This is a genomic window from Bradyrhizobium sp. MV1.5 (assembly GCF_055807615.1).
Map to the genome: position 1 here is coordinate 1 of NZ_JBVVPL010000027.1, position 111,691 is coordinate 111,691.

Annotated in this window: 95 protein-coding genes and 1 pseudogene; 30 read left to right on the top strand and 66 right to left on the bottom strand. The window is 64.3% G+C overall.

Annotated elements, in window-relative coordinates; all coding sequences use genetic code 11:
• Window positions 1-331: 331 nt before the first annotated feature.
• From AC0L2J_RS23295 to AC0L2J_RS23310, 4 genes are all read right to left on the bottom strand, one after another.
• On the bottom strand, window positions 332-589 hold the full coding sequence (locus AC0L2J_RS23295) for a hypothetical protein (RefSeq protein WP_007610742.1): 258 nt from the start codon (window positions 587-589) through the stop codon (window positions 332-334).
• Window positions 590-700: 111 nt separating this feature from the next.
• On the bottom strand, window positions 701-913 hold the full coding sequence (locus tag AC0L2J_RS23300; RefSeq protein ID WP_473394669.1) for a hypothetical protein: 213 nt from the start codon (window positions 911-913) through the stop codon (window positions 701-703).
• Window positions 914-1,060: 147 nt separating this feature from the next.
• A complete protein-coding gene (locus AC0L2J_RS23305; protein ID WP_473394670.1) occupies window positions 1,061-1,237 on the bottom strand; it encodes a hypothetical protein in 177 nt (58 codons plus the stop codon).
• Window positions 1,238-1,342: 105 nt separating this feature from the next.
• A complete protein-coding gene (locus AC0L2J_RS23310) occupies window positions 1,343-3,079 on the bottom strand; it encodes an adenylate/guanylate cyclase domain-containing protein (RefSeq protein WP_473394671.1) in 1,737 nt (578 codons plus the stop codon).
• Window positions 3,080-3,403: 324 nt separating this feature from the next.
• Between AC0L2J_RS23310 and AC0L2J_RS23315 the strand changes: the two genes are divergently transcribed.
• Window positions 3,404-5,593: a lytic transglycosylase domain-containing protein gene (locus tag AC0L2J_RS23315; RefSeq protein WP_473394672.1), complete on the top strand. Its 2,190-nt coding sequence runs from the start codon at window positions 3,404-3,406 to the stop codon at window positions 5,591-5,593.
• Between the two features lie 159 nt (window positions 5,594-5,752).
• Here AC0L2J_RS23315 and AC0L2J_RS23320 read toward each other — a convergent pair whose 3' ends face one another.
• The 16 genes from AC0L2J_RS23320 to eno all read right to left on the bottom strand — a co-directional run bounded on the left by AC0L2J_RS23320 (window position 5,753) and on the right by eno (window position 22,572).
• Window positions 5,753-6,721 carry a tripartite tricarboxylate transporter substrate binding protein BugD gene (locus AC0L2J_RS23320; protein WP_063996207.1) on the bottom strand — a complete coding sequence of 323 codons (969 nt, stop codon included), beginning with the start codon at window positions 6,719-6,721 and terminating at the stop codon, window positions 5,753-5,755.
• 86 nt (window positions 6,722-6,807) lie between these two features.
• The gene (locus AC0L2J_RS23325; RefSeq protein ID WP_473394673.1) at window positions 6,808-8,049 is read right to left on the bottom strand and encodes a threonine synthase; all 1,242 of its coding nucleotides are present in this window, start codon (window positions 8,047-8,049) and stop codon (window positions 6,808-6,810) included.
• A 164-nt stretch (window positions 8,050-8,213) separates the two neighbouring features.
• Window positions 8,214-9,632 (bottom strand): dihydrolipoyl dehydrogenase, encoded by a 1,419-nt coding sequence (gene lpdA / locus AC0L2J_RS23330; RefSeq protein WP_473247875.1) that lies wholly within the window; start codon window positions 9,630-9,632, stop codon window positions 8,214-8,216.
• A gap of 17 nt (window positions 9,633-9,649) precedes the next feature.
• A complete protein-coding gene (locus AC0L2J_RS23335) occupies window positions 9,650-9,877 on the bottom strand; it encodes a hypothetical protein (RefSeq protein WP_007610765.1) in 228 nt (75 codons plus the stop codon).
• A gap of 20 nt (window positions 9,878-9,897) precedes the next feature.
• Window positions 9,898-11,247 carry a pyruvate dehydrogenase complex dihydrolipoamide acetyltransferase gene (locus tag AC0L2J_RS23340; protein WP_473394674.1) on the bottom strand — a complete coding sequence of 450 codons (1,350 nt, stop codon included), beginning with the start codon at window positions 11,245-11,247 and terminating at the stop codon, window positions 9,898-9,900.
• Window positions 11,248-11,307: 60 nt separating this feature from the next.
• Window positions 11,308-11,760: a nucleoside deaminase gene (locus AC0L2J_RS23345; protein WP_007590624.1), complete on the bottom strand. Its 453-nt coding sequence runs from the start codon at window positions 11,758-11,760 to the stop codon at window positions 11,308-11,310.
• Window positions 11,761-11,762: 2 nt separating this feature from the next.
• Window positions 11,763-12,065 carry a DUF5076 domain-containing protein gene (locus AC0L2J_RS23350; protein ID WP_007590623.1) on the bottom strand — a complete coding sequence of 101 codons (303 nt, stop codon included), beginning with the start codon at window positions 12,063-12,065 and terminating at the stop codon, window positions 11,763-11,765.
• Window positions 12,066-12,068: 3 nt separating this feature from the next.
• The gene (locus tag AC0L2J_RS23355) at window positions 12,069-13,457 is read right to left on the bottom strand and encodes a pyruvate dehydrogenase complex E1 component subunit beta (RefSeq protein ID WP_007610773.1); all 1,389 of its coding nucleotides are present in this window, start codon (window positions 13,455-13,457) and stop codon (window positions 12,069-12,071) included.
• Window positions 13,458-13,486: 29 nt separating this feature from the next.
• A complete protein-coding gene (gene pdhA / locus AC0L2J_RS23360) occupies window positions 13,487-14,509 on the bottom strand; it encodes a pyruvate dehydrogenase (acetyl-transferring) E1 component subunit alpha (protein ID WP_007590620.1) in 1,023 nt (340 codons plus the stop codon).
• 265 nt (window positions 14,510-14,774) lie between these two features.
• Window positions 14,775-16,292, bottom strand: a complete 1,518-nt coding sequence (gene adh / locus AC0L2J_RS23365) for an aldehyde dehydrogenase (protein WP_473394675.1) — start codon at window positions 16,290-16,292, stop codon at window positions 14,775-14,777.
• Between the two features lie 310 nt (window positions 16,293-16,602).
• The gene (locus AC0L2J_RS23370; RefSeq protein WP_473394676.1) at window positions 16,603-17,565 is read right to left on the bottom strand and encodes a helix-turn-helix domain-containing protein; all 963 of its coding nucleotides are present in this window, start codon (window positions 17,563-17,565) and stop codon (window positions 16,603-16,605) included.
• Between the two features lie 153 nt (window positions 17,566-17,718).
• A complete protein-coding gene (locus AC0L2J_RS23375) occupies window positions 17,719-18,036 on the bottom strand; it encodes an FtsB family cell division protein (RefSeq protein ID WP_007590617.1) in 318 nt (105 codons plus the stop codon).
• A gap of 237 nt (window positions 18,037-18,273) precedes the next feature.
• Window positions 18,274-18,825 (bottom strand): NADPH-dependent FMN reductase, encoded by a 552-nt coding sequence (locus AC0L2J_RS23380; RefSeq protein WP_473394677.1) that lies wholly within the window; start codon window positions 18,823-18,825, stop codon window positions 18,274-18,276.
• 176 nt (window positions 18,826-19,001) lie between these two features.
• Window positions 19,002-20,000: an MBL fold metallo-hydrolase gene (locus AC0L2J_RS23385; RefSeq protein ID WP_063996200.1), complete on the bottom strand. Its 999-nt coding sequence runs from the start codon at window positions 19,998-20,000 to the stop codon at window positions 19,002-19,004.
• A gap of 120 nt (window positions 20,001-20,120) precedes the next feature.
• Window positions 20,121-21,254, bottom strand: a complete 1,134-nt coding sequence (locus tag AC0L2J_RS23390) for a zinc-binding dehydrogenase (RefSeq protein WP_473394678.1) — start codon at window positions 21,252-21,254, stop codon at window positions 20,121-20,123.
• Window positions 21,255-21,288: 34 nt separating this feature from the next.
• Window positions 21,289-22,572: a phosphopyruvate hydratase gene (eno, locus tag AC0L2J_RS23395; RefSeq protein ID WP_007610783.1), complete on the bottom strand. Its 1,284-nt coding sequence runs from the start codon at window positions 22,570-22,572 to the stop codon at window positions 21,289-21,291.
• A gap of 124 nt (window positions 22,573-22,696) precedes the next feature.
• Here eno and queF point away from each other — a divergent pair, with 124 nt between their 5' ends.
• Complete coding sequence (queF, locus tag AC0L2J_RS23400) at window positions 22,697-23,185, top strand: preQ(1) synthase (protein WP_473394679.1); 489 nt, start codon at window positions 22,697-22,699, stop codon at window positions 23,183-23,185.
• A 34-nt stretch (window positions 23,186-23,219) separates the two neighbouring features.
• On the opposite strand, the gene glsA is transcribed toward queF, so the two are convergent.
• The 5 genes from glsA to AC0L2J_RS23425 form a co-directional block, all read right to left on the bottom strand.
• Window positions 23,220-25,094 carry a glutaminase A gene (gene glsA / locus AC0L2J_RS23405; RefSeq protein WP_473394680.1) on the bottom strand — a complete coding sequence of 625 codons (1,875 nt, stop codon included), beginning with the start codon at window positions 25,092-25,094 and terminating at the stop codon, window positions 23,220-23,222.
• A gap of 105 nt (window positions 25,095-25,199) precedes the next feature.
• Window positions 25,200-26,405 carry an MFS transporter gene (locus AC0L2J_RS23410; RefSeq protein ID WP_063996198.1) on the bottom strand — a complete coding sequence of 402 codons (1,206 nt, stop codon included), beginning with the start codon at window positions 26,403-26,405 and terminating at the stop codon, window positions 25,200-25,202.
• The gene (kdsA, locus tag AC0L2J_RS23415) at window positions 26,405-27,268 is read right to left on the bottom strand and encodes a 3-deoxy-8-phosphooctulonate synthase (RefSeq protein ID WP_156527154.1); all 864 of its coding nucleotides are present in this window, start codon (window positions 27,266-27,268) and stop codon (window positions 26,405-26,407) included. The genes AC0L2J_RS23410 and kdsA overlap by 1 nt, the downstream gene beginning before the upstream one ends.
• 123 nt (window positions 27,269-27,391) lie before the next feature.
• Window positions 27,392-27,718, bottom strand: coding sequence for an NIPSNAP family protein (locus AC0L2J_RS23420; protein WP_473247886.1), 327 nt, complete (start codon window positions 27,716-27,718; stop codon window positions 27,392-27,394).
• Between the two features lie 262 nt (window positions 27,719-27,980).
• Window positions 27,981-28,757, bottom strand: coding sequence for a Rid family hydrolase (locus AC0L2J_RS23425; protein WP_473394681.1), 777 nt, complete (start codon window positions 28,755-28,757; stop codon window positions 27,981-27,983).
• Window positions 28,758-28,828: 71 nt separating this feature from the next.
• Between AC0L2J_RS23425 and AC0L2J_RS23430 the strand changes: the two genes are divergently transcribed.
• The gene (locus tag AC0L2J_RS23430; RefSeq protein ID WP_473394682.1) at window positions 28,829-29,653 is read left to right on the top strand and encodes an ArsR/SmtB family transcription factor; all 825 of its coding nucleotides are present in this window, start codon (window positions 28,829-28,831) and stop codon (window positions 29,651-29,653) included.
• Between the two features lie 61 nt (window positions 29,654-29,714).
• On the opposite strand, the gene AC0L2J_RS23435 is transcribed toward AC0L2J_RS23430, so the two are convergent.
• From AC0L2J_RS23435 to tpiA, 3 genes are all read right to left on the bottom strand, one after another.
• Window positions 29,715-31,346 (bottom strand): CTP synthase, encoded by a 1,632-nt coding sequence (locus AC0L2J_RS23435; RefSeq protein WP_007610793.1) that lies wholly within the window; start codon window positions 31,344-31,346, stop codon window positions 29,715-29,717.
• Between the two features lie 166 nt (window positions 31,347-31,512).
• On the bottom strand, window positions 31,513-31,899 hold the full coding sequence (gene secG / locus AC0L2J_RS23440; protein ID WP_007590603.1) for a preprotein translocase subunit SecG: 387 nt from the start codon (window positions 31,897-31,899) through the stop codon (window positions 31,513-31,515).
• Window positions 31,900-32,040: 141 nt separating this feature from the next.
• Window positions 32,041-32,796, bottom strand: a complete 756-nt coding sequence (gene tpiA, locus AC0L2J_RS23445) for a triose-phosphate isomerase (RefSeq protein WP_007590602.1) — start codon at window positions 32,794-32,796, stop codon at window positions 32,041-32,043.
• A gap of 222 nt (window positions 32,797-33,018) precedes the next feature.
• On the opposite strand from tpiA, the gene AC0L2J_RS23450 reads away from it, so the two are divergent.
• The 6 genes from AC0L2J_RS23450 (at window position 33,019) to AC0L2J_RS23475 (ending at window position 40,430) form a co-directional block, all read left to right on the top strand.
• Window positions 33,019-34,917, top strand: a complete 1,899-nt coding sequence (locus AC0L2J_RS23450; protein WP_473394683.1) for a peptidylprolyl isomerase — start codon at window positions 33,019-33,021, stop codon at window positions 34,915-34,917.
• A gap of 14 nt (window positions 34,918-34,931) precedes the next feature.
• Complete coding sequence (trpD, locus tag AC0L2J_RS23455; RefSeq protein ID WP_473394684.1) at window positions 34,932-35,945, top strand: anthranilate phosphoribosyltransferase; 1,014 nt, start codon at window positions 34,932-34,934, stop codon at window positions 35,943-35,945.
• 7 nt (window positions 35,946-35,952) lie between these two features.
• Window positions 35,953-36,771 (top strand): indole-3-glycerol phosphate synthase TrpC, encoded by an 819-nt coding sequence (gene trpC, locus AC0L2J_RS23460; protein WP_473394685.1) that lies wholly within the window; start codon window positions 35,953-35,955, stop codon window positions 36,769-36,771.
• Complete coding sequence (gene moaC, locus AC0L2J_RS23465; protein ID WP_473394686.1) at window positions 36,771-37,283, top strand: cyclic pyranopterin monophosphate synthase MoaC; 513 nt, start codon at window positions 36,771-36,773, stop codon at window positions 37,281-37,283. Before trpC ends, moaC begins: the two co-directional genes overlap by 1 nt.
• A 263-nt stretch (window positions 37,284-37,546) precedes the next feature.
• Complete coding sequence (locus AC0L2J_RS23470) at window positions 37,547-40,279, top strand: bifunctional diguanylate cyclase/phosphodiesterase (RefSeq protein WP_473394687.1); 2,733 nt, start codon at window positions 37,547-37,549, stop codon at window positions 40,277-40,279.
• A gap of 22 nt (window positions 40,280-40,301) precedes the next feature.
• On the top strand, window positions 40,302-40,430 hold the full coding sequence (locus AC0L2J_RS23475) for a hypothetical protein (protein WP_256379917.1): 129 nt from the start codon (window positions 40,302-40,304) through the stop codon (window positions 40,428-40,430).
• Window positions 40,431-40,506: 76 nt separating this feature from the next.
• Here the strand turns inward: AC0L2J_RS23475 and AC0L2J_RS23480 are convergent, their stop codons facing one another.
• The gene (locus tag AC0L2J_RS23480) at window positions 40,507-41,844 is read right to left on the bottom strand and encodes a S41 family peptidase (protein ID WP_007610811.1); all 1,338 of its coding nucleotides are present in this window, start codon (window positions 41,842-41,844) and stop codon (window positions 40,507-40,509) included.
• Between the two features lie 305 nt (window positions 41,845-42,149).
• Here AC0L2J_RS23480 and AC0L2J_RS23485 point away from each other — a divergent pair, with 305 nt between their 5' ends.
• The 5 genes from AC0L2J_RS23485 to AC0L2J_RS23505 all read left to right on the top strand — a co-directional run bounded on the left by AC0L2J_RS23485 (window position 42,150) and on the right by AC0L2J_RS23505 (window position 47,437).
• Entirely contained in the window at window positions 42,150-43,283 is a 1,134-nt protein-coding gene (locus AC0L2J_RS23485; protein ID WP_473394688.1) for an alpha-hydroxy acid oxidase, read from the top strand.
• Window positions 43,284-43,291: 8 nt separating this feature from the next.
• On the top strand, window positions 43,292-43,924 hold the full coding sequence (locus tag AC0L2J_RS23490; RefSeq protein WP_007610815.1) for an HAD family hydrolase: 633 nt from the start codon (window positions 43,292-43,294) through the stop codon (window positions 43,922-43,924).
• Between the two features lie 582 nt (window positions 43,925-44,506).
• On the top strand, window positions 44,507-45,718 hold the full coding sequence (locus tag AC0L2J_RS23495; RefSeq protein WP_473394689.1) for a molybdopterin molybdotransferase MoeA: 1,212 nt from the start codon (window positions 44,507-44,509) through the stop codon (window positions 45,716-45,718).
• Between the two features lie 176 nt (window positions 45,719-45,894).
• The gene (lexA, locus tag AC0L2J_RS23500) at window positions 45,895-46,596 is read left to right on the top strand and encodes a transcriptional repressor LexA (protein WP_473394710.1); all 702 of its coding nucleotides are present in this window, start codon (window positions 45,895-45,897) and stop codon (window positions 46,594-46,596) included.
• 406 nt (window positions 46,597-47,002) lie between these two features.
• Entirely contained in the window at window positions 47,003-47,437 is a 435-nt protein-coding gene (locus tag AC0L2J_RS23505) for a hypothetical protein (protein WP_007610825.1), read from the top strand.
• Between the two features lie 138 nt (window positions 47,438-47,575).
• Here the strand turns inward: AC0L2J_RS23505 and AC0L2J_RS23510 are convergent, their stop codons facing one another.
• From AC0L2J_RS23510 to AC0L2J_RS23525, 4 genes are all read right to left on the bottom strand, one after another.
• The gene (locus AC0L2J_RS23510; protein ID WP_063996187.1) at window positions 47,576-49,855 is read right to left on the bottom strand and encodes a ComEC/Rec2 family competence protein; all 2,280 of its coding nucleotides are present in this window, start codon (window positions 49,853-49,855) and stop codon (window positions 47,576-47,578) included.
• Between the two features lie 95 nt (window positions 49,856-49,950).
• Window positions 49,951-50,184, bottom strand: a complete 234-nt coding sequence (locus tag AC0L2J_RS23515; RefSeq protein ID WP_007610829.1) for a DUF2171 domain-containing protein — start codon at window positions 50,182-50,184, stop codon at window positions 49,951-49,953.
• Window positions 50,185-50,269: 85 nt separating this feature from the next.
• Window positions 50,270-50,656, bottom strand: coding sequence for a nuclear transport factor 2 family protein (locus tag AC0L2J_RS23520; RefSeq protein WP_473394690.1), 387 nt, complete (start codon window positions 50,654-50,656; stop codon window positions 50,270-50,272).
• Window positions 50,657-50,675: 19 nt separating this feature from the next.
• Window positions 50,676-52,352 carry a glutamine--tRNA ligase/YqeY domain fusion protein gene (locus tag AC0L2J_RS23525; RefSeq protein WP_473394691.1) on the bottom strand — a complete coding sequence of 559 codons (1,677 nt, stop codon included), beginning with the start codon at window positions 52,350-52,352 and terminating at the stop codon, window positions 50,676-50,678.
• 156 nt (window positions 52,353-52,508) lie between these two features.
• On the opposite strand from AC0L2J_RS23525, the gene gltX reads away from it, so the two are divergent.
• The 8 genes from gltX (at window position 52,509) to AC0L2J_RS23565 (ending at window position 61,788) form a co-directional block, all read left to right on the top strand.
• Window positions 52,509-53,936, top strand: coding sequence for a glutamate--tRNA ligase (gltX, locus tag AC0L2J_RS23530; protein WP_063996184.1), 1,428 nt, complete (start codon window positions 52,509-52,511; stop codon window positions 53,934-53,936).
• Window positions 53,937-54,129: 193 nt separating this feature from the next.
• Window positions 54,130-55,434 (top strand): citrate synthase, encoded by a 1,305-nt coding sequence (gltA, locus tag AC0L2J_RS23535; RefSeq protein WP_063996183.1) that lies wholly within the window; start codon window positions 54,130-54,132, stop codon window positions 55,432-55,434.
• 177 nt (window positions 55,435-55,611) lie between these two features.
• Complete coding sequence (locus AC0L2J_RS23540) at window positions 55,612-56,790, top strand: ROK family transcriptional regulator (RefSeq protein ID WP_473394711.1); 1,179 nt, start codon at window positions 55,612-55,614, stop codon at window positions 56,788-56,790.
• A 57-nt stretch (window positions 56,791-56,847) separates the two neighbouring features.
• Window positions 56,848-58,134, top strand: a complete 1,287-nt coding sequence (locus AC0L2J_RS23545) for an ABC transporter substrate-binding protein (RefSeq protein WP_473394692.1) — start codon at window positions 56,848-56,850, stop codon at window positions 58,132-58,134.
• A complete protein-coding gene (locus AC0L2J_RS23550) occupies window positions 58,131-59,054 on the top strand; it encodes a carbohydrate ABC transporter permease (protein ID WP_473247907.1) in 924 nt (307 codons plus the stop codon). The genes AC0L2J_RS23545 and AC0L2J_RS23550 overlap by 4 nt, the downstream gene beginning before the upstream one ends.
• On the top strand, window positions 59,047-59,904 hold the full coding sequence (locus tag AC0L2J_RS23555) for a carbohydrate ABC transporter permease (protein ID WP_063996181.1): 858 nt from the start codon (window positions 59,047-59,049) through the stop codon (window positions 59,902-59,904). Before AC0L2J_RS23550 ends, AC0L2J_RS23555 begins: the two co-directional genes overlap by 8 nt.
• Window positions 59,905-59,914: 10 nt before the next feature.
• Entirely contained in the window at window positions 59,915-61,024 is a 1,110-nt protein-coding gene (locus tag AC0L2J_RS23560; protein WP_063996180.1) for an ABC transporter ATP-binding protein, read from the top strand.
• The gene (locus AC0L2J_RS23565; RefSeq protein WP_473394693.1) at window positions 61,021-61,788 is read left to right on the top strand and encodes an SDR family NAD(P)-dependent oxidoreductase; all 768 of its coding nucleotides are present in this window, start codon (window positions 61,021-61,023) and stop codon (window positions 61,786-61,788) included. Before AC0L2J_RS23560 ends, AC0L2J_RS23565 begins: the two co-directional genes overlap by 4 nt.
• Window positions 61,789-61,911: 123 nt before the next feature.
• Here AC0L2J_RS23565 and AC0L2J_RS23570 read toward each other — a convergent pair whose 3' ends face one another.
• The 4 genes from AC0L2J_RS23570 to lpxA form a co-directional block, all read right to left on the bottom strand.
• The gene (locus AC0L2J_RS23570) at window positions 61,912-62,724 is read right to left on the bottom strand and encodes a COG4705 family protein (protein WP_473394694.1); all 813 of its coding nucleotides are present in this window, start codon (window positions 62,722-62,724) and stop codon (window positions 61,912-61,914) included.
• Window positions 62,725-63,326: 602 nt separating this feature from the next.
• A complete protein-coding gene (gene lpxB, locus AC0L2J_RS23575) occupies window positions 63,327-64,511 on the bottom strand; it encodes a lipid-A-disaccharide synthase (RefSeq protein ID WP_473394695.1) in 1,185 nt (394 codons plus the stop codon).
• Entirely contained in the window at window positions 64,508-65,365 is an 858-nt protein-coding gene (locus AC0L2J_RS23580; protein WP_085384805.1) for an LpxI family protein, read from the bottom strand. The genes lpxB and AC0L2J_RS23580 overlap by 4 nt, the downstream gene beginning before the upstream one ends.
• Before the next feature lie 19 nt (window positions 65,366-65,384).
• Entirely contained in the window at window positions 65,385-66,176 is a 792-nt protein-coding gene (lpxA, locus tag AC0L2J_RS23585; RefSeq protein WP_473394696.1) for an acyl-ACP--UDP-N-acetylglucosamine O-acyltransferase, read from the bottom strand.
• Window positions 66,177-66,351: 175 nt separating this feature from the next.
• On the opposite strand from lpxA, the gene AC0L2J_RS23590 reads away from it, so the two are divergent.
• Window positions 66,352-66,696 carry a KTSC domain-containing protein gene (locus tag AC0L2J_RS23590; protein WP_473394697.1) on the top strand — a complete coding sequence of 115 codons (345 nt, stop codon included), beginning with the start codon at window positions 66,352-66,354 and terminating at the stop codon, window positions 66,694-66,696.
• 6 nt (window positions 66,697-66,702) lie between these two features.
• Here AC0L2J_RS23590 and fabZ read toward each other — a convergent pair whose 3' ends face one another.
• The 16 genes from fabZ to AC0L2J_RS23670 all read right to left on the bottom strand — a co-directional run bounded on the left by fabZ (window position 66,703) and on the right by AC0L2J_RS23670 (window position 87,748).
• The gene (gene fabZ, locus AC0L2J_RS23595) at window positions 66,703-67,119 is read right to left on the bottom strand and encodes a 3-hydroxyacyl-ACP dehydratase FabZ (protein ID WP_050992707.1); all 417 of its coding nucleotides are present in this window, start codon (window positions 67,117-67,119) and stop codon (window positions 66,703-66,705) included.
• A 41-nt stretch (window positions 67,120-67,160) separates the two neighbouring features.
• On the bottom strand, window positions 67,161-68,228 hold the full coding sequence (gene lpxD, locus AC0L2J_RS23600) for a UDP-3-O-(3-hydroxymyristoyl)glucosamine N-acyltransferase (protein WP_473394698.1): 1,068 nt from the start codon (window positions 68,226-68,228) through the stop codon (window positions 67,161-67,163).
• Window positions 68,229-68,353: 125 nt separating this feature from the next.
• Window positions 68,354-70,888 carry an outer membrane protein assembly factor BamA gene (bamA, locus tag AC0L2J_RS23605; RefSeq protein ID WP_473394699.1) on the bottom strand — a complete coding sequence of 845 codons (2,535 nt, stop codon included), beginning with the start codon at window positions 70,886-70,888 and terminating at the stop codon, window positions 68,354-68,356.
• A 187-nt stretch (window positions 70,889-71,075) separates the two neighbouring features.
• Complete coding sequence (gene rseP, locus AC0L2J_RS23610) at window positions 71,076-72,227, bottom strand: RIP metalloprotease RseP (RefSeq protein ID WP_007610877.1); 1,152 nt, start codon at window positions 72,225-72,227, stop codon at window positions 71,076-71,078.
• A 44-nt stretch (window positions 72,228-72,271) separates the two neighbouring features.
• Entirely contained in the window at window positions 72,272-73,495 is a 1,224-nt protein-coding gene (gene dxr, locus AC0L2J_RS23615; protein ID WP_007610879.1) for a 1-deoxy-D-xylulose-5-phosphate reductoisomerase, read from the bottom strand.
• A 4-nt stretch (window positions 73,496-73,499) separates the two neighbouring features.
• Window positions 73,500-74,342 carry a phosphatidate cytidylyltransferase gene (locus AC0L2J_RS23620; protein WP_473394700.1) on the bottom strand — a complete coding sequence of 281 codons (843 nt, stop codon included), beginning with the start codon at window positions 74,340-74,342 and terminating at the stop codon, window positions 73,500-73,502.
• Complete coding sequence (locus tag AC0L2J_RS23625; RefSeq protein WP_007610887.1) at window positions 74,339-75,097, bottom strand: isoprenyl transferase; 759 nt, start codon at window positions 75,095-75,097, stop codon at window positions 74,339-74,341. The genes AC0L2J_RS23620 and AC0L2J_RS23625 overlap by 4 nt, the downstream gene beginning before the upstream one ends.
• A 114-nt stretch (window positions 75,098-75,211) precedes the next feature.
• Complete coding sequence (gene frr, locus AC0L2J_RS23630; RefSeq protein WP_007603628.1) at window positions 75,212-75,775, bottom strand: ribosome recycling factor; 564 nt, start codon at window positions 75,773-75,775, stop codon at window positions 75,212-75,214.
• A 67-nt stretch (window positions 75,776-75,842) separates the two neighbouring features.
• Entirely contained in the window at window positions 75,843-76,559 is a 717-nt protein-coding gene (pyrH, locus tag AC0L2J_RS23635) for a UMP kinase (protein WP_018455040.1), read from the bottom strand.
• Window positions 76,560-76,619: 60 nt separating this feature from the next.
• Entirely contained in the window at window positions 76,620-77,543 is a 924-nt protein-coding gene (gene tsf, locus AC0L2J_RS23640) for a translation elongation factor Ts (protein WP_007610892.1), read from the bottom strand.
• Window positions 77,544-77,674: 131 nt separating this feature from the next.
• Window positions 77,675-78,667, bottom strand: a complete 993-nt coding sequence (locus tag AC0L2J_RS23645) for a 30S ribosomal protein S2 (protein ID WP_007610895.1) — start codon at window positions 78,665-78,667, stop codon at window positions 77,675-77,677.
• 221 nt (window positions 78,668-78,888) lie between these two features.
• On the bottom strand, window positions 78,889-81,417 hold the full coding sequence (locus tag AC0L2J_RS23650; RefSeq protein ID WP_473394701.1) for a caspase family protein: 2,529 nt from the start codon (window positions 81,415-81,417) through the stop codon (window positions 78,889-78,891).
• A gap of 170 nt (window positions 81,418-81,587) precedes the next feature.
• Window positions 81,588-82,328: a carbonic anhydrase gene (locus AC0L2J_RS23655; RefSeq protein ID WP_473394702.1), complete on the bottom strand. Its 741-nt coding sequence runs from the start codon at window positions 82,326-82,328 to the stop codon at window positions 81,588-81,590.
• Between the two features lie 110 nt (window positions 82,329-82,438).
• Window positions 82,439-82,930 (bottom strand): DUF2846 domain-containing protein, encoded by a 492-nt coding sequence (locus AC0L2J_RS23660; protein ID WP_231170947.1) that lies wholly within the window; start codon window positions 82,928-82,930, stop codon window positions 82,439-82,441.
• Between the two features lie 141 nt (window positions 82,931-83,071).
• A complete protein-coding gene (gene dnaE, locus AC0L2J_RS23665; protein WP_007610902.1) occupies window positions 83,072-86,575 on the bottom strand; it encodes a DNA polymerase III subunit alpha in 3,504 nt (1,167 codons plus the stop codon).
• 453 nt (window positions 86,576-87,028) lie between these two features.
• Window positions 87,029-87,748, bottom strand: a complete 720-nt coding sequence (locus AC0L2J_RS23670; RefSeq protein ID WP_063996166.1) for an outer membrane protein — start codon at window positions 87,746-87,748, stop codon at window positions 87,029-87,031.
• A gap of 250 nt (window positions 87,749-87,998) precedes the next feature.
• On the opposite strand from AC0L2J_RS23670, the pseudogene AC0L2J_RS23675 reads away from it, so the two are divergent.
• Window positions 87,999-88,151, top strand: a pseudogene (locus tag AC0L2J_RS23675) (DUF3551 domain-containing protein); the annotation flags it as partial.
• Window positions 88,152-88,391: 240 nt separating this feature from the next.
• Window positions 88,392-89,711: an MFS transporter gene (locus AC0L2J_RS23680; protein ID WP_473394703.1), complete on the top strand. Its 1,320-nt coding sequence runs from the start codon at window positions 88,392-88,394 to the stop codon at window positions 89,709-89,711.
• 10 nt (window positions 89,712-89,721) lie between these two features.
• Here AC0L2J_RS23680 and map read toward each other — a convergent pair whose 3' ends face one another.
• From map to AC0L2J_RS23695, 3 genes are all read right to left on the bottom strand, one after another.
• Window positions 89,722-90,471: a type I methionyl aminopeptidase gene (gene map / locus AC0L2J_RS23685; RefSeq protein WP_473394704.1), complete on the bottom strand. Its 750-nt coding sequence runs from the start codon at window positions 90,469-90,471 to the stop codon at window positions 89,722-89,724.
• 78 nt (window positions 90,472-90,549) lie between these two features.
• A complete protein-coding gene (locus AC0L2J_RS23690) occupies window positions 90,550-93,699 on the bottom strand; it encodes a GAF domain-containing protein (protein ID WP_473394705.1) in 3,150 nt (1,049 codons plus the stop codon).
• Between the two features lie 266 nt (window positions 93,700-93,965).
• Complete coding sequence (locus AC0L2J_RS23695) at window positions 93,966-94,739, bottom strand: helix-turn-helix transcriptional regulator (RefSeq protein WP_063996163.1); 774 nt, start codon at window positions 94,737-94,739, stop codon at window positions 93,966-93,968.
• A gap of 107 nt (window positions 94,740-94,846) precedes the next feature.
• Between AC0L2J_RS23695 and AC0L2J_RS23700 the strand changes: the two genes are divergently transcribed.
• Window positions 94,847-95,926, top strand: coding sequence for a zinc-binding dehydrogenase (locus AC0L2J_RS23700; RefSeq protein WP_473394706.1), 1,080 nt, complete (start codon window positions 94,847-94,849; stop codon window positions 95,924-95,926).
• A gap of 78 nt (window positions 95,927-96,004) precedes the next feature.
• On the opposite strand, the gene AC0L2J_RS23705 is transcribed toward AC0L2J_RS23700, so the two are convergent.
• The 10 genes from AC0L2J_RS23705 to AC0L2J_RS23750 all read right to left on the bottom strand — a co-directional run bounded on the left by AC0L2J_RS23705 (window position 96,005) and on the right by AC0L2J_RS23750 (window position 106,811).
• A complete protein-coding gene (locus AC0L2J_RS23705; RefSeq protein WP_007610916.1) occupies window positions 96,005-96,706 on the bottom strand; it encodes an ABC transporter ATP-binding protein in 702 nt (233 codons plus the stop codon).
• A gap of 7 nt (window positions 96,707-96,713) precedes the next feature.
• Window positions 96,714-97,994, bottom strand: coding sequence for a lipoprotein-releasing ABC transporter permease subunit (locus AC0L2J_RS23710; protein WP_063996161.1), 1,281 nt, complete (start codon window positions 97,992-97,994; stop codon window positions 96,714-96,716).
• A gap of 90 nt (window positions 97,995-98,084) precedes the next feature.
• Window positions 98,085-99,404 carry a proline--tRNA ligase gene (gene proS / locus AC0L2J_RS23715; protein ID WP_007610920.1) on the bottom strand — a complete coding sequence of 440 codons (1,320 nt, stop codon included), beginning with the start codon at window positions 99,402-99,404 and terminating at the stop codon, window positions 98,085-98,087.
• 153 nt (window positions 99,405-99,557) lie between these two features.
• Window positions 99,558-101,120, bottom strand: a complete 1,563-nt coding sequence (locus AC0L2J_RS23720; protein ID WP_007610922.1) for a copper resistance CopC/CopD family protein — start codon at window positions 101,118-101,120, stop codon at window positions 99,558-99,560.
• Window positions 101,120-101,635, bottom strand: coding sequence for a YcnI family copper-binding membrane protein (locus AC0L2J_RS23725; RefSeq protein WP_156527303.1), 516 nt, complete (start codon window positions 101,633-101,635; stop codon window positions 101,120-101,122). The genes AC0L2J_RS23720 and AC0L2J_RS23725 overlap by 1 nt, the downstream gene beginning before the upstream one ends.
• Window positions 101,636-101,661: 26 nt before the next feature.
• Window positions 101,662-102,183 carry a copper chaperone PCu(A)C gene (locus tag AC0L2J_RS23730; protein ID WP_007610926.1) on the bottom strand — a complete coding sequence of 174 codons (522 nt, stop codon included), beginning with the start codon at window positions 102,181-102,183 and terminating at the stop codon, window positions 101,662-101,664.
• Window positions 102,184-102,211: 28 nt separating this feature from the next.
• Window positions 102,212-102,709 carry a TlpA disulfide reductase family protein gene (locus AC0L2J_RS23735; protein ID WP_007610927.1) on the bottom strand — a complete coding sequence of 166 codons (498 nt, stop codon included), beginning with the start codon at window positions 102,707-102,709 and terminating at the stop codon, window positions 102,212-102,214.
• Window positions 102,706-103,917: a sialidase family protein gene (locus AC0L2J_RS23740; RefSeq protein WP_473394707.1), complete on the bottom strand. Its 1,212-nt coding sequence runs from the start codon at window positions 103,915-103,917 to the stop codon at window positions 102,706-102,708. The genes AC0L2J_RS23735 and AC0L2J_RS23740 overlap by 4 nt, the downstream gene beginning before the upstream one ends.
• 26 nt (window positions 103,918-103,943) lie before the next feature.
• Window positions 103,944-106,352 carry a TonB-dependent receptor family protein gene (locus AC0L2J_RS23745; RefSeq protein WP_473248062.1) on the bottom strand — a complete coding sequence of 803 codons (2,409 nt, stop codon included), beginning with the start codon at window positions 106,350-106,352 and terminating at the stop codon, window positions 103,944-103,946.
• An 84-nt stretch (window positions 106,353-106,436) separates the two neighbouring features.
• The gene (locus tag AC0L2J_RS23750; protein WP_231170948.1) at window positions 106,437-106,811 is read right to left on the bottom strand and encodes a DUF2946 family protein; all 375 of its coding nucleotides are present in this window, start codon (window positions 106,809-106,811) and stop codon (window positions 106,437-106,439) included.
• A gap of 477 nt (window positions 106,812-107,288) precedes the next feature.
• Here AC0L2J_RS23750 and AC0L2J_RS23755 point away from each other — a divergent pair, with 477 nt between their 5' ends.
• The 4 genes from AC0L2J_RS23755 (at window position 107,289) to AC0L2J_RS23770 (ending at window position 111,400) form a co-directional block, all read left to right on the top strand.
• Entirely contained in the window at window positions 107,289-107,693 is a 405-nt protein-coding gene (locus tag AC0L2J_RS23755) for a globin (RefSeq protein ID WP_007610937.1), read from the top strand.
• 135 nt (window positions 107,694-107,828) lie between these two features.
• On the top strand, window positions 107,829-108,851 hold the full coding sequence (locus tag AC0L2J_RS23760) for a sugar ABC transporter substrate-binding protein (RefSeq protein WP_473394708.1): 1,023 nt from the start codon (window positions 107,829-107,831) through the stop codon (window positions 108,849-108,851).
• Between the two features lie 6 nt (window positions 108,852-108,857).
• On the top strand, window positions 108,858-110,360 hold the full coding sequence (locus tag AC0L2J_RS23765) for a sugar ABC transporter ATP-binding protein (RefSeq protein ID WP_473394709.1): 1,503 nt from the start codon (window positions 108,858-108,860) through the stop codon (window positions 110,358-110,360).
• Window positions 110,361-110,371: 11 nt separating this feature from the next.
• Entirely contained in the window at window positions 110,372-111,400 is a 1,029-nt protein-coding gene (locus tag AC0L2J_RS23770) for an ABC transporter permease (protein WP_063996155.1), read from the top strand.
• The last annotated feature ends 291 nt before the right edge of the window (window positions 111,401-111,691 follow it).

A 111,691-nucleotide genomic window follows, 5' to 3' on the forward strand; every position in this document is an offset into this window, starting at 1 on the left:
ACGCTGCCGCGTCCACCGCAAGCCCGGCTCGCAATCAAGACGACAACGAGATCGCCCCTCAAGGATGAGCCGGGATGGGCGACACATACGCCAAAACCGAATTTCGGTAAAGTGGAATATTTTGCCCGAGTGGATTGACACGGGCGTATCGAGAAATGGTCAGATGTTTTGCCCGACGGGCAACCGCGACGGCTTCGTGGCGCCTGGCCGTCGGGTTTGTCGAGACGGTTTGGACAGCGGTCGCCTTGCGGCGCTGGGTCCGGTCATAGCCATGACCGGACCTCAGCGACTTAACCTAGGCGCCTCGCCCTCTTCTCCTTAAACGGGCGGGCTACGCCCGCCCCCTCGGACGCTGAGCCTGAGCCCAGGCCGCGGTGACGTCGCGCGGCGGGACGTCGACGCGCCGGATCGGCGTCAACTCGCCGGAGGCGGAGATGATCGCAGTCTCCTCGCGGCGGCAGCGCGGGCACACGAAGCGGACCTCGTTTGGCGAAGCCGACCAGCTCGAACGTTTCACATTGGCCGCCATCGGCCAGGCCGCGCAATGCGAGCATGACACCAGGAACCGACCGGGATCGAGCATACCCATTCCAAAGGACTCCGCGTCCTGCCATCGCTTCAATGATTAATCCATGTGAATCGTTCCGGTGCCAAAACACCGTCAAGGCACCGTCGGCCCCAAACCAGAAGGCGGAGCGGCTCAGCGGGCGCCCTTGAGCGTGCACGACGTGGTGCAGGTGACCGTGTTGCCGTGGTCGCACGCCTTGCAGGCGGCGACGCACTGGTTCATGTCGCGGGGATTGAAAGAGGTGTAGGTCCGCATCGCGCAAACCGGGGTCGAGCCGGTGATGTCCTGCTCCTGGTTGCAGGCTGCCGTCATGAGTCCAAACATGATGACCGCAAGGAGGCGCATGGGATCGCCCTGTAAGGCAAGACAAAACAATCTCCCGAGGCACGCTGCACCGCAACGTATCCCAGCATTCCCACAGCGGAGAAGCAGCAAGCGTCCCCGTATCTGCATTGAGGATGCGCGCCAAGTGTTAAGAACGGATTGCCGGCGTCAGGCCGCAGCTTTGCCCGCGATGGCCTGCCGCATGTCCACCGCCAGCTGGCGATACTGCTCCGAGAGCTTCAGATAAAACTCGCGCTTGGTGCTATCGGTGGCGAGCCTGGCGATCAGCTCGCATTCAGCGGTCAGCGTCTCGAACCGTTCGAGCCTGTTCTCAAGTTCTGTCATCGGCGTGTCCCCGTCAAACGCCTCAAGGACACCAAACCTAAGCCCGGGAAATAGGTCACGGCGAACATCGTTATCGAGTAGAATCAATTTTTCCCGCGGCGGCGGCTATTTCTGCTCCAGCCGCCACGCGCCGTCCCAGCCCTCGCCCGGCGGATTGGCCTCGAATTGCGCAATACGGGCAAGCATTGCGCGCGAAGGACCGTCGCCCGGGACGGCTTCAAGTGCCGCGTTGAAGCCGGCGCGGGCCTCGTCGAAGCGGCGGGCGCGATAGGCGGCGAGGCCTCCAGCGTAGTGCGAACGCAGGCTCTCATGCGCGGCCGTGAGTGCGCCTGCCCGGCCCATCACCTCGAAGATTGTTTGCGCCGCGCTCTGGCCGGCGACTGCAAGACGATCGACCTCGCGCAATTCGAAGTGCGAGCCGGTCGCATCCGCCGTCGCCTGCGAGATCAGGATACGGGTGCCATAGGCCTTGTTGACGGCCTCCAGCCGCGAGGCGAGGTTCACGGCATCGCCCATCACGGTGAAGCTCATCATCAGCTCGGAGCCGATGCTGCCGGTCAGGACCTCGCCGGTGGCGATGCCGATGCGCAGGTCGCAGGGCGCGGGCATGGCGCGGATGCCGAGCAGGTCAGGCAACTGCTTCTGCAGTGCCGGCAACTGCTCGGCCATGTCGAGCGCGGCGAAGCAGGCAAGCTGAGCCTGCTCCTCCTCCTCGATGAAGGGCGGGCCCCAATAGGACATGATGGCATCGCCGATATATTTGTCGATGATGCCGCGGTTGCTCCTGATCGGACCGGACATGACGGTGAAATAGTGGTTCATCACCCTGACCAACCCGCGCGGAGTCATACCCTCGCTCATCGCGGTGAAGCCGCTCATGTCGCAGAACATGATGGTCATCACCCGGCGTTCGCCATCGATCGCGACCTCCGGCCGGTCGATCAGCCCCTGCACCACCTTGGGATCGATGTAGCGACCGAATGTCTCGCGGACGCGCTCATTGTGCCTGAGCTGCTCGGTCATGCGGTTGAAGGCTGCGGCCAGCTCGCCGATCTCGTCCTGGGTGGAGACGGTGATGGTCTTGTCGAAGCGGCCGGCCTCGACCTCGCGCGTGCCGGCGAGCAGCAGCCGCACTGGGCGCGTAATGCCGCTGGATACCAGGAGCGCAAAGGCAAATCCGAGCACCGCCGCCAGCAAGGTCACGACTCCCGACACGATGATCGCCTGGTATTGTCGGCTGATCACCTGCGACGTCGAGAAGAAGACCTGCGTCAGCATGTCGCCGCGGATCGCGTCGACCTTCCGGTTGAACGCATCGCGCAGCGAATCGAGCTGTTCGAGCGTCCCGCGGGCCTCGGCCATGTCCTTGGCCTCGATCTGCTTGAGCAGCTTCATATTGCCCTCGTCCAGATTGCGCCGCAGCTCGGCGACAGCGCTTTCGATACGAACGTCGAGCCGTGCCAGTGCGGCGTTGTCGGAATAGGTCCTGGGGTCGTCGATGATGGCGTTGATGAGCTTGCGCGCGGTCTCGGCCTCCTCCTCGAACTTGTGGTCCAATGCCTCGAAGTCGCGAAGCCGCGCCGCGTAGCCCTCCTCGTCCGATGGCAACTGCATCTTCGTCATGACCATGCGCCGCAGCGCCAGCGCCCGCTCCAGCGAGCGGATATTGGCGCGGGCGAGATGGCTGTACGCCGGGATGTAACGGTTGGTCAGCTCGTCCAGCAGGACGCCGACCTGGCTCGACATCACCATCGACAGGATCGAGGTGACCAGCATCAGGACGATCAATCCGAGGGCGATGCCGACGATCTTGCGCCGGATCGACTGGTTGAAGAGCGGCATGGGATGTGCGGCAAATGGGCTGAAGGAACTACTATGGAACCCAATACACGCTATTTGGCCGAGGGAATACGCACAATCCGGCCCGTGTGGCGCCGAGAGCCGCCCGCAACCGTCGCGCGAGCCCGATTGGTTAATAAAGGTTAAGAGTCCCGCTCTATCCGCCGTTGCACAAGTTCCCGCCTTCATCCGTATTTTGCCGCATTGTTGCGGGAGCGTGAGGAATGCGAAACGATGTCGTGTCACCGTTTTTGACGCCGTTTTGATTCTCGAGCCGCATCTCGTCGCGGACTTTGGTTTGTACTGGTTTCGCAGGGGGACCACGGAATGAACCAGTGCCTACGCTCGCTCGCGTGCGTCGTTGCCGTGGCCGCTTTGGCCTTCATCCCTACCGAGCTGGCAGCGAAGAGCAGTCACAAATCGTCCGCGCCGAAGAAGACGCATGAGGCGAAAGCCGGCAAGCAGCGCCACGCCTCCACCGGCAAAGCGCGGCACGGCAAGCATGCCGAGGCCAAGCGCAAGTCGAAGAAGCAGGACGACGCGCCCTCGGACAAGCCGGCAGCCCCGCCGCTGACCGGCGATCTCGCCGCGCTGAAGGATGCCATCGATCTCGCGCGGAAGGGCAAGACCGAGGATGCGAGCGCGGCACGCGACCGCATTGCCGACCCAGCCGGACAGAAACTCGCCGACTGGTTCATGCTGCGCCATTCCGAGAGCACGGCGAACTTCAGGCGCTACGCCGCCTTCCTCGCCGCCAATCCGGACTGGCCGAGCAGCGCGCTGCTCCGCCGCCGTGCCGAAGCGCGGCTGTGGCAGGAGAAGGCCGACGCGGCGACCGTGCACAAATTCACGATGGACCGGCCGACCAGCGCCAAGGGCAAGTTCGCACTCGCCCGCGTGCTGATGACCGAGGGCGACAGCGACAGGGCCGCGCGTCTGGTGCGCGATGCCTGGCGCACCGACGAATTGTCCGAGCGCAGCGAGGAAGACTCCTACGAAGCGTTTCGCGATCTCCTGACCACCGAGGATCATCGTGCCCGCATGGACAAGCGTCTTGGCGCCAAGGACTATTCAGGTGCGCGGCGCGCAGCCAAGCGGCTCGGCGAGGATGCGCTGGCGATCGTCAAGGCCTGCGCCGCGGTCACCGGCAAGGCCAGCAAGGCCAAGGATTATCTCGAGGACGTCTCAGCCGAGGCGCGGCGCGACCTCGGCTATGTACTGTGCCGCGCGCAATGGCATCTCCAGAATGACCGCATCGACGACGCGGCCGAGGTGATCCTGGCCGCCGCGCCCGATACGATGGCGGCGCAAGACACCGACGCCTGGTGGCGCGAGCGCCGCCTGCTGGCGCGAAAGCTGCTCGACCAGGGCAAGTTCAAAACCGCCTACGACGTCGTGCGCTCTGCGGCCGTGCCCGCGATGGAAGTCTATCGCGTCGACTATCACTTCATGTGCGGCTGGATCGCGCTGCGCTATCTCGAGGACCCCAAGGCGGCGATGAGGCACTTCGCCGCGATCGACGAAGGCTCGTCCAATCCGATCGCGCTGTCGCGCGCGCATTATTGGCGCGGCCGCGCGGCCGAGGCGATGAACGCAACCGCCGATGCGCGTTTGAGCTATCAGGCGGCGGCGCGCTATCCGACGGCCTATTACGGCCAGCTCGCCCGCGCCAGGCTCGGCCTCGACCGCATCGAGCTGCGCGCGCCCTCGCCTGTGTTGGCAGCAGTCGACACGCCGCCCGCGGACGAGCGCGTGCGCGCCGCCGACATGCTCTATGGCGTCGGTGAGCGCGACATGGTGTTTTACTTCGCCGAGGATTTCGCCAAGGAGAGCACCGACGTCGCGGCACTCGAAGCGCTCGGCGAGCTCGCCGGCCGGCGCAACGATGCGCGGGTGATGCTGGAGGTCGGCAAGTCGGCACTGGCGCGCGGGCTCGCGCTCGATCACTACGCGTTCCCGACCATCGGTATTCCTGAACATAAGCAGGTCGCGCCCGCGATCGACCCCAGCGTGATCTATTCGGTGGCACGCACCGAAAGCTCGTTCGACCAGCGCGACAAATCGGCCGCCAATGCAGTCGGGTTGATGCAGGTGACGCCGGAAGCGGGCCGCGACACCGCAAAGCGCTTCGGCCTGACCTATGACTGGGACAAGATGGTCTCCGATCCCGTCTACAACACGCAGATGGGCGCGGCCGAGCTCAGCGCACTGATGTCGGAATACCGCGGCAACCAGATCATGACCTTCGCCGGCTACAATGCCGGCCGTGGCCGCGTGCGCGAATGGGTGCAGGCGCGCGGCGACCCCAGGGATCCCAAGATCGACCCGGTCGACTGGGTCGAGCGCATCCCGCTGTCGGAGACGCGCAACTACGTCCAGCGCGTGATCGAGAACGTGCTGGTCTACCGCGCCCGGTTCGAGGGCAGCGGCATGATCGCCGGCAAGAGCGACCAGCGCGTCGTGACCAAGGACGCGGCGGCCGTGGCGACTCCGGTGGGATTTATGGGAACGGAGTAGCCGCTTACGTCCGCTCTATCCCCTCATCCTGAGGAGCCTGCGAAGCAGGCGTCTCGAAGGATGAAGGCCCAGCTGCCCCGTGGCCATCCTTCGAGACGGCCGCTTTGCGGCCTCCTCAGGACGAGGTCGGAGGGTGTGGCGCACAAGCGCCGCGCTGCCTCAATCCACCTTGATGTTCGCCGCCTTGATCATCGGCCACCACTTCGCGATCTCCGCCTTCTGGCGCGCGCCAAGCGCTTCGGGCGTGAGCTGATCCTGGGGTGTCATCTCCAGCCCCTGGCTTTCGAGCTGCTTCTTCACGCCGGGATCGTTCAGCGCTTCCACGGCTGCGGCATTGAGTTTGGCGACGATCGCCTTCGGCGTGCCTTTCGGCACCCACATGCCGGACCAGAGCGTCATGTTGAAACCCTTCAGGCCGGCCTCCGCCGCCGTCGGGATGTCGGGCGCCGAGGACAGGCGCTTGTCGTCGGTGATGGCGTAAGCGCGAATGGTGCCGGCGCGGACCTGGTTGATGGAGTTCGAGGTCTGGTCGACGATGACGTCGATCTGGCCGGCGATCAGATCGTTCAGGGCGGGCGCGGTGCCGCGATACGGTACGTATTGCAGCTTGATGCCGCTGATGCTCTCGAAATAGACCCCGGCGATATGGCTGCCCGAGCCCGCGCCGGCGGTGCCGGCGGTCGGCGGCGATGGCCGCGACTTCAGCCAATCCAGCAGCTCCTTCAGCGAGGTCGCGGGCACCGCGTTCTTGCTGACTACGATCATCGGATTGCTCGGCAGCAGCACCACCGGCTCCAGGTCCGCGACCAGATCGTAATTGAGCTTGTAGACGGCGCCGTTGGCGACGTGGGTGCCGAGATGGCCGAACGAGATCGTGTAGCCGTCGGGGGCCGAATGCAGGGCACGGCCGACGCCAATCGAGCCGCCCGCGCCAGTGACGTTCTCGATCACCAGCGGCTGGCCGAGCGCCGTGCGCATCCGCTCGGCAAGCACCCGTGCCATCGCATCCGACGGACCGCCGGCGGCGAAGGGCACGATGATGGTGATCGGACGCGAGGGATAGTCGTCGGCGCGCGCGGCGCCTGCAACAGCGAGAATAGCAATCAGCGCAGCCCAGGCGGCCTTCATTGTCTTCTCCCAACGGTGTCATTGTTGCTTTTGTCTCTTCCCGCGTACGGGAAGAGGGATCGTTCGTGAAGAGACGAAATGCCGCGCTAGAACTGCGAATAGTCGATCGGCTTGTGGCGATCGAGCGTCCGGGTGACCGGCGGCAGCGGGTATTTCAGGCCGGTGGCGCAGTTGAACAGCATCACGCGGTCGGTCGTGCTGACGCGGCCGTCGGCGAGGCTGTCCTTGTAGGCGGCGTAGGTTGCAGCACCTTCGGGGCAGAGCAACAATCCCTCCTCGCGCGCGACCTCGTTCAGCGCCGACGAGATCTTGTCATCGTCGACCGCGATGGCAAAGCCCTTGCTCTCGCGGACAGCGCGCAAAATGAGAAAGTCGCCGATCGCCTGCGGCACGCGAATGCCTGACGCGATGGTGTGGGCGTCCTCCCAGCGCGTCGCATGCTCGGTGCCGGCCTCATAGGCGCGCACCATCGGCGCGCAGCCGGAGGCCTGCACCGCAACCATGCGCGGGCGCTTCGAGCCGATGAAGCCGATCTTCTCGAGCTCGTCGAAGGCCTTCCACATGCCGATCAGGCCGGTGCCGCCGCCGGTCGGATAGAAGATCACGTCGGGCACGTCCCAGCCGAGCTGCTCGGCGAGTTCGAGCCCCATCGTCTTCTTGCCTTCGATCCGGTACGGCTCCTTCAAGGTCGAGGTGTCGAACCAGCCGACTTTCGCCTTACCCTCGCCGACGATCTTGCCGCAATCGTCGATATAACCGTTGACGCGGTAGACGGTCGCGCCCTGCAGCTCGATCTCGCTGACATTCACCTCGGGCGTATCGGCCGGGCAGAAGATTGTGGTCTTGATGCCGCAGGAGGTCGCATAGGCCGCGAGCGCGGCGCCGGCATTGCCGTTGGTCGGCATCGCCATGTGCTTGATGCCGAGCGCCTTGCCCATCGACACCGCCATTACGAGGCCGCGCGCCTTGAACGAGCCGGTCGGCAGCCGCCCCTCGTCCTTGACGATGATCTCGCCGCCGCCGAGCTTTGCGCCGAGCTTGGGCAGCCGGATCAGGGGCGTGGTGACCTCGCCGAGCGAGACGATGTCCTGGCATTTGCGCACCGGCAGCAGCTCGCGGTAGCGCCACATGTCGGCAGGGCGCTGCGCCAGCGCGTCCTTGGTCAGCGCCTTTTTCACGCCCGCGAGGTCATAGCGCACGAGGAGCGGCTTGCCGGCCTTGGAGAGGTTGTGGACCTGGTCGGCGGGATAATGGTCGCCCTCCATCGCGCATTCGAGATGGGTAACGAAGCTCGGGCGTTCGATAGTGAGGTTATCGTTGTCGTGCATGGGGTGGTTTCCTTCTTGTTCTGGTGTTCTCAATGTCTATCCCGTCACCCTGAGGTGCCGGAGCGAAGCGGAGGCCTCGAAGGGTGACGAGCCCGGCTGCTGTATCTCGGCCGTGCATCCTTCGAGGCTCGCTGCGCTCGCACCTCAGGATGACGGGTCTGATGTCAAATATTCAGCACCCTTCCATAAGCATCCAGCACGGCTTCCTTCATCATCTCCGACAGCGTCGGATGCGGGAAGACCGTGTGCATCAGCTCCTCTTCCGTCGTCTCAAGGTTCATGGCGACGACGTAGCCCTGGATCAGCTCGGTGACCTCCGCGCCGACCATGTGCGCGCCGAGCAGCTGACCGGTCTTCTTGTCGAAGATGACCTTGACCAGGCCCTGGTCCTCGCCGAGCGCGATGGCCTTGCCGTTGCCGACGAAGGGGAAGCGGCCGACGCGGATCTCGCGGCCGTTCTCCTTGGCCTTGGCTTCGGTGAGGCCGACGGAGGCGACCTGCGGGTTGCAATAGGTGCAGCCGGGGATCATCAGCTTGTCCATGGGGTGCGGATGCAGGCCCTTGATCGCCTCGACGCAGATCACGCCTTCGTGCTCGGCCTTGTGGGCCAGCATCGGGGGACCCGCGACGTCACCGATGGCATAGATGCCGGGAACGTTGGTCTTGCCGTAGCCGTCGATCACGATGCAGCCGCGCTCGGTTTTGACACCGAGCTTTTCGAGACCGAGATTCTCGATATTGCCGACGACGCCGACGGCCGAGATCACGCGCTCGAACTCGGCGGTCTGCTTCGCCTTGCCGTCATCGAGCGTCGCGACCACGCTGTCGCTCTTCTTCTCCAGCTTCGTCACGCCCGTGTTGGTGAGGATCTTGATGCCCTGCTTCTCGAGGCGCTTGCGGGCAAGAGCGGCAATCTCGGCGTCCTCGACCGGCAGGATCTGCGGCAGCACCTCGACCACCGTGACGTCGGAGCCCATCGTCTTGAAGAACGATGCGAACTCGATCCCGATCGCGCCCGAGCCCATCACCAGCAGCGATTTCGGCATCCGCTCCGGCACCATCGCCTCGAAATAGGTCCAGATCAGCTTCTTGTCGGGCTCGAGCCCCGGCAGCACCCGCGGCCGCGCGCCGGTCGCGACGATGATGTGCTTGGCCTGATAAGCCCCCTCGCCGAGCGTGCCCTTGGGTCCCTCGACGTCGGACTTCTTCACCGTCACCTTACCGGGCGCGTCGATCGAAGCCGCGCCCCAGATCACGCTGACCTTGTTCTTCTTCATCAGGAAGCCGACGCCGTCGTTCAGCCGCTTCGAGACGCCGCGCGAGCGCTGCACCACGGCCTTGGGATCGAATGAGATGTTATCGGCGGACAGCCCGTAATCCTTGGCGTGCTGCATGTAGTGGTAAATTTCGGCCGAGCGCAGCAGCGCTTTGGTCGGGATGCAGCCCCAGTTCAGGCAGATGCCGCCGAGATAGGATTTCTCGACGATCGCGACCTTGAAGCCGAGCTGGGCGGCGCGGATCGCGGTGACATAGCCGCCGGGACCGGAGCCGATGATGATGATGTCGAAGGATGTATCGGCCATGGCGGCTCCCGTTCAACTCAAGTGGCGCCGCGGGCGCGGCGCCTGGAAATCAAAACCCTGACCAGCCATTCGAGCAGGATCGCGCCGGCCATGATAGCCAGCGCGATCATAATGACCGCCTGGCCGATGCTCCGTGCCAGCTGCTCGCCGGCAAAGAACGCGGAATGCAGAATATCGAGCCCGACCGGATTGAGTGCAACCACAGCCGAGAGCAACAAGGAGATCCAGGGCCAGCGCGTTCGCATTCACCCCGCGCCTCCCCGGGCTACACCATCATCATCACAGGGTTTTCGATCAACTGCTTGAAGGCACCGATCAGTTCGGCGCCGAGCGCGCCGTCGATGGCGCGGTGATCGCAGGACAGGGTCACGCTCATCATGTTCGCGATCTCGATCTTGCCGCCGCGGACCACAGGCCGCTCCTCGCTGGTGCCGACCGCGAGGATGGTCGCATGTGGCGGATTGATCACGGCGGTGAAGTGGCTGATGCCGAACATGCCGAGGTTCGAGACGGCCGTGGTGCCGCCCTGGTATTCTTCGGGCTTCAGCTTGCGCGAGCGGGCGCGGGTCGCAAAATCCTTCATCTCGTTTGAGATGGTCGACAGCGTCTTGGTCTCCGCCTTGCGGATGATCGGCGTGATCAGGCCGCCGGGCATCGCCACCGCGACGCCGACGTCGGAATGGTGGTGCTTGACCATGCCGGATTCGGTCCAGCTCACATTGCAGTTCGGAATCTTCTGCAGCGCCACCGCCATCGCCTTGATGACGAAGTCGTTGACCGAGATCTTGTAGAGCGGCTTCTTCTCCTTGTCCTTGGGAGCAGCCGCATTGATCTCCTCGCGCGCGGCGAGCAGCTTGCCGATGTCGCAGTCGATGGTGAGGTAGAAGTGCGGGACGTTCTGGATCGACGCGGTCAGGCGCTGCGCAATCGTGCGGCGCATGCCGTCATGGGGGACGACGTCGTAGGAGCCGGGTTCGAACAGCGACAGGATCTGCTTGTCCGACATGGTCGGCGCGACCGAGGGCGCGCCGGACGGCGTCGCCGCGGGAGCCTTGAGGCCCTTGCCTGATTTGGCCTGCTCGACGTCGCGGGCCACCACGCGGCCATGCGGGCCGGTGCCGGTCACCATCGCAACATCGACGCCGGCTTCCTTGGCGAGACGACGCGCCAGCGGCGATGAGAACACGCGGCCGGCATGGCCGTTGCTCTGCGCAGCCGGTGCTGCAGCCTGCGGTGCAGGTGCGGCGGCGGGCGCCGGCGCGGCCTTGGGCGCAGCAGGCGCAGGAGCCGATGCGGCAGTGGGAGCTTCCGCCGCTTTCGGAGGTGCTGCCGAGGCGCTGGGCTTGGCTGCACCTGCCGCCTTCACGTCCTCGCCCTCGCCGGCCAGCACCGCGATCACGTCGTTGACCGGGACGTCCTGCGTACCCTCGGGCACGAGGATCCTGGCGATCGTGCCCTCGTCGATGGCCTCGACCTCCATGGTCGCCTTGTCGGTCTCGATCTCGGCGATGACGTCGCCGGATTTGACCTTGTCGCCTTCCTTCTTCAGCCACTTGGCGAGGTTGCCCTTCTCCATCGTCGGCGAAAGAGCGGGCATCAGGATGTTGATGGGCATGCTGACCTCAAGAAGAACTTTGCAAAAATCCGTCTCCGGACCGAAGACGGACAGACCAGGTTAGTTGCCGATGTCGCCCTGCCACAGGCGCTCATTGGCAGGGATGGAACGCCAATTCTTCATCATGGTGATTGAGCGGTCGTCGGCAAGGTCGATCCAGGGGATGCCGAACTTGTCGAGGATGTCCTTGGACCCCTCGAAGGTGACGGACTCTCCGATCACCACGAGCTTGACCTTGAACAGCGCGAGCGCCCCGGCACACATCGCGCATGGCGACAGCGTGGTGTACATAACGGTATCGTGGAACGAAATCGCACCCGCCTCGCGCAGGCAACTCATCTCGCCGTGCAGGATCGGGTTGTTCTCCTGCACGCGGTTGTTGTGGCCGCGGGCGATCACCTTGTTGTCGCGGGTCAGCACGGCGCCGATCGGCAGGCCGCCTTGCGCGATCGAGGCTTCCGCCTCGCGGATCGCCTCCAGCATGAAATCGAAATGATAGGATTCGATCGCCACGGTCAGTGCCCTTTCCCGCGCGGCGTCGTGGTGCCGGTGTCGGTGGGACGCTCGATCTCGGCCTGGAACATCTCGATGATCCGGTTCAGCGCGTCCTCCTCGGTGTATTCGCTCTCGCGCGCATAGGCGCGCGCGGCATGACGGGCGAGATCGACGAGCAGCAGGCCCCACATGTCGGGCTCGTCGAAAGCCCGCTGGAACGCCATCGACAGCCCGCCGTCCAGCACGAAGACGCGCAGGATCTCGACCGCATCATCGCGGACGAGGACGTCGGGTGGCAATGGCTGCTCCTTCGGGCCCGCCATGGTCTACCTGTAGCAGACGGCTTTGGCGGCCTCGACCACCTCTGCCGCCGAGGGCAGCGCGAGCTTTTCCAGGTTCGCGGCATAGGGCATCGGCACGTCCTTGCCGGAGACGCGGGTTACAGGCGCATCCAGATAGTCGAAGGCATGCTCCATGATCCGCGCGGCGATCTCGGCGCCGACGCCGCTCTGGGCCCAGCCCTCTTCCACCGTGACGGCACGTCCCGTCTTCTTGACCGAGTTGACGATCGTCTCGGTGTCCATCGGGCGCAGCGTGCGCAGGTCGATCACTTCGGCCTCGATGCCGTCCTTGGCGAGTTCGTCGGCGGCCTTCAGCGCGTAGCTCATGCCGTTCGACCACGAGATGATGGTGACATGGCTGCCCGAGCGCACGATGCGCGCCTTGCCGATCGGAATCACGAAATCGTCGAGCTTCGGCACCTCGCCGGTGTGGCCGTAGAGCATTTCGTTCTCGAGGAAGATCACCGGGTTGGGATCGCGGATCGCAGCCTTGAGCAGGCCCTTGTAATCAGCGGCCGAGAACGGCGCGACGACCTTGAGGCCTGGGACGTTCGAATACCAGGACGAATAATCCTGGCTGTGCTGAGCGGCCACGCGGGAAGCGGCGCCGTTGGGCCCGCGGAACACGATCGAGCAGCCCATCTGGCCGCCGGACATGTAGAGCGTCTTGGCCGCGGAGTTGATGATCTGGTCGATCGCCTGCATGGCGAAGTTGAAGGTCATGAACTCGACGATCGGCTTCAACCCGCTCATCGCGGCGCCGACGCCGATGCCGGCAAAGCCGTGCTCGGTGATCGGCGTGTCGATGACGCGCTTGGCGCCAAATTCCTGAAGCAGCCCTTGCGTCACCTTGTAGGCGCCTTGGTATTCGGCGACCTCTTCGCCCATCACGAAGACGTCGGCGTCGCGGCGCATCTCTTCGGCCATGGCATCGCGGAGGGCTTCGCGGATGGTCTGCGTCACCATTTCGGTGCCGGCAGGCACTTCCGGATCGGGCTCTGCGACGGCCTGCGGTGCCGGCGCAGCTTTGGGAGCTGGAGCCTCGGCCTTCGCGGCGGCAGGAGCTGCGGATTCGGCCGCCTTCTGCTGCTGGGCAGGCGCGGGCGCCTTGGCGAGATCGGCGGCACTCTCGCCATCGGCCAGAATCGTCGCGATCGGCGTGTTCACGGCCACGTCGGCGGTGCCCTCGGGGATCAGGATCTTGCCGAGCGTACCTTCATCGGTCGCCTCGACTTCCATGGTCGCCTTGTCGGTCTCGATCTCGGCGATGACGTCGCCGGACTTGATCGTCTCACCCTCTTTTTTCAGCCATTTGGAGAGGTTGCCCTTCTCCATCGTGGGCGACAACGCGGGCATCAGCACTTGAATTGGCATATCGACTCCAAAAGAAAGCTTGCGCGCGTTCAGCGGTAAATATCGGTCCAGAGCTCGGCGGCATCCGGCTCGGGATCATGCTGGGCGAAATCGGCGGACGCGTTGACGATGTCGCGCACCTCGGCGTCGATCGCCTTCAGATCCTGCTCACTGACCTTGGCGGCCAACAGGCGGTTGCGCACCTGCTCGATCGGATCCTGGTCGTGGCGGACTTTTTCGACCTCCTCGCGCGTTCTGTACTTTGCGGGATCGGACATCGAGTGGCCGCGATAACGGTAGGTCTGCATCTCCAGGATGAAGGGTCCCTTGCCGGCGCGGCACCACGCCGCCGCCTCGTCGCCGGCGGCCTTGACGGCACGGACGTCCATGCCGTCGACCTGCTGGCCGGGAATGTTGAAAGAGGCGCCGCGCTTGGAGAAATCCTGCTGCGCCGAGGCGCGCGAAACCGAGGTGCCCATGGCGTAGCGGTTGTTCTCGATGACGTAGATCACCGGGAGCTTCCAGAGCTCCGCCATGTTGAAGCTCTCATAGACCTGGCCCTGGTTGGCCGCACCGTCGCCGAAATAGGTGACGCTGACATTGTCGTTGTCGCGATAGTGATTGGCGAAAGCGAGCCCGGTGCCGAGCGAGACCTGGGCGCCGACGATGCCGTGACCGCCGTAAAAGTGCTTCTCCTTGCTGAACATGTGCATGGAGCCGCCCTTGCCCTTGGAATAGCCGCCGCGACGGCCAGTGAGCTCGGCCATGACGCCGTTGGCCTCCATGCCGGTGGCGAGCATATGGCCGTGATCGCGATAGCCGGTGATGACCTGATCGCCCGGCTTCAGGGCCATCTGCATCCCGACCACCACGGCCTCCTGGCCGATATAAAGGTGGCAGAAGCCGCCGATCGCGCCCATGCCGTAGAGCTGGCCGGCCTTTTCCTCGAACCGCCGGATCAGGAGCATGTCGCGGAGCGCCTTGAGCTCCTGCTCTCTGGTGAATTCCGGGGGCGAACCGCCGTCGGTCTTGTCCTGTGCAGTGCTTGCGGCGGCTTTCTTGGGTGCGGCCATGGGAATTCCGGGTCAGAGAAAACTTCAGCCCTCTCTAACCCAAGTCAAACGCCCTTGGAAAGCACCGCGGCGGCATGGCACGACTTTCATTATGCCGCACTGCAACGTGATCGTAATATTGCAAAATCTTTGACGCGGATCGGGCAACAAATCGACACGGTCGCCGCACGCGCAGATTCGTGACCGCGTCAAGCAACGTTGCCAACGCGGTCCCGACATTTGGAACGGGCGGCGCAGAACAGCGCAGCCCTCTCTGCCCGCCCGATCAGAAGAAGCCGAGCTTCTTGGGGCTGTAGCTGACCAGCAGGTTCTTGGTCTGCTGGTAGTGATCGAGCATCATCTTGTGGGTCTCGCGCCCGACGCCCGACTGCTTGTAGCCGCCGAAGGCCGCATGCGCGGGATAGGCATGGTAGCAGTTGGTCCAGACCCGGCCGGCCTGGATCGCCCGGCCGAAACGGTAGCAGCGGTTGGCATCGCGACTCCAGACGCCGGCTCCCAAGCCATAGAGCGTGTCGTTGGCGATCGCGAGCGCCTCGTCGTCGGTCTTGAAGGTCGTGACGGAGACGACGGGCCCGAAAATCTCCTCCTGGAAAATTCGCATCTTGTTGTGACCTTCGAACACCGTCGGCTGGACGTAGAAGCCGCCGGCGAGATCGCCGCCGAGCTCGGCGCGACCGCCGCCTGCCAGCACCTTTGCTCCTTCCTGTTTGCCGATGTCGATGTAGGAGAGGATCTTTGCGAGCTGCTCGCCGGAAGCCTGCGCGCCAATCATGGTGTCGGCCGCGCGCGGGTCGCCCTGTTTGATCGCGGCGACGCGCTTCAGCGCCCGTTCCATGAAGCGGTCATAGACGTCGGCATGGACCAGCGCCCGGCTCGGACAGGTGCAAACCTCGCCCTGGTTCAGCGCGAACATGACGAAACCTTCGATCGCTTTGTCGAAGAAGTCGTCGTCTTCGGCGGTGACGTCGCTGAAGAAGATGTTGGGCGACTTGCCGCCGAGTTCGAGCGTGACGGGAATGAGGTTCTGGCTGGCATATTGCATGATCAACCGGCCCGTCGTGGTCTCGCCGGTGAAGGCGATCTTGGCGATGCGCGGGCTGGACGCGAGCGGCTTGCCGGCTTCCAGGCCAAAGCCGTTGACGATATTGAGGACGCCGGGCGGCAGAATGTCGCCGATGATCTCGGCCCAGACCATGATCGAGGCCGGGGTCTGCTCGGCCGGCTTGAGCACGACGCAATTGCCGGCGGCGAGCGCGGGCGCGAGCTTCCAGCAGGCCATCAGCAGCGGGAAGTTCCAGGGGATGATCTGGCCGACTACGCCGAGCGGTTCGTGGAAATGGTAGGCGACGGTGTCGTGATCGATCTCGCCGATCGAGCCTTCCTGGGCGCGGATGGCGCCGGCGAAATAGCGGAAATGATCGATGGCGAGCGGGAGGTCGGCGGCGCGGGTCTCGCGGATCGGCTTGCCGTTGTCCCAGGTCTCGGCGATGGCGAGACGCTCGAGATTGTCTTCCATGCGGTCGGCGATCCGGTTCAGCATCGCGGCGCGCTCGGCGACGCTGGTGCGGCCCCAGGCGGCCTTCGCGGCATGCGCTGCGTCGAGAGCTGCCTCGACGTCCTGCGCGTCGGAGCGCGCGATCTTGCAGACGATCTGGCCCGTCACCGGCGAGGCGTTGTCGAAATACTTGCCGGAGATCGGCGCGACGAATTTGCCGCCGATGAAATTGTCGTAGCGTTCGGCGAAGGGAATTTTGGTGACGCTGAGGAATTCTACCTTGTTCATTGATCACTCCCGATGTTTGCTGTTTGCGCAATTCGTCGCGTGGTCGCGACTTGCGCCGACGATGTCGCGGGAGGCGGCTTCTGTCAGCCCTGATAGGCGCGATGACGGCACCGACCTGTCGCAGTTCTGCGACAGGTGACGAGGCTGCACGTCGTGCCGCCGCACGTAATGATGCCGCCGCACATACTGACCTCATCCTGAGGAGCGCGCTCTTGCGCGCGTCTCGAAGGATGGCTGGGGGTGACGGCAGGGCATCTTGTGGTTCGAGATGACCGCTTCGCGATCCTCACCATGAGGGTCTATCAGCAGCTCAATGCGCGTTCAGCTCGAACCGCTTGAGCTTCCTGTGCAGCGTGGCGCGGCTGACGCCGAGGGCCTTGGCGGCCGCCGAGACATTGCCGCCCGCGCGCAAGAGCGCCCGCTGCAACACTGCTCGCTGACCGCCGGCAAGATGGTCGCGCGCGGTGTCGCCGCCGAGAAGATCGGCGGCGGGCATCGGCTGCAACGCCCGGCCGGGCGCAATCCCGAGTCCCGCTCGGGCGGACCGGGTCGCACCGATCACGAGATCGTCCGCATCGACCGCAACGAGGCCGCCGCACTGGCCGTCCGCAGCTTGCGTCAGCACGATGCGGGCATGGGCGAAGGCCCTGCGAAACAGATCGGCCTCGACACGCCTGGCCGCCTCGCCGGCCGCGAGCGCGATCAGACTGGAAAACACGTCGGTGCGGTCGGCGCGGCAGGAGGAGACGTCGAGCACGCCCGCGAACGCAGCCTCATGGTCGTAGATCGGAACGGCAGTGCAGCTCAGAAGCGTGTTGCGGGTGAAGAAATGCTGGTCGCGGTCGATCGTCAGCGGACGCTGCTCGACGAGGCAAGTACCGATGCCGTTGGTGCCCTCATGCTCTTCGCTCCAGAGCGCGCCGGTCCAGAGGCCCCAGGACTGAAAAGTCGCGTCGTCCGCCGGAGTGCCGCGGCGATCGACCGGCACGCCCTCGCCGTCAGCGAGAAGCACGCAGCAGCCGCTGGCGCCGACCGCCTGGTAGAGCCGGTCCATCGCACCTCGCGCAGCGGCGAGCAGCGGCGCGACGCGCTCCCGCGCGCGGTGCAGCTCGGCTTCGCTCAGCCGGTTCGGCGAGCTACGGCCGGCGGGATCGAGACGATGCAATCGGGATGAACGGCGCCACGAGGCCACGAGCGACGAGCGTGCCGCTTGGCCCGACGTAATGGCGGCCTCGACACGGGCCGCGTGATGCCGGGGGGATTGCCCATTCATCACTGTTTCCTCCGGGTGTCAATTTAGAGCGTGCCGGCACGGCCCGGTTGATCTGCGTCAACCCTGGCCATAGCGCCGGAAGCCATGAGCCGGTTGCCACGATCCCGTCAAGGCGGCAATCCGGTTGCAGTCCTTCAACTTGAGGAAGAGTTGTCAGTTCGCCGGGATCGTCCGGACGAGATCACGCGGATTGACGTAGTCGAGCTGGAAGCGCGCCCGCTCGTCCAGCATGTCGGGGTCGATCTTCGCGGAGCGCAGCAGCGAAACGCGCTGCTCGCTCCTGGCGCGCTCGCGCTTGAGCTGGGCCAACTCGCTGGTCAGCGCCACGATCTCCTGGTCGAGCTCCTGGCGGGCGTTGAGGCCGTACTTGCCGGTATATGCGTTGACGCCGAAATAGCCGACGATGGCGGCCGCCATCGCATAGAGGGCAAGACCGGTCAGGATCGATTTCAGGCGCGCGCGGGAGACCATCCTGGGAAGATGGGACAGGTTGGTTAAGGGCGTGCTAATTTCGGGCGGCTGGGCCCCGCGCGCGACGCTAGCGGACCCTCATGGTGAGGAGGCGCAAAGCGCCGTCTAGCGGACGATGCTTCGCATCGCCGCGAGAACCATGAAGGCCCGGCAATTTCCCGGAGCCATCCTTCGAGACGAACGCCTCGCGTTCTTCTCAGGATGAGGGCCCACGCTGTGGCTGCGGACGATTTAGCCTCAGCCGTGGTGCTTCGCGACGTGCACCGCAAACGCGTCGATATAGGCCTGGAGCACGGGCTTCAGGGACTCCTTGGTCAAATTGCCGTCGGCATCGAAGGCGTCGCCCACCCCGGTCAGATAGGCCTCCGGCTGCTGCATGATCGGGCCGGAAATGCCCGGCAGGATGTTCTGGAGCGTCTTGGCGGCGCTGACGCCGCCGAGGGGGCCCGGCGAGTTCGCGATGATGCCGACCGGCTTGCCGTTGAACGAGCTCTTGCCATAGGGCCGCGAGGCGACGTCGATGGCGTTCTTCAGCACGCCCGGGATCGCGCGATTGTATTCCGGCGTGACGAAGATGACGCCGTCTGACTTCTGAAGTTTTTCGCGGAAGGACAGCCAGTCGGCCGGCGGCGCGCCCTCGAGGTCCTGGTTGAAGAACGAGATGCCGGCCGGCGTGACGACCTCGAGCTTGAGCGAGGCCGGCGCGAGCTTGGCGAGCGCATTGGCGATCTTCAGCGAAAAGCTGTCCTTGCGCAGGCTGCCGGCGATCGTGACGATGTTATAGGCCATGGAGTGTCCTCGAAATCTTCAGCGGGAGTGCCGGGGCGGCACTTAAGCGATCCCGAGTGATGGATGCAAGTGCATGGACCGGTCGGATTTGGAAACGCTGGGTTTCTGAACGGTTGCCCAAATAATCAGGCCGCCAAGTGGCGGCCTGACTCCTTGGTACAAATCCGCAAATCGGCTCAGATCGTCGGATTCCACGCCGACGGGATCAGGCGATATTTGGCGCCGTCCTTCTCGACATGGCCGACCGAGGGGAAGGTGAAGTGGAAGCCGATCACGGTCGCCTTCTCCGCCGCCGCCATGTCGTAGAACTTGTGGCGGGTCTCCTGCGCCAGCGCAGCATCGGTGTCGAACACCACATGCCAGTCCGGATTGCGCAGGAAGAACTCGGGGATGTTGGTGACGTCGGACTGGATCAGCACCTTGGCATCGCCAGAGGCGACCGCGAACGAGGTGTGGCCCGGGGTGTGGCCGGGCGTCGCGATCGACGTGATGCCCGGCGCGACCTCCTTGCCCCACTCGTACTTCGTCACCTTGGATTCGAGGCCGGCAAAGGTCTTCTTCACATTGGCGAAATAGTTCTTCATCATCCCGTTCGACTCGGCCTTGGCGGCGTTGTCCTCGCTGGTCCAGAACTCCCAGTCCTTGCCCGGCACCATGATCTCCGCATTGGGGAAGGCAAGCGCACCGTCGGCGAGACGAATGCCGTTGGTGTGGTCGGGATGCAGATGCGAGAGCAGCACGATATCGATGCTCTTGGGGTCGACGCCGGCGGCCTGGAGGTTCTGCAGCGTGCGGCCCACCGCGCCCTTGCTGGGCTCGAGATTGGCGACACCGTTGCCGGTATCGATCAGCACGAGCTTGGAGCCGGTGTTGATGAGCTGCGGGTTGAACGGCACTGTGACCATGCCCTTCGGCATGTAGGCCGCCTCGCCCGCGGCCAGCGCTTCCTCCTTCGGCGCGTTGACGACGAACTTGTCCGGCATCGGGAACGTGCGCGCACCGTCATTGATCGACGTGCACTCGTAGCTGCCGACCTTGTAGCGGTAGAAGCCAGGCGCCTGGGTGCCGGCTTGCGGCACCGCGGCATTGGCGGTGGTCGATCCAAGCTTGGTCATCGCAGCCGCACTGAGGGCGGCGGCGCCTGCGAGCAAATGGCGGCGGTTGAGATCGGTCATGGAGAAGTCCCCTTCTGAGCGCGCCTTGCGGTTTTTCCGCTTTCAATGGCGGCGGAATAATCTCCCGCCTCGCTCAGAAGGCAAGACCTTCTTTGGGTGACGTGCCGTCGCACGTGGCGATTATTTATTTGGGTTGATGAGGAATTTTTCGCCGGTGGCGCGTTTGGCGTAGACCGCGATGTTGGCGGGATCGAGCGCCTCGGAAAGCGACACCACCTTGGTGTAGTGGCTGGCAAACGTGGTCTTCAGTTCGTCGACCACGCGCTGGCGCAGCCTGGCCCCGTCCGCCTGCCCGATCTTCATCAGGAACGGAAACAGCAGCCAGCCGCCCACGCCCCAGGCCATGCCGAAGCCGCGCGGCAGCTCGATCGGGCGGACATCGAGCGCGCCATAGACATAGACCTGCTTGTGCACGTTGGAGCCGTAGCGGCTGTATTCCTTCGCGGTCTTGTTGATCGCGACTTCCATGCAGTTGAGGATGTCGCCGGCGAGCTTACCGCCGCCGATGGCGTCGAATGCGATGGTGGCGCCGGTCTCGACCAGCGCGTTGGTGAGATCATCGAGGAAGCTCGGCGCAGTGGAATCGATGACATATTTGGCGCCGATCTTGTGCAGGATGTCGGCCTGCTCCTTGCTGCGCACGATGTTGACCAGCGGGATGCCGTCCTTGATGCAGATCTTGTTCAGCATCTGGCCGAGATTGGAGGCGGCCGCAGTGTGCACCAGCGCCTTGTGACCCTCGCGCCGCATGGTCTCGGTCATGCCGAGCGCGGTCAACGGATTGACGAAGCAGGAGGCACCTTCGGCCGGCGTGGTGCCTTCCGGCAGCGGCAGGCACTCGCGCACTTTCAACGTGCGATACTGCGTATACATCGCGCCGCCGATCATGGCGACGGTCTTCCCCATCAGCGCCTTCGCGGCATCCGACGAGCCCGTCCTGATTACGACGCCCGCGCCTTCGTTACCGACCGGCATGGACTCATCGAGCCGGCCTGCCATCGCCCGCATCGCGCCTTCCGGCACCTTCGCGGTGATGACGGGAGCGTCTTTGGTGCCCGAAGCCTTTGCCGTGCTCATGTCGGCCGCGCCGATGAGGAGCCCGAGATCAGACGGATTGATCGGCGCCGCCTCGACGCGGACGACAACCTCGTCCGCGGCGGGCTCGGGGGTCGGCACGTCGAGCAGCGAGATTTCGAGCTCACCGCTCGTCTTGATCAGCGAACGCAGTTGCAGGCCGGTCTTGCCGTCGCTCATGTCGATCCTCCCCTGTCTTTGCCCGAGCGCTGGCTTATGCCAGCGCCTTCAACGCCGCCTTGCCGCCGTAGAGCGCCTGCTTGCCGAGCTGCTGCTCGATGCGCAGGAGCTGGTTGTATTTGGCGGTGCGATCGGAGCGCGCAAGGGAGCCGGTCTTGATCTGTCCGCAATTGGTGGCGACCGCGAGGTCGGCGATGGTGGAATCCTCGGTTTCGCCGGAGCGATGCGACATCACCGAGGTGTAGCCGGCCTTGTGCGCCATCTCGACGGCGGCGAGCGTCTCGGTCAGCGTGCCGATCTGGTTGACCTTGATCAGGATCGAATTGGCCCGTCCGGCCTTGATGCCTTCGGCGAGGCGCTTGACGTTGGTGACGAAGAGATCGTCGCCGACGAGCTGGCACTTCTTGCCGATGAGGTCGGTCAGCTCTTTCCAGCCGTCCATGTCGTCTTCCGACATGCCGTCCTCGATGGTCACGATCGGATAACGCGAGACGAGGTCAGCAAGGTACTTGGCCTGTTCGGAGATCGAGCGGGTCTTGCCCTCGCCTTCGTAGACGTACTTGCCGTCCTTGAAGAACTCGGTCGAGGCGCAGTCGAGGCCGATGACGATGTCGGAGCCCGCCTTGTAGCCGGCCTTGCCGATCGCGTTCATGACGAATTCGAGCGCGGCGTCCGCCGATGGCAGGTTCGGGGCAAAGCCGCCCTCGTCGCCGACATTGGTGTTGTGGCCCGCCTTCTTCAATTCGGACTTCAGGGTGTGGAAGACCTCCGCGCCGTAGCGCAGGCCCTCGGCAAAGGACGACGCGCCAACCGGCAGGATCATGAACTCCTGGAAATCGATCGGGTTGTCGGCGTGCATGCCGCCATTGATGATGTTCATCATCGGCACCGGCAAGAGACGCGCCGAGGTGCCGCCGACATAACGGTAGAGCGGCATGTCGAGCGAGTTCGCGGCCGCCTTGGCGCAGGCGAGCGACACGCCGAGGATGGCGTTGGCGCCCAGCCGGCTCTTGTTCGGCGTGCCGTCGAGGTCGATCATGATCTGGTCGAGCTGGGCCTGCTGCTCGACATCGAGGCCGCTCAACGCCTCGAAGATCTCGCCGTTGACGGCGCCGACCGCCTTGGTGACGCCTTTGCCGAGATAACGGGCCTTGTCGCCGTCGCGCAGTTCCACCGCCTCATGGGCGCCGGTGGAGGCGCCGGACGGCACGGCAGCACGGCCGAGCGCACCATCTTCCAGCACGACGTCGACCTCGACGGTGGGATTGCCCCGGCTATCCAGGATTTCGCGTCCGATGATGTCGATGATGGCGGTCATGAGGGCCTCTTTTCGGGGGACTAAGCGGTCAGTTGGGGTGCTTCTACCGCAATGCATCGAAGCGGAAAAGGCCGGGTGACGGCCGCACGATGATTGGCTAAGAGGGCGCCACGGAGGCGGACTGATGTCGAAAAAGCCCAGCAAATCGAAGAACTCAAGCTCGGATTCAGCTGCCCTGCAGCTTGGCCGCGCCGTGGAATGGCCGGATGCGCCCAAGAAGGCGAAACTCGATCGCGTGCCCAATCCGCAAGGAGGCACCGACTATCTGGTCCGTTTCACCGTGCCCGAATTCACCTCGCTCTGCCCGGTCACGGGACAGCCGGATTTCGCACATCTGATGATCGACTACGCCCCCGGCCAATGGCTGCTGGAGTCGAAGTCGCTCAAGCTCTACATCGCGAGCTTCCGCAATCACGGCGCCTTCCACGAGGACTGCACCGTGATGATCGGCAAGCGCATCGCGAGCGAGATCAAGCCGAAGTTCCTGCGCATCGGCGGCTACTGGTATCCGCGCGGCGGCATCCCGATCGACGTGTTCTGGCAGACCGGCCGCGCGCCGAAGGGATTGTGGGTGCCCGAACAGGGTGTCGCGCCCTATCGCGGGCGGGGCTGAACGTTTCCAGTCTCCAGGAAGCAGTGCGTTCCGGCTAATAAGCGCTGAGCAGGTCGACCTTGGCGTTGGCCGCCACCAGCCGCCGCGCCAGGATCGCGGCGAGGTTGCGCATGATCTTCAGCGCGGTCTCGGGATGCAGCCGGCGGTAGTCGGCAAAACTGTCGAGCGGCAGTTCGAGGCAGGTCACGAGCGTATCGGCGAAGACATCGGCGCTGCGGCTTCTCTCGAGGATTGCCATCTCGCCGAACTCCATGCCGGGGCCGAGCGAGGCCAGCCGCACGCCGCTTCGCAATTTGACGCTGACCATGCCGCTCTGGAGGAAGAACAGCGAATTGGCGAGCGTGCCGGCCGCGACGATGCGCTGGCCGGCAGAGTAGTGGCGCGTGGTCGAGAGCTTGACGATGGCGGCGATCTCGTCGGCGTCGAGCTCGGCCAGCAGCGCTTGATCGCCGAGATGCACGCTCTCCTTCATGTCGGTAAAGCCGCCGAAGCGATAGATCACCTGGTCCTCGGCCCATTCGATCGCATCGTCGAGCAGCGCAAAGCGCCGCAGTCTCCGCGGATCCGCCGTGCGCGCGGAAATCGCGGCCCATACCGCGGACGTCTCCTCGATGCCTGATAGAACCGTGGTGATGCCTGCATTGTTGAGCGCCGTCAGCGTCTCACCCAGAAGCTCTGCGCCGGCTGCGGTGATGTCGGGGACGCGGCGGAAATCGATGATCAGGAGCGGCGCGTTCGGCGGCTCACTGGTGAGTCTTCGTGTGACGTAGTCAATGGTGCCGAAATTGAGCGCGCCGACGAGCTCGAGGATGCGGATATCGCTGTGGCGATCGTCGAGAATCTGCTGCTCGTGCGGCTGGCGGCTGCGACGCGACGAGATGCCGTAGATATCATAGTCGGCCATGACGCTGCTGCGTACGTCGGCGTTGCGGTTGAGCATGTGCAGGTCGAACCGCGCCGACAGCGCCTCGCAGACCTTGAGGCCGCGCACGCTGTTGAAATGATTGTCCAACAGCGGCGAAAAGGTGCCGAGCCCAAGTTGCGAAGGCAGCGCCGCGACGATGCCACCGCCGACGCCGCTCTTGGCGGGGATGCCGACGCGATAAGTCCACTCGCCGGCATAGTCGTACATGCCCGAGCTCGTCATCACCGACAACGTGCGGGCGACGATGTGCGGCGTGATCACCTGCGCACCCGTCACCGGGTTGATGCCGCGATTGGCGAGCGTTGCCGCCATCACCGCCAGATCGCGCGCAGTCACCAGGATCGCGCATTGACGGAAATACACGTCAAGCACCGCATCGACGTCGTCAGGTAGCACCGCGTAATTGCGCAACAGCCACGCGATCGCACGATTGCGATTGCCGGTCGCGGTCTCCGAGGCGTGCACGGCCTCGTCGACGCCAAGCTCGCGGCCGGCGAACTGGCTAAGCTTTGAGCGGACGCGCTCGAAGGCGCCCTTCCCATCCACCTCGTAGATCAGGCCCGAGCAGGCGATCGCACCGGCGTTGACCATGGGATTGAAGGGGCGGTTGTCGTTGGTGAGCCGGATCGAATTGAAGGCCTCGCCGCTCGGCTCGACTCCGATGGTGGCCGCGACGCGCTCCTCGCCCACCGTCTCCAGCGCCAGGGCGAACACGAAGGCCTTCGAGACCGACTGGATCGTGAATGGCACCGCGCTGTCGCCGACCTCGTAGACGTGGCCATCGATCGTGACGAGCGCGATGCCGAAATGGTCGGGGTTGGCGCGCTTCAACTCGGGGATGTAGTCGGCAAGTTCGCCCGAATTGTCGGCCCGGAATTCTTCGTAACAAGCGGTCAGGAAGCGCCGGAGCGGGGGTTTGGTGGGATATCCCGTCGATCGGGGCACGCTGGCTGCGCTGGGCGAACGGCTGGTCTGGGCGTCCACGATCTCACACCTCGATTTGCCCAAAATCGAAGCAATTCGTGTGCCATGTATACGGGGCCGACGGTGTCTTGGTGGGGCCGATCCCCCTTAAGGGACCGAATAGCCTCAGCGCGCGTCGGACGGCGCGCGCTGTTTCAGCAGGCGCGCGCAGACAAGGCCCAATACCACCATGATCGCGGCGCTCGCGAACAGGGTCGGCATCTTGCCGCCATGCTGGAGGCCAAGACCATAGGCGAGCGGCCCGACCGTCTGCCCCATGAAGAAGAAGAACGAGTGCAGCGACAGTGCGGTCGCGCGTGCTTCGACCGAGAGCTCACTGGCAAACATCTGGAGGCAGCCATGGGCGATGTAGAAGCCCCATCCCATCACGATGAGATTGAGGGCCTGCACTTCCCAGCGCAGGCCGAAGGCGACGACAACGAGCTGCGAGGCCACCAGCGTCATGCCCGCGATCATCATTCGCTTCATGCCCAGCCATGGCAGCAGGCGCGACACTGTCAGCGTGTAGAACAGACCGCCGACCGCAAAACCCGCGATGACGATGCCCGCGATCGAGAGCGAGGTCTGGCCGAGCTCGAACAGGAACGAAGCGATGTAGGGAAACAGGCCGAGCACGCAGCAGCCTTCGATGAACACCGCCGAATAACAGACATAGGCGTTCGGGTTGGTGAAGATGGTGCGATAGCCGGCCTTCAGCGCCGACAGGCTCGTCTTCGGCGGATGCTTGACCTTGGCGCCACGAAAACCGGCGGCGACCGCGATCGACGCAACGATCACGAGCGCGCCGAGCACCGCCAGCACGCCACGCCAGCCGAGGAAATCGCCGATCAGGCCGGAGGCCGAGGCGCCGAGGAGATTGCCCGTCATCGCGCCGGCGAGCGTGCGGCTGATCGCGACCTGGCGCTTCTCCGGGCCGACGAGATCGCTGGTCAGGCTCAACGCCACCGGAAATACGCCGCCGGAGCCGATGCCGGCGAGGATACGGGTCGCGAACAGAACCGAGAACGAGCTCGAGAGCGCCCCCAGGATGTTGGCAAGGCCGAGCAGCGCGAGGCAGCCGATCATCAGCCGCGTCTTGCCGAACAGATCGGCGGCGGCGCCGACGATCGGCTGGATGATCGAGAAGGTGAAGGCAAACACCGCGGCAAAACCGGCCGCGGTCGCGATGCTGACGCCAAAGTCTTCCGCGACGTGCGGCAGCACCGGATCGAGCGCGCGCGCGGAGAGCGCCGCGGCAAAGCTTGCACCGGAGATGACGTAGAGCGCGGCCGGCAGGCCGTGATCGTGCGGCCGCGCCTCGCCTTGCTGCATCAGCGCGGGTCGGCTTTGGTCGAATCTTTGGCGAGCGCGTCGAACGCCATCAGCCTTCGGATCAGCGCCTCGAACTCGCGCAACGGCACCATGTTCGGACCGTCGGACGGCGCGCTGTCAGGGTCGGGATGGGTCTCGATGAAGACACCGGCAACACCGACGGAGACGGCTGCGCGTGCGAGCACCGGCACGAATTCGCGCTCGCCTCCGGAAGACGTCCCCTTCCCGCCCGGCTGTTGCACGGAATGAGTGGCGTCAAAGATAACGGGTGCGCCGGTGGTGCGCGCCAAGATCGGCAAGGCGCGCATGTCGGAGACCAGCGTGTTGTAGCCGAAGGACGCACCGCGCTCGGTGACGAGCACGTTGGGATTGTTCGCGCTCGTGATCTTGGACACGACGTTCGCCATGTCCCAGGGCGCGAGAAATTGCCCCTTCTTGACGTTGACGACCTTGCCGGTCGCGGCCGCCGCCAGCAGCAGATCGGTCTGCCGGCACAGGAACGCCGGGATCTGCAGGATGTCCACCGCCTGCGCCACCTCGGCGCACTGCGCGGCGTCATGCACATCGGTCAGGACCGGCAGGCCGAGCGACGATCGGATTTCGGCGAAGATCGGCAGCGACTGGGCAAGCCCGAGGCCACGCGCAGCCGACGCGCTGGTGCGATTGGCCTTATCGAACGAGGTCTTGTAGACGAGGCCGATCTGCAGCCGCGCGGCGATCTCCTTCAGCGCGGAGGCCACCTCCAGCGCATGCTGGCGGCTTTCGAGCTGACACGGCCCGGCAATGATCGAGATCGGCAGATCATTGCCGAATTTGACCTTGCCAATGGTAACGACCGGCGCCGCTGACGTCGAAGAGCTCAAGGCAAATCCCTCGTTTCGGCGCGACCATAGCCGCGATGAAGGGCGGATCAACCCCATTCGGCCTGGGCTCCCAGAATATCAGGGTTGCGCCCAGGCCCCCGCGACGCCTCGCACCGGCACCCTCTACTTCACCGCCGAGAAGGCGGTCGGCGCCAGGATCTGGCTGACGATGTTGCCGACGATCTGGCCGTCCGCCTCGCTCTCGGCGCGCCCATTCATCCAGTCCGGATCGGTCATGAAGGCGGCCCACTTCTTCTCGCGTTCGGCGAGCGACTCCCAGGCCAGGAAATAGGTCAGCTCCTGGTTGGATTCACCGATCAGCGTCGTGAAGAACCCGGCCTGCTTGATGCCGTGCTTTTCCCACACCTTCAGCGTGACGGTCTCGAACCGCTTGAGCAGTGCCGGCAGGCGGCCGGGCACGCAGCGATAGATGCGCATTTCGTAGATCATCGGAGTTCAATCCCTGTATTGTTGTTCTTGCGGCAGGGAGTTGTCGCAACAAATGACGCGATCGTAAAGGTGGGAAGTCAGACCAGCCGGCTCTGCATCCATCGCAGCTTGGACGAGCGAGGCCAATAGCGGGTGCGGCTCGAAGGCCGCGACTTCAGCTCGGCGGGAACTGTGCGCCGGTGGACCACGGTGATCCTCCGACGCGACGATCTCCGGCAGCACGACAACCACGAACTCAGGTTGCCGCAAATCCTGCCTTTGCTCACCCCCGGGTCACGTGGGCGGCAACACAAACCCAGACGCCCTCGCGACGCGCCCAACTGTCGGTATATCGTCCGAGTCCGGCCGAGCCATCGGCTTTGGTATAGGTGGTCCTCGCATGGATAATCGCCATATCACCCATAATCCGGATCCGCTCGTCCTCGTATCCCAAATTCGATATGGCTGCAGGCCTGGCAATTTGTTCAATGAACCCGGCACGATCAACCATCGATCCGTCAGGGTTGCTGTTGACGAAATCATCGCTCAGATTTTCGCGAAACCAATCGACATCCTTCAAGGCGACCGAGCGCATATAGCCGGCATTGAGATGCTTTAGTTGGTTCATGTCCCTTGCGGTCGCCGGCCGATCTTCCAGATCGGATTTGATCGCAACACAATCGACCTCAACATCAAACTCACCCGGCCAGGAAGGGACCGTTAAATAGATCCGCGCAGGAGGCGAAACCGGGAAATAGCGTTGGTAGACATCATTGAACGCATCGAAATTTGAACTTTCAGGCGTACAGTAGACATTACATTTCACGACATCCCGCAACGACGAGCCGGCAGCCTCCAGGCAAAGTTTCAGTTGGTCGAGCACGATCTCGCTCTGCTGCACGAACGGCAATCGCTTAACCTCACCGGTGACCGGATCAAATGGCGGAAGGCCTGACACATAAACCGTCTCACCGGCGACAATGATTGGGCAGATCGGCCCCTTCCGCCGTTGCTCCAAATAGGTGGAAATGGGTTCAACTCTGACTGGTTCGCGCTTCACGGCCGGCTCCTGCAGGTCACTATCGATGAAGTGGACTCAACACGGCCCGGCTGTCGCATCCGAGGCGCCCATTGTCTCCATTCATGAGTTTGGTGCATACCGAACTCATGTCGCTTGTTGACCCGATGGCGACGATGGTAGAGGGGGCAATGGTCGCAGCGGCGAACATGGTCGAGGTTGCAGCGCTCGTTGGCGATACCGCGCGCGCGACCATGTTGGCAGCCCTCATGGGTGGACAATCCTTGACCGGAAGTGAGCTGGCGTTTCTCGCGCGAATTTCGCGACCGACGGCCAGCGAGCACTTGTCCAAGCTGGTCGACGCCCGGCTTATCTCAGTGACCAGGAAGCGCAGCTATCGGTACTACCGAATTTCCTCACCGCTGGTTGCCAGCATGCTTGAGAGCATCAAGCTAGTGGCTGCTCTCGAGGTTCCTCAGCGATATCAACCTCGATCGGCGCGTGACTCGGCGTTGCGGTTCGGCCGGACTTGCTACGATCATTTGGCGGGTCGATTGGGCGTTGCGATTGCAGACTCTTTAGTCGCCGGCGGCTACATCGTTCTGGGTGAGGATGGTGGGGACGTGACCGATGCCGGCGCAAAATTACTGACAGAATTTGGCGTCGACCTGAATCGAAAGCGCCAAAACAAACGCATCTTTTGCAAGCCGTGCCTCGACTGGAGCGAGCGCCGATATCACATCGCCGGCCATGTCGGAGCCGAGATCCAACGATGCTGCATGGAGCTGAATTGGCTGGTTCGCGTGACTGATACACGGGCCGTGCAATTGACAACTGCTGGCCAGACCGGCCTTTGCGACATCTTTGGCTTGGACAAGCTAGATATTCAGATCGACCCACCAGACGTCAGGCGAGGTGTGAGCGCCCTGCTCCGCTGAATCTGAGACTAGCCGTTGATTTTCCGGCGTGAACGATTCAATCGTTCCGCCTAAGTCTTAATTACACGAGCCGCGACTGCACCATCGCCGCCTGAATGAACGAGGCGAACAGCGGATGCGGCTCGAACGGCCGCGACTTCAGCTCGGGGTGGAACTGGACGCCGATGAACCAGGGGTGATCCTCGTACTCGACGATCTCCGGCAGCACGCCGTCGGGCGACAGGCCCGAGAATTTCAGCCCGTGCTGCTCGAGGCGATCCTTGTAGGCGGTGTTGACCTCGTAGCGATGGCGGTGGCGCTCGGAAATCTCGGTCGCGCCGCCGTACACCTCCGAGACGCGGCTGCCGCGATTGAGCGCCGCCGGATAGGCACCCAGGCGCATCGTGCCGCCGAGATCGCCGGCGTTGGTGCGCTTCTCGAGCTCGTTACCGCGCAGCCATTCCGTCATCAGGCCGACCAAGGGCTCCTTGGTCGGGCCGAACTCGGTGGAGTTGGCCTCCTCGATCCCGACAAGGTTTCGCGCGGCCTCGATCACGGCCATCTGCATGCCGAAACAGATGCCGAAATACGGCACGTTGCGCTCGCGCGCGAACTGCGCCGCGCGGATCTTGCCTTCGGCGCCGCGCTGGCCGAAGCCACCAGGCACCAGAATGCCGTTGACGTGCTCGAGGAACGGCGCGGGATCTTCCTTCTCGAAGATCTCGCTTTCGATCCAGTCGAGATTGACCTTCACCTTGTTGGCGATGCCGCCATGCGAGAGCGCCTCGATCAGCGACTTATACGCATCCTTCATACCGGTATACTTACCGACGATGGCGATGGTGACGTTGCCCTCGGGATTGCGGATGCGCTCGTTGATCTGCTGCCAGCTCCGCAGCTCGGGCGGAATCCGCGAGCCGATGCCGAAGGCCGCAAGCACTTCGTCGTCGAGGCCTGCGGCGTGGTAAGCCTGAGGGACAGCGTAGATGCTGTCGGCGTCGCGCGCCTCGATGACGGCGCTCTCGCGCACGTTACAGAACAGCCCGAGCTTGCGCCGTTCCTCCTTCGGGATCTCGCGATCGGTACGGCAGAGCAGGATGTCCGGCTGGATGCCGATCGAGCGCAGCTCCTTGACGGAGTGCTGCGTCGGCTTTGTCTTCAGCTCACCGGCGCTCGGGATGTAAGGCAGCAGCGTCAGATGAATGTAGATGGCGTGATCGCGCGGCAGCTCGTTCTTGAGCTGGCGGATCGCCTCGAAGAACGGCAGACCCTCGATGTCGCCGACGGTGCCGCCGATCTCGACCAGCACGAAGTCGTAATCGTCGTTGCCGTCGAGGACGAAATCCTTGATGGCGTTGGTGACATGCGGAACCACCTGGATGGTGGCGCCGAGATAATCGCCGCGCCGCTCCTTGGAGATGATGTCCTGGTAGATGCGCCCGGTCGTGATGTTGTCGGCCTTGGTCGCCGGCCGCCCGGTGAAGCGCTCGTAGTGTCCGAGATCGAGGTCGGTCTCCGCGCCGTCATCGGTCACGAACACTTCGCCGTGCTGATAGGGCGACATCGTTCCGGGATCGAGATTGAGATAGGGATCGAGCTTGCGGAGGCGGACCTTGTAGCCCCGGGCTTGCAACAGGGCACCGAGTGCCGCTGAAGCCAGACCCTTGCCGAGCGAAGAAACCACGCCGCCGGTGATGAATATGTACCGCGCCATGGGGCTTAACCTCTAATCCCTCGAATTCGATTCGCCAAAGCGATTCGTATTCCGCCCCAAACATTTTGCGGGGCTGTGGGTGAGCCAGAACTAAGAGTGGTGACAGAGCCTTGATGGGGATTGTTGATGCAGGACGGTAGAAGCCGCCCTGCATGGCCCCCCTGCTTTATTGCGAACGCGGTACCTGCGGGCCGCTCGGTGCCGGAGCCTGCTGCTGCTCGTCGGCCTTCTTCAGCGAATCCAGGATGCCGCCGGAGGTCGGCGGCGCGATCGGTCCACCACCGGCCGGCTGGGTCTGCGACGCCGGTGCGCCGATTATCGACGACGGCTTGCGGTCGTAGCCGGCATACCAGGACAGGAACAGGCTGGTGAGGAAGAAGCCAACGGCCAGGATCGCGGTGGTCCGCGTCAGAAGGTTCGCGGTGCCGCGGCTCGACATGAAGCCTGCGCCACCTCCCATGCCCAGGCCCCCGCCTTCCGATTTCTGGAGCAGGACGGCGCCGATCATGACGGTGACGATCATGAGGTGAATGACGATGACAACAGTCTGCATAGTGTCCTTCCGTCACAAGCCGACAGCGCCGAGACGGCGGCCAATCGTGCTTCGCGGGGTTTTCCTGAAGTTGCGCGGTGTTACACGATCAGACGGGGCATTGCCACCCCCGATCAGCCGGGTCCTAAGGTTTGGAGTTAGCTAGGGACAGCCCTGCGCAATCGCAAGGAAATCGGCCGCCTTCAGGCTGGCCCCGCCGACCAGCGCGCCATTGACGTTCTTCACGGCCATCAGCTCGGCCGCGTTCGAGGGCTTGACCGAGCCGCCATAGAGGATGCGCATCCCGGCGCCGTCGGCCTTGAACCTGGAGGTCAGGAATTCCCGTATAAAGCCATGAATCTGCTCGACATCCCCGGACGTCGGGGTCAGGCCGGTGCCGATTGCCCAGACCGGCTCATAGGCCACGACCAGATTGGCGGCCGTCGAGCCATCCGGCAGCGAACCGTTGAGCTGGCCGCGCAGGATATCCAGGGTCTGGCCGGCATCGCGCTGGCCCTGCGTCTCTCCGATGCAGACGATCGCCGTCACCCCGGCGCGCCAGGCGGCCTCGGCCTTCTGCCGGATCAGGGCATCGCCCTCGCCATGGTCGGCGCGGCGCTCGGAATGGCCGACGATGATCGCGGTCGCACCCGAATCCGCCAGCATTTCGGCGGCGATATCGCCGGTATGCGCGCCGGAGGCCTTGGGGTGGCAATCCTGGGCTCCCACCGCGACCTTCTTGCCGCGGGCCTTCTCGGCGAAAGCTGCGATCAGGGTCGCCGGCGGGCAAACCAGCAGGTCGGCTTTGCCGGCCACCTCTGCCGCGCCATTGAGCATGGCGTCGAATTCGGCAGTCGAGGCCTTCAGGCCGTTCATTTTCCAGTTGCCGGCGATCAGGGGGCGGATGGCATCGGTCATGTCAAATTCCAGCAAAATTCGTTTGTTCATGCGCTAGCAGAGGTCCCGTGGCAGTTCCAGAGACCAGGGGCTTTTAACCGCAGGGATCGAAAGCCTGCCGGACCCGAGGTTGCGGGGGGAAAGCCACCACTTTATGATGATTGATCAATTTGGTGACGCGCTTTTGCGGAATCTGCATTAAGACGCGCTCCCGTTCCCCTCCTGCCAAACAAGTTGGACCAAATGCTTCGAGGAATGCGCAAGGCCTCATCAAACTGGCTCGGCAAGACCATCATGGCCGTTGTGATGGGCGTGCTGATCATCAGTTTCGGCGTTTGGGGCATTGCCGACATCTTCAAGGGCTTTGGGCAATCCACCGTGGCCAAGGTCGGCGGCACCGAGATTTCCCTGAACGAGTTCCGCCAGATTTACACCGATCGCCTCCAGCAGATCAGCCGCCAGTTCGGCCGCCCGCTGTCGCCTGAACAGGCGCGCGCCTTCGGCCTCGACCGTCAGGTGCTGCAGCAGACGATCGCGGAAGCCGCCCTCGACGAAGAGGCGCGCCGGCTCGGGCTCGGCCAGTCCGACGACCAGATCCGCCAGCTCATCATGAACGACCCAAACTTCAAGGGCGTCGGCGGCAGCTTCGATCCGAACCGCTTCCAGTCCGTGATCCGCAATTTCGGCTATACCGAGCAGCGCTACGTCTCGGAGCAGCGCAAGGTCTCGCTGCGCCGGCAGATCACCGGCACGATCGGTGCCGGCCTCGAGCCGCCGAAGGCGATGCTCGACGTGCTGACGCGCTTCCAGAACGAGCAGCGCGCCATTGAATTCGTCAGGCTCGACGCAGCCCAGGCAGGCACCATCGACGCGCCGTCGCCCGAGGCGCTCGCCGCCTATTTCGAGGATCACAAGGTTCAGTTCCGCGCGCCCGAATATCGCAAGATCGCGTTCGTCGTGGTCTCGCCGGAGGAGATCGGCAAGTGGAGCGAGGTGTCGGACGAGGACGCCAAGAAGGTGTTCGACCAGCGCAAGGACCGGCTCGGCACGCCGGAGAAGCGCCAGATCCAGCAGATCGTATTTCCCAACGCCGCCGAGGCGCAGGCCGCACGCGAGCGGCTCACCAGCGGGACGTCGTTCGAGGACCTCGGCAAGGAGCGCGGACTGAGCGCGTCCGACGTCGATCTCGGGCTCATGACCAAATCCTCGCTCGATCCCGCAGTTGGAGACGCCGTCTTCGCGCTTCCCGCCGGTGAAATCAGCCAGCCGATCCAGGGCCGGCTCGGCACGTCGATCGTCAAGGTCGAAAAGATCGAGCCGGGCGTTGAGGCGAACTACGCGAGCGTTGCCGCCGACATCAAGCGCGAGATCGCCACCGAGCGCGCGCGCGTCAAGGTCGCCGATCTCCGCGACAAGATGGAAGACGAGCGCGGCGGCGGTGCCAGCGTGATCGATGCGGCGCAGAAGCTCGGGCTCACCGCCGTGACCATCGACGCCGTCGACCGTTCCGGCCGCGCCCCGAGCGGCCAGCCGGTCTCCGGCATTCCGCAGGGCCTCGACGTGGTGTCGCAGGCCTTCAACACCGATGTCGGCGTCGACAACGACTCGATCTCCTTCAAGGGCGGCTATGTCTGGTACGACGTGCTTGCCATCACGCCGTCGCGCGACCGCAATCTCGACGAGGTCCGCGACCAGGTCGAGGCGCGCTGGCGCCAGGACCAGATCGCGACCAAGCTGAAGGCCAAGGCGACCGAGATGGTGCAGAAGCTCGAATCCGGCGGCAAGCTCGCCGACGAAGCAGCCGCGATCGGCGCCAAGGTCGAGACCGCCACCGGCTTCAAGCGCGACGACTCGCCCGCCAGCGTGCCCGCAACCGTCGTCTCGGCCGCCTTCCGCGTCGCCAGGGACGGCGTCGGGCAGTCGCCGGTGACCGGCGGCACCGAGGTGATCGTGTTCCGCGTCACCGAGATCGTCGATCCCACGGTCGATGCCGCTTCCGAGGCGGTCAAGAAGCTGAAGGACACTCTCGACCGCGCGCAGACCGAGGAGCAGGTCGCATCCTACGTCAACAAGCTTGAAACAGACATCGGAACCAGCATCAATCAGGCCGCCTTCGCGCAGGTGACCGGCGCGAACCAGTGAGTTGAAAGCACGCGATGGACGACCTGAAATCGATCATTGGAAAAGTGGCGACCGGCGCCAGCCTGTCGCGTGACGAAGCGGCTTCCGCCTTCGACGCCATGATGTCCGGCGAGGCTACGCCCTCGCAAATGGGCGGCCTGCTGATGGCGTTGCGGGTGCGCGGCGAGACCGTGGACGAGATCACCGGCGCGGTCTCGGCCATGCGCTCCAAGATGCTCGCGGTCGATGCGCCCGCGGACGCCGTCGACATCGTCGGCACCGGCGGCGACGGCTCCGGCTCGGTCAATGTCTCGACCTGTGCCTCCTTCATCGTTGCGGGCGCCGGTCTGCCGGTGGCCAAGCACGGCAACCGCGCGCTGTCGTCGCGCTCGGGCGCCGCCGACGTGCTGGCTTCGCTCGGGGTGAAGATCGATCTGAGGCCGGAGCAGGTCGGCCGCTGCATACGCGAATGCGGCATCGGCTTCATGTTCGCCCCCGCCCATCATCCCGCCATGAAGAACGTCGGCCCGACCCGGGTGGAGCTTGCGACACGCACGATCTTCAACCTGCTCGGCCCGTTGTCCAATCCCGCCGGCGTGAAGCGGCAGATGGTCGGCGTGTTCTCCCGGCAATGGGTGCAGCCGCTGGCGCAAGTGCTCAAGAACCTCGGCTCCGAATCCGCCTGGGTCGTGCACGGTTCCGACGGCCTCGACGAGATCACCCTCACAGGCCCGACCTTCGTCTCTGCGCTCCACAAGGGCGAGATCCGGAATTTCGAGGTGACGCCGGGGGACGCGGGCCTGCCGCGCTGCGAGGCCGGTGCACTCAAAGGCGGCGACGCCGACGCCAACGCGATCGCCTTGCAGGGCGTGCTCGACGGCAAGCCGAGCCCCTATCGTGACGTCGCGTTGATCAACGCCGCTGCCGCATTGGTCGTGGCGGGGCGTGCCAGGGATCTCAAGGAAGGAGTCGTGATCGGCGCAAAATCGCTCGACAGCGGCGCGGCGAGCGCGCGGCTGAAACATTTGATCGCGGTCTCGAACGGCTGAGCCTGACATGTCGGACATCTTGACCAAGATCGAAGCCTACAAGCGCGAGGAAATCGCGGCGGCCAAGCGCGCGCAGCCGCTATCGGCGGTGGAGGCGAAGGCCAAGGCGCAAGCGGCACCGCGCGGCTTCGTGCGTGCGATCAAGGCCAAGCACGCCAATGGCGACTTCGCGCTGATCGCGGAGGTCAAGAAGGCCTCGCCGTCAAAGGGCCTGATCCGCGCCGATTTCAATCCGCCGCTGCTGGCCAGGGCCTATGAGGCCGGCGGCGCTGCCTGCCTGTCGGTGCTGACGGACACGCCCTCGTTCCAGGGCCATCTCGACTTTATGGTGGCGGCCCGCGCGGCAACGTCACTGCCGGTGCTGCGCAAGGATTTCATGTTCGATACTTATCAGGTGGCGGAGGCCCGCGCGCACGGCGCCGACTGCATACTGATCATCATGGCGGCGCTCGATGATGCCACGGCCAACGAGCTCGAGGACGCCGCCATCGCCCATGGCATGGACGTGCTGATCGAGATCCACGACCGCGCCGAGCTTGACCGCGCGCTGAAGCTGCGTTCGCCGATGATCGGCGTCAACAATCGCAATCTGCGCACCTTCGAAACCACGCTTGCAACCAGCGAAACGTTGGCGCCGCTGATCCCCCGGGATCGACTGATGGTCGGCGAGAGCGGCATCTTCACGCCCGCCGATCTCGCCCTCCTCGAGCGCGTCGGCATGTCGACCTTCCTGGTCGGCGAGAGCCTGATGCGGCAAGCCGACGTTACCGCTGCGACCCGCACGCTGCTGGCGCGCGAGACCGCGCGCGCCACAGGCACGAACTGATGGCGCGTAAGCCCGCAAAGGCCAAACCGACCAAGTCCGGCCCTGCCCTCACCCATATCGGCGCCTCCGGCGAGGCGCGGATGGTTGACGTGTCGGACAAGCCCGCGAGCGAGCGGCTCGCGATCGCGGAAGGACGCGTCGTCATGACCAGGGCGACGCTTGACCTGATCGTGTCCGGCAACGCCAAAAAGGGCGACGTGCTCGGCACCGCCCGCATCGCCGGCATCATGGCCGCCAAGCGAACCGCGGAGCTGATCCCGCTCTGCCATCCGCTCGCGCTGTCGAAAGTGACGGTCGAGATCGAGCCCGACGCGACGCTGCCGGGCTGCCTCGTCCGCGCCAGCGTGAAGGTCACCGGCCCGACCGGCGTCGAGATGGAAGCGCTCACCGCCGTCTCGGTCGCCTGCCTCACCATCTACGACATGATCAAGGCGGTGGAACGCGGCGTGCGCATCGAAGGCATCCACCTGGTCGAGAAGCTCGGCGGCAAGTCCGGCCATTACCGCGTCTGATTGCGGCTGCTACTTCAGGGACGCGCTGATCGAGCCGAATTTTGCATTGAACTTGCTGCCCAGGCGTTCACCACGGCAATGATCGCAAGCGCGATGCCGGCGGCGATAGGCCATACTCGCTCGCATATTGATTGCTTTTGCGACCGTCCGTTCACGGCGCGTTAACCCAGCTTGCTAACTTCGCCTCCACTCCGTTCCCGTAAACCAACGGATGTTTACGGGGCCAGGAATTGACCCTGACGTGTGCACCACAACGATCGATCATGATGACGGGATTCGGCAGTCGCCTTTTTGACCAGGCCTTCGTGCGCAGCGGACCGATCCGCTGGCTGGTGGTGGGCGGCACCCTGCTGATCGCTGCGATCGCCGTCGGCGCGACGCTGATGGCGCAGAATTTCCGCGAACGCGCGCTGCGCAGTTCCGGCCGCGAGCTGGAAAACACCGTGCTGATGCTGGCCCATCATTTCGACCAGCAATTGCAGGATTTCGCGGTCATCCAGAAGGATTTCGTCGACTACGTCCGTGCGAGCGGCATCATCAGTGCGGCGGACTATCGCAAGCGCCTCGCCGGCCAGGACCTCCACCGGATGCTGCGCTCGAAGATCGAGGCACTGCCCTACATGGGCGGCGTCAACATCATCGATGCCGAAGGCAATTTGATCAATTCGTCGACGGCATGGCCGGCCCCGAACGTGAACGTTGCCGATCGCGCCTATTTTCGGACGTTCCGGTACGATCCCGACGCTCCAGACGTCCTGATCGAGCCACTCTACAGCCGCATCTCCGGCGCATGGACCATCCTGATCGTGCGCAAGATCGTCGGACCGAACGGCGAATTCATGGGTGTGGTCGGACGCGGCATCGAGCCGGCAAACTTCGAAAAATTCTTCGAGTCCGCCGTGCTCGGCGAAGGCACCACGATCTCGATGCTGCACCGGGACGGCACGATGCTCGCCCGTTATCCCCATTCCAGCGAATTGATGGGACGGAATTTCAAGAACGGTCCGTTCGCGCATCAAAGGATTTTCGGGCTCGACCATTTTACTGGCCGCTTCGTGAGCCCCGTCGACGGCGAGGACCGGCTGATTTCCTCGCACGCCCTGCCTCACTTCCCGATCCTGATGATGGCCACCACGACACGCGCGACGGCCCTGACGGACTGGCGCGAGCAGATCGGCATCCTGATCTCGGTCGCCGCCTCTTCCGCGCTCGCCATCGCGGGCGTGCTGATCGCGATCGTACGCAAGCTGCTGGAGCAGCATCGTCTTTCGCGGGAACGGCTGACGCTGGAAAAGCAGCGTCTCGACCGCGCCGTCAACAACATGACCCAGGGCCTGCTGCTGTTCGACGCCTCGCAGCAGCTCGTGATCTGCAACCAGCGCTACATCGAGATGTACGGGCTGTCGTCCGAAATCGTGAGGCCAGGCTGCAGCTTCCGCGACATCATTGCGCACCGCAGAGCCACCGGCTCGTTCACCGGCGATGCGGACCAATATGTCGCACGGGTCCTGCGCGACATCCATGTGCGCAATTCCATGGTGGTCGAGACCTCCGACGGTCGCTCGATCCAGATCGTCAACGAACCGCTCACGGACGGCGGCTGGGTGGCGACGCATGAGGACATCACGGAGCGCCGGCGTATCGAGGAGCGCATCACCCATCTTGCTCATTACGACGCGCTGACCGACCTGCCCAACCGCACCCTGTTCCATGAGCATCTGCGTCAGGAACTCGATCTGGTCGCCGGCGGCGAACAACTCGCGGTGCACTACATCGACATCGACGAGTTCAAGGGCGTCAACGACGCGCTCGGGCATCTCGTCGGCGACGAGCTCCTGAAGTCGGTCGCGCAGAGCCTCCACCGGTGTGCGGGTCCGACGGACTTCGTGGCGCGCCTCGGCGGCGACGAATTTGCCATCGTCCAGAGCGCGGTGACATCGCTGGATCAGGTCAACGAGCTCGTCGCGCGGGTGTTTGAGGCCATCCGGGCGCCGTTCGACTGCATGGGACATCATCTTGCCACCGACGCCAGTATCGGCATCGCGCTGGCGCCGCAACATGGAACGGCGCTGGACCAGATCCTGAAGAACGCGGATATGGCGATGTACGCCGCCAAAGCCGCAGGGCGCCGCACCTATCGCTTTTTCGAGCCGGAGATGGACGCCAAGATCCACGAGCGGCGGCAGCTCGAGATCGACCTGCGCCACGCCATCGCCCAAGGCGGGCTCGAAGGCGGCCTCGAGGTGTATTACCAGCCCTGCCTCAGCCTGAAGGACGACCGCATCACCGGCTGCGAGGCGCTGGTGCGCTGGCGCCATCCCGAGCGCGGCACGGTCTCGCCGGCCGAGTTCATCCCGATCGCCGAGGACACCGGCCTGATCAACGAGATCGGCGAATGGGTGCTGGCGACCGCCTGCCGGGATGCGGCGAAGTGGCCCGACGACATCCGACTCGCTGTCAACGTCTCGCCGGTGCAGTTCAAGAGCGGCACGCTGGCGCTGAAGATCATGGCGGCGCTTGCCGCCTCCAATTTGCCGGCGAGCCGGCTCGAACTCGAGATCACCGAGGCGGTACTGATCCGCGACGACGACACCGCGCTTGCAATCCTGCACCAACTCCGCGCCATCGGCGTTCGCATCGCGCTCGACGATTTCGGTACCGGCTACTCCTCGCTGAGTTATCTGCACCGCTTCCCGTTCGACAAGATCAAGATTGACCGCTGCTTCGTCAACGACATCGCCGGCCCCGACGGCTCCGCCAGCATCGTGCAGGCCGTCGTCAATCTCGCGGCCGCCCGCCGCATGACCACCACGGCCGAGGGTGTCGAGACCGAGGAGCAGCAGCGTCTGCTGCGCGCACTCGGCTGCTCCGAGATGCAGGGCTATCTGTTCAGCGCCGCAAAACCCGCCGACAAGGTGCTGGAGCTGTTCGCGCTCCATCGCAGCCGTCTCGCCCGGCGCGGCGGCAACGAAAGCCGCCGCCGCGAGGCAAGCTAGGGCCAGGATCCGCCCGTCCAGCTTGACGGCGAGATCAGGCCAAAGTGTCCATCCCGGCGGCGAGGTGCTGGTCGAGCGCGACCGCGCCCGCCGCTGGGCCGAGCGCGACGGCTGCTATGAGGCCACCTTCGCGGCCATGAACCCGAGTTGACACAGCGCCCCGAAACAAGTTCGCCCGGGAACGGCTATCCGCTCCCGGGCGATCAACACCTTACCGTCGCGAGCGCCTAGTTCGGCACCGCAGCCTTCGGCGCCGGCTTGGCGGCGACCGCATTCGCGGTTTGGCCGTGCAGGAAGTCGTAGGCCGTATGCAGGGCCTTGTCGTCTTTCGCTTCCGGCGGGACATAGGATTGCGATCCGGTCTGCTCGGTGCCATCGGCTGCCTGGAGATGACCGCGCATCTGGGACTCCGCCATGGTGTCCATCCGGCCCTTCAGCTCGCTCGGCACGTCCTGGAGGATCTCGATGTCGGGCGCGATGCCCTGGGCCTGGATCGAGCGGCCCGAGGGCGTGTAGTAGCGCGCCGTGGTCAGCGCGAGCGCGCCGTTGCCGGTGCCGAGCGGAATGATGGTCTGCACCGAGCCCTTGCCGAACGAGCGTGTGCCGATCAGCGTGGCGCGCTTGTGGTCATGCAGCGCGCCGGCCACGATCTCCGAGGCTGAGGCGGAGCCTCCGTTGACGAGAACCACCAGCGGCTTGCCCTTGGTGAGGTCGCCACCATGCGCGGTGAAGCGCTGGGTCTCTTCCGGATTGCGGCCGCGGGTCGAGACGACCTCGCCACGCTGCAGGAACGCGCTCGACACCGACACGGCCTGGTCGAGCAATCCGCCCGGATTGTTGCGCAGGTCCATCACGTAGCCCACCAGCTTCTCCGGCGGAACGTCCTTGGAGATCGATGCGATCGCCTTCTTCAGGCCATCGGTGGTCTGCTCGTTGAACGAGGTGACGCGGATATAGCCGATATCCCCGTTCTCGACATGGAAGCGCACGGGGCGCACATGGATGATCTCGCGCTTGATCGCGACGTCGAGCGGGGCGTCGGCGCCCTTGCGCATGATCGTGAGCTTGGTCTGGGTGTCGACCGGCCCCTTCATCTTGTTGACGGCCTGCTCGAGCGTCATGCCCTGCACGGCATCGCCGTCGATCTTGCTGATGAGGTCGCCCGACATGATGCCGGCCTTGGACGCCGGCGTGTCGTCGATCGGCGAGACGACCTTGACCAGCCCCTCCTCCATCGTGACCTCGATGCCGAGCCCGCCGAACTCGCCGGAGGTGGTCTCCTGCATCTCGGTCCAGGCCTTGTCGTTCATGTAGCGCGAGTGCGGATCGAGCGAGGTCACCATGCCGGTGATCGCGCCTTCGATCAGCTTGGCATTGTCGGGCTTCTCGACATAGCTCGCCTTCACCCGCTCGAACACTTCGCCGAACAAATTGAGCTTGGAATAGGCGTCATCCGCGCTCGCTGCCGCCCGTGCCGCCCATACGCCGCCGTGCGGACTGGCTGCCAAAAGGGTCAGACACGCTCCGGTGAGCGCGCCCAGTGGAAACAGCAGGGTTTTCCGCATGGATAGGCTGGCCTTCTTGCTTCGCGGTTCGGTGGGGCTGGGAGCCGCCATGCAAATGGCGATCCAGCCTGCTTCTCACAATACCATTCTGGTTTCTTCAAGGCCGGGATGCCACGCCGGCGGGTACACCGTAAAAATCGCTTCGTCCGGACCTAAACTTTCGGCAACGTTGCAGGACCCGGTTCGTGCGCAGCGGGGGTCGGCCGGCCGGCCCACGCCTCGCAGCCATGCCATTTTAGGATGGTTTTGGCGCCCCGGACGGGTTAGGCGATGAGGGAAGGCTTCAAATTCTCGGGAGGATAACAATGAACGAAGCACCCCGCATCCAACCGGACAGGAACGTCGAGCTAGGCGCAAGCACCGAGCCGTTCCAGAATCTGCATGAATTCATCCGGAAAGCCCGCGCCAACCTCAACCAGAATGCCTGGGATTATATCGTCGGCGCGGCCGAGACCGAGACCACGATGCGTCGCAACCGCATGGCGCTGGACGAGATCGCCTTCCGCCCGCGCGTGCTGCGCGATGTCCGCAAGGTTACAGGCTCGGCCGAGCAGTTCGGCCGGAAGATGCGGCTGCCGGTGGTCCTCGCCCCCGTCGGCGCGCTCGAGATCTTCGATCCGGATGGTGCGGCGAGCGTGGCACGCGCCTGCGGCACTTTCGGTGCGGCGCACATGCTCAGTTCCGTGTCCGAGCCCGGCCTCGAGAAGACGGCCGAAGCTGCGCCCGACGCGCTTCGCCTCTACCAGCTCTATGTGCGGGGCGACGACGCCTTCGTCGCCGACGTCGTCAGCCGGGCCGAGAAGAACGCCTACGCCGCCTTCTGCCTGACCGTCGACACCGCCCATTACAGCCGTCGTGAACGTGACATCGCCAAGCGCTACGTTCGCGAGAGCCGGCTGCGCGCCACCGGCGGCGATTACCAGAAGGGTCTGGAGTGGCGGACGGTGAAGATGATCAAGGACAAGTTCAAGATCCCGCTGATCCTCAAGGGCATCGCGACGCCAGAGGACGCGCTGATCGCGATCGATCACGGCGTCGAATGGATCTACGTCTCCAACCATGGCGGCCGTCAACTCGATCACGGTCGCGGCGCCATGCACGTGCTGCCGGAGATCGTTGACGCCGTGAACGGCCGCGCCAAGATCATGGTCGATGGCGGCATCTGTCGCGGCACCGACATCGTCAAGGCGATCGCGGCGGGCGCCGACGTCGTCGGCATCGGCCGGCTGCAATGCTGGGCGCTGGCGGCGGCCGGCGAAGCCGGCGTGGCGCGCATGCTGGAGCTGCTCGAAGATGAAGTGCTGCGCTGCCTCGGCCTCTTGGGTGCGACCTCGTTCGCCGAGGTCAACAAATCCTGCCTGCACCAGGCGACCGCAACCAATGCGCCGAGTGTGTTCAGCGCGTTTCCGCTGTTCGACCACGAGCCGTATCGATACTGAGCGAAAGGATGCAGGTGAAATCGCTCTCTCCCGGAGCTGCGGATGCGCTCCTGTTCGATCTCGGCCGCGTGGTGCTCGATATCGATTTTTCCAAGGCGATCGCCTGCTGGGCGGGACATGCCGGCTGCAAGCCCGACGCCATCGTCGCGCGTTATGTGCGGGACAGCGAAGCCTATCGGTTGCACGAGATGGGGAAGATCAGCGATGAGGATTATTTCGCCTCATTGCGAGCCTCGCTCGGAATTGGCATTTCGGATGCGCAGTTCCTGGAAGGCTGGAACGCGATCTTCGCCGGTGAAATGCCTGAGATCTCCGAGCTGCTGCCGCGGGCAGCGAAGCAGATGCCGCTTTACGCTTTCTCCAACACCAACCGGCCGCACGTGGACCATTTCTCGAGGGAGTATGCCGACCTCCTCGGCCATTTCCGAGAGCTGTATTTGTCGTCCAGCATCGGCCTGCGCAAACCGGATGCGGAAGCCTTCGACCACGTCGTTGCGGCGATCGGCGTGCCCGCCGGGCGCATCGTGTTCTTCGATGATCTTGCTGAAAACATCGAGGGAGCGCGGGCGCGCGGCTTGACGGCGGTGCATGTGACCTCGCCGCGTGACGTCGGGAACGCGTTGAAGGCATTGGGCATCTGACGACGATCCGTCGGCGCGAAGCCCATGGAAGGTGCGCCCGACGGAACTAATTCGAAAGATTTTGGAACCAATCACTTTGTGCATTTTTATACAGAGTTCCCGGAACAGAATACCGTCTTCAGGAGTCTACAGCCCGTTGGGACTTCTACGAACGGGTGCATCACCGTGTTGGGCAAAAACTACCTCACTAGGCAGGCCTCTCTTCTCCTTGAATTCGCCAGGACAACTTCAGACTCGGACCTTTCCGCCAAGCTCGTGAGCAAGGCCGCCGACCTGAAATCCCAGGCCGATCCGCTGCCAGACAAAGACCAGGGGCCGAAGGCGCCCGACGTAACTCCCGGGCGGGCAGGGAGCTGATCAGTGGCGCTCGTCGTTCTCCTCTTGTCATGATTTTCGTCGCTTCCATGACCACTCTCCTGCCGATCCGTCACCTCGTGCCCCGACGCGCTTAATGCCGCCTTCCGGAACAATGTGAAGCGGCGGGACGACTGCGCCCGCTGAGCCGTTTTTGCCTCCGCGCCCGCGCTCGGCTAGAAGACTTGCGGAACATTCGCCCGAACGTGCCGAGCAGGAGTTTTCGCCGTGGCCTTGATGCCGGTTTCCGATGCGCTTGCCGCGGTGCTGGCGGGTGCAGAGCCGCTGCCGGAAGACATGATTTCCCTCGACGAGGCCTACCATCGCGTGCTCGCGCGTGACGTCGCCGCGCGACGCACGCAGCCGCCGCAGGCGATGTCCGCGATGGACGGCTACGCGGTGCGCGCGGCCGATGCCGCGACGATCGATTCGGAGCTCACCGTCATCGGCGAAGTCGCGGCGGGCCGGCCGTTCGCGGGGACGGTCGGCGCCGGCGAGGCCGTGCGGATCTTCACCGGCGGCGTCGTTCCCGCTGGCGCGGACGCCGTCGTGATCCAGGAGGACACGGTCGCCGCCGGCAAGCGTATCACGATCAAGGAAGCCGCGGTCGCCGGACGGCACATCCGCCGCGCCGGCGTCGATTTCCGCGAAGGCGACGTGCTCCTGCGCAAGGGAAGCCGTCTCACCGAGCGCGACCTCGCGCTCGCCGCCGGGATGAAACATCCGCACCTTGCCGTTTTCAGGCGACCGAAGGTCGCGATTCTCGCCACCGGCGACGAGCTGGTGATGCCGGGCACCACGCCCGGCCACGGCCAGATCGTCTATTCCAACGGCTACGCCCTGCACGCGCTCGCCCGCAGCGAAGGCGCCGAGACCATCGACCTCGGGATTGCCGCCGACACGCTGGAGGCGACCACCGCCGGCATCCGCCGCGCCCGCGAGAGCGGCGCCGACATCCTGATCACGACCGGCGGCGCATCGGTCGGCGACCACGATCTGGTCCAGCAGGCGCTGCGGGACGAAGGCATCGCGATGGCGTTCTGGAAGATCGCGATGCGGCCAGGCAAGCCGATGATGCACGGACGACTCGGCGCAATGGGTGTGATCGGCCTGCCGGGCAATCCCGTGTCGTCCTACGTGTGCGCTTTCCTGTTCATGGTGCCGCTGATTCGCGCCCTGTCGGGCCGTTCGGTGATTCACCATCGCCGTGAACGCGCCGTGCTCGGCCGCGACGTCGGCGCCAACGACCAGCGCGAGGACTATCTGCGGGCGCATCTGGAGGAGCGTGACGATGGCACACGCGTCGTTCTTCCCGTCAATCATCAGGACTCTTCGCTGCTTGCGAATCTCGCTGCAGCGCAGGTACTTCTCGTACGCGCACCATTCGCGCCGAAGGCCGAGACCGGCACGGCTTGCGAAGTGTTGCGGCTCCCCGTCTGAGCGCCTCGGCAACGCGCGTTCCGCGAAGTTTGCCCTGTTCACGGTAAATTAAGCAGTTGCGGAACATGTATCGAACATATAGTGTCCGTTCATGATTTGTTTCGAGCATGTAGCGGCTTATGGCCGAATTCAGCGTCTCGGAATCGGACGACATCAACCGGGGGACTTTGGTCGAGATGTTAACGCGCAAACAATACGAGCTTCTGCGGTTCATCAGTGAACGTCTGAAGGAAAGCGGCGTACCGCCCTCCTTCGACGAGATGAAGGATGCGCTCGACCTGCGCTCGAAGTCGGGCATCCATCGCCTGATCACGGCGCTCGAGGAGCGTGGCTTCATCCGACGCCTGCCCAACCGCGCCCGCGCGATTGAAGTCATCAAGCTGCCGGAGCTCCAGGCGGCCGCCGGCAGCCGCCGCGGCTTCACGCCGAGCGTCATCGAGGGCAATCTCGGCAAGGTGCGTGCGGGCTCCAGCCTGCCCGCTGACGAGGGCGAACGTCCCGTGGCGGTGCCGGTGATGGGCCGCATCGCGGCCGGCACGCCGATCGAGGCATTGCAGACCCGCAGCCATACCATCAGCGTACCGCCTGACATGCTCGGCTCGGGCGAGCATTACGCGCTCGAAGTACGCGGTGATTCCATGGTCGAGGCCGGCATCCTCGACGGCGACATGGCGCTGATCCAGCGCAACGAGAGCGCTGATACCGGCGACATCGTGGTGGCGCTGATCGACGACGAGGAGGCGACGCTGAAGCGCTTCCGCCGTCGCGGCGCCTCGATCGCGCTCGAGCCCGCCAACGCAGCCTATGAGGTCCGCATCCTGCCGCCCGACCGGGTGAAGATTCAGGGCAAGCTGATCGGGCTTTACCGGAAGTACTGATACCGGGAGTACTTGATGCGGGAGTGCTTCATACGGGAAGTACTACATGCCGGCCATCGCCGGTCAGAGATTGGAGCGGATCATCGTCCGCTCCGGCTGGATAGTCTTTCTGGTTCTGCACAGACTATCCGGCCCTTTGTCCGGCACTCGCTCCTCGCGACGCCCAGGAAACAGCACCGCTTCGCGGCTCGAATGTTCGCGGAAACAGCGGCTAGCACGCGCCTCCCAAATGCATCGCAGCGTGCTTTGTTCCTATTGAATTCGGGAAAGATAATGTGATCGCGGCTCGCTGAGACCAGCCGCAGATTTGCCCACAACCAAGCAGAGCGTTCGTGCTTCAACTCTGATAGAGGCCTGCGCCTCGATTGAGAGACGCGGGTTGCTATCCCAGCATGAGGAGCACCCGATGTGTGACTACAGCCTGCATGCCGTCGCGTCGCGCCCCGCCGAAGTCGGCGAGACGATTGTCACGACAAGCTTCCGCGGCACCTCGACGCGCGGCTTCGCCTCCGCAGCCGATCCGTCTGTTGCGGTCTGCCTGCTGCCGGGAACGGAGCTGGCCTTCGCCGACGACGTCCGCTACGACAATCGCTGGATCTGGACGCGCACCATCAACTCCCGCGTGGGCAAGTTCGGCAAGATCGATCCGCACGTTCCCGACCGCCATCATGACGCGATCGAATTCCCCGACGGCAAATACGTGCTGGTGACGCAGCTCGTCGAAGGCCAGCGAGCGACCGTGCTGCAACTGCCGGTGACTCAGTCGGTCACCGAGCGCGAGAACAAGGCGCAAATCATCGCCGACAGGCAGCCGACCGTCACGCACCTGCCGATCGGCTGACACAGCCGCCCTCCGGCTACGAGGTCGGAGGTCAGGATTGAATCGCCATCGCCGGCCGTGGCCGGCGAGAAGGTGTGGTTTGCGCCCGGCGAATCCGAGCGGATGCGCCACCCCACTGCATTGCTCCGCACCATCAGATCAATCGTCGGCCTGCAAGTCCGTCTCCGCGGGCGTTGCGTCCTTGATGCGGGACGCGGTCGCCTTCGGCGCAAGGCTGCCGTCGAAATCACCCTCGCCAGCGCCGGCCGGCAACCAGGGGCGGCTCGTGCCTCTCGCCCTCACCGCCTGAACCACAAATCCGTCACCGCGCTGCGCCAGCGCCAGCGCGCTCTGGCTGGCGAGCCGCTGCCGATCGACCACCATCGCCGCGCAATCGGACGGCGCGGGACGTGTCGTCACCACCAGCGCGGCCCGACTGCAATCGTCCACGAGAGCGTCGACGCGCAGTGCCAGCGCGACCAGCCTCCCGTCGGCCAGTGGCGTCACGCAGCCGGATTCGTCACAGGACACGCCATCGGCCAGCGAGGCTCTGCCGGCATCGCGCGGATCGGCGTCGGCAGCGAGCCATTCCTTGAGCAGAAAGCTGTCCTTGTTGGTCCTGATCAGGTGCAGATATCCGTCCCTGCCCCGCACCGCGACGCTCGCGCCATCCCCGGCAATCAGGACGTCGGGCTGCCGCGCCGACAGTCCCCAGAGGATCGCTGCCAGCAGCACCAGGGCGCCGGACCAGCGCAGCGGCGTGCGCAACAAGCCCAGCACGATGATTCCCAGGCTCGCCGCGATCAGCGGCGCGATCCCGAACGCCGGGATGCGGCCGACCGCGCCGGGCAAGGCCGCGACCCAGCGGGAGACCGCGACCATCCACTCGATGCCGATCCCCATCAGCCACCAGAACACGCTGTCCAGCCCGAACGGCGCAGCAAGCAGCCCCAACAGTCCCGCCGGCATCACCAGCGCCGAGACCACGGGCATCGCGCCGAGATTGGCGAGCACGCCGAACGGCGTGACACGGTGGAAATGGAACGCGGCATAGGGCGTAGTCGCAAGTCCCGCAATCAGCGAGGCCATGAACAGCATCGCGATCTCGCGCCCACCCCACATCGCAATGCGCGCGGTCGCCGAATGGTCCGGCGAGGCAAACAAATTCGGCATGCCGATCTGCACCAGCGCCACCAGCCCCAGCGTTGCCGCAAACGACATCTGAAAACTCGGATGCACCAGCGCTTCCGGCGCGACCGTCAGCACGATCAGCGCGGCGACAGCGAGCGTGCGGAAGGTGATGGCACGGCGATCGACCATCACCGCGATCAGCACCACCGCCGTCATGAAGAACGACCTTTGCGTGGCGACCTCCGCGCCCGACAGCAACAGGTAGAACGCAGCGCCGACCAGCGCCGCGGCGGCCGACCATTTCTTGATGGCGAAGCCGGCCGCCAGTCCCGGAACCAAAGCGAGCAGCGCGCGCACCGCGAAGAACACGACACCGGCCACGACGGCCATGTGATAACCGGAGATCGAGAGCACGTGGCCGAGACCGGAGATGAACATCGCATCGTTGACGGGCGTGGTGATCGCATCGCGTCGCCCGGTGAGCAGCGCAGTCGCGATCGCCCGGTTGTCGCCGTCGAGCGTCGCCCGGATGCGGGCATCGATCGCATCGCGCAAGCCTTGCATGAAGGCCGCATAACGCAGCCGCAAGCCGGCGGTCTCAGGGGGCGCCGCCACCGTGATTGCGCCCATTGCGAAGCCGGAGGCGCCGATGCCCTGGAAGAACATGTCGCGCGAAAAGTCGTAACTGCCGGGCCGCACCGGTGCGAGCGGCGGCATCAGCCGCGCCTTGAGCTGAACGAAGCTGCCGACCTCCGGCGCGGTGCCCTTACGGACCGACAGGCGCACGCGCTCGAGCCTGACGTCGCTGCGCTGCGCCTCCATCGCGGTGACGCGCAGCACAAAACGATCTGTACGCTCGCGAATGTCGCGGGCCTCGACGAAGCCCGACAACGACACCGAATAGAGCGCCTTTGCCAGCACGGGGTGGGCGATGCGCGCCGTCTTCCAGGTCGCGACGGCAAAGCCGGCCGCGACCGCCGCGATCATGATGGCCGGGGCGAACAACCGGCTCCGCCGCAACAGAGCCGCGCCAAGCAGGAGCGCGACGGCGCTCGTGGCAACGACCCACAGCACCGGCTCATGATCTGCGGAGAAATAAAGCGCGATGCCGCAGCCAAACGCCACGGGCACCCACGGCAACAGCCGCCCGGCGCCAGCCTCGGCGCGTAGCCACGCGCGGAGGGTCTCGGCCAGCGATGTCCAGAGGTCGAGGCCTGCAGCCGCAAGGCCGCCCGCAGACGCGGTGCGGCCCCCGGGCCACGTCCCCGCGATCCCCTGCGACCGTACCGTCCGGCCCGGCTCCGCCATTCCCTGCACTCGATAATACGCAACGAAGCGAGAAGCTACCGGAACGTGCAGGCGGGCGGATAGCGGTACGGATCAGGAACGAAAGGGCGCGACCGCTACTTTTCCTCTTCCATCGTCACCGCGACATCCGCCTTGGCCGACAGCCGGACCTTGTTGCCCTCGATGTCGGCGACGAGGCCCTTGTCGATGAAGTGATGATGTCCCTTGTGGCTGCCCTCGCCGCTGTCCTTCTTGGTCAGCTTGATGCGATTGCCTTCGACCTTGTCGACGGTGCCGATGTGGACGCCATCGGCGCCGATGACTTCCATATGCTCTGCGATGTTCTGCATGGTGGGTTCCTTGTTGGACCCACCCCAACGCGCGGGATGCAAGTTCGTTCTCTCACGAGAATGACGAAGCCGTGTGCCCGGCTGGTCAGATCAGCGGCACCTGCGACGAAGCATGGTGATTGACGATCTTCCAATCGCCGTCCTCGCGAATGATGACCCAGCTCATCTTGACCGAGAAATCGGGACGTTCGCCGGCGAGATCGAACGAGATGGTTGCAGCCATGTTGATCAGATCAGGACCTGCCCTCGCCGCATTCACTTCGGAGAACACCGCGCTCGGTTTGCGCCAGCGTGGCAGGCCATTGAAATAGTCTGCTACGCCGTCCCTGCCCTGGTAGAGCTTCGGGTTGGAGCCGAAGAAGAAGGCATTCTTCGAATACAGAGACGAGAGGGCAGCGGCGTCGAGCATGGCGAAGCCGGCGCGCCATTTCGCGATGATGGCGGAAACGATGGCGTCGGCTTCGTCGCTCATTGTGGTCTCGCAGCTCTTTTCAGCCTTTAGCCACTTCCTTCGCGAACGTGTCGCGCAGGCCGATGGTCCTGGAAAATACCGGTCTGCCGGGGGTCGAGTCCTTGTCGCGCACGAAATAGCCCTGGCGCTCGAACTGCATCGGCTCGGTCGAATTGCTTTTCGCAACCGACGCCTCGACGCAGGCATCAGCGAGAATTTCCAGCGACTGCGGATTGAGGTCGGCGGCGAAGTTCGAGGCGTCCGGGCTCGGACTGGCAAACAGCTGGTTGTAGACGCGGATTTCCGCGGGCACGGATGTTGCCGCCGACAGCCAGTGCATTGTGGCCTTGACCTTGCGGCCGTCGGGCGCGTTACCGCCCTTGGTCGCGGGATCGTAGGTGCAACGCAATTCCACCACTTCGCCGGCATCGTTCTTGATCACGCCGGTGCACTTGACGAAATAGGCGTAGCGCAGCCGCACCTCGTTGCCCGGCGACAGACGAAAGAACTTTTTCGGCGGGTTCTCCATGAAGTCGTCCTGCTCGATATAGAGCTCACGGCCGAACGTGATCTTCCGGGTTCCGGCGGAGGGATCGTCCGGATGATTGATCGCCTCGAGCTCCTCGGTCTGCCCTTCCGGATAATTCTCGATCACGACCTTGAGCGGCTTCAGCACCGCCATCCGCCGCTGTGACGTCCGGTTCAGCTCCTCGCGGATGCAGAACTCGAGCATGCCGACATCGACGACGCTGTTGGCCTTGGCGACGCCGATGCGTTTGACGAACTCCCGCAAGGCCGCCGGCGGCACGCCGCGGCGGCGCATCCCCGCCATGGTCGGCATGCGCGGATCGTCCCAGCCCGCGACATGGCCCTCGCGGACGAGCTGGGTCAGCACGCGCTTGGACAGCAGCGTGTAGGTCAGGTTCAGCCGCGCGAATTCGTACTGGTGCGGTTTCGACGGCACCGGCAGCTTCTCGATGAACCAGTCGTAGAGCGGCCGGTGATCCTCGAACTCCAGCGTGCAGATCGAGTGCGTGATACCCTCGATGGCGTCCGACTGGCCATGAGCATAGTCGTAGCTCGGATAGATGCTCCACTTGGTCCCGGTGCGCGGATGGTGCGCATGCAGGATGCGGTACAGCACGGGGTCGCGCAGATTGATGTTGCCCGCACCCATGTCGATCTTGGCCCGCAGCACGCGCGCGCCGTTCGGGAATTCGCCCGCCTTCATGCGTCGGAAGAGATCGAGATTTTCATCCACGCTGCGATCGCGGAACGGCGAGTTCTTGCCGGGCTCGGTCAGCGTGCCGCGCGCAAGACGAATCTCCTCCTGGGTCTGGTCGTCCACATAGGCGAGCCCGTCGCGGATCAGCTGCTCCGCCCATTCGTAGAGGCGGTCGAAATAGTCCGAGGCGAAGAACAGGTTCTTGCCCCAGTCGAAGCCGAGCCAGCGCACGTCGGCCTGGATGGAATCGATATATTCCTGCTCTTCCTTGACCGGGTTGGTGTCGTCGAAGCGCAGATGGCAGCGGCCCGGAAACTCCTGGGCGATGCCGAAATTGAGCGCGATCGACTTGGCGTGGCCGATATGCAGGTAACCGTTCGGCTCCGGCGGGAACCGGGTCACGATCTCCTTGTATTTGGCCTGCTCGAGGTCGGCCTGGATGATGTCACGAATGAAATCGCGCCCAACCTCGTTCGCCACCGGTTCTGTCATTACGAAAATCCTGTAGGGAAATCAGCGGCCCTTCTGCCAAATTCGGGACGCTGAGCCAAGGGCTTAAGCAAGGCCTTAAGCCGTCCGCTGCCGGGCTTTAGTTATGCACCGGTCCTGTTATATACCACCGCCTCCAATGCATAGGCCTTGCCAAGAATGACCTCTCCCGTCGTCACCCGCTTCGCTCCCTCGCCGACCGGCTTCCTCCATATCGGGGGCGCGCGCACGGCCCTGTTCAACTGGCTCTATGCGAAGAAGCACGGCGGCAAGATGCTGCTCCGGATCGAGGACACCGACCGGGAGCGCTCCACCGAGGCCGCGATCGGCGCCATCCTCGACGGCCTGAAATGGCTGGAGCTCGGCTGGGATGGCGATGTCATCTACCAATTCAGCCGCGCCGCCCGCCACCGCGAGGTCGCCGAGCAGCTGCTCGCCGACGGCAAGGCCTATCGCTGCTACGCCACCGCCGAGGAGCTGACCGCGATGCGCGAGAAGGCGCGCGCAGAGGGGCGTACCCGCCTCTATGACGGTCTGTGGCGCGACCGCGATCCGGCGACGGCCCCAACCGACGTGAAGCCCACCATCCGGCTCCGCGCGCCGCAGACCGGCGAGACCGTGATCGACGATCAGGTCCAGGGCCGCGTGGTCTGGCAGAACGAGAATCTCGACGACCTCGTCCTGCTGCGCGGCGATGGCAACCCGACCTACATGCTCGCCGTGGTGGTCGACGACCACGACATGGGTGTCACCCATGTCATCCGCGGCGACGACCATCTGATCAACGCGGCCCGCCAAAAGCAGATCTACGACGCGATGGGCTGGACGCTGCCGAGCATGTCCCACATCCCCCTGATCCACGGCCCGGACGGTTCGAAGCTCTCCAAGAGGCACGGCGCGCTTGGCGTCGATGCCTACCGCGCCATGGGATACCTCCCGGCCGCGCTCCGCAATTATCTCGTCCGGCTCGGCTGGAGCCACGGCGACCAGGAGATCTTCTCCACCGAGGAGATGATCGCCGCCTTCGACCTCGCCAGCGTCGGCCGCGCAGCAGCGCGCTTCGATTTCGCCAAGCTGGAAAACCTCAACGGCCACTACATCCGCAATGCCGACGATCAATCACTCGTGAGGATGTTCGAGGACGTGCTCGACCACGTCGTGCCGAGCCGCGACGAGCTTAAGGCCAAGTTAAACGACACTACGCGCGCGCAGCTCCTGAAGGCCATGCCGGCCCTGAAGGAGCGCGCCAAGACGCTGATCGAGCTGATCGATGGCGCCTATTTCATCTTCGCCGACCGGCCGCTGGAGCTTGATCCGAAGGCGGCAGCGCTGCTGACGCCTGAGAACCGCAAGCTGATTGGCCAACTTCATTCCGCGTTGGAGAAAGTCGAGACTTGGAGCGCGGCCAATGCGGAAGCCGCGCTGCGCGCCTTTGCCGAGGAAAATAGTCTCAAGCTCGGTGCGGTCGCCCAGCCGCTGCGGGCGGCGCTGACCGGGCGGACGACCTCGCCCGGCATATTCGAGGTCTTGGACGTCCTCGGACGCCAGGAAAGCCTGGGCCGGCTCAAAGATCAGGCCAAGGAGTAGGCCGAGGACCGAGCCGAGGACCGGCCAAGGACTAGGCTACGACGTAAGTCGACCATGCGCGGCGCCATCTTGCAGCGCACACAGCAATAATATACCCATCTCAGCCGTACCTTCTGGAACATCCGGCCTGCCCCGCGATATCTCATCGGGGCCTCCGGGTCCGGCCCGTTTCACCATACATCGGGGACCTCTGATGGACGCAAAACCAAGCAATAAGACCGCCACACTGACGGTCGGAAACAAGAATTTCGATCTTCCGATCCACAGCGGCAGCGTCGGGCCCGACGTCATCGATATCGGCAAGCTCTACGGCCAGTCCGGCCTGTTCACCTACGACCCGGGCTTCACCTCGACCGCGAGCTGCCAGTCCAAGATCACCTATATCGACGGTGACGCGGGCGTGCTGGAATACCGCGGCTATCCGATCGAGCAGCTCGCCGAGAACGGCGACTTCCTGGAGACCTGCTATCTGCTGCTGTTCGGGGAGCTTCCCACCGCCGCGCAGAAGAAGGATTTCGACGACCGCGTGATCCATCACACGATGGTGCACGAGCAGATGGCCCGCTTCTTCCAGGGCTTCCGCCGCGACGCCCATCCGATGGCGATCATGGTGGCGGCTGTCGGCGCGCTCGCCGCGTTCTATCACGACTCGACCGACATCAACGATCCGAAGCAGCGCATGATCGCCTCCATGCGCATGATCGCCAAGATCCCGACCTTGGCCGCGATGGCCTACAAATACACGGTCGGCCAGCCCTTCGTGTATCCGAAAAACTCGCTGAAGTTCGCCGAGAACTTCCTGCACATGTGCTTCGCCGTGCCGTGCGAGGACTACAAGATCAACCCGGTGCTGGCTGATGCGCTGGACAAGATCTTCATCCTGCACGCCGACCACGAGCAGAACGCCTCGACCTCGACCGTGCGTATCGCCGGCTCCTCCGGCGCCAACCCGTTCGCCTGCATCGCCGCCGGCATCGCCTGCCTGTGGGGCCCAGCGCATGGCGGAGCCAACGAAGCAGCGCTGGCGATGCTCGCCGACATCGGCTCGGTCGACAAGATCCCCGAGTTCATCGCCAAGGTGAAGGACAAGAACTCCGAAGTCCGCCTGATGGGCTTCGGTCACCGCGTCTACAAGAACTATGATCCGCGCGCCAAGATCATGCAGAAGATGTGTCACGCCGTGCTCAAGGAGACCGGCCATGGCGACGATCCAATGCTGAAGGTGGCGCTCGAGCTCGAGAAGATCGCGCTCAGCGACCAGTACTTCATCGACCGCAAGCTCTACCCGAACGTCGACTTCTATTCGGGCATCACGCTGAAGGCGATGGGCTTCCCGGTCTCGATGTTCACCGTGCTGTTCGCGGTCGCCCGCACCGTCGGCTGGATCAGCCAGTGGAGCGAGATGATCGAGGATCCGCAGCAGAAGATCGGCCGTCCGCGCCAGCTCTACACCGGCGTCACCAAGCGCGACTACGTCGCGATCAACAACCGGAAGTAAGGTCGAGCCATCACGGCTCTCGAAGCGGCGCCATCTCGGAATGGCGCCGCTTTTATTTTGCGCCGACACAATCTTGCTGCCGCGCACAACAACAAGTCGGCGCAATGCGTCGGCCGGCGCTTGACGTCGAAACGCTTCGCGCGCAAATTCTTACTCTAAGTAAGAATGACGACAGGGATGGAAATGCCGGAGCAGCCGAGAAGTCGGCGGCAGACGCGTGCTGCCATTTTGACTCATCTGCTTCAGTCGGGCGGGTCGTTTCGTCCGCCGCTGGCCAAGGCCGTGCGCCTGTCGGAAGCGAGCCTGTCGCGCATCCTGTTCGACCTGAAGGCCGAAGGCCTGATCGAGGAAGTGCGGCGCCCTGCCCCTTATGTCGGCGGCCCGACTGGCCTCGTGTCGCTTGATGGGACGGTGGCGCTTGCGGCTTTCGAGCTGACCACCCAGCGGCTCAGCGTCGGCGTCGGGGGCCTGTCGGGCGAACTGCACGACACCGGGGATGTGCCGCTGCCGAAGACGCCGACGGTCGCAACGGTCGGCCAGGCGTTTCGCGAGGCGATGACATTGCTGCGCGACTGGACGCGGCGCCGGCACATCCCCCTCGCGCAGATCGGCGTCTCAATTCCGGGCCTCGGCCGCTCGAGCGCATCAAGCAATCCGATCATTCCTTGCGACATCGGGCGTATCAGCGAGATGTTCGGCGCGAATTTTGCCGGCGTGCCGGTCGAGTTCACCAATTCGGTCGTCGCGCACGCCATTTTTCACCGTTGCCGCACGGAGCATTATCCATTCAGCGGCGCGCATCTCTTCGTCTTCGTCGGTCAGGGCGTCGCAGGCACCTGGATGGATGATCCGATGGAGGACGATGCCCTCCAGCCGGTCGAGCTCGGCCACATGGTGTTCGGAGCCGACGGTCCAATTTGCCGCTGTGGTCATCATGGCTGCGTCGAGGCCTATACGTCGCTTCCGGCCCTGGCCGAGCTTCTTGGCGTCGCGGAAGCCGAGCTGCTTCAACCCGGCAGCGAATGGGTGACCGCGATACCGCTCTCGTCGCGTGTGCGGCAGGAATTGCGCCGGCGGCTGTTCCGGCTTGGCCTTGCGATCGGCAACACGCTGAACGTGAAGCCATGCAATGGCGTCGCGATCAGCGGCTGGCCATCGCTTCTCGCCGACGACGATCGCAGCGCGCTCGTCGAGGGGATCGACGCCTGTCTGTTGGGCGGGCGCAAGCACGCGCAAGTGTCGCTCGCTTTCGTGCCGCCGTCGAATGGCAACGATCCGCGGGCGGCGCTGGCATTCGCGGCTTTCTGCCTCGCTTGCCGCGGCGGCATGCCGGCCGCATCAATCGAGGCCGCCTGAGATACCTGATGCCGCGCGGCTCTCGCGCGAAAGAGTTCACACCGGGAGGAAACTGCCATGCCGATCACGACAACAAGGCGCCAACTGCTCGCCGGATCCGCGGCTGCGCTCGCACTGCCGGCCTTTGCGCGAGCGCAAGGCGCGGTCAAGCCGCGTCTGACTGCGATCTCGCAATGGTCCGCAGGCAGCGATGGGGCTGCCATCACGGCGCTCGGCAAGAAATTCGAGGAGAAAGGCGGAGTATGGCAGCACTCGCCCGTCCCCGGCTTCACCACCGAGATGATGAACAAGCTGCGTGCCCAGATCATGGCCGGCGATCCACCGGCCTGTTCGCAGCTCAAAGGTCCCGAGATCGCGGCTTGGTCCAAGATTGCCCCGACCGTCGATCTCGATGCCGTCGTCGCTGCCGCCGGCTACGAAAAGGTTATCGCTCCGGACCTTGCAAAATTGCACAAGCCGGGGGGCAAGTGGATTGCGCTGCCGTTGCAGATCTACAGCACCAACATGCTGTTTCTCTCCAAACGCGCGATGGACAAGGCCAAGGCCGACAAGATCCCCGTCACATGGGCCGAGTTCAACGACCTCGCCGAGAAGATGAAAGCAGGCGGCGTCCCCTATCCCATCGCCAACGGTGGCACCCGCCCGGACGACGGCCAAAAATTCGAAGCCGCTTTGGCAGGCATCAGTCCCACTGCATACCGCGCAGCCCTCATGAATCTGGACAAGAAGGCCCTGGAGGGTCCCGAAATAAAGGCTGCCTTCGTCCAGGTGCGCAAGATTGCCGACTGGATGGACCCCAACGTCGGCGCCCAGCACTTTTCGACCAACCTGAAGCGTTTCGTCGACGGCGACATGGGCATGATGATCATGGGCGGGTGGGCGCAGGGCGTGTTGCGCAACGCGGGTTTCAAGTTCGAGGACTTCATCATCGCCCCGGGCCCGAGCGACAATAGCAAGCCTGTCTTCCTGCTGAATGCCGATGCCTTCATATTCTGGCAGCGCAAGGAGCCCGACCTGCAAGCCGGTCAGAAGCTGATGGCCCAGCTCGTCATGGATCCAGCGATCCAGACCATGTATTCGCAGATCACGGGATCGATCCCCGTGCGCACCGATGTCGATCTGTCCGGCGAAGGCTGGTCGGACGGTCAACGGCGGACCGCAGCAGCCCTGAAAGACGCGATCGCCAGCAATCAGGCCGTTCTCAGTCTTGCGCACAACATGGCGCAGGAAAACGGGATGACCGCAGCGATCATCGACGTGATCACGGAGTACGTGAAGAACAAGACGATCAAGCCCGAGCAAGCGGTCACACGCCTTGCCGAGGCCGTCGAGGGCGCACGTTGACCATCGCTATCCCGACAACACCGGGCCGGCCGGCAGCCCCTGACTGGGTACGCCGGCTGCCCGAATATTTGACGATCTGGGTGCCGCTGCTGTTGTCCGCCGCGCACCTCATTGCGTTCTCGCTGTGGACGATCTGGATATCATTCACACCGTCCACTCTGGTCCCGGTCTCGGGCTGGGTCGGTTTACGCAACTATTCTTCGGTTGCAGCATCGCGGAACTGGCAGATTGCCTTGGACAATCTGTTGCTGTTTGGCAGCGCCTTCGTGTTGCTGAGTCTGGCGGCCGGTCTCATTCTTGCGATCCTGCTCGATCAGCGCATTCGCGGCGAGAACCTGCTGCGGTCCATCTTCCTCTATCCTCTGGCGGTGTCATTCGTGGTCACCGGCACGGTCTGGAGTTGGCTGCTCAATCCTGGCCTCGGGATCCAGAAGCTGGTCCGCGACCTCGGCTGGAGCTCCTTCCGGTTCGACTGGCTGATCGACCGCGACATGGCCATTTGGACCATTGTCATCGCTGCGATCTGGCAATCCTCCGGTTTCGCCATGGCGCTGTTCCTCGCCGGCCTCCGCTCCGTCGACGCCGACCTGATCAAGGCGGCGCAAATCGACGGCGCCGGACCGATCCGAATGTACCGGCGCGTCATCCTGCCGACCCTTTGGCCGATCACCATCACCGTCATCGTCATCCAGCTGCAGTTCGCGATTTCGACCTTCGACCTCGTCCGTGCGCTCACCAATGGTGGGCCTGGGATCGCCACCCAGCTGCCGGCCCTCGTCGTCTACGACCTGATGTTCCAGCGCAGCCTGCTCGGACGCGGAGCGGCAGCGGCAGTGCTCATGTTGCTCATTCTTCTCGCGGTTTTGCTGCCCTATGCAGCGTGGCGCTATGTCCAGCGGCGGCGTGCGATCCATGCGTGACCGAACCCTCGCGCCAGGCCGGATTCTGATCTATCTCGTGGTGTCGCTGATTGCTGCAGCATGGCTCGCGCCATTGGCTGTTGTCGTGCTGAACTCGCTCCGCACCAACGAGGAGATCGCGCAGGCCTCGATGATCGGCTGGCCGAAGCAATGGGCATGGAGCAACTACGCCGCCGCCTGGAGCGGCTTCTGCGTCGCGGAGACCTGCGCTGGCATCCGGCCGTACATGCTGAATTCCGCGCTGGTCACGATTCCCGCGACGATTTTCTCGACCCTGCTCGGTGCTGTCGCCGGTTACGCCGTGTCGCTCTGGCGCTTTCGCGGCGATAGCTGGATCTACGGCATCGTGACTCTTGGCCTCTTCCTTCCCCAGCAGATGCGCTTGCTTCCCTGGACCATCGTGTTGCGCGATACGGGCCTGATGAACACGCTGACGGGTCTCGTCGTGATCCACACGGTCCAGGGGCTCTCCTTTACCGTCTTGTTCTGCCGAAACTACTACACTGCCATCCCGCAGGATTTGATAAGAGCTGCGCGCATCGATGGCGCAGGCTTCTTTCGTATTTTCTGGCGCATCATCCTGCCGCTCTCGCCCCCTATTCTGGTCGTCACCGTCATCTGGCAGTTCACGCATATCTGGAACGAGTTTCTCTACGGCGTGACATTCACGACCGGTCAGCAGCAGCCGGTCACCGCCGCGCTGATCGCGCTATCCGCCGCGGTCGCCGACATCCCGCAGCATGGCGTGCAAAGCGCGGCGGTGATGATTGCCGCCCTGCCGACCCTGCTGATCTATCTGATCGGCGGCAAGTATTTCGTGCGCGGCCTCACCGCCGGGGCCGTGAAATGATCGGATTGTCATGGCAGCCCTAAGCATTCGCTCCCTGTCCAAGCGCTACGCCAATCTGGAGGTGCTCAAGGGCATCGATCTCGACATCGAGAGCGGTGAATTCACCGTGCTCGTCGGCCCATCCGGCTGCGGCAAGTCCACGCTGCTCAACATCATCGCCGGGCTCGACCTCCCGAGCGCAGGCACCGTGGAAATCGGCGGACGCATTGTCAACGACGTTCCGCCGAAGGACCGCGACATCGCCATGGTGTTCCAGTCCTACGCGCTCTATCCGTCGATGACGGTGCGCCAGAACATCACCTTCGGCATGGAATGCCGCCACGTACCAAAGGCGGAGCAGGAGAAGGCGCTGGCGAATGTGGCCAGGCTGCTCCAGATCGAGCCGCTGCTCGGCCGCAAGCCGTCGCAGCTCTCCGGTGGCCAGCGCCAGCGTGTGGCGATGGGCCGGGCGCTGGTGCGCGATCCCCTGCTGTTCCTGTTCGACGAGCCGCTGTCCAATCTCGACGCCAAGCTGCGCGTCGAGATGCGGATGGAGATCAAGCGGCTGCACCAGCGCATCGGCGCGACCATCGTCTATGTCACCCACGACCAGATCGAGGCGATGACGATGGCGACGCGCATCGCCGTGATGCATCGGGGCGTGGTGCAGCAGTTCGCCGACCCCGATACCGTGTATCGCTATCCCGCCAATCTGTTCGTGGCGCGTTTCATGGGCTCGCCGCCCATGAACACGATGCCGGCACGACTGGAGGCTGACGCGGGTGGGCCGGTGGTCGTGATCGGCGCGGGACGATCGGACGAGGTCCGCCTCCGCCTTGGCCAATACGACGCGGCGGCGCCTTTCGTCGGCCGTGACGTGGTGGTCGGGATCAGGCCGGAATGCATCGCCGAGGGCAGCCGGGTGTTCTCCGCCGATCCGCCCGTCGTCGTCAACGCGCCGGTGGAGATGGTCGAGCCGACGGGGGCCGAAACGATCGTGCTGCTGCGGCTTGGGGGCGAGCCTGCGCTGGCGCGCATCACCCCGGACATCCGCCCCACACCGGGCGCCGCCGCCCCGTTCGCGCTCGACACGCGCCGCATCTGCCTGTTCGACCCCGAGACGGAGCGACTGATCGCATGACAAGAACGAGCTATGCCGGTCTTAAGGATCGCGTGGTGTTGATCACCGGTGGTGCCAGCGGCATCGGTGCCGCCTTCGTGCGGGCGTTCGCCGCCCAAGGGGCGCGCGTCGCGTTCCTGGATCTCGATGAAGCAGCTGGCCAGGCGCTGGCCGCGGAAGTGAAAGCCGCGGCCGGGATCGTACCATTGTTCGTGTCCTGCGACCTCCTCGACATCGACGCCTTGCGCGGCGCCATGGCGCAGGTGCACAGATCGCTTGGCGATGCCGCGGTTCTCGTCAACAACGCCGCCAATGATCAGCGTCAGGTGCTGGCCGAGGTGACCCCGGCCGAGTTCGACTGGATGATCGGCGTCAACCTCAAGCACGTCTTCTTTGCCGCGCAAGCGGTGGTGCCGCAGATGCAGGCGCGCGGCGGCGGTTCGATCATCAACATGTCATCGATTGCCTGGATGCGCGGCGCGCCGGGGCTGCCGGTCTACGCCGCTGCGAAGGCCGCCATCGTCGGCTTCACCAACTCCCTGGCCCGGTCGCTCGGGCCCGACCGCATCCGCGTCAATGCGATAGCGCCGGGGATGGTGATCACGGAGCGTCAGCGCCGGCTGTGGTACCCGGACGACCAGGCGATCGCCGAGCTGCGCACGCGCCAGGCCATTCCCGACCCGGTGACGCCCGATGACATCGCCAACATGGCGCTGTTCCTCGCTTCCGATGAGAGCCAGCGGATCACGCGCCAATGTTTTCAGGTCGACGCGGGTCTCGGCTAGAGCGGTACTCACAAACCCGAGTTGCCTCATAGAGGTCCGCTCCGCATCCGAGAGCAGTCGCGTTGGCGTACCTCACCCTGGGTCCGAGTTGGGGCCAGAAGGCGACCTCCCCGATGAACTGGACTACTCGGTCCTTGGCTGCGAAGCCCAATCGACCGAATGCCGCCCTGGCCGCTGCGGCAGGATAGCGACGAGCAAGACGATTGCAGCGAGAAGGACCACGGAAGCTAAAGGACGACTCAGGGCGAGCCCGCCATGGCTGACTGGCTTGTCCAGAAAATCTCCAACGGTGGCCCCCAGAGGACGCGTGAGAATGAAGGCCGCCCAGAATAGAAAAACCCGCGATACCCTGGTCCAGTAGTACAGCGCCGCAAGCACCAAAAGTCCCGCACCAAACAGTAGAGCGCCTCCATCGTATCCCAGCCCGGAGTCGTCAGCGACCCAATCTCCGAGAGCGGTACCCAAGGTTTGCGAAAACGTAATGGTGATCCAATAGAATAGTTCGGTCTTTGGGGACGTTACCGTGTCGACATTCACCGAGCCCAAGGTCGTGTACCATGCAGCAAGGGAACAAAGCACACAGGCCAGCAAGATGGATGAGCCTCCCACATAACCAATCCCCAATGAACGATCAAAAAAATCCGCCAACGCGGTACCCACGGTGGTGGAAGCAACGATGGCCAGCCAGTAGACCCAAGGATTGAACTTCGGCGTCGAAATCTGAGCAATGACTGCGGCAACGAAAATGGCCAGAAAGATAGCCGTTCCGATCAGATATCCGCCGTTTTGGGCGTTCTGATCTGCGTGCAGCCAGCTCATGGTCACCGCGTCGCCGCCCGTTTCGCCCAGCGTGGTGGCTAAGATTTTGATTACCCAGAAGCCGAGCGTGACTGCAGGTACTTTGCTGATAATGTCATCTGCGCTCTGGAGCCTCATTAACCCACTCCTTCATACCTAGGTTGCCGGTTGCGGACTGGCCAGCAGACCAAACGCTGCAAGCACCTGAAGGTGCCACTCAAAACTTAGCCGGTGGACCGCTGGAGGGACCGCTTTGGGTCAATCGCGACATCACGCCTCGTGGAAAATTTAATCTTGCTCGATGCGACACCCTTGAGGGTAGCGCGTTCAGGAGCATGGCATTCCGTGTATGCGGAAAAAGATTGGTTAGCGCTAGAGGATGGTGCCCCATCGTTCGACGCAATTCATCGTTTGATGCCACTGCCAGGTGGCGGCCGGTTCGATGCCAGAGCGGAAGTCATACTCAACGCGTTGGCTGATACAGTCGCAACAGTCGGCCCAGATGGCATGACTTGGATTCGTCGTGAACCTTTGGGAGCGGGGCTACCCGATGGGGTTAGCTTGTCGTTGCCTCAAGGTAGAGGACGACTGGTCGTGTTTCATTACCCCCAACGCGATTTCGTCGAAGAGACAACCGTATCCGAGTAGTTGGTCCGCTTCGGGTCACAAACCGCCGATCACGCCCAAGGTTAAGAGACTTCCGCTTTGCGCTGGCAAGCTGACGCTTGTGAGTACACGTTCTAGCTAGCCCGCCTGCCCCTGCGCATCGTCGCCAGCACGATGTCGGCGGCGAGCACGCTAGGCGACTTGTTGCCCGTCGACATGATCGTATCGAGCCGGGCGAACGCTTCCACCTGCTGCCGGCGCAGCGGTGAATCGGTCAGAAGCTCCGAGAGCGCGGGTGCCAGCTTCTCCGGCGTGCAGTCTTCCTGCAGGAACTCCGGGATGACATCCTTGCCGATCACGAGATTGGCGAGGATCACCGAGGAGACGCGGATCGCGCGCCGCAGGATGAAGGCTTCGATCGCGCCGACGCGATAGGCCGTCACCATCGGGATGCCCGATAGCGCGAGCTCCAGCGTCACCGTGCCGGATTTTGCCAGTGCCGCGCGCGCGATGCGGAAGGCGGCACGCTTCTCGTTCTCGCCGACCACGATTTGAGGCTTGACCGGCCAGCTCGCGGTGCCTTCGCGGATGGTGGCTTCGAGATGCGACATGGTCGGCAGCATCAGCTCGAACGCGCGGCCCTCCGTCTGCAATCGGCCGAGCGTGGCGCCGAACACGTCGAGATGGTGCCTGATCTCGCTGCGGCGGCTGCCGGGCAACACCAGCAAGACCGGCGGCTCGCCGTCACGGCGCGCCTGCTCCTCCGCGTTCGGCCGCAGCGAGGGCAATTGCTCGATGAGGGGATGGCCGACATAGCTGCATGGCGGGCCGCCGAGCTTGCGGTATTCCTCCGGCTCGAACGGCAACAGGCCGAGCACATGGTCGACATAGCCGAGCATGGTCCGCGCCCGCCCCGGCCGCCAGGCCCAGAGCTGCGGCGAGACGTAGTCGACGATCGGGATCGCCGGATTGCGCGTCCGCACGCGGCGGGCGACACGGTGGGTGAAGTCGGGGCTGTCGATGATGACGAGCGCGTCCGGCGCGGCTTCGGTCACGGCCTCCGCGGTCTCCCGGATCAGCCGCAGGATCTTCGGCAATTGCTGCACGACCGCGGCGAAGCCCACGATCGAAAGCTGCTCGATCGGAAACAGCGTCTCGAGGCCCTGGCGCGCCATGGTGTGGCCGCCGACGCCCACGAACTGCACGCCGTCGCCGAGGCGCTGGCGCAGCACCTTCATCAAGGCGCTGCCGAGCCGGTCGCCGGATTCCTCCGTGGCGATCAGGAATATCTTGCGCTTGGGATCGCGACCTTGCATCACGCCGGCAGGCCGATGACGAAGAGATATTTGGCGTCGGCGAGCGCGATCATCGCCTGCGGCTCGGCGGCGATGGTGTTGCCGGCAACGACGGCGATCCCTGCCAGCCCTGCGGCGGCGACGCCCTCGAGGGTGCGCGGGCCGATCGTCGGCAGGTCGAAGCGCAGATCCTGCCCGCTCTTTGGGACCTTCACCAGCACGCCCCGCCCGGTGGCCGCGCGGATGCGACCCTCTTCGCGCAGCCGTGCCACGCGCGCGAGCAGCGCATCGGTGCCCTCGATGTCCTCGACCGCCACCACATGGCCGTCGATCACGACCGCAGCCTGGCCGATGTCGAACGGACCGAGCGCGGTCAGCACCGCGCGTCCGCGCTCGATGTCGGTCTTGCCGGTGTCGCTCGGCCAGGCGCGGCTGATGCAGCCCTCGGGCATCAAGAGGTCGGGCGCGACATCCTTGATGCCGACCATGCGAAAGCCGCCCTGCTCGAGAATGCGCCCGACGCCGGACAACAAATGATCGTCGCCGCCGCGGAAGGCGCGGATGACATTGCCGAGCAGCCGGAGCGTCGTGAAGTCGACCCGGACCTCGGAGAGCGAAGGCCGTACCAGCGTGCCGATGAAGATCAGGTCGCGGCAGCCCTCCTCGCGAAACAGCCGCATGGCGCGGCCGAGCTGGCCGACCGAGATCCAGCGATGACGGAATTTCTCCACCCGTGCCGGATCGCAGGCTCCCCGAAGCGGAAACAGCACCGGCGTGATGCCGCGGGCGGCGAGCGAGTCGGCAACCGCGAACGGCATCGCACCGCCGCCAGCGACCACGCCGACCGGCGATGAAATCTCCGAAGCCGCCGATGTCATGCCTGCGGCCATCCCATCATCACTTCGCGATGGCGGGAAGACAGAGCGGGCGCTTGCCCTTGCCGATGAAGTCGAGAATTTCGCCGATCGCCGGATCTTCACCGGCGAGCGGCCGCGCCGCCTCCAGGCGTTCGGCAAAGGTAGCGGGGCCATGGAAGAGCTTCTGATAGAACGCGCGCACGATCGCAAGCCGCTGCTTGGTGAACTTGCGCCGCTTCATGCCGATCAGGTTGAGGCCTTCGAGCACGGCATATTGGCCGTTGACGAGGCCGAATGGAATGACGTCGTCGCGCACGCCGCACACCCCGCCGACCATCACCTGCGGGCCAATGCGGGTGAACTGGTGCACCGCGGACAGACCGCCGATGAAGACGAAATCACCGATCTCGCAGTGACCGCCGAGCGTGGCCGAGGTCGCGAAGATCACGTCGTTGCCCACATGGCAGTCATGGCCGACATGGCTGCAATTCATGAAATAGTTGCGGTCGCCGACCTCTGTGATGCCCCCGCCTGCGACCGTGCCGGCGTTCATGGTCACGGACTCGCGGATCGTGCAGCCCGAACCGATCTTGAGCTTCGTCAATTCGCCACGATAGCTGAGCGATTGCGGCGGCGTGCCGAGCGAGGCGAACGGATAGATGGTGCAATCGTCACCGATCGTGGTCTGCGCGGTGATATGCACATGTCCGATCAGCTTGCAGTTACTGCCGATCACGACATGCGGGCCGATGATGCAGAAGGGGCCGATCTCGGTGCCCTCGCCGATCACGGCGCCGTCCGCGATCAGTGCGGTGGGATCAATCTTACTCATCAAGCAATCTGACTCATCAAGAAGGTCTGATTAGGTGTTGAAGTCGCTCGGTTTTCCGCTGGTTAGCGCGACTATGCCCGATCTGTCCAGTGACGTATGATCTCTCCGTGTTTCAAGTGCCGGGTGAAGCAGTCTTCCCGGCTCATCAACAAGTTCATGCGGAGCTTCAGGTATCGTGGTCAGGGCCCTGGCACTTCTCCTCGCACAGCTCGTGACCGCGCCGATCGTGTCCGAGACGATCGAGACCGCCGAACACCGCCCCATCGACCTCGCGACATTCGAATGCCGCGACATCAGCCGCAGCACGGTGCTCCAACGGCTCTGCTACGACCGTGCGCAGCAGGGCCTCGTCGTAGCAGTGAACGGCGCTTACGATCGCTATTGCGGCGTGCCGGTCGACACCGTCGAGCGCCTGCTGGGCGCACCGTCCATGGGACAGTTCTTCAACCAGAACATCAAGCACGAGGTCAGCGGCAGCCGGTACGCGTGTCCTGCGCGCGAGCGTATCCAGAGAAGTTGATCCCGCTCAGTCGGTCAGCATGGCGCCGACGTCGGCCTCCGCAACCACCTGGCCGTTGACCTTGGCGTCGCCGTGAAACCACCACATGGCCTTGCGGCGGCCGATTGAGCGCATGTGATATTCGATGGTATCGCCGGGCAGCACCGGCTTACGGAACTTGCACTTGTCGATGGTCAGGAAATACACCGCGCGCGGCTTCTCGGTGCCCTCGACCGACTTGATGCCGATCACACCCGCGGTCTGCGCCATCGCTTCGATCATCATGACGCCGGGATAGACCGGGCGATCGGGAAAGTGGCCCTGGAACGGCGGCTCGTTGAAGGTGACGTTCTTGATGCCGATGCCGCTGTAATCGGTGCGGATGTTGATCACGCGATCGATCAGCAGCATCGGAAAGCGGTGCGGGAGCGTTTGCAGGATCATGTTGATGTCCACAAGCTCGAACCTGACCGGTGCTTCGTCCGTCACTCCCGTTCCTCCTGCTTCGGATCGGCCTTGCTGTCGCGCGCCAGGCGCTCCACCGCCAAAATTTCCTTGAACCACTGCCTGGTCGGCTTGGCAAAAAAACCACCCCAGCGTCCGTTGGGAGGAACGTCGTCCTTGACGCCACTCATGGCAGTCACCTGAGCTCCATCCCCGATCTTGACGTGATTGTTGATGCCCACCTTCGCTCCCAGCGCCACGTTGTCGCCGAGGGTGAGGCTGCCGGCAAGGCCGATCTGGGCTGCCAGCAGGCAGTGCCGGCCAATGGTCACATTGTGGCCGATCTGGACCTGATTGTCGATTTTGGTCCCCTCGCCGATCACTGTGTCGCGCAAGGAGCCCCGATCAATGGTGGTGCCGGCGCCGACCTCCACATTGTTCTGGATCAGCACGCGGCCGGTCTGGGGCACCTTCAGATGCCCCTCGGGGCCGAAGAAGATGAAGCCGTAGCCATCCTGGCCGATCGAGCAGCCGGGGTGGATCAGGACGTCGTTGCCGATCAGCGCGCACTGGATGGCGGTGCGTGCGCCGACGTTGCAGTCCCGGCCGATCTTGACGCCGGGGCCGATCACGGCCCCCACACCGATCACCGTGCCGCTGCCGATCTCCACGTCAGGGCCGATCACGGCCAGGGGATCGACGATCACGCCGTCCTCGAGCCTGGCCGTGGGATCGATGATGGCCGACGGCGCGATGCCCTCATTGCCGGACCAGGATTGCGGCCGGAGCGCGTCGCCATGCCACTCCCGCGCGATCCTGACGAACGCGCGGAACGGCTGTGGCGCCCGCAGCACGGCGACGTGCGCGGGTACCCGAGCCTCGAAGCGTGGGCTCACCAGGCAAGCACCGGCCTTGGTCGCCTTGAGCTCATCGGCATATTTGAGATTGTCGAAGAACGACAGGTGCATCGGGCCGGCTTCGCCGAGCGAAGCAAGGCCCCTGATGATTTGGCCGCCCCTGGCGGGATCGACCAGCTCCGCCTTGGTCAGCGTGGCTATGTCAGCCAGCGCTGAGGCGGGCGGTTGTGTGAAGAAGGTCGGCTGCGCCATTCCACCCCGTCGCGGTCCGGCTTCGGCATGAAGCGGCCAAGCCGCATCATGCCTCATCTCCTGGATTGGCACGATCCCTTTCGGAAACCGGCTCCGGTGGTCCGGATCGTGCCGTGCTGTTCGAATTAGAACGAGGTGCCGCCGCCGAACCGGAACTCCTGCGTACGGTCGCTCTTGCCCTTGGTCAGCGGCACGGCGTAGTCGAAGCGCAGCGGACCGAACGGCGAGGCCCAGATCAAGCCGACACCGACCGACGACCGGACCACATTGCCGTTGTCATACACCAGGCCGGTGCAGGTTCCAGCCGAGTTTGGATTGACGGTTGACGGCGTGCAGCCCGAATTCCTGGTCGTGGTCATTTCGTTGGTCACCGACCACGTCGTCGGGCCCTGATAGTCGAACAGTCCGCCGGCGTCGGCGTAGACGGCGCCCTTCAGACCGACTTCCTTCGGCAGGAACCAGAACGGCATCTGCAATTCGAGCGAAGCACCCCAATATTTGGTGCCGCCAAGCGCGTCCTGAGTACCGAAGGGATTCAAATCGCGCGGTCCGATGCCGTTCGGGGCAAAGCCGCGGACGAGGTTCGGGCCCATCTGGAAATGATCGAGCATGCGCAGATCGCTGCCCATCTTGTTCAGCATGCCGCCCTGGAGGCGAACGAGGCCGACGATATCGGACACCAGCGGAGTGTAGTACTTCGCGTCGACCACAGTCTTCAGATAGGAGACGTCGCCGCCGACGCCGGCGAAGTCCTGCCGGAAATCGACCAGCAGACCGTCGGTGGGGTTCTTGTTGTTGTCGAGCGTGTTGTAGGTCAGCGTGTAGCCGAGCGCCGAGGTCAGGGTCTTGCCGTTGGCAAGCTCCTTGCGCACCGGCAGCGAAGCTTCGCCGTCGCTGTAGCAGCCGAGGCCGTTGGTCGAGGCATCCAGAGGAATACCGCTCGCCGCCGAGAAAGCCGGGCTTGGATTGAATGCCGCCGACCCAACTACGTTGTTACAGTTCGACAGGTAGGACGGCAGCGTGATTTCCTGCCGATAGATCGAGTAGCGCACCTGCAGCGACAGATCTTCACGCAGGGAGAAACCGAGGCGTGGCGAGAAGCCGAGCGTCTTGGTGCCGTAGGAGATGTAACTGTTGGACTTCTGCTCACGCTGATAGAGGTCGAGACCCAGCGCGACACGGTAGTCGAGCAAATAGGGTTCGACGAACGACAGCGAATAGCCGCGGGCGTACTGACCATAGGTCACCGAGGCCTTGGCGAACAGGCCGCGGCCGAGCAAATTGCGTTCGGAGACCGAGACTTCGGCCAGCGCGCCGTCGGTGGTGGAGTAACCACCCGAAACCGAGAAATCGCCGGTCGATTTCTCTTCCATGTCCACGAGCAGGATCACGCGGTCGCTCGACGAGCCGGGCTCCGTCGTGATCTTCACGCTCTTGAAATAGTCGAGGTTCTTCAAGCGGCGCTCGGCACGGTCGACCAGCGCGCGGTTGTAGGCATCGCCCTCGGAGACGTCGAACTCGCGACGAATCACGTAGTCGCGCGTGCGGGTGTTGCCGCGCAGGTTGATGCGCTCGATATAGGTGCGCGGACCCTCATCGATGTTGAACACGACCGATACGGTATGCGCCTCGAAGTTGCGGTCGCCACCGGGACGGACCACGGCGAAGGCATAACCGCGCCGCGAGGCTTCGATCTGCATCTCCTCGACCGACTTCTCGACCGATTCGACGTTGTAGAGCGAGCCGACATTGACGCGCGAATAGTTGCGCATCGAGCTGGGATCGAAGTTCGGAATGCTGGAGCGGAAGTCGATTGAGCCGACCCGGTATTGCGAGCCTTCCTCGATCTTGAAGGTAACGTTGAAGCCCTTCTTCTCCGGATCGTATTCGGTGAGCGCGGCCACGACCTGGACGTCGGCGAAACCGTTCTTGAGATAGAAGCGGCGGATCAGGTCGCGGTCGGCCTCGACCCGATCGGGATCGTAGACGTCGCCGCTGCCGAGGAAGCTCAGCAGGTTCGTTTCGTGCGTCTTGATGACGTCGCGAAGGCGGTAGGACGAGAATGCGCTGTTGCCGACGAACTCGATCGACTTGACGCCGGTCTTGGCGCCCTCCTCGACCGTGAAGACGAGATCGACGCGGTTGTTCGGCTGCTCGATGACTTCAGGCGTGACGCGAACGTCGTAGCGGCCGGACCGGCGATAGATTTCAGCGATTCGCAGCGTGTCGGACTGCACCATGGCGCGGGAGAAGGTGCCGCGCGCCTTGGACTGGATTTCAAGGGTGAGCTGCTCGTCCTTGATCTTCTTGTTACCCTCGAAGGCAATGCGGCCGATCACCGGGTTTTCCACCACGGAGACGACGATCTGGCCACCGGCACCGCGGTTGATCCTGACGTCCTGGAACAGGCCGGTCTCGATCAACGCCTTGAGGCCGTCGGCGATGGCGCCCTGATCCAGACGACCGCCGGGACCCGGCTTGAAGTAGGAGCGGATCGTCTCCAACTCGACCCGGCGATTTCCCTCGACGGAAATCGACTGCACGGTCTGAGCAAGCGCAGACGAAGACACAAAGGCAGCCCCAACCGGGGCAAGCACCGGCGCGCCGAACATGATCAGGGTTGCGAGCAAGCCCCCCCGGAGTCGCAGTCCAAACTTCATTGCGCAACGCGCCCTTATCATTCCGTACCAGACCCAACCCCAACGCCGGTCTGGAGATTCCCCAAGTTCAAGCCGCTTGTAGACAATTTCACCGACGCCGCAAACGGTCGAGCGCGCCGTAATTTCATTTTCATTCCAAGACGTTGCCCAAGAGCAACGCCCGGGCAACGCCACAAAAAAGCCCCTATCAGGATGCGGCCATTCGCAGGATGTCGTTGTAGGTCGCAAACACCATCAACATCAGCACCAAGCCAAGCCCGATTCGGAACCCCATCTCCTGAGTCCGCTCGGATAGCGGCCGCCCACGGGCAACCTCCGCCGCATAGAACATAAGGTGACCACCATCGAGCAGCGGGATCGGGAACAGATTCAGCAGGCCGATCGACACCGAGAGCACCGCGCAGAGGTTGATCACGAACTGGAACCCGGCGCTGGCCGCCTGCCCCGACATCTTGGCAATGCCAAGCACGCCGCTGACCTCATTCGGATTGCCGTTCCCGACGAACAACGAGCCCAGGAACTTGAAGGTGCTGGTGATGATGAACCAGACCTGCTCCACCCCGATCTTGAGCGCTTCGCCGACGCCGACGGGCGACGTGGAGGTCTCCCCGGCCTGAGACTTGTGTTCGACGCCGAGCACGCCGAGACGGTGGCTGTTGCCGAAGGGATCCTTGCGCTCGAGCAGTGCCGGCGTCGCTGTCAGCGACACGATGGCACCGTCGCGCTTGACCTGGAAGGCAAGCGGCGAACCAGCATTCATCGCAACCATGCGCTGCATGTCGGCAAAGCTTTCGATCGGCTTGCCGTCGATCTGGACCACGACGTCGCCGATCTTGAAGCCGGCTGCCGCCGCAGCGCCGTCGGCGACGACACCGTCGACGCGCGCGATCGTGCTCGGCTTGCCGTAATACAGCGCCATGCCGGCGAAGATCAGCGCGCCCAGGATGAAATTGGCGATCGGTCCGGCGGCAACGATGGCGGCGCGCGGGCCGACCTTCTTGTGATGGAAGCTGCCGGCGCGCTCCTCGGCCGTCATGGCCGCGAGCTTCTCGGACGATGGTGTCGAAGCCTCGCTCTCGTCGCCGAAGAACTTGACATAGCCGCCGAGCGGGATCGCCGAGATCTTCCAGCGAGTGCCATGGCGGTCGTTGAAACCGACCAGCTCAGGTCCGAAACCGAGCGAAAAAGTTAACACGCGAACGCCCGCCCAGCGCGCGACCAGGAAATGGCCGAGCTCATGGAAGAACACGACGATGGTCAGGACGAACAGGAAGGGAACCGCGTAGCCGAGGAGCCCATGGCTCAACGTATTGAAACTATGGACGAAAAAGTCGATCATCGAATTCCCTCATCCAGCGCCGCAAGGCCCTGGCCCCGAACCATCTAGGATGCCTTTAAGGCAATTTGAGGCAATAGGGCGGCAGCCCTATTTCGCGCAACATGGTCAACAGCGATTGCATCGTCCGCCGACGTCAGCGGGGCCTGGTTCCCGCTGCGGATCCAGTCGTCCAGCGTCGCCTCCACCAGCCGTGCAATCGCGCCGAACCGGATCTTGCCGGCGATGAAGGCGGCGACCGCGACCTCGTTGGCGGCGTTGTAGACGGTGGTCGCCCCCTTCCCGGTCCGGAGCGAATCGAAGGCCAGGCGCAGCCCGGGGAAGCGCTCGAAATCCGGCGCCTCGAAGGTCAGCTGGCCGATCTTGGCCAGATCGAGCTTGGCGGCCGGACCCTTGATGCGGTCGGGCCAGCCGAGGCAATGCGCGATCGGCGTGCGCATGTCGGGTGCGCCGAGCTGGGCGACGACCGAGCGATCAGAGAACTCGACCATGCCGTGGATGATCGATTGCGGATGGACGAGGACGTCGATCTCGTCGGGCGAGAGCGCGAACAAATAGGAAGCCTCGATCACCTCAAGCCCCTTGTTCATCATCGAGGCGGAATCGATCGTGATCTTCTGGCCCATGCTCCAGTTCGGATGCTTCAGGGCTTGCTCGAGTGTCGCCTGCTCGATGTCCGCGGGCTTCCAGGTGCGGAACGGGCCGCCGGAGGCCGTGATGATGACACGGACGAGCTCGTCGCGGTTGCCCGAGGCGAGCGCCTGGAACAGCGCATTGTGCTCGGAATCCGCAGGCAGGATGCAGGCCCCCGCTTTCGCCGCGCGCTGCATGAAGAAATCGCCGGCGCAGACGAGACATTCCTTGTTGGCGAGCGCGACATGCGCGCCGCGATCGACCGCCGCCAGTGCCGGCTTCAGCCCGGCCGCGCCACTCACGGCGGCCATCACCCAATCGGCCGGACGCGCGCCGGCCTCGATCACCGCGCTTTCGCCGGCGCCGCATTCGGTGCCGGTGCCCGCGAGCGCAGCCTTGAGCTCGGCAAATTTTGAGGTGTCGGCGATCGCGACGAAGCGCGCGGAAAACTCCTTCGCGAGCTTTGCCAGCGCCTCGACATTGCTGTTCGCCGTCAGCGCCTCGACACGGTAGCGCTCAGGAGAGGCGCGCAGCAGATCCATCGTGCTGTCGCCGATCGAGCCGGTGGCGCCGAGAACCGTGACGCTGCGGATGGTCGACGCCGCAGCCTTGTTGTTACGCAATGGAACCGCGCTCATATGTTCACCAAACCATAAGACCGCTTCCGGCGCTATGCACACCATGGCGGAGGAAGCCGATAATCCACGCCACCAGGATGGCGGCGACAAAACCGTCCAGACGGTCCAATAGCCCGCCGTGGCCGGGAATTAAGTGACTGGAATCCTTGACATCGAAGCGCCGCTTGACCGCGGATTCGAACAGATCGCCGCAGGCCGACACGACCGAGAGGACCGCGGCGACGAGCAGCAATGGAGCCATCTTTCCGATCCCGCAAGCGGCAAAGCCGGCCGCGACCAAAAGGCTCGCGGCAAAGCCGCCGAGCGCCCCCGACCAGGTCTTCTTCGGGCTCACGCGTGGCCACAGTTTCGGTCCGCCGATGCCACGGCCGGCGAAATAGCCGCCGATATCGGTCGCCCACACCACGAGCAGCACGAACATCAGCGCGGCGAAGCCGTTCACGAGATCCTTCCGCAGCAGGATCGAGGCGAGTAGCGCCGCCGACGCATAGGCAAATCCGGAGGCCGCCCAGACGAACTTGCCCCGCGCAATCACCGTCACGACCGCGCCGCCAATCACGCCGGTGATGATTGCGGTCTTCAGCGCGCCGAAGGCAACGCACAAGCCCATCGTGGCGATGACGATCGTCCCCGTCCCGGTCAGCGCGGTCGAGCCTGCGCCCACCACCATCAGCCATTCCGCGAACAGTCCGATCGACACCAGGGTGACGAGCAGCGCCCACAGCCAGCCGCCGGCATAAGCCAGCGCAATGGCGAGCGGCGCCAGCACCAGCGCCGCGAGGATTCGCATCACGAGATTGCTGGGGGCAGGCTGAGAACCGGCCGGTGCGGAGTCGGGCTCGCTCACGAGGCGGTTTTCGCGACCAGGCCGCCGAAACGGCGCTCGCGCCTGGCGAATTCGGCGATTGCGCCTTCCAGCGCCGCCTTGTCGAAATCGGGCCAGTGAATCGGCACGAAGACGAGCTCGCTATAGGCGGCCTGCCACATCAGGAAGTTGGACAGGCGCTGCTCGCCACTGGTGCGGATGATGAGATCGGGATCGGGAATGTCGGGCGCGTCGAGATGCGCCCCCAATGTCTCGGCATCGATCGTGTCGGGACTGCGCCGGCCCTCGGCGACTTCGCGCGCGAGCTTCTGCGCCGCCTTCGCGATCTCCTGCCGGGAGCCGTAATTGAAGGCGACGACGAGCGTGAGGCGCGTGTTATCGCGCGTCAGCTCCTCCGCCTCGTTGAGAAGTGCGCAGATGTCGCCCTCCAGCCCGTCCCGCTCACCGATGATGCGTACCTTGACGCCGTCGCGATGCAGGCTCGCCAGATCGTTGCGGATGAAGCGGCGCAACAGGCCGAACAGATCGCCGATCTCGCTCGCCGGACGCGACCAGTTTTCCGAGCTGAAGGAGAAGATGGTGAGATAGCGGATGCCAAGTTCATGCGACGCGCGAACCACGCGGCGCAGGGCCTCCACGCCGCGGCGATGGCCTTCCGCCCGTGGCAAGCCGCGCGCGGCCGCCCAACGCCCGTTGCCATCCATGATGATGGCGACATGCGCAGGCGCATCGGACCGATCTGGTCCTTCCGTTGCGGGCGCGGCGGCGTTGGACATGAGGCTGCCTTAAAGCATGATCCGGACCCGAAGGGCCGCGTTAGCGCAAAGTGCGAAACGGTTTTCCGAAAAGATCATGCACGAACAATAACCTAAAGCGCGATCCACCGCGCTTTAGACGGTAAGGATTTCTTTTTCCTTGGCGGCCAGCAACTGGTCGATCTCGGAGATCGTCCCGTCGGTCGCCTTCTGCACCTCGTCGGCGTGGCGCTTCTGATCGTCCTCGGACATCTCGTGATTCTTCTCGAGCTTCTTGAGAACGTCGAGACCATCGCGGCGGACATGGCGCGCGGCGACCTTGGCGGCTTCCGCGTATTTGTGCGCGACCTTGACGAGCTCCTTGCGACGCTCCTCGTTGAGCTCGGGGATGCGCAGGCGCAGCACCTGGCCTTCGGTCGCCGGCGACAGGCCGAGATTGGAATCGACGATCGCCTTCTCCACCGCCTTGACCATCGACTTGTCCCAGACCTGCACCGAGATCAGGCGCGGCTCCGGCACGCTGACGGTGGCAAGCTGGTTCAGCGGCATGTGGCTGCCATAGGCGTCGACCTGCACCGGATCGAGCATCGAGGCGGAGGCGCGACCGGTGCGCAGGCCGCCAAGTTCGTGCTTGAGCGACTGGATCGCGCCCTGCATGCGGCGCTTGACTTCGTTGAGATCGAAATTATCCGTGGCCATCACGTTTCTCCTTCAAAATCCCGCCGACCTCTCCGCACCCCTTCTCTCAGGGTGCAACGACAAGCCGTCAGCCGGCGACAATGGTTCCGTGGCCGCCGCCGCGCAGTACAGCGCCGATCGAACCCGGCTCCGCGATCGAGAACACGATGATAGGCAGCGACGTCTCGCGGGCAAGCGCGAAGGCGGTCGCATCCATCACCTTGTAGCCGCCCTCGATCGCCTGCGAATGCGTCAGACGGTCGAATCGCGTGGCCGTCGGGTCCTTCTTCGGGTCGGCCGAGTAGACGCCGTCGACATTGGTCGCCTTCAGCACCGCCTGGGCGCCGATCTCGGCGGCGCGCAGCACTGCGGTCGTGTCGGTGGTGAAGAACGGATTACCGGTTCCGCCGCCGAGCAACACGATCCGGCCCTCGGCGAGGTATTTGTGCGCCGCGGTGCGGGTGAACAGCTCGGAAATCTCGGGCATGACGAAGGCCGACAGCGTGCGCGCAGGCGTGCCCTTGCGCTCGATCGTAGCTTCGAGCGCGAGGCAGTTCATCATCGTGGCGAGCATGCCCATGGTGTCGCCGGTCGGGCGCGACACGCCGCGCGAGGAGACCTCGACGCCGCGAAAGAGGTTGCCGCCGCCAATCACGACGGCGACTTCGGTACCGAGATGGCGGGCGGCGATCAGATCGTCGGCGACCCGGTCGATGGTCGGTTGATCGATGCCAAAACCCTGCGGTCCCGCGAGATATTCGCCGGACAGCTTGATCACGACGCGACGATAGACCGGATCAGTCATGAGCACTTTCCTTGTCCGGCCGCCGCTTCCGGCGGCACGCCGGAAGGAACGTTCCGGCGCTTACTTCTTGCCGCTGGCCGCCGCGACCTCGGCCGCGAAGTCGCTTTCCTGCTTCTCGATTCCCTCACCGAGAGCATAGCGCACAAAGCCCGCGATCTTCACCGCGCCGCCGACCTTGCCTTCGGCTTCCTTCACCGCCTGCGCCACCGACTTGCCGGTGTCGTGGATGAAGGCCTGCTCCAGCAGGCAGACTTCCTTGTAATAGGTCTTCAGGCCGGACTCGACGATCTTCTCGATCACGTTCTCGGGCTTGCCCTGCTGGCGATATTTGTCGGCGAGCACGTCCTTCTCGCGCTTGACGACCGCCGGATCGAGACCGGACGGATCGAGCGCCAGGGGGTTGGCGGCCGCGACATGCATCGCGATCTGGCGGCCAAGCGTTGCGAGCTCGTCGGCCTTGCCGGGCGATTCCAGTGCCACGATCACGCCCATCTTGCCGGCGCCCTCGACGACCGCGCCATGGACGTAGCTCGACACCACGCCCTGGCTGACCTCGAGCGAAGCTGCGCGGCGCAGCGTCATGTTCTCGCCGATGGTGGCGATCGCGTCATTGATCGCAGTTTCGATCGTGACGTCGCCGACCTTGGCGGCCTTGATCTTCTCGACATCGGCGCCGGCGTTGAATGCGACCTGCGCGATCATCTTGACGAGGCCCTGAAACTGGCCGTTGCGCGCGACGAAATCGGTCTCGGAATTGACCTCGACCACGACGCCCTTGTTGCCCTTGGTGAGCGCGCCGATCAGACCCTCGGCGGCGACGCGGCCCGACTTCTTGGCGGCCTTCGACAGGCCCTTCTTGCGCAGCCAATCCTGCGCCGCTTCCATGTTGCCGTCGTTTTCGGTCAGCGCGGCCTTGCAGTCCATCATGCCTGCGCCGGTCGACTCGCGCAGGTCCTTGACCATCGCAGCTGTGATCGTTGCCATCGTTCAAAATCCTTTTTGCCTGCCGGTTTGCCGCGGCGCGGCCAGATCGCCTCGCCGCGGTCCATCTCAGGAATTCGCGTCAACTGAAATGGTGGCCGGAACTTGTCCGGCCAACCCATCGCTCTTTTTGACTATTCCGCTTCCGCGGTCAGCGCCTTGGCCTTGGCCACCCAGGCGTCCGCGCGGCTCGGCAGGCCGACTTCTTCGCCGATCTTGTGCGCGGTGTCGTGATCGAGCTCGGCCAGCTGCCAGAAGTGGAAGATGCCGAGGTCGTTGAACTTCTTCTCGATCGCGCCCGACACGCCCGGGAGCTTCTTGAGGTCGTCGGAGGTGCCGCGCGGACCGGCGAGGCCCTGGAAGCCGCTCGTGGCGGCGGGCAGCTCTTCTGCGACCGGCCGAACCGAAGCGCCGACGTCGATTCCGGAATCGCCCTGGGCGCGCGAAATGCCGTCAATGGCTGCGCGCGCGATCAGATCGCAATAGAGCGCGATCGCGCGGCCGGCGTCGTCATTTCCCGGCACCACATAGGTGATGCCTTTCGGATCCGAATTGGTGTCGACGATCGCCGCGACCGGGATGTTGAGCCGCTGGGCTTCCTGGATCGCGATGTCTTCCTTGTTGGTGTCGATCACGAAGATCAGGTCGGGCAGACCGCCCATGTCCTTGATGCCGCCGAGCGAGCGGTCGAGCTTGTCGCGCTCGCGCTGAAGCGTCAGGCGCTCCTTCTTGGTGTAGGAGGAGGCATCGCCGCCGGCGAGCACGTCGTCGAGATGACGCAGGCGCTTGATCGAGCCCGAGATCGTCTTCCAGTTGGTCAGCGTGCCGCCGAGCCAGCGCGAATTGACGAAGTACTGAGCGCAGCGCTTGGCCGCGTCGGCAACGCCGTCCTGCGCCTGGCGCTTGGTGCCGACGAACAGGATGCGGCCGCCCTTGGCGACGGTGTCGCTGACCGCCTGCAAGGCGTTGTGCAGCAACGGCACGGTCTGCGCGAGGTCGACGATGTGGATGTTGTTGCGGGCGCCGAAAATGAACGGCGCCATTTTCGGATTCCAGCGGTGAGACTGGTGACCAAAGTGCACGCCGGCTTCGAGGAGCTGACGCATAGTGAAATCGGGTAGTGCCATCGTTCTAGTTCTCCGGTTGGTTCCTCCGGAAGCGTGTGAGCAGGACAGAGCGTTGTCGCCCCGGCTGCCACCGGACGGCCTTGTGAGCCATGCTTCCGTGTGAGATGGCGCGGTGTATAGCGCGATTTCGACCAGAAGCAAGGAAATAAGGGCCTTTCGGGGCGGCTTTCGCCCGCGAGAGCCCCCCTTCCGTAAAGACCACGCTGCGGCCTAGCCCCTGCTTAGCATCTGGGCTGGTTCGGCGGGCACTTCTTTGCCGCCGGCGGCGGAGCCGGAGGACGCGGTGGGGGCGCTGCCGGGCGCGGCGGCGGCGGTGGCGCGACGGCCACCCGGGGCGGCGGAGGTGGCGCCGGCCGGGCGACCGGCGGCGGCGGCGCGGGTCGTGCCATTGGCGGCGGCGCCGGCCGAGCGACCGCCACGGGCGGAGCCACCCGTGCCGGTGGCGGCGGCGCAATACGCGGCGGAGGCGGAGGCGTCGGCCGGGCCACGGCCTGAGGCCGCGGTGGTGGTGCCGACGGCCGGGTAGCCTGGGCGGGAGCAGCGGTCGGCTGATGCTGCGGCCGGATCGGCTCCCGCGCGGCCGCAGGCGGCGTGACCGGTCGTCCAACTGCGCCGGGAGGCGTGCGGGCAGCCGGCGGCGAACCAGTCGGCTCGCGGGTCGCGGACTTGCCATGGTCCCCGGGGCCGGTCCGGGGCGGGGCCTGTGCCACCGGCGGCTTCGGCGGTTGGCCGGGCACAGCGGCCGGGTTTGTCGCCGTGGGCGCAGTCACCGGCGCCGTGGCGGTCGGCGCACCGGGATGGGCTGCCGGCGTGGTGCCGGGAGCAGCAGTTGTCGGCGCTCCCGCAGGCCCTCCCGCAGGCCCTCCCGCAGGCCCTCCCGAATGGGTCGGCGGCGGTGTGCCGGGTGCAGTGGCCGCCGGCAATCCGGGTTTGCCGCCCGGCAGTGGCCCGGCTCCCGCTGGCGGTACGGGCGGACCGCCATGGGTGCCGGGAACCGGGAGCGTATTGGCTTGGGGCAGCTTGGCAGGTGGCGTCGCAGGTGGAGTGGCAGGGGGTGTAGCAAGTGGTGGAGCAGGTGGCGTCCCGGTTGGGACGACCTTGGCCGGCGTCGCCGGAGGCATTCCTGGCCTCGTCGTCGGCTGCATCGTCGCGCTCGGCGGCATCGGCGCCTTGCCCTGCTGAATCAGGGCGGCGCGCTGCACGGCCGCCTGCGGCATGGCTGGACCAGACGGATTGATGCGCCCGGCAATGGCCGGCGTGAGATTGCCCGGTCCGGCACCCGCACCCGCCGGCGGTGCCGGCGGCTGGTTGATCACCGTGTTGATGACCGTCCTATTATGGATGTTCTGATAGATGATGTTGTTGGGCGGCGGTGCGACATAGACCGGCGGCCTGACGAACACAGGAATCGGCACGAACATCGGCTGCGGCAGCACGAACAGGCCGATCACCGGCATCGGCGGCGACAGCACGACGAAATCCGGTGGCGGCGGCGGCAGATAATAGACCGGCGGCGGCGGTGGCGGCGCGAAGCCAAAATCCGGATCGCTGAAATACAGCACGGGACGGTCGACATAGACCACCTCCTCCGGCGGCGGTGGCAGCACGTCGTAGTCGATCATCGCGAAGCTCGGCGGGGGCTCGGCCGGCGCGGTGAGAATCGCGAGGCGCCGGCGCGCATCAGCCGCATGCGGACCGCGCGGATAGCGACGCAGATACGACCAATAGGCTTCCGGCGTGTCGGTACGATAGGTCCGCCGCCAGGTGATGGCCTCGCGGCGCGCCGCGACGATCACCATCACGCGCTTCGACAGCGGGTCGCCGGGATAGGCGGTGAGAAACTCTTCGTAAGCAGGTAGCGTGTCGCGCGTGAGCGCGGCGGCATAGGCATCCTGCACGCCGAGATCGCGGATCGGCTTGTTGCGGATCGCGGCGACCTGGTCGGGCGTGGCCTGCGGCGGCGGCGCGTCGGGCCCACGCTCGAAGAACGAGAATTGCGCCGATATCTTCTGCTCGTTCCAGGGCACCTGCGCGCCCTTGCTGGCCTCGTTGACGCGCAGGCGAACGCGGTCGAACACTTCAGGCAGCGGCAGGCCGCCGGTGCGGATCATCTCCGCCAGCGACTGCGCATAGATGCCGTAAGGTCCGGGCTCCTCGGGCGCCACCGTGCCGGGCGCGGCGTTGAACGCGATCAGCATGTTGGCCTCGGGCTCGACCAGCGCAAGTCCGCTCGCGATCTGCTGGCCGCCCTCAACGAAGGGCTGCGCGCGCGCGGCGTCGAGCACGACGATGTTGGCCTTCAGCGGAACGGAGGCCAACTGGCGGAGATAGTCGCCGATGCGCAGGCCTTCGGTCGGAATGTCGGTGTCGCGGGTGATGTTGGAATCGACCGGGATGAAGTAGTTCTCACCGGCGAGCTGCACGCCATAGCCGGCGAGATAGACCATCGCGACGGTGCCCGGGCCTGAGGCCTGCGCCTTCTGGATGAAATCGCGAAAGCTCTTGCGCAGCGTGTCGCCGTCGAGATCGCGGGCGCCGACGACGTCGAAGCCCGCCGCCTGCAGCGTCTGCGCGATCAGGCCGGCATCGTTTGCCGTCGTCGCCAGCGGCGACTTGGCATAGGCGCCGTTGCCGACCACGAGCGCGATACGCTTTTCCTGCTGCTGCGCACGCGCCGCATCCGGCGCGCCCGCGGCAAGGACCGCGATCGGCAGGAGAAGGCAAATGAAGGCTCTGAGCGTCCCACGCATGGCTTGCTTGCCCGTTTTGTTGTTGAGGTGCCGCGACGCATCAGACGCGCGGCCAGCTGAATGGAACTTGAACGAAAGACTTCCAAATAGCGAAGGCTTGGATTGAGGCGGTGGGATGGCCACCCCGCTCCGCCGTCAGCTCCGCGTAAGCGACGCGGCGACGCACCGGTTCAGCCCTGCGCGATCATATCCACCGTTCCTGTCGTGAGCCGATAGATGCCGCCGACGACCTTCAGCTTGCCCTGCTCCACGGCCGCATTGAGGATCGGCGTTGCCGACTTCAGCTTCGCGACGTTGTCGATGACGTTCTGCCGGATCGCCTTGTCGAGAACGTCCCCACCCTGCTGCATCACAGTCTTGGCGGCCGGCGTGATCGCATCGACCAGCGAGGGAATATGGCCCGGCGGCGGCTTGTTGTCCTTGATCGCCTTCAGTGTCGCATCGACCGCGCCGCAAGCGTCATGGCCGAGCACGAGGATCAGCGGCGTATTCAGCACGGCCACCGCGTATTCCATGCTGGCAATGGTTTCGGTGCCGGCAAAATTTCCTGCGACGCGGCAAACGAACAGATCGCCGCGGCCGGTGTCGAAGGCATATTCCGGCGCGATGCGCGAATCAGCACAGCTCAGCACGGCCGCGAACGGATTCTGTCCGCCGACCAACGCCTCGCGCTCGTGCTTGAAATCGTGCCGCCGCGACACGCCGTCGACATAGCGCGCATTGCCTTCCGTCAGGCGCTTCAATGATGCGTCGGGCGACAGCACGTTCTGCGGCTTGGGAGGCGTTTTCGTCTGCTTGGCGAAGGCTCTGCCGGTCAGGGCGAGGCCGAGCGCCGAGGCCCCCAACAACATCGCGGATCGTCGCGACGGCGCGATCATCTCATGTGGGGATTCATTGCACTTGTCGCACATGTCACGTTCCCTCCCGGCGCGATGGACGAACGGCCTCACTGCGATCATAGCCGCAACAATGTGACGACACCACAAATGACGGTGCGGGCTGGGCCGAATTCGCGCGGGGGCTATTGCGCCAACCGAAGCTCTGCGATCGTCGTCCGGGCGGCCGGTTCATCCAAGGGCAGGAAATCCAGCGGCCCCTGATTTTTATAGCCGGACGTCATCGCAAGCGTGAGACCCCACCCCAGCACCCCAGTGCTCGCGTTCGCGATCATGGCGCTCTTGCGCTCACTGAAGCGCGCCACGAAGAACAGGGTCTGGCCGGACTGAGCCGAGAAGTCCACGCGCGTGACGCCGAGCGCCGCTTCCTCTGCTACGAACTGGTGCTGGCCTGCCGGGCGATCGACATAGACGTAGGTCCCGGTCTTCAGGCCCTTGATCGGCGTACCGTCGAGGGAAAATTCCCAGTCCGGATCGCCGATGCCGCCGAAGCCTTTCTCGCGAAACACGACGACGCGGGCCTGCCCGGCTTTCGGCGGACCCAGCTTTCGTACCGTCTCCGAATATCCGAGCCCGCTCCTCGCCGTCTCACAGCCGCACAGCAGTGCCGCAGCCACGAGCAATACCAGCCCACGCAATAGCATCACGCCCCCAGATTTTCCCCGAGTGCATGCTAATCAAAATCAGCGACAGGTTGCAACAGGGCCGCAGCATCACCCGCGCAAAACATGCAGCCGCCTGCAACACGGTGCGTGTTGCTAGAGCTGCTGCACGTCCACCACGCCGGCGACCGCCTTGATGGCGCCGGCGATCTGCGGCGAGACCTTGAAGCGGCCGGGCAGCTTCATCTCGACCTCGGTCTCGAGGTCGAGCATCATGACCAGCGAGACCTCGCCGTCGCCGTTGGAGCGGGGCGCGATGCCCGGACTGCCGACCTTCGGCGCGGCGCCGTTCGAAGCGGCCATGTCGGGACCGGCGAGACGCTTGGCGATCGATTCCAGCGGCTTGGTGTCGCGCACGAAGATGCGCAGGCCCTTCTGCGTCTTGGCCGCGGCCTCGTCCAGCGGTTCGGCGTGGAGCACGCGCGCGCGGACGTCCTCGCCCTGGAGCTCGGCGCCGAGCTGGAGCAGCACCGCGGCGCCCGGCTCCAGCACGTCGCGATATTGCGCGAGGCCTTCGGAGAACAGCACCGCCTCGAAGTGACCCGTGGGATCAGAGAGCCCCATGATGCCCATCTTGTTGCCGGTCTTGGTCCGCCGCTCCATGCGCGACACCACGGTGGCGGCGACCTTGCCGGCGGTGGCGCCGGTTTTCACCGCGCGCGAGAACTCGGCCCAGGACTGCACGCGCAGCCGCTTCAGCACGGTGGCGTAATCGTCGAGCGGATGTCCCGACAGGAAGAAGCCGATCGCGTCATATTCACGGCGCAGCCGCTCCGCCGGCAGCCAGGGCTCGATCTGCGGCAACATGATGGTCGGCGCGTCGGCCGAGCTGCCGAACATGTCGTTCTGGCCGATGGTCGCAGCTTCGTTCGCCCGCTGGCATGCGGCGAGAATCGAGTCGGCGCCGGCGAAGACCCGTGCCCTGTTCGGCTCCAGCGTGTCGAACGCGCCCGCGGCGGCGAGGCTTTCGATGATGCGCTTGTTGATCGCGCGCGGCGACACCCGCGCGGCAAAGTCGGCGAGCGAGGTGAACAAGCCGTTCTTGGTCCGCTCCGCGATGATCTGCTCGACGGCCGCGATGCCGACGCCCTTCAGCGCCGCGAGCGCGTAGTAGATGGTCTTGTCGCCGACCTCGAAAGTCGCGCCGGAACGGTTGACGTTGGGCGGCTCGACCTTGATGCCGAGGCGCTGCGCCTCGGCGCGAAATTCGGACAGCTTGTCGGTATTGTTGAGATCGAGCGTCATCGACGCCGCGATGAACTCCACCGGGTAATGCGCCTTCATGTAGGCGGTGTGGTAGGACACCAAGGCATAGGCCGCCGCGTGGCTCTTGTTGAAGCCGTAGTCGGCGAATTTCGCCAGCAGCTCGAAGATCGTATCGGCCTGCCCCTTCGGGACGCCGTTCTTCACGGCGCCGGCGACGAAGATCTCGCGCTGCTTCTCCATCTCGGCGCGGATCTTCTTGCCCATGGCGCGGCGCAGCAGGTCGGCGTCGCCGAGCGAATAGCCCGACATCACCTGCGCGATCTGCATCACCTGTTCCTGGTAGATGATGACGCCGAAGGTCTCCTTGAGAATCGGCTCCAGTACGGGGTGGAGATATTCCGGCTCCTCGTCGCCGTGCTTGCGCGCGCAATAGGTCGGGATGTTCGCCATCGGGCCCGGTCGATAGAGCGCGACCAGCGCAATGATGTCCTCGAAACGGTCGGGGCGCATGTCGACCAGCGCGCGCCGCATGCCCTGGCTTTCAACCTGGAACACGCCGACCACCTCGCCGCGCGCCAGCATCTGGTAGCTTTCGGCATCGTCGATCGGCAGCGTGGCGAGATCGACATGGATGTCGCGCGGCTTGAGCAGTTTGCACGCGACGTCGAGCACGGTCAGCGTCTTCAGGCCGAGGAAGTCGAACTTCACCAGGCCCGCGGGCTCGACCCATTTCATGTTGAACTGGGTCACCGGCATGTCGGATTTGGGGTCGCGATACATCGGCACGAGTTCGCTCAGCGGCCGATCGCCGATCACGATGCCGGCCGCGTGCGTCGAGGCGTGACGGGTCAGGCCTTCGAGGCGCTGGGCGATGTCGAAGGCGCGCGCCACCACCGGGTCCTCGTCGCGGAACGCCTGGAGCTTTGGCTCGCTCTCGATCGCGGCCGCAAGCGTCACCGGCGCGGCCGGATTCTGCGGCACGAGTTTTGTGAGCTTGTCGACCTGGCCATAGGGCATCTGCAGCACGCGGCCGACGTCGCGGAGCACGCCGCGGGCCTGTAGCGTACCGAACGTGATGATCTGCGCGACCTGATCGCGACCGTAGCGCTCCTGGACGTACTTGATCACCTCGCCGCGGCGGTCCTGGCAGAAGTCGATGTCGAAATCCGGCATCGAGACGCGTTCCGGATTGAGGAAGCGCTCGAACAGCAGGCCGAACTTGATCGGGTCGAGGTCGGTGATGGTGAGCGCCCACGCAACCAGCGAGCCTGCGCCGGAGCCGCGGCCCGGCCCGACCGGAATGCCCTGGCCCTTCGCCCATTTGATGAAGTCGGAGACGATCAGAAAGTAGCCCGCGTATTTCATACGCATGATGACGTCGAGCTCGAACGCAAGCCGCGCGCTGTAATCTTCTTCAGTCGTGCCTTGCGACAGTCCGTGCACGCGTAGGCGGTTGGCGAGCCCCTCCTCCGCCTGCCGCTTCAATTCGGCCGCCTCGACCGCGGCGGCGTCGGAGCTTGCGGCAGCGCCGACCGTGAAGAACGGCAGGATCGGCTTGCGCGTCATCGGCCGGAACGAGCAGCGCTCGGCGATCTCGACCGTCGAGACCAACGCCTCCGGAATGTCGGCGAACAGCACTGCCATCTCGGCGCGGGTCTTGAAGCGGTGATCGGGCGTGAGCTGCTCGCGCTCGGTCTCCGCGATCAGCCGCCCGCCGGCGATGCAGAGCAGCGCATCATGGGCTTCGTAATCGTCGGTCGCGGCGAAATACGGCTCGTTGGTCGCAACCAGCGGCAGGCCCTTGGTGTACGCGATGTCGATCAGGTGGCTTTCGACCCGCCGCTCCTTGTCGGTGTTGTGGCGTTGCAATTCGATGTAGAGGCGGTCCCCGAACAGGTTGGCGAGACGCTCGCAGCGCGCCGCCGCGAGTTCGGTATAGCCGCCGGCAAGCGCCAGCGAGATCGGCCCGTCCGGACCGCCCGTCAGCGCGATCAGGCCTTCGGTCTCGCCTTCGAGCCAGTCGAACTTGATGTGGGGAGCATGAGTGTCGGGCGTCTCCAGGAACGCGCGCGAGTTCAGCCGCATCAGGCTGCGGTAGCCACGCTCCTGCGCGGCCAGCAGCACCACGCGCGAGGGCAGCAGCACGTTGCGCGCATTGGGATCCTGGTCGCCGAACTCGATCGCGATCTCGCAGCCCACGATCGGCTGGATGCCGGAGCCCGCCATCTTGTCGGAGAACTCCAGCGCGCCGAACATGTTGTCGGTGTCGGTCAGCGCCAGCGCCGGCTGATGGTCTTTCTTGGCTAGCTCGGCGAGCTTGGCGATCTTGATCGAGCCCTTGAGCAGCGAATAGGCCGAGTGAACGTGAAGGTGGACAAATCCGGCGCTCGGCATGGTCGCGTGACGGCCTCTTGCAGATGAGATGGAGCGGACACCGGCACCGGAGGCATCCTGCACTCGCCTGGCCGACTCGCCTCACGATGGTGGGGCGTCATGGTGCCAGAGTCCACGCCGGAACGGCCGATCGGCCGCGTCGTCCTGCTTTTCCCCAACCTGTCCCGCCCCTAGAGCTGCGGGAGCACCTGGGCCCAGATCGCGATCATCCCGACAAACAGCGCGATCGACGCCAACGCGGCGGCTTCTTCGACGAAAATCCTGAACATGGCTTGCTCCATGGCGAGAACGTATGAAGAACATTGTTCTCATTTCGTTCTCAGGAGTCAAGCCGTCTCGGCCATCTCGCAGCGGAATGGTTAACCCGCTGAACTTGAACAACAAAAAGCCCCGGCCGATGGCCGGGGCTTTCGCCGACCGCTCGAAGTCGAGCGATCGAAATCAGGCTTCTACTCAGTACCGACCGAGGCTCGGGCCGCCGAACTTGTAGTTCAGGCGGACGAGACCCATGTCGACGTCCTGACGGATGCGGTCGGTCGAGGGCACCAGCGCGAAGGTGACGTCCTTGTCTTGCAGGAAGATGTGGTTGTACTCGACGCCAACCGACCAGTTCGGGGCGAAACCGTACTCGAGGCCGGCACCGATCGTCCCACCCCAACGGGTCTGATCGTTCGAGGACAGCAGTGCGCCGCCCAAGGTCGAGACTTCATACTTGGTGCCGGCGACAGCCGCACCGCCCTTGGCGTAAACGAGGACGTTGTTCCAAGCGTAGCCGATCTGACCGGTGATCAGACCGAACGAATCGATCTTGGAGCGGTTGCGGGTCGCGAACAGCGCGCTGGCGTTGTCGCCCGAGAAGTCGGCCCAGTTGCCCTGGCCTTCGATGCCGAACACCCACTGGCCCGACTGCATGCGATAGCCAATCTGGCCACCGACCGTGCCGCCAGTCGCATCGTGCGAACCCTCGCGGCCACCGCCGACGAGATCCCAGGTCGAATGCGCGGAACCGCCGCCGCCGTTGATACCGATGTAGAAGCCGCTCCAGTCGTAGATCGCGGCGACCATCGCCGGCGCCTTGGTGTAAGGCCGCGCAGCGAGGTCAGCAGCCACCGCCGGTGCAGCCGCGCCGAGCGCGACAAGGCTCACAGCAGCAAGCAACAGATTCTTGTTCATTTGATTCCCGTTCCAGTTTCGTCGTTAGGCCCCCGGGCCGTGGCGTCGTCATAGCAGCGCTCGACGGAATTGCTGTAACCTCGACGCCACAGTTCGCGCCAAAGGGTCGCGCTTCATTAATGAAGATTTACCGTGCGCGCTGGAAACCCTTTGAAACAAGTGGTTTCACGAGTTCCGATATCGCCTACACGACATACACAGCACGCGCGCGTGACAACGTCGCGCGCACGTTCGCGTGATTGGACAACGAATGCGGAGACGAATTGCTCTCCCCATTGTCGCCACATTTTCGCTCGCCCTCGCCACATTTACGCCCACGCTCGGCGCAAGCGCGCCGGCGCGCGCGTTCGGGACCTATCATCCTTTCTGCGTTACCGGGGATGAATGGCCGGGACTGAGCAATTCACCGCGCTATTTGCTGCGTTGAGATGCGCCGCGCTCGTCCAATTGAAGCGGACGAGCAAACCAAGAAGCCCGGTGTTCGCGTCGTGCTCACAAATCGGGACGCTGATATGCGGCCTGCCTTGCGTTGAGCGTCCAGTGTTGACGCCGACCGATCCGGGTTTAACTAGGACGGAGAAATCTTGCAGGGGTGGCGACGTTCGCTGGGCTGGTTCCCGTTGACGCCACCATTGCAGGACATATGACGACATCGAAGCAAGCGACCTCGCCGCGCGCGACCGCCGCCTCCGCGCCCCCTCATCTCGCCATCGTCCTGTTCTCGCTCGCGATGGGCGGCTTTGCGATCGGGACCACCGAATTCGCGTCGATGAGCCTGTTGCCGTTTTTCGCGGCCGATCTCGGGGTCGACGAACCGACGGCGGGGCACGCGATCAGCGCCTACGCCCTCGGCGTCGTGCTGGGCGCGCCGCTGATCGCCGTGCTCGGCGCACGGTTGGCGCGGCGCGCGCAGCTTTTGGTTCTGATGGCCGTGTTCGCGCTCGGCAACACCCTCACCGCGCTGGCGCCGGGCTTTGGCTCGATGATCGCGGCGCGTTTTCTCTCGGGATTGCCGCATGGCGCCTATTTCGGCATCGCCGCGCTGGTCGCGGCCTCGCTGGTCCCTCAACATCGTCGCTCGCAGGCGATCGGCCAGGTGATGCTCGGCTTGACCGGCGCCACCATCGTCGGTGTGCCGCTCGCCAATCTGATTGGGCAGGCGATCGGCTGGCGCGCGAGCTTCGGCCTCGTGTCGGTGCTGGCCTTGCTCACGGTGCTGCTGTGCGCCCTGTTCGCGCCGCGCGACCAGGCTGGCCGGTCCGATCCCCTGCGAGAGCTCGGAGCGTTGCGAAGCGGCCGCGTCTGGATCACGCTGGCGATCGGCGCCATCGGCTTCGGCGGCATGTTCGCCGTCTACACTTATCTCGCGACGACGCTGATCGAGGTGACCAAGGTCAGCCCGGCGGTCATTCCGTTTTTTCTGGCCGTGTTCGGCATCGGCGCCACGCTCGGCAATCTGGTCGTGCCACGCTTTGCCGACCGCGCGCTGATGCCGACGGCGGGTTGCATCCTGCTGTTCTCGGCGGTCGCGCTCTCCGTGTTTCCGCTCGCCGCCGGCAATCCCTGGGCGCTGGCGGCAGACGTCTTCGCGATCGGCGCCAGCGTCTCGCTCGGCGCCATCCTCCAGACGCGCCTGATGGACGTCGCGGGAGACGCGCAGGCGCTCGCCGCCGCACTCAACCATTCGGCGTTCAACACAGCCAATGCGCTCGGCCCGTTCCTCGGCGGTCTCGCCATTCGCGAGGGGCTGGGGTGGACCTCCACCGGTCCCGTCGGCGCCGCGCTGGCAGTTCTGGGTTTCCTGATCTGGATTGTCGCCTATCGCGACGCCAAATCTGTTCCGGTCGATATCAGCTCGGGACGCAAGACCGCCTTACCCGAGACTCCTCCGGCGAGACGTGCACCGCCGCTGGCGCCGGACGATCGAAGCCGTTCGGATGCTGCGCGAGATCCGGTGGCTTGAGGACGCCTCCTTAACCAGCCATCGTCACGATCAACGGTCCGCTTCGCGTGGCCATCACAGTGTGCTCGTATTGAACGGTCGGCGCCTCGGGGCTGCTGTAGAGCGTCCACGGATCATCGCCATCCTGTGCCCATTCGGCGCCAAGGGACAGGAACGGCTCGACGGTGAACACGAGGCCTTCGCTCATGACGCGGCGTTCGGAGCGGTCCGGCCATGTTGCGATCTCCGTCGGCTCCTCGTGGAGCGACAGGCCGACGCCGTGACTGGCAAGATTCCTGACCAGGCTGTAACCGTTCTTCCGCGCAAATGACCCGATGGCCTGACCGATACCGGCGATCGGTTTGCCGGCTCCGACCTGCTGCAGGCCCGTCCACATCGCGCGCCGGCCATCTCTGCAAAGACGTTCGACCGCTCGCGTTGCGGGTGGAACGGCGAATGAGGCTCCCGTATCCGCAAAGAAGCCGTTCTTCTCGGCTGACACGTCGATGTTCACGAGGTCCCCACGCGCGATCCGCCGATCGCCCGGGATGCCATGAGCGATCTCCTCGTTCACGCTGATGCAGGTCGCCCCGGGAAAGTCGTAGGCCAGCTCCGGAGCCGAACGTGCGCCGGCAGCCTCCAGCAGCGTTCGCCCGATCCGGTCGAGCTCGGAGGTGGTCATGCCCGGCTCGAGCGCCTTCCCCATTGCCTCGAGGGTATTGGCGACGATTCGCCCGATCTCTTTCAGGCGCGCGAGGTCGTTGTCGTCCGAGATTGTCATGTCATGCTCTTCCGAAAGCCGGGACATAGCCCTTGTGAAGGCGGCTGGCAAACGGAAGAGATCGTTTCCAAAACGCGTTCAGATCTCGTCGAGCAAAATGCGGACTTTGGCAGCCAGGTCTTCGATAGCGAACGGCTTCGGAAGCAGATGCTTGCCTGCATCGAGCACGCCATTGTGAACGATCGCATTGCGCGTGTAGCCGGTGGTGAACAGCACTTTCAGCGCCGGGTATCGTCTCGACAGCTCGGCCGCAAGCTCGGCGCCGGTCATGTCGGGCATGACGACATCCGTGAACAGCAGATCTGGAACGAAACCATTTTCGATCGTCCTGATCGCCTCTTTGGCGCTGGCTGCCTCGATGACGGTGTAGCCGAGTTCGCGCAGGCTTTCGGACGACATGCTGCGGACGCGCTCGTCGTCTTCCACGACGAGAATGGTTTCGTTCTGATGGCTTGCACTGGCGGGTATCTCTTCCTGCGACAGATCTGAGCCCGCCTCCTCTCCGGCGAAGCGTGGAAGGTAGATCTTCACGGTCGTGCCAACATCCACCTCCGAGTCGATTTTGACATGGCCGCCCGACTGCCGCACGAAACCATAGACCTGACTGAGGCCGAGGCCGGTCCCCTTGCCCACGACCTTGGTCGTGAAAAACGGATCGAACACCTTGCCCAGCACATCGGACTGAATTCCCGTGCCGTTGTCCGTCACGGCCACGAGAACGTACTGCCCGGGTGCGAGTGCGTACTCGCGAGCATACATTAGATCGATCGAGGCATTGCTGGTTTCTATCGTCAGCCTGCCGCCCTTTGGCATGGCATCGCGCGCATTGACCGCGAGATTGATCATGGCGCTTTCGAGCTGGGCCGGGTCTGCCTTGACCCGCCAGAGGCCAGCCGCCAGGACCGTCTCGAGGCGGATAAGCTCGCCGAGCGATCTCTCGAGCAGTTCGCTCATCCCGCCGACCATCTTGTTGATGTCCACGACCTCAGGCGCGAGCGGCTGTTGGCGCGAGAACGCGAGCAGCCTCTGCGTCAATGTGGCTGCGCGATTTGCGCCGTCGATGGCGCCCTCGATGAAGCGGTCTATGCTGACCTCTCCCCTGCCGAGCCGCCGCTTGGCAAGATTCAGGCTGCCGAGAATTACGGCGAGCATATTGTTGAAGTCGTGGGCAATACCTCCGGTCAATTGCCCGACAGCTTCCATCTTCTGGGATTGCCGCAGTTGCTCTTCGGCTTTCATGCGCTCGGCAATTTCGTCGGCAACACGTTGCTCCAATCCGGCATTGAGCGCCTCGAGCCGGGTCAAGAGCTGGGCGTTGTCGATGGCGGTGGCGGCATGGCCCGCAATACCAAGCAAGGCGGCCTCATGCTCGGCCTGGAATTTGCCCGTCTCGGCGTGGCCGAAGAAAAGTCCGCCGAGGACTTCGCCGGTTCGCGAGATCACAGGGACCGCCAGGTAGGATCGGACTGGAAGATGGCCCTCGGGCATGCCTTTCCGCGGCGCGTTCTTGCCATAGCGGGGGTCCTGCAGGATATCGTCGGACCTCACCACGCCGGAGCCCTCGAAGGTCGGGCCAAAGACGGCGGTGTTGCGGGGCATCGGAAAGTTTTCAAACGCGGATCGCGGCGCACCCGACAGCGAATACAGCATGTAGCTGCCGCCATCCGGCGCCAGAACGTTGTAGAAAAAGGCGCCGAATTGAGCCCCGGTGAGGCCGACGCCGGCATCCGTCACGATCTGGACGATCTTGTCGAGGTCGCGTTCGCGAGAGACCGAAGCCCCGGTATCATTCAGTATTCTAAGATGACGCTCGGTTTTCTTTTGCGCAGTGATATCCAGAACCGTTCCGATGAACCGAACAGCCTGGCCGTTGGCAAAGATGGCTTGACCGGTCGCGGCGATCCAGCGTTCGACCCCGTCCTCGATGCCGATGGTTCGGTATTCCATATTGTAGGTCGTCGGCGCGTGCGGCGTCAGAGCTGCGGACACGGCCTCGTGGGCGCGCTGCCTGTCCTCGGGATGGAGGCCCTTCAGGAACGCCCCTTCATAGCTGACTTCGGCGTCCGGCCGTAGACCGAACACCTCCTTGCAGCGGCTATCCCATCGAAGAACGTTGTTCACAGGGTCGTAGTCCCAGGTGCCGATACCAGCCGCCTTGTTCGCAAGCGTCAGTCGTTCGGCGGCCTCCTGCGCCGCTTGCTCCGATCGGACGCGCTCGATGTGGGCCCACGATCGCTCGGTCACTTCGGTGAGCAGGGCGAGTTCGCGCGGCGTCCACCGGTGCGGGCCGCGGTGATGAATCGCCATCAGGGCGGTCAGTCGCCCTTCTTTCACCAAGGGCATGCAAATCGTCGAACCGATCCCGATGTTCTGGAAAGTGGCGGCTTCGTCCGGCGCAATCTCCCTCAAATTGTCATTGATGATGAGCGGCCTGCCCGCGCCCAACTCTCGCACCGCCTTCTTGCCGAAGTCCGCCAGACTGTAGTGACCGAGGATATGCATTGCGCCGGGCGCGGCCCAATCGCCGCGTATCGTGAAGCCGTCCTGGTCCGGGTCCATGTCGGCATAGGCGCAGTTCGAGACGCCGAGATGCTCGCCGACCATTTTGGTCGTGACCGCCATCACGCCGTCGGCATCGCGCGTCCTGGCCGTCTCCTTGTTGAGTGCGTCCAGGAAAACAAGCCGGGCTTCGTTCTCCCGCACAGCCGTCTCCGCACGGCGGCGCTCTACCGCCGTGCGCGTCCGCTCGGCAACGTCGCGAATAAGCTCCAGCTCTTCGGGGCTCCATTCGCGCGGCCCGGCATTGTTCAAATACAGCAGAGCCACGACCCCATCGGGCTCCGAGATCGGCATGTTGACGAGCGCGCGCGCAGAGATCGCCTCGAGGGCCCCGGCACGATCGCCGACGCGAGGGTCTTTTTCCGCATCGGCACAGATGACGGTCTCGCCTCGCTTGAGATCTTCGATGTAGCTGCCATAGTCGCGGAAGCGCAGCACGCCTGCGAGGCTCAGGATGCCCGGTGCGTTCCAGTCGCGGACAATGGTGATGGTCTCGGCTGAGGTGTCGACGGTGCCATAGCCCGCCCGGCTGACGTTGAGGCTGCGGCCGAGCAGCTCTGCCGCAGCATAGGCGAGATCGTCGGGATTGCTGATCTCTCGGATGTAGTCGCCGAGTGCGGCTAAGACGGAATTGCGATCGGCCGAGCGGACCCCGGTCGCTGTCGTCATCGGTCTTCCCCTGCCACTTTCCCAGCTCCACGATGAGCTAGCTGCTTGATCGTCCCGCTGCTGTTCGCTTCGACCACAGGTAGCCCGCCTGAACTTCGAGTGATGCAGACGGGGCGCGCAAATTGTCTGCGCGATAACCGCATGATGGCATTTAGGTTCCCGTCATCACCCACAGTGGGCACCATGCCGACCCCAACATCCATCTGGTCGCTCAAGGTGGTCGGCTGGTGATCCAAGCTGCGCGCCAGTACGGATCGGTCACCGTCCTAAACCGGCGTATAGATCACCAGCTTCAGCGCCGGATCGTCATTGGCCTGAAAGCTGGTGTGCTCGAACCGGAGCACGCCCTTGGTCGGATGGTTCATGATCTTGAGGCCCGCGGCGGTGCTGCGGATTTCGTGCGCTTCCCACCATTTGACGAATTCCGGACTGCCCTGGCGCAGCCGCGTCAGCAATTCCGTAAAGGCGGGATCGCCGGCCCAGACGTCGTGAGTGGCGCGAAACATCGCGACCATGCTCTTGGCGACATCGGCCCAGCCGGCACCGTAGAATTTTCGCGTCTGCTTGTTCGTCATCACCAGCAGCAGCGTGTTGCGGTCCTGCTCGGGCAATTGTCCGAACCCGAAGATCTCCTCGGCCGCCGCGTTCCAGGCCAGCACGTCCCAGCGCCGCCCCGTGACATAGGCCGGCTGGGCCAGGCTCTCGATCATCCGCCGAACCGGCGGCGGCACGATCTCGCGCGTGAACGCGCGCCTGTCGCCGTCGCGCGCCAGCGCCTTGAGATGGGCGTGCTCGGTCTTGCTGAGGCGTAGCGCACGCGCCAGCGCGTCGACGGTGGTGACCGAGGGGCTGACGGTGCGGCCCTGTTCGAGCCGGATGTACCAGTCGACGCCGATGCCGGCGAGCTGCGCGACCTCCTCGCGGCGCAGGCCCGCCGTGCGGCGCCGCCGGCCCGCGGGAAGCCCGACCATCTTCGGCGACAGCTTTTCGCGGCGGGACCTGAGAAAGTCGCCGAATTCGACGCGGCGTGGGTCGGCCATGGTGACGTGCCTCGATGGAGGGCCTCGGGAATGCTAGGATAATACCAGGCCTTCCCTGGCCTGGAAAGCCGGCGCATATGGGCTTCACCCCACTTTGAGGTGAGATCATGAAAGCTGCCGTATTGAAGTCATTTGGATCGCCCCTTGCGATCGAGGAAGCCGCGGACCCTGTGCTCGGCACGGGCGAGGTCATCGTGGACGTCATCGCAACGCGGGTGCTGTCCTACATGAACGAGGTCTTCAGCGGGGCGCGCAACTATGCGCTCGACCTGCCGATCATCCCTGGGCCAGGCGGCATCGGCAGAGTGCGCGCCATCGGCCCGGACGCGACGAAGCTCAGCGTTGGCGACTGGGTGTTCTGCGACCCGACGGTGCGTTCGCGCGATGACGCCGCAGCACCCGACATTGCCCTGCAAGGACTCACTGCCCCCGGTGCCGGCGCCATGCGCCTGCAACAGCATTTTCGCCACGGCTCCTTCGCCGAGCAGATGCGGGTGCCGACGGAGAACGTAAAGCCCCTGGGCCAAATCACGTCCGACGAAGCCACGCGATGGTGCGCGCTGGGGACGCTGCTGGTGCCCTATGGCGGCTTCCTTGCCGCCAGCCTTCAGCCCGGCGAGACCGTGCTGGTGAGCGGCGCCACCGGCAATTTCGGCAGCGCAGCCGTCTCGGTCGCGCTCGCGATGGGGGCGGCCTGCGTGGTCGCGCCCGGCCGCAACGACAAGATCCTGGCCGACCTCGTCCGCCGCTTCGGCGACCGCGTCAAGCCGGTCAGGCTCTCCGGCAACGAGGACGACGACCGCGAGAGCATGAAGCGCGCGGCACCCGGTCCGATCGACTGCGTGCTCGACATCATGCCACCCTCGGTGAGTACGAATGTGGTGCGCGCGGCGATCATGACGGTGCGCGCTTACGGCCGCGTCGTGCTGATGGGCGGCGTCGGCATGGCGGGCGGCGCGGGCCTCGAGCTGCCCTACCCCTGGATCATGCGCAATTGCATCAGCATCCGCGGCGTCTGGATGTATCCGCCGGATGCGGCAAGCCGCCTGATCGCGCTGGTGCACGCGGGACTGCTCAGGCTGGAGGAGTACGAGGCCACCGCTTTCGACCTCGACCACGCCAATGAGGCGGTAGCCCATGCCGCAGCCAATGGCGGACCATTCAAATTGACGGTGATCCGGCCTTGAAGGCCCCGGGGAGCGCCATTTTTTTCGTCAATCCGGCCAAGCACTTGGCTACTGTGCATGGGGTTGTTTTCGCGGTTTTTATTCGAGCTCGATCACTTGGCCGTTCGACAGCGACACGCGGCGGTCCATGCGGCCGGCGAGCTCCATGTTGTGGGTCGCGATCAGCATGGAGACCTTGGTCGCCTTGACGAGCTGCATCAGGGCCTGGAAGACGTGGTCCGCGGTGTGCGGATCGAGATTGCCGGTCGGCTCGTCCGCGAACAGCACCCGCGGAGCATTGGCCACCGCGCGCGCGATCGCAACGCGCTGCTGCTCGCCGCCCGAGAGTTCGGACGGACGGTGCGTGATGCGCTCGCCGAGGCCGAGATAGCCGAGGATCTCCTTGGCGCGCTTGACGCTCTCGGACTTCTTGAGGCCGCGGATCATCTGCGGCAGCATGACGTTCTCCAGCGCCGAGAACTCCGGCAGCAGCCGGTGCGACTGGTAGACGAAGCCGATATCGGTGCGGCGAAGCTGGGTGCGCTCGATGTCGGGCAGTTGCGAGGTCGGCGCGCCATTGACATAGACCTCGCCGGAATCGGGCGCTTCCAACAGTCCCGCGATATGCAGCAGCGTCGACTTGCCCGAGCCGGACGGCGCCACCAGCGCGACGGATTGGCCCGCCCACAGCGCGAGCTTGGCGCCGTCGAGGATCGTCAGCGGCACCTCACCCTGCAAGTACTGTCGCTTTATCTCGTGGAGATAAATGACCGGTACATCTTCCGCCCCCTGGCTCTCCATCAGCCCCTCACTCGTACCGCAGCGCTTCGACGGGATCGAGGCGCGCGGCGCGCCAGGACGGGTATAGCGTCGCCAGGAACGACAGCGTCAGCGCCATGATGACGACGGCCGAGGTCTCGCCGATGTCGATCTCGGCGGGCAGCTTCGACAGGAAATACAGCTCTGGCGAAAACAGTTCGGTGCTGGTCAGCCAGGACAGGAATTGCCGGATCGACTCGATGTTGAGGCAGATCACCAGGCCGACGATGAAGCCGACCATCGTACCGACCACGCCGATCGAGGCGCCCGTGATCAGGAAGATGCGCATGATCGAGCCTTGTGAGGCCCCCATCGTGCGCAGGATCGCGATGTCGCTGCCCTTGTCCTTCACCAGCATGATCAGGCCGGAGACGATGTTGAGCGCCGCGACCAGCACGATCATGGTGAGGATCAGGAACATCACGTTGCGTTCGACCTGGAGCGCGTTGAAGAAGGTCGAGTTGCGCTGGCGCCAATCCACCAGGAACACCGGCCGGCCCGCCGCCTCCGTCACGGCCTGGCGGAACGCGACGATCTGATCCGGATTGGTGGTGAAGACCTCGATCGAGGTGACGTCGTTGCTGCGGTTGAAATAGGCCTGCGCCTCCGCGAGCGGCATGAACACGAAGCCGAGATCATACTCGGACATGCCGATCTCGAACACCGCGGCAATCTTGTACGGCTTGATGCGCGGTGTCGTGCCCATCGGGGTCACCGCGCCCTTCGGCGCCACCAGCGTGATGCTGTCGCCGGCGTGCAGCGACAGCTGGTCGGCGAGGCGCCGGCCGATCGCAACCCCCTGCCCGTCGTCAAAGCCCTCGAGCGAGCCCTGCTTGATGTTCTTGGCGATCGAGGTGAGATTGTTGAGGTCGTCGGAGCGGATGCCGCGCACCAGGACGCCGGAGGCGTTCCACGGCGACGACGCCAGCGCCTGGCCGTCCACCACGGGCGCGGCGAGCCGGATGCCCTGGACCTGGCTGAGCCGGTCGGCGACGTCCTTCCAGTCGGTCAGGGGCGATTCCAGCGGCTGGACCAGGATGTGGCCGTTGAGCCCGAGGATCTTGTCGAGCAGCTCCTTGCGGAAGCCGTTCATGACGGCCATGACGATGATCAGCGTCGCCACGCCCAGCATGATACCGAGGAAGGAGAACCCGGCAATGACCGAGATGAATCCCTCCTTGCGGCGGGCGCGCAGGTAACGCGCCGACAGCATCCACTCGAATGGCGCAAAAGGCGCGGTCTGTTTCGTCTCGGTCATGGGTTCATCCATCGCTTGATAGTCCCATGATTCGGGGTCAAATGTGGCCGGATTGGCGGCCGCGATCTGGGGCGATGAACAATATTCAGCCAACCAGCCTTATCAGCCCACAAGTCTTGCGACCGCGTCGGCAGGCGACATGGTCTCGCGGGCGCCGTCACTTCGCCGCTTGAGCTCGACTTTGCCGTCGGCAAGCCCTTTCGGCCCGATCATGATCTGCCAGGGGATGCCGATCAGGTCGGCGGCGGCGAATTTGGCTCCGGCGCGCTGGTCGGTGTCGTCGTAGAGCACGTCGACGCCCTTGGCGGACAGCTCCGCATAAAGCTTCTCGCAGGCCGCATCGACCGCGGCATCGCCCTGCTTGAGGTTGAGAATCGACACGCGGAACGGGGCAACGGCCTCCGGCCATTTGATGCCGGCATCGTCATGGCAGGCTTCGATGATGGCGCCGAGCAGGCGCGAGACGCCGACGCCGTAGGAGCCGCCGTGGATCGGCACGTCGACACCGTCGGGGCCCGCGACCAGCGCCTTCATCGCATCGGAATACTTCGTGCCGAAATAGAAGATCTGCCCGACCTCGATACCGCGGGTGTTCACCCGTTTGTCCGCGGGCACTTCCTGCTCGAAGCGCGCGGCGTCGTGAACGTCTTCCGTCGCCGCATAGACCGAGGTCCATTGCTTGATGATCGGCGTCAAATCACTCTCATAGTCGACGTCCTCGCCCGGCACCGGCAGGTCCAGCACGTCGCGATTGATGAAAACGCCGGATTCGCCGGTCTCGGCGAGCACAATGAACTCATGACTGAGATCGCCGCCGATCGGGCCGGTCTCGGCGCGCATCGGGATCGCCTTCAGCCCCATCCGCGCGAAGGTGCGCAAATACGCCACGAACATCTTGTTGTAGGCGACGCGCGCCGCGGCCTCGTTGAGGTCGAACGAATAGGCGTCCTTCATCAGGAACTCGCGGCCGCGCATCACGCCGAAGCGGGGACGCTGCTCGTCGCGGAATTTCCATTGAATATGATAGAGATTCAGCGGCAGGCTCTTGTAGGACTTCACATAGGCGCGGAAGATCTCGGTGATCATTTCCTCGTTGGTCGGCCCGTATAGCAGCTCGCGCTTGTGGCGGTCGGCGATGCGCAGCATCTCGGGGCCATAGGCGTCGTAGCGGCCGCTCTCGCGCCAGAGGTCGGCAAGCTGGAGCGTCGGCATCAACAGCTCAAGCGCGCCGGAGCGGTCCTGCTCCTCGCGCACGATCTGCTCGATCTTCTTGAGCACGCGGAAGCCGAGCGGCAGCCAGGCATAGATGCCGGCGGCCTCCTGCCGGATCATGCCGGCACGCAGCATCAGCCGATGCGAGACGATCTCCGCCTCTTTCGGATTTTCCTTCAGGATGGGCAGAAAGAACCGCGACAACCGCATGGCAATACTCGAGGAATCAGTGATGGCTTGCAGTGAAACCGGATTGGGAGCCAAAACACAAGACCGGGAATGAGGAAAACCCGCTAACACAGCGGAATTCCTGTCATTTTTCCGTCGACTTCAGGTTCGACGCGAGGTGCCGAAGAGCCGGGTTCAGGGCGCCGCCACCTCGAGCTCGTCCTCCAGCGTGATCTTCTCGAAATCGCTCACCAGCGCGTCGATCCGCACATGCCAGCGGCCCGCAAAGGGCAGTTCGACCTTGCGCACGTGCCAGTAGCTGTCCGGCCCGAGCGAGGCGTTCCGCTCCATTGGCTCGATGCCGCGTTCGGGCAGGCTCAGCGTCAGCGTCACCTCCTTGGCCCCGAGCACCGCCCCCTCGCCGGTCATGAGCTGCAGCACGAAATCGTTGATACCCACCTTACCCGGCGAGACCAGGACCTGGAACATCGCCCTGTCGGTGTGGATGTGGATCGCCAGCGGCGTCTCCGGAACGATCGTTCGCGGCGGCGGCGTGAAGCGCCAGCCCGCCACGACGGCCAAGATGCCTAGCGCGATGGCGCATTCGAGCACGATCGAGCGCTTCAGGCTCTGCGCGGCCCCGTGATCCCCCGCCAGAGCCGGAGTCAGGCGAAAGCGGTTGAGCGCGGCAAGCGCCAGCAGCACGAGGACCAGCGCAAGCTTGATCGAGAGGATCAATCCGTAGCGGGTCTCGACCAATGCAGACGGCTTCTCAAGCTGAACGATGGCGAGCGCGAGGCCGGTCAATGCGAGAACGCCAACGACCGGCGCGGCGATGCGAGAAAAGCGGTTTACGACAGGCAAAGCCGCGGCGGGCCGCTTCGACAACAGCGCGACCAGCGGCGCGAGGGCCCCAATCCAGAACGCGACACCGAGACCATGGAGAAAGATTGCCGGCCGAGTCAACAGTTCGGGCGGTGCCGTAGCGGCGTGCCCGGTCATGGCCAGCGACAAGCCGACGCCGACGAAGGCAATGATCGCCAGAGCGCGCGCGCACCACGCGTTGCCTAGCGCCAGCAACGCGAGCAGCATTGCAGTGATGGACACGAGCAAGGCCGGGCCCGCGCTGGTCCCCAATGCGACTCTCCAGGAAGCCATCGTCGCGAGAGCGGATAGCGGTAGGCCGAGGAGATCCAGCCCCAACACGCCAAGGGACACCACCGCGCTCGGGACGCCGATGGCGAGCGCCATGCACGGAACGGTCATGCCGGTCATCGACCACGCAACCCAGCGCGCAAAGAACACGCCGCCGACGCCGACGAACAGGCCAAGATAGAGACCGACCCGCGCCAGCCAGATCAGCACGTTCAATCCGACAGCGGCGTTGGCGAGAGCTTGCGTCCCCGTCGGCATGCCGATCGAGAAGATCACCGATCCCGCGACGGGATGGCCATCCTGCGAGATCACGCGATAGCTGACGACCGCCGTCCCCTGCGGCATGTCAGCCGGCATCGCGACCGAGATGGTCTCGCCCGATGCGTTGACGCGCACATCATCCCGCGCCATGCCCGCGCCGTCGATCAATTGGATGGCACCCGGCGTCACCGCCTCGTTGAAGCGCAACTCCACCGCCTTCGGCGCGTTCGCAAGCATGCTGCCGCTCGGCGGCTCGACCGCGACCAGCGCCGCGTGCGCCGAGACGCCGGTCGCAAAGCCGACACCAAGAAGCAGCGTCGCGAGCGCGGCGAGCAGGCGCATCAGGGTTTTGGCAGGAGTTTTACACCCGGCGCCGGTGACTTGCCCTCGTGCGAATGCCCGGCCCCCTCCGTGGGGATCTCGATCCAGCGGCTGACGCCGGTCTCGCATTCCTGGACGACAGGAAAATACAGCGTCGTGTTCGGCGTCAGGCTCGTGGTGAGGAAGCTGCTGATGACGAACTCATCGTAATTGTGGTCCGGCAGCTTGCCGCCCGACCAGGCCACCTCCTTGACGCCGGAGGAAAGCTTGTTGCCGTGGTAGTCGTACTCATTGGTGTATTTGCCCTCGACCACGTCAACACTCCAGCCCGCCTTCGGCATCGGCTTCACCGCGATCACCCCTTCCGGAATCTGCACCCGGATCTTCACCGTGGGCGATCCCTTGCAGCCGTGCGGCACAGCAAAGACGGCCTTGTAGTAGGAGCCGACCGCCGCCTGTTTGGTCTCTAGCGTGATATGCGCCGCCGCGGGGGACGCCGCGAGCGCGGCGATCAGACTCGCAAGGATTCGATGCATAGTCATGGAAGGCTTGATCTGTTTCATCACATCTTCATTCCCGGATGATCCGGCATTTTCTTCATCATGTGCCCGCCCTCGCCGGGCGCCTGCGCGCCGACGCCCTGGACGTCGAGGGTGACGGCGACCTTACCGGCCTTCTCGAACTGAAGCGTCACCGGCACCTTGTCGCCCTGCTTGAAGGGGCCCTTCAGCTCCTGGAGCATCAGGTGGTAGCTGCCGGGGGCGAACTTCACCGTCTTGCCGGGATCGATCACGAGGCCCTTATCGAGCAGGCGCATCTTCATCACGCCGTTCTCCATCGCCATCTCGTGAACCTCGGCCTTCCCCGCGATATCGGCGGAAACGCTGACCAGCTTGTCGGCCACTGTGCCCTTGTTCTCGATGGTGAGATAGCCGCCGGCGACCTTGGCTCCGCCCGGTGTCGCCCGGCTCCACGCCTGCGAGATGACGAGATCGCCCGCCTTGACGTCGTCGGCCGCCGCTGGTGCCGTGCAGAGCGCGAGAGCGAACGCTGCGATCAGCACATCTTTCAACATCGTCTTCATATCGGTCTTCCCGTTTGCAGATTGACTTTCAGTGTTTGGTGAGTTGTTGCGCAGACCATTTTTCGAAGTCGGCTATCTCGGCCGAGCCTTCAATCGTCGTGATGACTCCATCGCGCGATATGAGCATTGTCCGGGGAATGTCGCCCTGCCAGCCGGGGTCGATCTCGAACCTCAAACGCTCGACAAAACCGTCGTTGAAGATGAAGTTTTCGGTCGTCGACAGCCCCGCTTTATCGAGCATCGATTGCGTCGCCGCCGGCAGGTTCGGCACGAGATCCGCGCTGATCGTGACGACGTCGATCCCGGGATGATTCTTCGCAAATTGCCCGAGCAGCGGCAGCTCGATCTTGCAGGGCCCGCAGGTTACGCCCCAAAAATGCACGAGCGTCGGGCGACCCGCATGCCCGCTCAGCACGCTTTGCCACGTGCCGCGCTCGAAGGGCTTAAGGGCTGGCGCCGCTCCTAGCGCTGACGCTGATGCGATTAAGATACCGAGGCCCAGAAGGCCCACAAACCGACGTTTCATGGTTGGTCCTCGATTGCCGTGAAACGATAGCCGTCCGCCTTCGTCATCCATGACAGGTAGGTCTGTCGGCCATTGGAAACGAGCAAGGGATGATCGGATGTATCGGTCGTGCTCGATATCGTCTTCGGCAGCGACCACGTCTCGCCATCGTCGCGGGAGATCGTCATCTGGACCGAGGTCTTCTCACCATCGAACTCTTTCCAGACCATCAGGGTTCCCGCCGGGCCTGCGAGCAAGAACGGGCGCGTCGGGTTGCGGCCCGGCTGCCCCAGCGCCATCGGCGTGGAAAAGGTGCGGCCTTCGTCGCGCGAGTGGGCGTGGAACAGTCCTTTCCGCACCTTTCCGTTCGTGTACCAGGCAACGTGATAGGTCCCGTTCGGCGCAACCGTGAGGCTCGGCCCATGATGCGGGCAGGCGTTGATCTGCCAGTCGTCGTTGCTGACGCGATGGATCTCGCCGGGTGTCGAGATGTCGGCAAAGGTCATGACTGCGTGATCGCGCACGCCGCCCTCGAAGATGTTTCTGAAGATCACGGCCGGCCGGCCCGCCGTTGCGAATGTCAGCCCCAATCGGCAACATTCGCAGGTGTTGTCACGCGCGAGACCAGCATCCCCGAAAGTGGTGCCCCCATCGCGCGACGAAGCAAAGAACAACCCTGCCCCCTCGTATTTTCGCCCCGCCTCCTTTGCAGGAACACGATTGCGCTTATCGAGCCAGGCCGCAAACACCGTTCCATCCTGATCGAGCGCGAGCGCCTCAAAACGCTGGCTCTCGTTGTTTGCGGTGATGGGCTTCAGCTCCGCAAAGTGCTTTCCGCCGTCGGACGAGCGGGTGTAGAGCACCTGGCCGTTGAAAGCTTCATCCCTGAAGATCGAGAACGCCAGCGCGATGCCCCCATATCGATCGACCACGATCTTCGGCCGGGCATCCGGCCCCCAATCAAGGTTGAGCCGCTTTGTCGTGACTTGGGTGGGAGGCGAAAAACTCCGCCCTGCATCCTGCGAACTCGCAACTGAAACCTGCCCGCCCGCCATCCAGGCGAGCCACAGCGTTCCATCCGGACCGAATGCAGGCGTCGTCTTGGTCGCGCAACGCAGCGTCGGCTCGTCACAAGCGGCCTCCGACGCATGCTGCGCGTGCATCTGTCCAAGTGCCGCGTCTTGCAAGAAGGCGAGAGCGAGTATCGCCAACAAGCCACTTCGGATCACAGCCGCACTCCCTTTGAGAGCCCGTATCATTTGAACGCCACCTTCATACCCGCAACGAACGTGCGCGGCGAGCCCGCGTAAATCGATCCCGTCGTGTTCGCGAGCACGCTGGCAAGATTTGGAAGGCCGGCTGTGGTCACCGCATTGGTGATGTTGTTTGCCGACGCAACATAAGTGCGATCAAATACGTTCCTGACTTCGAGAAACAGGTTGAGGGATCTGAAGGTGTCTGACACCAGGTCCGTCTTGTAGTGGACGTTCACGTTGATCAGCTCATAGCCCGGCGCTTTCAGCAGATTTGCATTGTCCATGTAGAAGGATTCCTTCCACTGGACTTCGACAAAACCTCCGAGCCCCGTCAGCGACCCCGCGAATTCGTCGTAGCCGATCCTGGCCGTCAGCTCGTTCGGCGAGATTCCGGGGATCTTGTTGCCTGCCCGGTTGAAGCTGAACACCGCGACATTGGTGATGTTCTCCACATACTCGGTGTAGACCTCGTCGAGATAGGTATACGCCGCCATGAACCGCCAGCCCGGATGGAACTTCCAATCGGCAGCAAGTTCGATGCCCCGATGCTCGGATCGCGGTGCGTTGAACATGTAAGTCGCGTTGCTCGCGCTCGGGTTACTGACGGCCTGACTCACCAATTCATTTCGAAAAAACTCGTAAAAGGCCGTCGCGCTCAGTTTGACCGCACTGCTCGGCGTCCAGTCGAAGCCCAGATCGTAGCCGACATTGGTTTGCGTCTGGAGCTGCGTGTTGTTGCCGAAATCACCGCTCGGAAGAACGAACAGATTCGAGACCTGCGGCGTCCCGTATCCGGTCGCTACTCGTCCGCGAAATTGCCATTCTGGATTGAGCCTGTAGAGCAGCGCCAACTCAGGAGCCGTGTTTTCGATCTTGCGATCGGCGGTGGTGGGCACCGGTATCGTCGCTACCGGAACATTGAAGGTGTCGTATTTATAGAGGGTATTGACGCCTCTCAGAATTGTAGTTTCCCAACCAATTCCGGCTATCGCCGTCAAATCAGGAGTGAGCTTCAGTTCCTCCCTCGCCCGTATTCCATAGTTGGATGTATCGCTGAAGGTGTTGGCCTGCAGCAGCCCCAACGTGGCGTTGCCGCCCGGCATGACGTTACGCGTATCGCTCGACGCCACGAGTGTATTGTACCAGGCGCCGATTAATGTGGTGGACTCCATGCCGAAGATTTCGCCACGCTTCGTAATATCGCTCATGTAGTTGTAGGAGGGGAAATCGCCGATGGCGCTGGTCGCGCCGGTCGGCTGGCTGATGTTCCTGTCGTCGAAAACGAACTGGTTTCGCCACGTGGTCGTATTGTCGAAGTCGTGGTCCCATCGTGCTCCGACAATGGTTCGTCGATCGTTTCGCCCGAGACCGGCTTGCTTCGCTGTCTCGTTGTCCTTGCCGCCGTTGAAGCCGTTCTTGAAGAGAGACACGGTGGGACATCCGGCGGCCGCCGCCGTACCGCTCGTACACCCCTGCTGGTAGGGATTGGTGTAGAATTGGTTCAGCGACTGCCGGATCGGCAACCGCGCGCTCAGGTCATTATTGATGATCTTGACCGTAAAGCGGTCGTCCGGCGTCGCCTTGAGCGTACCGAGGAAGTTGACGGTCTGCGTATTGAACCAGCTATTGCCGATGTAGCCGTCGCCCCGCGTATCGCTTGCGAATAGCGATCCCTCGAAATTACCGAACTTCTTTCCGGCCGCCAGGTAGTTGTTGAGATAGCCGTAGCTGCCGCCGTCGACGCCATACTCGACGCCGTCGATCGTGCCACCGGGCCGGGTTCGGAAATTGAGCGCGCCGCCGGTCGCGTAGTTTCCATAAAGCGCCGACGAGGGACCGCGGACCACGTCGATCGCGCCATAGGCATGGGGATCGATCAGGTCGCTGCGCGACAGGCCATCCGGCTGCGTCACCGGAAAACCGTCGTCGAAGATCACGAGATTGCGGATGCCAAAGCTATTCCGGGCGTTGGATCCACGGATCGAGATGCCGAAATCGCGGGGGCCGTTCCCCTGCTTGATCGAGATGCCCGGACTATCCCGCAGGATGTCGCTGACCGAAAACGACGGGCGGTTGTCGAACTCGCTCCGATCGATGGTCGTCGCGGTCTGACCGGCCGGCGCCTGATTGACGCCATCGCGGGCAGCGCTGTCCGTCACGGCCCTGTTTTGGGTGGATACGCTGACGCTTGCGCTTGGCGTCACGGGCCTTGCCGCACGGCCTGCCGATGCAGAGCGCGGTTTCGACGGTCGGCTTATTGGTTTGGGACGGGCAGCCTGCGGGGCCACGACAGTCACCGCGGGAAGCTCGGTATTGCCGCTTTGGGCAAAGGCTCCGCTCGACGAGGCAAGCAGCGCGGCCTGAATGGCAACGACGCTCGCGCCACGGCGGGCATGACAACATAACATGGGGCATTCCTGACGCCGGGCTTTCTCTCCGGCCATTCGACAGCATCAATCGCCTGCGACGGACCGCGGCGATCACGAGAGTCGTCAGGAAAATTGAGGCGGTGCGCGCGCCTGGGCGTTTGTGCCTTTATGGGTCGCGCCGGCGGATGCCTCCACGGCGTGCCATACCACGCGCTCGGCGTGGCGGAAGGGAACGGAAAGCGCGGCGTGCGGCGGCGAATCGAGCGACGCGCCCAATTGCGCCAAGCAACAGAGGGCGCAGGCGCCACCATGCGCGATCGGTGCATCATTCCGGTCGTTCAGGCCGCCCTGCTCGCTCGCGCTGTGGCAGATGACGGCGGCAGAAAGCGGATCGGCCACAGCTTGGCCAGCCGCCAAACAGGCGGCAATCGGCGCCAGCACCTGCATCACCAAGGCGAGCAGGACCAGGGGTAGGAATTTTTGCAGCCGTGCGCGCATCCGCCGAACCATTCGTTCGTCTACTAACTAAACACCGCGCTATGGCCGAGTCGAGCCCGGTTCCGCCGCCTTCTTAATGCAGCGCAAATTCCCCGGAAAACTGTGGTCCGGCCGCCACCAGCAGGGAACCTCCGGCATTTGAGGCAGTCGAGCCCCTGCCCCATCCACAGATTTCTTATATTCGTCATATGCTTACACGGCGGGCCACCAGATCATTTCGTCAAATGCTCGAATTTTGAACATTCGTTGCCGAAAATGATGACAAGTGAGAAAAGTTGATCTAGCATCCCCTTGCTCAGGCTGGCCGCGAGGTCGAAGTCTGGTGGTCCAAGTCTCGGGAGGAGCCCCTGACGCGCAAAATGCAGCGTCGCCCCGCCAATCAAGATCAAATCTTAGAATCGGGGATAATAGGGTCGACACAATTTTCGAGCGGGGCTAGGGCCCCGCTCTTTTTTTGTCTGCGGGGCTGATGCGCCGATGAATCCTTCTCCCAATCCGATCGAACAGAGCCTTGAACTTGCAGCCTCGCGCTGCACCGATCTCACGCCACACGTCTATCAGCGGCTGTTCGAACAGCATCCCGAAACGCGGGCGATGTTCCGCACGCAAGGCAGCGAGCTCGTGATGGGATCTATGCTCGCACTCACGATCGAGGCGATTCTCGACTTCGCCGGTGATCGCCGTGGGCAATTCCGGCTGATCGCGTGCGAGGTCGTATCGCACGATGGCTACGGCACGCCGCGCGAGTTGTTCACCGCCTTCTTCGCCGTCATCAGGGATACACTGCGCGATCTCCTCCGCGATGAATGGTCGTCCGACATCGCACAGGCCTGGGACCGACTGCTCATCGAGATCGACGCGTTCGCCTCCGTTCAGGCCTGACGCTTTGCGCTGCACCAACGCGTCTCGCGGCGACCGTTGATTGCGGATTGAGTGGCACCAACTCTTGTGAGACACTTTCGGACATCGGTCGCGCAATCAATGACGCGCCGAAGCAAAATTGTATGGGAGCGAGCGATGTCCGGGACGAAAGATTTCTCGACGACGAGGCGCGATCTTCTTCAGGCGGCAGCAACCGCCGGCGCCGCGACTGCCATCCTCGGCAGCATGGGCATAAACTCCGCCCTTGCAGCCGAAGTCGGACGCAGCGAGAAGCCGCTGAAAGCGGCGTTCTCCAACGCAGGCCTCCAGGCCACCTGGTGCGCGCAGGGCAAGCAGGCCGCGGAATTCTGGGGCAAGCTGTTCAATGTCGAGGTCACCTGGTTCGACGGCCAGCTCGATGCCGTGAAGCAGCGCGCGGCGATCGACAACATGGCTTCGCAGAAGTGGGACTTCGTCGCGATCCAGGCTTTTGGCATCGGCACCCTCACCCAGCCGGTGCAGAAGATGATCGACGCCGGCACGCCCGTGATCGACATGGACACGCTGATCGCGCCGCTCGACCAGATCAACGTCCACTCCTTCCTCGCCCCCGACAACGAGTTCATGGGCGCCTCGGTGACGCAGGCGCTTTGCAACGCCATGGGCGGCAAGGGCAAGATCATCATGACGCAAGGAGCCCTCGGCCACACCGGCGCGCAGGGCCGCGCCAAGGGCTTCAACAATGTCGTCAAGCAATTCCCCGGGATCGAGGTGCTCGACACCCAGCCGGCCGACTGGGACGTGTCGAAGACCGCACGTCTCTGGGAAACCTACCTGACCAAGTATCCGCAGATCGACGCGGCGTTCTTCCACAATGACGACATGGCGCTCGCCGCCGCCAACATCATGAAGGCGCGGGGCCGCACCAACATCCTGATCGGCGGCGTGGACGCGATGCCGCCGGCGATCCAGGCCGTCAGCGAAGGCCGCATGTTCGCGACCGTGCGCAATCCGTCCTGCCGGATTCATGGCGGCGCGATCATCGCAGGCGTTTCCGCCGTGGTCGGCGGAGAAAAGAGCGGACAGGGCATCCCGAAGAACGTCGTCACCGATGGTCCGGTCGTGACCAAGGCCAACGCCGCCGGGATGCAGTGGATGCAGGATCATTTCCTGATCTGAGCCTTCATGCGAGAGGACCTTTCGCCCATCCTGGAACTGCAAGGCATCACGAAGAGCTTCGGCGGCGTCGAGGCGCTTCGTGGTGTCGACTTCGCGCTCTCACCCGGCGAGATCCACGGTCTCGTCGGCGAGAACGGCGCGGGAAAAAGCACGCTGATGAAGATCATCGCCGGCGTGCACACCGAATTCTCGGGCCGCTTCCTGATCGACGGGAAGGAAACGCATTTCCGCTCGGCCCGCGACGCGCACAGCGCCGGCATCGCCATGGTGCACCAGGAGCTGTCCGTCGCCCCCGACCTCACGGTCGCGGAGAACGTGTTTCTGGGCAACCAGCCGACCAACCGGCTCGGTCTCGTGCAATGGCGGCGGATGGCGCGCGAGGCCGGCGAGCAGCTCGCCCGCTTCGGCATCGATGTCGATCCGATGAGCAGGCTGGGTGACTTACCCATCGGGCTACAGCAGCTGATAGAGATCGCGCGCGTGCTGTTCTCCGGTGCGCGCATCGTCATCCTGGACGAGCCGACCTCCGCCCTCTCCCCGCCCGAGGTCGAGCGCCTGTTCGCGACGCTGCGGCGGCTGCGCGAGGAAGGCACGGCGATCGTCTTCATCTCGCATTTCATCGAGGACATCTTGCTCGTGTCCGACACGGTGACCGTGTTCCGCAACGGGCGGAAGGTCGCGGAGACCGCAAGTGCCGCGACCAGCAAGGGCGCGCTGATCGAGGCCATGATCGGCCGCGGCGGCGAAGCGCTCGAGCACAGCTATAGCGACGATTTGATGCTGCCCCAACCGAGCGACAGCTCGGTGGTTCTGAAGGTCGACCAGCTGTCCCTGGCCCGCAGCCTGAAGGACATTTCCTTCGAGGCGCGCGCCGGCGAAGTGCTCGGCATCTACGGCTTCATGGGCTGCGGCCAGCAGGAATTGTCGCGCATCCTGTTCGGCAAGCTGAAGCCGGACGGCGGCACGCTCGCGGTCGAAGGCAAGCCCAAAACCTTCGCCAGCACGGCCGCGGCACGGCGCGCCGGCGTGGCGCTGGTGCCCGAGAGCCGGCGCGCGATGCTGTTTCACCAGGAGCCGGTCTACAAGAACATCTCGATCAGCATTCTCGATCGCATCTCGGCGCTGCTGCTCAAGCCGGCGCAGGAGCGCGACATCGCAAAGCGCCAGGTCGAGCAGCTCCAGATCAGGCCGCCGGTGGTCGGCCTCGATCTCGGCATGCTCTCCGGCGGCAATCAGCAGAAAGTCGCGCTGGCGAAATGGCTGACCTATCCGCCAAAGCTCCTGGTGCTGTGCGAGCCCACCCGCGGCATGGATGTCGGCGCCAAGAACGACGTCATCAACATCGTCCGCGATCTCCGCGCCAGGGGGCTCGCGATCATCGTGCTGTCGACCGAGCCGGAAACGGTGCTGTCGCTGGCCGACCGCATCCTCGTGCTCAAGCGCGGCGCGTTGGTGCGCGAATTCAAGAACGAGCCGGTCAGCAAGGACCGCCTGCTGGAAGCGGCGTGACGGAGAAGCACATGGCGAGCAGTGAGACGGCTTTGGCAGCGGGGCAGCGGGCGCGAGGGCTTGCGCCGTTCCTGCGCTCGCAGATGCGCAACATCGCCCCGTTCCTGACGCTGATCTTCCTCTCCGGCTTCTTTGCGCTGGCCAGTCCCTCCTTCGCGACGCTGGACAATCTCGGCAACATCCTGACGCAGGTGTCGGTCACAGGCATCATCGCCGTCGGCCTTACCTTCGTGATCCTCTGCGCGGAGATCGACCTCTCGATCGCCAGCATCGCCAACGTCACGGGCATCGCGGTCGCCTACTTCACGCTCCAGGAATCCTACGTCAACATCCCCAACATTCCCCTGCCCGGCGCCGCGGCGATCCTGCTGGCCATTTTGCTCTGCGCAGCTCTCGGCCTCGTCAATGCGCTGGGGCTGACCGTGATCGGCATCCCCTCCTTCATCATGACCCTGGCGATGATGCAGATCGCGGCCGGCATCTCGGCGCTGCTGGTGCGCGGCCAGATCGCCTACAAGGTGCCCGGCGTGATCACCACGCTCGGCTCCGGATCGATCGGCGGCATCCCATGGATCGTCATCGTCGCCGCGATCATGCTGCTCTTGGGACATCTGGTGCTGACCTACACGCGCTTCGGCCGCTACGTCTACATGGTCGGCGGCAATCGCGAGGCGGCCGAATATTCCGGCCTCAACGTCAAGCTCATCCTCGGCGCGGTGATGGTCATTTCGGCGGTGTGCTCCGGTATCGGCGGCATGCTCGGTGTCGCTCATTTCGGCAGCGCGCAGCAGAACGAGTTTGATACCTATCTGCTCGACTCCATCGCTGCCGTCGTGGTCGGCGGCACCAGCCTGTTCGGCGGCCGCGGCGGCATCGGCAACACCATCGTCGGGCTGTTCGTGCTCGGTGTTCTCAACAACGGCCTCGACCACGTCAACATCGACAGCTTCCTGAAGATCCTGATCCGCGGCCTGATCCTGCTGGCGGCGCTGGTGATCAACGTCTATGCGCAGCGGCTGAGGGAAAAGGCGGTGGAATAGCCGCCCCACAAAACAAAAAGCGCGAAAACAACCCCATGCACAGTAGAGACCGTGAGGGAATACAACGACTTACAAAAACCAGAAATTGTGTAGCTGCGACCGTGGCGGCGTTTGACTCGTCGGGCAAAACAGGAGCAGGATGTCATTATGGCGGTGTGCGCGTCCGTAGCTGCTATTCCAGAGAACTCTGACATTCGCGACGAACAACGCTCCGTCATCCTGAGAGGGTGAGAATCTTTCGTCTAAACGGGCATTTGCCGTAGCCGCTTTGCTATGATTCGATGACGGGGC

Bases quoted from the DNA above. Each gene is read 5' to 3' on its own strand.
- AC0L2J_RS23540 (WP_473394711.1), top strand. From the start codon at position 55,612: ATGGAAATGCCGGAGCAGCCGAGAAGTCGGCGGCAGACGCGTGCTGCC.
- AC0L2J_RS23305 (WP_473394670.1), bottom strand. From the start codon at position 1,237: ATGACAGAACTTGAGAACAGGCTCGAACGGTTCGAGACGCTGACCGCT.
- AC0L2J_RS23735 (WP_007610927.1), bottom strand. From the start codon at position 102,709: ATGAAACGTCGGTTTGTGGGCCTTCTGGGCCTCGGTATCTTAATCGCA.
- AC0L2J_RS23490 (WP_007610815.1), top strand. From the start codon at position 43,292: ATGCAGGTGAAATCGCTCTCTCCCGGAGCTGCGGATGCGCTCCTGTTC.
- frr (WP_007603628.1), bottom strand. From the start codon at position 75,775: ATGGCCACGGATAATTTCGATCTCAACGAAGTCAAGCGCCGCATGCAG.
- AC0L2J_RS23555 (WP_063996181.1), top strand. From the start codon at position 59,047: ATGCGTGACCGAACCCTCGCGCCAGGCCGGATTCTGATCTATCTCGTG.
- AC0L2J_RS23545 (WP_473394692.1), top strand. From the start codon at position 56,848: ATGCCGATCACGACAACAAGGCGCCAACTGCTCGCCGGATCCGCGGCT.
- AC0L2J_RS23350 (WP_007590623.1), bottom strand. From the start codon at position 12,065: ATGGCGGGCCCGAAGGAGCAGCCATTGCCACCCGACGTCCTCGTCCGC.
- moaC (WP_473394686.1), top strand. From the start codon at position 36,771: ATGGCGCGTAAGCCCGCAAAGGCCAAACCGACCAAGTCCGGCCCTGCC.
- AC0L2J_RS23450 (WP_473394683.1), top strand. From the start codon at position 33,019: ATGCTTCGAGGAATGCGCAAGGCCTCATCAAACTGGCTCGGCAAGACC.
- AC0L2J_RS23670 (WP_063996166.1), bottom strand. From the start codon at position 87,748: ATGAACAAGAATCTGTTGCTTGCTGCTGTGAGCCTTGTCGCGCTCGGC.
- tpiA (WP_007590602.1), bottom strand. From the start codon at position 32,796: ATGACCGATGCCATCCGCCCCCTGATCGCCGGCAACTGGAAAATGAAC.
- AC0L2J_RS23510 (WP_063996187.1), bottom strand. From the start codon at position 49,855: ATGGCGGAGCCGGGCCGGACGGTACGGTCGCAGGGGATCGCGGGGACG.
- AC0L2J_RS23340 (WP_473394674.1), bottom strand. From the start codon at position 11,247: ATGCCCATCAACATCCTGATGCCCGCTCTTTCGCCGACGATGGAGAAG.
- adh (WP_473394675.1), bottom strand. From the start codon at position 16,292: ATGAACAAGGTAGAATTCCTCAGCGTCACCAAAATTCCCTTCGCCGAA.
- AC0L2J_RS23760 (WP_473394708.1), top strand. From the start codon at position 107,829: ATGTCCGGGACGAAAGATTTCTCGACGACGAGGCGCGATCTTCTTCAG.
- AC0L2J_RS23375 (WP_007590617.1), bottom strand. From the start codon at position 18,036: ATGGTCTCCCGCGCGCGCCTGAAATCGATCCTGACCGGTCTTGCCCTC.
- AC0L2J_RS23325 (WP_473394673.1), bottom strand. From the start codon at position 8,049: ATGCACGACAACGATAACCTCACTATCGAACGCCCGAGCTTCGTTACC.
- AC0L2J_RS23505 (WP_007610825.1), top strand. From the start codon at position 47,003: ATGTGTGACTACAGCCTGCATGCCGTCGCGTCGCGCCCCGCCGAAGTC.
- proS (WP_007610920.1), bottom strand. From the start codon at position 99,404: ATGCGGTTGTCGCGGTTCTTTCTGCCCATCCTGAAGGAAAATCCGAAA.
- AC0L2J_RS23570 (WP_473394694.1), bottom strand. From the start codon at position 62,724: ATGAGGCTCCAGAGCGCAGATGACATTATCAGCAAAGTACCTGCAGTC.
- AC0L2J_RS23645 (WP_007610895.1), bottom strand. From the start codon at position 78,667: ATGGCACTACCCGATTTCACTATGCGTCAGCTCCTCGAAGCCGGCGTG.
- AC0L2J_RS23485 (WP_473394688.1), top strand. From the start codon at position 42,150: ATGAACGAAGCACCCCGCATCCAACCGGACAGGAACGTCGAGCTAGGC.
- AC0L2J_RS23300 (WP_473394669.1), bottom strand. From the start codon at position 913: ATGCGCCTCCTTGCGGTCATCATGTTTGGACTCATGACGGCAGCCTGC.
- lexA (WP_473394710.1), top strand. From the start codon at position 45,895: ATGTTAACGCGCAAACAATACGAGCTTCTGCGGTTCATCAGTGAACGT.
- bamA (WP_473394699.1), bottom strand. From the start codon at position 70,888: ATGAAGTTTGGACTGCGACTCCGGGGGGGCTTGCTCGCAACCCTGATC.
- lpxD (WP_473394698.1), bottom strand. From the start codon at position 68,228: ATGGCGCAGCCGACCTTCTTCACACAACCGCCCGCCTCAGCGCTGGCT.
- pyrH (WP_018455040.1), bottom strand. From the start codon at position 76,559: ATGACTGATCCGGTCTATCGTCGCGTCGTGATCAAGCTGTCCGGCGAA.
- AC0L2J_RS23520 (WP_473394690.1), bottom strand. From the start codon at position 50,656: ATGAGCGACGAAGCCGACGCCATCGTTTCCGCCATCATCGCGAAATGG.
- AC0L2J_RS23680 (WP_473394703.1), top strand. From the start codon at position 88,392: ATGACGACATCGAAGCAAGCGACCTCGCCGCGCGCGACCGCCGCCTCC.
- pdhA (WP_007590620.1), bottom strand. From the start codon at position 14,509: ATGGCCGCACCCAAGAAAGCCGCCGCAAGCACTGCACAGGACAAGACC.
- AC0L2J_RS23435 (WP_007610793.1), bottom strand. From the start codon at position 31,346: ATGGCGCGGTACATATTCATCACCGGCGGCGTGGTTTCTTCGCTCGGC.
- AC0L2J_RS23380 (WP_473394677.1), bottom strand. From the start codon at position 18,825: ATGGCCTATAACATCGTCACGATCGCCGGCAGCCTGCGCAAGGACAGC.
- lpdA (WP_473247875.1), bottom strand. From the start codon at position 9,632: ATGGCCGATACATCCTTCGACATCATCATCATCGGCTCCGGTCCCGGC.
- AC0L2J_RS23315 (WP_473394672.1), top strand. From the start codon at position 3,404: ATGAACCAGTGCCTACGCTCGCTCGCGTGCGTCGTTGCCGTGGCCGCT.
- AC0L2J_RS23755 (WP_007610937.1), top strand. From the start codon at position 107,289: ATGAATCCTTCTCCCAATCCGATCGAACAGAGCCTTGAACTTGCAGCC.
- AC0L2J_RS23705 (WP_007610916.1), bottom strand. From the start codon at position 96,706: ATGGAGAGCCAGGGGGCGGAAGATGTACCGGTCATTTATCTCCACGAG.
- AC0L2J_RS23580 (WP_085384805.1), bottom strand. From the start codon at position 65,365: ATGACATCGGCGGCTTCGGAGATTTCATCGCCGGTCGGCGTGGTCGCT.
- fabZ (WP_050992707.1), bottom strand. From the start codon at position 67,119: ATGATCCTGCAAACGCTCCCGCACCGCTTTCCGATGCTGCTGATCGAT.
- AC0L2J_RS23295 (WP_007610742.1), bottom strand. From the start codon at position 589: ATGGGTATGCTCGATCCCGGTCGGTTCCTGGTGTCATGCTCGCATTGC.
- queF (WP_473394679.1), top strand. From the start codon at position 22,697: ATGTCGAAAAAGCCCAGCAAATCGAAGAACTCAAGCTCGGATTCAGCT.
- AC0L2J_RS23725 (WP_156527303.1), bottom strand. From the start codon at position 101,635: ATGCATCGAATCCTTGCGAGTCTGATCGCCGCGCTCGCGGCGTCCCCC.
- dnaE (WP_007610902.1), bottom strand. From the start codon at position 86,575: ATGCCGAGCGCCGGATTTGTCCACCTTCACGTTCACTCGGCCTATTCG.
- dxr (WP_007610879.1), bottom strand. From the start codon at position 73,495: ATGAGCGCGGTTCCATTGCGTAACAACAAGGCTGCGGCGTCGACCATC.
- AC0L2J_RS23700 (WP_473394706.1), top strand. From the start codon at position 94,847: ATGAAAGCTGCCGTATTGAAGTCATTTGGATCGCCCCTTGCGATCGAG.
- AC0L2J_RS23770 (WP_063996155.1), top strand. From the start codon at position 110,372: ATGGCGAGCAGTGAGACGGCTTTGGCAGCGGGGCAGCGGGCGCGAGGG.
- AC0L2J_RS23695 (WP_063996163.1), bottom strand. From the start codon at position 94,739: ATGGCCGACCCACGCCGCGTCGAATTCGGCGACTTTCTCAGGTCCCGC.
- map (WP_473394704.1), bottom strand. From the start codon at position 90,471: ATGACAATCTCGGACGACAACGACCTCGCGCGCCTGAAAGAGATCGGG.
- AC0L2J_RS23480 (WP_007610811.1), bottom strand. From the start codon at position 41,844: ATGCGGAAAACCCTGCTGTTTCCACTGGGCGCGCTCACCGGAGCGTGT.
- AC0L2J_RS23470 (WP_473394687.1), top strand. From the start codon at position 37,547: ATGATGACGGGATTCGGCAGTCGCCTTTTTGACCAGGCCTTCGTGCGC.
- AC0L2J_RS23420 (WP_473247886.1), bottom strand. From the start codon at position 27,718: ATGATCTACGAAATGCGCATCTATCGCTGCGTGCCCGGCCGCCTGCCG.
- lpxA (WP_473394696.1), bottom strand. From the start codon at position 66,176: ATGAGTAAGATTGATCCCACCGCACTGATCGCGGACGGCGCCGTGATC.
- AC0L2J_RS23750 (WP_231170948.1), bottom strand. From the start codon at position 106,811: ATGCGCGCACGGCTGCAAAAATTCCTACCCCTGGTCCTGCTCGCCTTG.
- AC0L2J_RS23655 (WP_473394702.1), bottom strand. From the start codon at position 82,328: ATGTGCGACAAGTGCAATGAATCCCCACATGAGATGATCGCGCCGTCG.
- AC0L2J_RS23310 (WP_473394671.1), bottom strand. From the start codon at position 3,079: ATGCCGCTCTTCAACCAGTCGATCCGGCGCAAGATCGTCGGCATCGCC.
- AC0L2J_RS23515 (WP_007610829.1), bottom strand. From the start codon at position 50,184: ATGCAGAACATCGCAGAGCATATGGAAGTCATCGGCGCCGATGGCGTC.
- AC0L2J_RS23410 (WP_063996198.1), bottom strand. From the start codon at position 26,405: ATGCAGCAAGGCGAGGCGCGGCCGCACGATCACGGCCTGCCGGCCGCG.
- AC0L2J_RS23720 (WP_007610922.1), bottom strand. From the start codon at position 101,120: ATGCGCCTGCTCGCCGCGCTCGCGACGCTGCTTCTTGGTGTCGGCTTT.
- AC0L2J_RS23525 (WP_473394691.1), bottom strand. From the start codon at position 52,352: ATGACAGAACCGGTGGCGAACGAGGTTGGGCGCGATTTCATTCGTGAC.
- AC0L2J_RS23690 (WP_473394705.1), bottom strand. From the start codon at position 93,699: ATGACGACAGCGACCGGGGTCCGCTCGGCCGATCGCAATTCCGTCTTA.
- AC0L2J_RS23745 (WP_473248062.1), bottom strand. From the start codon at position 106,352: ATGTTATGTTGTCATGCCCGCCGTGGCGCGAGCGTCGTTGCCATTCAG.
- AC0L2J_RS23560 (WP_063996180.1), top strand. From the start codon at position 59,915: ATGGCAGCCCTAAGCATTCGCTCCCTGTCCAAGCGCTACGCCAATCTG.
- AC0L2J_RS23730 (WP_007610926.1), bottom strand. From the start codon at position 102,183: ATGAAGACGATGTTGAAAGATGTGCTGATCGCAGCGTTCGCTCTCGCG.
- tsf (WP_007610892.1), bottom strand. From the start codon at position 77,543: ATGGCAACGATCACAGCTGCGATGGTCAAGGACCTGCGCGAGTCGACC.
- AC0L2J_RS23710 (WP_063996161.1), bottom strand. From the start codon at position 97,994: ATGGATGAACCCATGACCGAGACGAAACAGACCGCGCCTTTTGCGCCA.
- AC0L2J_RS23625 (WP_007610887.1), bottom strand. From the start codon at position 75,097: ATGTCCAACGCCGCCGCGCCCGCAACGGAAGGACCAGATCGGTCCGAT.
- gltX (WP_063996184.1), top strand. From the start codon at position 52,509: ATGACCTCTCCCGTCGTCACCCGCTTCGCTCCCTCGCCGACCGGCTTC.
- AC0L2J_RS23320 (WP_063996207.1), bottom strand. From the start codon at position 6,721: ATGAAGGCCGCCTGGGCTGCGCTGATTGCTATTCTCGCTGTTGCAGGC.
- eno (WP_007610783.1), bottom strand. From the start codon at position 22,572: ATGACCGCCATCATCGACATCATCGGACGCGAAATCCTGGATAGCCGG.
- AC0L2J_RS23335 (WP_007610765.1), bottom strand. From the start codon at position 9,877: ATGCGAACGCGCTGGCCCTGGATCTCCTTGTTGCTCTCGGCTGTGGTT.
- AC0L2J_RS23650 (WP_473394701.1), bottom strand. From the start codon at position 81,417: ATGCGTGGGACGCTCAGAGCCTTCATTTGCCTTCTCCTGCCGATCGCG.
- AC0L2J_RS23370 (WP_473394676.1), bottom strand. From the start codon at position 17,565: ATGAATGGGCAATCCCCCCGGCATCACGCGGCCCGTGTCGAGGCCGCC.
- trpD (WP_473394684.1), top strand. From the start codon at position 34,932: ATGGACGACCTGAAATCGATCATTGGAAAAGTGGCGACCGGCGCCAGC.
- AC0L2J_RS23765 (WP_473394709.1), top strand. From the start codon at position 108,858: ATGCGAGAGGACCTTTCGCCCATCCTGGAACTGCAAGGCATCACGAAG.
- gltA (WP_063996183.1), top strand. From the start codon at position 54,130: ATGGACGCAAAACCAAGCAATAAGACCGCCACACTGACGGTCGGAAAC.
- secG (WP_007590603.1), bottom strand. From the start codon at position 31,899: ATGCAGACTGTTGTCATCGTCATTCACCTCATGATCGTCACCGTCATG.
- AC0L2J_RS23385 (WP_063996200.1), bottom strand. From the start codon at position 20,000: ATGACCGATCTCAACCGCCGCCATTTGCTCGCAGGCGCCGCCGCCCTC.
- trpC (WP_473394685.1), top strand. From the start codon at position 35,953: ATGTCGGACATCTTGACCAAGATCGAAGCCTACAAGCGCGAGGAAATC.
- AC0L2J_RS23565 (WP_473394693.1), top strand. From the start codon at position 61,021: ATGACAAGAACGAGCTATGCCGGTCTTAAGGATCGCGTGGTGTTGATC.
- AC0L2J_RS23390 (WP_473394678.1), bottom strand. From the start codon at position 21,254: ATGAGCGACGGCAAGACCGGCCTGCAACTGCGTTCGCTGATCAAGACG.
- AC0L2J_RS23355 (WP_007610773.1), bottom strand. From the start codon at position 13,457: ATGCCAATTCAAGTGCTGATGCCCGCGTTGTCGCCCACGATGGAGAAG.
- rseP (WP_007610877.1), bottom strand. From the start codon at position 72,227: ATGATCGACTTTTTCGTCCATAGTTTCAATACGTTGAGCCATGGGCTC.